Genomic DNA, 108,065 nt, shown 5'->3' with positions numbered 1-108,065 from the left:
GGCCGTGCCGTCCACCACGCAGACGCAGGACCGGGCCACAGGCGGCCGGCGCGCCGGTGGTCGGAGAGGCGCTCGGGCTGCGGGGTCCACCGAGCGGACTCTCCTCGCTCCGCCCCGGACGCGATGCCCCCACGGCGAGGTGCGGTCGGTCCGGGGGCGCCCGGACCGACGTCCTTCACCACCTGACCGGTCCGCGATCCCGAGACGCGGTGGCCGCCCTTCCGTCCCCCAGGGCCGGGCCGGGGACGCGCTCGCCCAGGACGGTAGTGGCCGCTCAGTGCGGTTGAGTACGCGTACTCATCCCCTCGGCCCGCGCGCGGGGCATCCTGGCGGCATGACGACACCCCCCGTGAACACCAAGGTCACCCCCGCCTTCTACCTCCAGTCCGTCATCGCCTTCGGCGTCTCCAGCCTCGGCATGTGCGCCGGTGTGGCCCTGCTGCCCGTCGACGTGTGGATGCGCGCGTTCCTGGGCATGGCGCTGCTCTTCGTGATCACCTCGACGTTCACCCTCGCCAAGGTCATCCGCGACCGGCAGGAGGAGACCGCCATCGCGGCCTGGACCGAGCAGGTCCAGGCCTACTCCTCCGGCAACCAGCACGCCTACACCAAGAACTGACTGCCCGGCCGGAGGGCCGCCCGGCCGTCCTCACCGGCTCCTTCGGAGATCGGGGCGCGGTCGGTCGGCGGGCTCGCCGAACCAGCGGGCCAGGTGGCCCTCCAGGTCCCCCTGGTCGCCGCCGACCCACGCCACGTGCCCGTCGGGGCGCAGCAGGACGCCCGGCGCATCCAGCGCCTCCACGAGGGCGACGGCGGGGTCCACGACGTGGTCGACCCGGTCCGCCCAGCCGTCGGCGGCCAGGCGCCCGGTGCGGTCGAGCAGCAGGCCGCGCCCGCCGCGCATCAGGTCGTACAGGCTGCCGTGCTCCAGGTCGACATCGGGCATGCGGCGGCCGACCGGGTCGGGGCCCACACCGAAGTCGTAGCGCACGCCGGTCGCGGTGATCTTCTCCAACAGGTGGCGGTTCACCGCATCGAAGCCCATGAGCTCGGTGACCAGCCTGCGCACGGCCCGCGGACCCGGATCGGTCGACATCAGCACCCCCTGTGCACGCGTGTTGTCCAGGACGTCCGCGGCGACCGGTCGGCGTTCGGCCCCGTAGGTGTCCAGCAGGTCTCCCGGCGCCCGGCCGCGGACCTGCGCGGCCAGCTTCCACCCCAGGTTGAAGGCGTCCTGGACGCCCAGGTTGAGCCCCTGCCCGCCGGTGGGCGGGTGGATGTGCGCCGCGTCCCCGGCCAGCAGCACCCGCCCGGCCCGGTAGCGGTCGGCCAGCCGGGTGGCATCCCCGAAGCGGGACGACCAGCGCACCGAATGCACGCCGAAGTCGGTTCCGGCCACGGCGCGAAGCCGCCGCGCGAACTCGTCGGCGCCGGGCGGTTCCGCCCGGCCGCCGCCGACCTCCGCGGCGGAGACGACGACCCGGTAGACTCCCTCGCCGATGGGCCTGAAGCTGAAGGCCCTGTCGGTCTCGTTGACCTCGGCCGCCTTGGCGGCGATCTCCTCCTGCGGCGCGTCCGCCGCCATCTCGCCCATCAGCGTCTCGGTCCGCGAGGGCTCGCCGGGGAAGCCGACGCCGAGCAGCTTGCGCACCGTGCTGCGCGCGCCGTCGCATCCGACGAGGTAGCGGCAGCGCAGCCGTTCGCCGTCGGCCGTCTCGACGGTCACGCCCTCCGCATCCTGCTCCAGACCTGCGACCGCGCGGCCGCGCTGCACCCGCGCGCCCAACCCGGCCGCATGCTCTTCGAGCAGGCCGACGACGACCGGCTGCGGGATGCCGAGCTGATAGGCGTATGCGGAGCCCAGGTCCTCGGGTGCGGGCTCGGCGATCGCGGCGAAGGAGCCGCCGACCGGGCGCCGCCTTCCGTGTTCGATGAGGCGGTCCAGCAGCCCGCGCATCGCCATCAGTTCCAGGGTGCGGATGTGCAGGGAGACGATGCGGGCCGCCGAGACCGGCTCGGTCTCCTTCTCCAACACGAGGACCCGCACGCCGTGCAGTCGCAGTTCGGCGGCCAGCACCGCGCCGGTGGGGCCGCACCCGGCGATGATCACGTCGTGGGCGGGGCGGTGGTGTTCCATGGGTGTCGCCTTTCGGGAGCGCCCTTTCGTCAAGGCGCTCCCGGCGACCTACCTCAACCGCCCGGCCGCGACCGGAAGGGGAGCACCCGTGCTGCGTTCATGGGTCTCACCTCCCGGGGTGGAGTCGCGGCCGTCCCCGGCAAGCTACCGGCCCGGCCGTGTCCGGCTCCACCGCTTTTCCGTCCGGCCCTTCCGGCTGGTCAGACGTCCCGGTAGCGCTTGGACCGGGCCAGGCCCTCGCGCACCTTGTCCGCCGACGCCACGGCGCCCGGGCCCGCGTCGAACTCCTTGTTCGGGCCCGGGGTGTCGTAGCCCTCCCCGATGTACAGGGTCACGTAGGCGGCCGTGTCCCGCTGGAAGCGCCACCCCTCCGACAGCGGCCCCGCGTCCACGGCGTCGTAGCCCAGCGCGTCCATCAGCCGGGTCACCTCCTCCTTCGCCCCGGCATCGTCCCCGGCGATTGGCAGCGCCGACCGCTCCGCGTGCCCGGCCGCCAGGTCCGGCCGGGCCAGGTTGCGCAGGTGCACGAAGTAGATGTTGTTGAAGCCCTTCACCACCTTCGACTCCGGCAGGTGGGCCTGCAGCAGCTCGCTGGTGGTCGTGGCCTCGCTGTCCAGCTCCGGGATCCGCCCGTCGCGCTCGGGGTAGTAGTTGTTCGTGTCGATGACGGTCTTGCCGCGCAGCTCGGCCACGGGCACCGAGGTGTAGGCCTCCAGCGGGATGGTGACGACCACGATGTCCCCGGCGGCGGCCGCCTCGGCCGGTGTCGCAGCGGTGGCCGACGGCCCGAGGTCCGCCACCAGGTCCTTGAGGGTGTCGGGGCCGCGCCGGTTGCTCAGCACGACCTTGTACCCGGCGTCGACCGCCAGGCGGGCGACGGTGCCCCCGATGTTGCCGCTTCCGATCAGTCCGATGGTGCTCACAGTGCACCCCTCCTTCGACGTGGGTGTTCGGCGCCGACCCGTCCGTCCCGGGCGCGCCGTCGGCCTCGCATCCACACTCGCGCCCCGGCGGGCGTTGCGGGCGGCGTAGACCTGCCCGCCCGAACCTGGGTCCGACTGGGCCACCCTGGCGGGGCCGCCCGATAGCGCGCGCGGTGATACTGGGCTCCATGGACGGCAACAGCGAACTCGGCGGATTCCTGCGCTCGCGCCGCGCGCGCCTGAGCCCCCAGGAGGCGGGCGCGCTCCCCAGCGGCGGGGTGCGCCGGGTCCCCGGCCTGCGGCGCGAAGAGGTCGCCCACCTGGCCGGGGTGAGCGCGGACTACTACACCCGGCTCGAACAGGGGCGGCACCCGCACGTGTCGGAGTCGGTGCTGTCGGCCGTCGCCCGCGCGCTGTGCCTGGACGGCGTCGAGCGCGACTACCTCTTCGAGCTGGCGCGCCCCCGCACGGACGGGCCCGGCTCCGGCGTCCGGAGCGTGAGCGAACGGCGGGTGCGGCCCGAGGTCCACCAGATGCTGGAGGTCCTCGACCGCGTCACCCCCGCCCTCGTGGTCGACCACCGCAAGGACGTGCTGGCGGCCAACCGCCTGGCGCGTGCGCTGATCACCGACTTCGAGGCGCTGCCCGTCCGGGAGCGGAACCTGGCCCGGCACGTCCTGCTCGACGCCGACGCCCGGGAGCTGTACGAGGACTGGGAGGAGGTCGCCCAGGAGGTGGTGGCCAACCTGCGCCTGTCCAGCGGACGCCACCCGGACGACCGGCTGCTCAACGAGCTGCTGGGCGAGTTCATGGCCAAGGTGCCCGAGTTCGGCGGGTGGTGGGACCGGCACCGGGTGGGCCAGTGCTCCTACGGCCCCCAGCGGTTCCGGCACCCGGTCGTGGGGCCGCTGACCCTGCAGCACGAGACGCTGGCGCTCCCGGCCGACGAGGGGCAGACCGTGTGCGTGTACACCGCCGAGCCGGGGTCGGAGTCCGAGCGGACCCTCGGCCTGCTGGCGAGCTGGAGCATGGAGAACGGCGCGGCGGATACGGCCCGGGACCGGTGAGGGGCCCGTCCCCATGGGGGCGGCGGGGTGAAGGGCGGGCCCGGTAGCGTGGCTCCGCATGACCCGCTTCCCGATCGAGATCACCACGGACCTGGTCCGCGACCTGCTGGAGGAACAGCATCCGGACCTCGCGGGGCTGGCCCTGCGCGAAGTGGAGGGCGGCTGGGGCAACCGGATGTGGCGCCTCGGGGACGGCCTGGCCGTGCGCATGCCCCGGACCGAGGGCGCCCCGGACCTCCTGCGCAAGGAGCGCCGGTGGCTGCCCGTCCTGGCGCCGCGCCTGCCGCTCGCGGTTCCCGAGCCCGTGAGGACCGGTGAACCGTCCGCCCTCTTCCCGATGACCTGGACCGTCATGACGTGGGTCCCCGGCGAACCGCTGGACCGCACCGCCATCGGCCGCGGCGACCACGCGGCCGGGGCCCTGGCGGGATTCCTCCGGGCTCTGCACGTGGAGGCGCCCGGAGACGCGCCGGCCGGCACGGACCGCGGCGGCCACCCCGGGGTGTACACGGACGGGTTCGACGACTTCTTCCGCGCCGTCGTCCCCGACGACCTCGCCGACGGCGTCCGAGCCGTCTGGGACGACGCCGTCGCGGCGCCCGAGTGGCGGGGACCGCCCGTCTGGGTGCACGGCGACCTCCATCCCGCGAACGTCGTCGTCTCGGAGGGGACGCTCTCGGGTGTGATCGACTTCGGTGACATGTTCGCCGGTGATCCGGCGTGGGACCTCGCGGCCGCCTGGGTGGTGCTGCCCTCCGGCGCGGCCTCCCCGTTCTTCGGCGCCTACGCCCGGGCGGACGAGGCGACGATCCGGCGCGCCCGCGGGCTGGCCGCTCTGAAGGGCCTGTTCCTCCTGCTCATGGGGCGCAATGGCGACCAGGGCCTTCCCGGGGGGCAAGCCCGGGTGGGGGCCGGCGGGGCGGGCGGCGCTCGAACGTGTTCTGAAGGACGGCCCGGTGTAGGCGCCGTGCGGCCGGGCTCCGGCCGCACGGCGGGACGCCCGCGCCGGCGCCGCGTGGGCCGGCCCGCCGAGGGGCGGAGCGGTCAGTCGGCCTGCGTCCACACGGCCAGCACGTTCCCGGAGGGGTCGGCGAAGTGGAACCGGCGGCCCCCAGGGAAGTCGAACGGCTCGGTGGTGACGGTGCCCCCGGCGGCCTCGACGGCCGCGCGCGAGGCGTCCAGGTCGTCGCTGTAGACGATCACGAGCGGCCCGCCGGGTTCGACCTTGTCGACGCGGGCGAGGCCGCCGGCCTCGGGGCCGCCGCCGGCTCCGGCGATCCCGGCGTAGGAGTCGCCGTAGTCGGTGAACTCCCAGCCGAACGCGGCCTCGTAGAAGCGCTTGGCGGCGGGCAGGTCGGTCACGCCGAACTCGATGTAGTCGATGCGGTGGTGTCGGTTCATGCGGCGATGCTAGCCCCGGGCGGCGACAGGCGCCGGGGGTGTGGGCCGGGCGGCGGGGCGGGCGCGCCCGGCGCGCGTATGGATCCACCTGGGGCGTCGGAGGAATCGCGCGCTGATACGTGACACGACACTAGATATGGACTAGTATCAGGTGTCATGAAGGATCGAGTTCCACAGGAGTTCGTCGACGCCGCCATCGCCGCCGCCCGGGAGCGCGGCACCGACGTCGCGTCGGTGCCGGTGAACGCCATCGCCTCCGCCGCCGGGGTCTCCCGCAGCACGCTGCTGCGGCGCCTGGGCGGCACCCGGGCCGCGCTCGACGAGGCCGTGCGCGCGGCGGGCGTCGACCCGGGCGCCCGCACCCCCGTGCGCGAACGGGCGATCACCGCCGCCGCGCGGATCATCGACGAGCACGGGCTGGGCTCGCTGACCATGGACGCCGTCGCCGACGCGGCCGAGTGCTCGCTGCCCGGCCTGCACGCCGTCGTCGACGGCCGCGACGGCCTCCTGGCGGCGGTCTTCGACCGCTACGGGCCGGTGCGCGAGCTGGAGCGGCTGGCCGCCGACCCGCCCGAGGACCTGGAGGGCACCGTGCGGGCGCTGCACGCCGCGCTGGCCGAGGCGTTCCAGCGGCGCCCCCGGGTGATGCCCGCGCTGCTCGCCGACACCGCCGCCCGCCCCGACGGGCCGGGCAGCGCGATGTTCAAGGCCGGCTTCCCGCGCCTGTTCGCCGCCCTGGGCGGCCTGCTCCTCCCCCACGTCCGCGCCGGACGCGTGGTGCCGATGCCCCTGCCGCTGCTGATCCAGCAGATCCTCGGCCCGGTGGCGGTGCACCTGATGCTGCGCCCGGCCCTGGAGACCCGGGAGGAGGCCGCCCTGCCGCCGCTGGAGGAGGCGTGCGAAGTGCTCGCCGACGCGTGCCTGCGCGCGATCACGGCGCCCGCGGCCGGCGGTGACGACGGCACGGACAGCGCGGGCTGAGGAGCAGGGCGGCGGGCACGGCAGGACGACGAACGAGACGAGCGGTACGGACACGAAGGACACGACAGAACGGAGAAGGTGCCATGCGTTCCATCAAGGCGGCTGCCGTGGGCAGCACACTGTTCTTCATCGCCGCCCCGGGCACGGTGGCCGGCGTCATCCCCTGGCTGATCACCCGCTGGCGGCTGCCCGAGGCGTCGGCGGCGTGGCTCCCGGCCCAGGCAGTGGGCGTACTTCTGATCTGCGCGGGCCTGGCCGTCCTGGTCCACGCCTTCGTCGAGTTCACCCGGGCCCGGGGCGCGCCCATCCCCGCGATGCCCACCCAGCACCTGGTGGTCGACGGCTTCAACCGGTTCGTGCGCAACCCGATGTACGTGGCGATCGTCGGGGCCCTCATCGGCCAGGCGCTGCTGTTCGCCTCCGCGGGGGTGCTGGTGTACACGGCGGTGGCGTGGGCGATCGCCGCGTCGTTCGTCCGCTTCTACGAGGAGCCGACGCTGGTCCGGCTCTTCGGTGAGGAGTACACCGACTACCGCAGGAACGTGCGGGCGTGGCTGCCCCGCTTCACCCCCTGGTCCCCGGCCTCCTGAAGGCCGGGTGAAGGGCAGGGACCGGCCACGCCCGTCGGCCGGGATCCGGCCTCGGAGGGCCCACCCCCGCACGGGGTGGGCCCTCCGTCATGCCCGGCGGGGCCGGGCTGCCGACCCCTCAGCCGATGACGAAGGGCAGCCGCGCGGCCAGGGGGCCCAGGGCCGAGCGCTCCTCCCCGGTCGGTGCGCGGCGGCCGGTGCCCACCCGGAGGGCGTCGGTGTCGGAGAAGGAGGCGGGGAACGCCTCCCCCGCGATCTTCTCCAGCAGCGCACGGGACCGCGCGAGGCCCTCCTCCGGCGGCCCGGCCTTCTCCGGAAGCTCGGCGACCAGGTCGAGGTGGTGCAGAGTCCACTCCATCACGTAGGCGGACAGGTAGTCGCCGACGGTGATGACCTGGTCCTGGGTGGTCACGGGCTGCTCCGGGTCGGCCAGGCGCGCGGCGCGCCCGGCGGCGGAGCCGACGTCGTCGAGGTGGAACTTCAGCAGCGCGGGGTCCCCATAGGCGGAGGCGAGCCGGACGGTCAGCGCGTCGAGCGGGTCGTCGCCGGCGGGCGGTTCGGAGGAGACGGCCCAGTAGGTCGCCTCGTCGTGCGTGGGCTCGGCGTCGACCGGGGTCGCCAGGGTGATCAGGACGTCCTGGGCGTCGATGACCAGGTGGCACACCAGGTCCCGCACGAGCCACCCGGCGCAGCCGGACGGGCGGGCGAAGTCCTCGTCGGACAGGTCGGCGACGGTGGCGAGCAGCGCGGCCCACGAGTGAGAGAAGAGATCCACGCCGGCACGCTAGTGGGGCCGTGCGCGGGCGGACAACCGAATTGCGCCGGACCATCGCTGCAAGGACGCGTACGCCCCGGGAACGAGTGTCCGTGGGGCCGCCTACTCTCTGGACCGAACGGTGATGAAGTGCGGCCGGCACTTCCGACTGAAGGGGCGCCCTCAGCGTGACCACCATCTTCACTGTGTCCGTCGACTCGGTCGAAGGCTCGACCCTCCGGGGGAGGGTGCACGTCGTCAACCCCGACGTCCCCTATGTGCCGCGAGAGCCCGCCTTCGCCCTGTCGCTCCTGGTCGACGCCTGGTGGAGGCTGGACAACGGGTATTGGCACGACGAGGAGCATGAGGGCGGAGAGCGCTGCCCCTTCAGCGAGGAGGAGGGCAAGGAGATGACCACGGGAATGCGGTTGAGAGATGAGTTCCCGAATCTCTTCGAACTCATCCTCGGTAAGGAGATCAGGGTCACCGAAGACGGCTACCTGCTCGCGGGAGACGGCGAGACCGTCCTGGAACCCAGGCGCAAAGCGGAGGACGTGTACGAGCTGAGCGGAGGCGGCCGCCCCGGCTATTCCGTATTCACCCACGGTGACGCCGAGGACTTCTCGCAACGCGCCGCCGCCATCGTGACCGCCTACGAAATCAGCCCCTACCGGAACGCCCCGCACCTGGCCGAGGCCGCGGTGCCGGAAGATCCGGAGGAGCTGGACGTATGGGAAGGGCTGGAGCCGGAGGAGGACCACTCCTTCGCCGAGATCCCCTACGTGGAGATCACGGTGACCGTCAGCGACCCGGGCTACCTGGAACACATGGCCGCCGGCATGCGCTGGGACACGACCATGACAGGGGAAGTGTGCTGATTCCGCCGCCGAGGATTCCACCGGCGCCGCTCCGCGCCGTGCTGGTACGACGGGGAGGGCGGTCCAGCGGGCGTTCACTGACGGGCACGTTCTCCGGCATCGCCACGGTCACCGGACCGGTCGGCTCACGGCCTTCTTGACCAGGTCCCGGATGGCCGCCTCGCCCTCTTCGCCGAGCTCATCGGTCAGGGCGTAGGCGGTCGGCCACATGCCGCCCGCCTCGTCCAGGCCGGCCTCGGGGGTGAAACCGAAGGCCGAGTACCGCTCCTTGTCCGCCTGCCCGCTGCGGAAGAAGCACACCACCTTGCCGTCCCTGGCGTAGGCGGGCTGGCCGTACCACAGCTTCGGCGCCAGGTCGGGGGCCGCGGTGGTGACGGCCTCGTGCACGCGCGCGGCCAGTGCGCCGTCGGGGGCGGGCATGTCGGCGATCTTCTTCAGGACCGCGGCCGCGTCGGCGGCGGCCTTCTTCGCGCCCCGGCCGCCGCGCGCCTCCGCCTTCAGCTCCTCGGCGCGCGCCTTCAGCGAGGCGCGCTCCTGCTCGGAGAAGCCGGGGGCGCCCTTCGGGTCGTCACTCATGGTGCGTCACTCCTGGTCAGTCGCGTGGACAAGGTGTTCCCACGCTAGCCGCGGGCACACGGCGGGCACTTCTCGATTCCTGACCGCCTCCGGCTCCGCCGACACCGACGGCGCCGGAGGGCTCCCGGCGGTCCGGGGCGCCTTCACGCGCCGTCGGCGCTCCCCCTCCCGGGGTCCGGCTCCTCGCCGTCCGGCCTGTCGTGGCGGGTATAGATCGCCGACATCGTCCCCGCCGGGTCGAGCCTGGCCAGCAGGGCATCGCCGATGTCGGCGAGCTGGTCGACCTGTTCGTCGGTGAGCGTGTCGATCACGTTGTGCCGGACGGTGGCCACGTGCCCGGGCGCGGCCCGGCGCAGGGTGTCCCATCCGGTACGGGCCAGCCGGGCGTTCGTGGCCCGCCGGTCCTCCGGGCAGGGGAAGCGCTCCACCAGCTCCCGGCGCTCCATGCGGGTCACCACGTGCGACAGCCGGGGCAGGGTGGCGTTGGTGCGCGCCGCCAGCTCGGTCATGCGCAGGGTCCGCTCAGGGGCTTCGGAGAGCACCGCGAGCACGAAGTACTCGAACTCGGTGATGTCGGAGTCGCGGCGGAGCTGTGCGTCCAGTGCGCCGGGGAGCAGTTCCAGCACCGCCCGCAGCCGGATCCATGCGCGCAGCTGGCGCCGGTCGAGCCAGGGAGTGTCCACGGTCACATCCTCACGAGGAATGGTTGTAGCGACAAGTTCGCTGGGCATTATGATGGTTGTCGCGACAACCGATTCTGTCAGACGAGCACCCCCGCCCCGGCGGCCCCGCGCATCCCGGGCGCGTCGGCGGCGGGAACGCCGCACACCGCCCAGCCGCGAGCGGCCGCACCTTCGAGGAGTCCCCATGACCGCGTCCCGCACCACCTCGACCGCCGCCGCCGACGCCCGCATCCCGGCCGCGCACCCGTTCGCCGCCCACCTGCGCCGGGCGGCCGAACTCCAGGACGCCGAACCGCACCGGCCCTGGACCCCCGAGGACGGGCCCCTGCCCAGCCTCTACCTGTCCCACGGCGGAGGGCCGCTGCCCTTCCAGAGCCCCGAATGGCTCGCTCCCCTGCACGAATGGGCCCGCGCGCTGCCCCGGCCCAAGGCGATCCTGGTCGTCTCCGCGCACTGGGAGTCCGCGCCGCTGTCGCTCAGCGCCGACCGGCCCGACGAGCTGGTCTACGACTTCTCCGGGTTCGACCCGCTCTACCACGGCTTCCGCTACGACACCCCCGACGCCGGAGCCCTCGCCCGACAGGTCGCCGGGCTCATGCCCGACACCGAGCAGGTGCACCGGCACGCCCGGCGCGGCCTGGACCACGGGGCGTGGGTGCCGCTGAAGATCATGTACCCGGAGGCCGACGTCCCGGTCCTGCAGCTCAGCCTGCCCACCGAGGACCCGGACCGGCTGCTGGACATCGGCGGGCGGCTGCGCCCGCTGCGCGAGCAGGGCGTGCTGGTGGTCGGCTCGGGCCACATGACCCACGGCCTGCCCTACCTGACCCGGGAGATGTTCCAGGAGAACCTGGTGCCCGGCTGGTCGTCCGACTTCGACGCCTGGGCCGCCGACGCCCTGGCCCGGGGCGACGTCGCCGAGCTCGCCCGCTTCCGCACCACCGCCCCGGGCATGCCCTACGCCCACCCGACGGTGGAGCACTTCACCCCGCTGTTCGTGACCCTCGGCGCGGCCACCGACCCCGCCGCGCCGGTGACCACGACGCTCGACGGGTACGGGGTGGGCCTGTCCCGGCGCTCGTTCCAGGCCGCCTGAGCCCGGCGGGCGGCCTACTCGGACGCCGCGGCCCCCGGGTCGGGGGCCACCCGGTCGGGCCGGAACGCCGAGATGTCGGCCTCCGGCTCCTCTCCGACCGCCAGGGTCGCGGCCACCGCCCCCTGGTAGGGGCCGAACGTCAGGCCGTTGGCGCCCAGGCCCGTGGCCACCACCGCGCCCGGCAGCGCCCCGACCGGCCCGAGCAGCTGCAGGTCGTCCCGGCTGCCCGGCCGGAAGCCCACCCGTGTCTCCACCACCGTGGCCCCGCCCAGCGCCGGGACCGCGGACACCGCGTCGGACAGCCCCTGCAGGACGCCGTCGACGGTGGCGCGGTGGTCGAAGCCCGCCCACGGCTCGCGGGTGCCCGACAGGATCACCCGGTCGGGCGGCATGCCGAGCATGTACTGATCGGTGCCGGGGAAGCGCAGTACCGGCCAGTCGCGGGTGTGCGCGCCCGGAAGGGCGGTGTGCACGATCTGCCCGCGCACGGGGTACACGGGGACGTCCACGGCGAAGGGGCGCAACAGCTCGGCGGTCCAGGCCCCGGCAGCGATGACCACCGCGTCGGCCGCCAGCTCCTCCCCCGCCGCGCGCACCCCGCTCACCCTGCCGCCTGCGGCCACGAGTTCGGCCGCGCCCTTGAGGTAGCGCAGGCCGCGCTCCTCGGCGGCGGTGAACAGGGCGTCACGCACCATGGCCCCGTTGACGCGCGCCATGCCCTCGACGTGCACGCCCTCGAAGTCTTCGGGAAGAGGGGGGAACAGCTCCCGGGGTTCGCCGCGCTCCAGGCGGCGCACCCGCCCCACCCCCTCGTAGCCGGGCAGGTCGGCCAGGTCGGCGAGGACCTGGGCGTCGCGGTCGAGGACGAGGGGGTCGGTGCCCACCGACATCCCGCCCACCCTCCGGTAACCGGTGGCGCGCCCCCCGGCTTCGAGCGCGCGCATGAGGGCCGGGTAGTGGGCGGCGGCCCGCAGCGCGAACGCCTGATGCTGCGGGGCCTCCCACGGGAACGGCCAGGGGAAGACGACCCCGGCTCCGGCCGCGGTGGCCTGGCCCGGTCGGGCCGCGTCGACCAGGGTGGTGGACACGCCGCGCCGCACCAGGTGGTAGGCGGCGCTCGCTCCGACGATGCCCCCGCCGATCACGATGACGCTCATGGGCCAAGCCTGCCAAGCGCGCGCCCCCGGCACCAGGCAGCCCGCCGGTGGGGCCCAAGGCCCCACCGGCCGACGCGTTCTCAGCGGCCCTCCACCCCCGGGGGCCTCTCCCCCATGAGGGACAGCGGGTCGGCGAACCCGTAGCGCGCCGCCCCGCCCTTGTACGGGATCCACGCCTCGCCGTCGCCCCGCTCGGCGACGATCCGCTCGACCAGGTCGGCCACCGCCTCCGGCGGGATGACCGTGTCGGCCTTGCCGATCCGCTCGATGAAGTCCTGGATGCCGGCGGTCATCGGCGTATCCACGAATCCGGGGCAGACCGCGTTGAAGGTGACCGGGTCGTCCGGGAAGGTCCCCGCCAGCGAGCGCACGAGGCCGACGACGGCGTGCTTGGTGGCGGCGTAGACCTCCCCGTACGGCGTGCCGGTCAGCCCGGCGAGGCTGGAGGTGACGACCACCGACGCGCCTTCGCGGCGGCGCATGTGCGGCAGTGCGGCGTGCACGCCGTGGACCACACCGTCCAGGTTGACCGCGACGGCGGTGCGATAGGCCTCCAGGGAGAAGGGGACGCCCTGGTCCGCCAGCCCTTCGCTGGGGCCTGTCACCCCTGCGTTGAGGTGGAGCACGTCCAGGCCGCCGGTCTCCACGGCCGCGGCCACCGCCGCCTCCATGTCGGCGAACCGCGTGACGTCGGTGCGCACGAACCGCGCCCCGGTCTCGGCGGCCAGCGCGGAGCCCGCCTCTTCGGCGACGTCGGCGATCAGCACCCGGCCGCCGTCGGCCGCCGCGCGCCGGACCGTGGCGGCGCCGATGCCGCTCGCGCCGCCGGTGACCAGCACGGTCTTTCCGTTGAAGGCGCCCATGCCTTCCTCTCTTCGGTGTCGGTCGCTCGCAGGGGTCAGAAGACGCGCTTGGCGTACGGGAGGGAGCGCAGCGCCTGGGCCGCCGCCCAGCACACCGGGAGCGAGAGCGCGCCCAGGGCCGCGAACTTGGCCAGGGCCGGGGCCTGCCACCCGGACAGGAGCACCGCGATGCCGACGAGGACCGGGGCGTGCAGGAAGTAGACGGCGTAGGCGTTGGCGGACAGGAAGCGGGCGAAGGGGCCCTGGCGGTTGAAGAGGCGCTGGAACAGCCAGAGCAGGGACAGGATGATGCCCACCGCGAAGAGGCCCTCGTACACCGGGTCGACGAGCGCCTGCAGGCTCAGCGGGTCGACCTGCATGGGCGCGTCGATGCTCAGCGGGAGCAGTGCGCACCCGGCGGCGGCCATGGCCAGGCCGCTCCAGCCCGCGGCGTTGGGGATGCGGGCGAACCACCCGCGGCGGTAGGCGAGCACTCCGACGGCGAACATGAGCACGTACTGCGGCAGGAAGTAGGGGGTCGGCAGGCCGATCACCGGCCAGAAGCTCCCCACGGGCACGATGATGCGCCAGGCCCAGGTGGCGGCGATGAGCACGGCGGTGAACCCGGCGACGGCGGCGGGCCCGGGGAAGGCGCCGCTCGGGCGCGCTCCCGTGGCGCCGGAGCGGTCGGTGCCGGCCGCTTCGGGCGCCCGGCGTCCCCGCAGGCGCCGGATCAGCACGTAGGCCAGGCAGAACACGAGCAGCGTCTCGACGAACCACAGCGGGCCGGGGTCCCAGGAGAAGATGTAGAAGAGCCAGTAGGGCGCGTCGGCGGCGTACTCCTGGTAGATCTCCACCGTGGTGAGGGGCCGCAGGAACAGCGCGAAGAGCAGCAGCGGCACGCCCAGGCGCACGAGGCGCTCGCGCATGAAGCGCCTGCCGCCCTTGCGGTCGGCCGAGCCGGGGACGAACAGGCCCGAGATGAGGAAGAACATCCCCATGAAGAAGGCCTGGTTCAGGATGACGAGCAGGTCGAGGGCGCGGCCGGTGGGGTCTTGGGCGGGCTCGGTGTGGTACCAGGCGGGGATGTTGCCGTAGGTGACCGCGCAGTGGTGCAGGACCACGAGCACGGTGAGCAGGATCCGCAGGTTGTCGATGTAGGCCAGGCGCCGCCCGTCCCCGGCGGTCGACACCGGCCGCGGGGCGGGGGCGGGACGGGTGGTCATATGGGGGGCTCCTCCCACCGGATGGACGACAAGCCAATTTTTTGGCCGCCTGGCCAGATTCTCGCACGATCGGACAGGATGCAATCCGGTATCGCCCTGAGACCACACCTCAGGGGACTCGGGGTGTGCGGCCGCGGGACACTCCGGGCGTCCGCTCCGCGAGGCGCAGACCAGCAACGACGGTCACAGCGGCGAGGGTGGGAGCCCTGACGCCGGCGCCGCCGGCCGCGCAGTGTGCGAGTGGTCACCCTGGCCGGATGCGGCGGGGGAACGGGGGCGTCCACTTCTCGAAGGTGAAACGGGGCGGCCGCCCGTTCGGGTCTGGAAAATGGGAATGCCCTCGCTGCGGAGGAGTCCCTAGGATCGGCGGCGGCCCGGGCTCCGGCCCGGTGCCACAACAGCGGAAACGGGCCTGTTTCCTCGGCGGAAGGGAGCGGAATGCGGGGAGGGGCGGGATGGCCGCGTCAAGGGCGCATCTGACCCGGGACGACCTCCGCGTGAAGATCGCGGTTCAGAAGGTGCGCCTGGCGGGTCGGGAATACCGGGTGATCCGCCCGGCCGGGCCGTTGCGGAACGGGGCCCTCTACACGACCCATCGCCATTACGAGATGTACGTGGACCGGGCGGACGGCAGGCGTATCGCGACCCTGTGGCTGCTCGCGGCCCGGTCGCCGCGATCGTTGGTCTACCTGCCGATGCGCACGTCCCCGCCCGTGTCCAGCGTCTACCAGGAGGACGAGGAGCAGCTCGACCTCGTGCTGGCGCCCCGAACGGTGCAGCTGCGCCCTTCCCGCTGGAAGCGGATCCGGGAGCGCCTCAATGCCGGGAACGCGCCGCGTGAACTGCGCACCGCGAGTGTGCCGGAGCGGGACGTCCCCGCCCCCGGGGCCGACCGCGTCATTCCGGACGATCCCAAGGAAGCGGGCAGGTTCCTCCTCCGCAGGGAGGTCCTGGCCGGGACGCTGCTGTTGACCGGCGGCAGCGAAGCCTTCCGGGAGGGCGCGAAAGAGATCCTCGCCGTCGCGAAGGACGGGCCGCCCCATGCCGCGACCAGGCATTACATTCCAGGCGCCTGCAATTACCACGTGTGCCGCCCCATCTACGACTGGGACGCGGACGACAGGTGGAGGCACTGGGAAGTGCTGCACGTGGAGTACTGCCCGCAGTGGGCGCGGTGACGGCGGCGGGGCGGCCCGCCCGCCGCCCCGCCGCCGTCCTCAGGCCCGCGTCGCCCTGTCGAACAGGTCGGCCAGCTCGCGGGCGTGCTCCTCCAGGTCGTGGTCGGGGTGGGCCGCCCAGTAGCCGAACATCGCGTCGATGGCCCCCTGCATCGTCACCGCCATCACCCTGCGGTCGAACACCCGGAAGTCCCCGCTGTCGTGGCCTTCCCGGAGCAGCCCCTCCAGGGCCGTATAGATGGGCTCGTTGCTCGCGAACCCGTACTCCGGCTCGCCCTCCGGGCTGCGCGCGCCCGTGAAGATGCCGCCGAGGGCCATGAGCTGCTCCCGGTTCGCGCGCATGTACTCGGCCACGGCGAGCACGTAGGTGCGCACCTTGGACGACGGGTCGGGCGCGGCGTCCAGCCGCGGCACCATGTGGTCGGCGATCCGGGTGTAGACGTGCACCACCACCTGGTGCATCAGCTCGTCCTTGCCCGCGAAGTGGTAGGAGATCACGCCCTTGCTGATGCCGGCGTGCCGGGCGATGCGGGCGAGCGACGCCGCGTCGTACCCGTGCTCGGCGATCACCGCGATCGCCGCCTGCACGATCTGCGCGCGCCGCGCCTCCTCGATGAAGGTGCGCTTCCTGTCCTGCTCGCCCGCGGCCTCCTGGCCGCCCGGCTCGGTTTCCGACCGCATGGCCGAGAATCTAGCAAGACGGGGTCCGGGCCGCTCACCCGGCTGTTCCCACTCGACTTCGGAAGTTTCTGAAAGGCGACTACCATGGTGGGTGTCGCCCATCGGACCGGAGGTCGCCTTGTCCGCCCAGAACGACCAGCGCCGTCAGGCCGAAGAGCTCGCCCTGATGCTCTCGGACTTCGGCATGCAGCGCATGTCGGCGCGGGTGATGGCGGCGTTCCTGTTCACCGAGAAGCCCTCGCTCACCCTGGGCGAGCTGGCCGAGGAGCTGGACGTCAGCCAGGGATCGGTCTCGGGGGCCCTGAAGATGCTGCACCACGTCGGCATGCTGGAGCGCGTGCCCGTGCCGGGCAGCCGCCGCGACCACCACCGGCTGCGCCGCGACGCCTGGGAACGGCTGTACAGCAGGCAGAACGAGGTCGTGCGCAAGATGATGGCCGCGGCCGAGGAGGGGATCGCCGCCACCGGCGAGGGCAGCCTGGCGCGCGAGCGGCTGCAGGAGATGTACGACTTCTACAACTTCATGTTCGACGAGCTGCCGCTGCTCTTCGACCGCTGGCGGGAGAAGCGCGACTCCCAGGGCTGACGCCCGCGCACCCGCCCCGGCGCCCGCCGGTGTCAGGGCGCGGTGAGCACCCAGGGGCCGTCGGCCGTCACCGCCACGGTGTTCTCGTGGTGCGCCGCGCGCGAGCCGTCGGCCGTGGCGATGGACCACCCGTCGGCCAGCAGGCGGCTCCCGTCCGAGCCGCCCTCGGTCAGCAGCGGCTCGATCGCCAGCACCAGGCCCTCGCGCAGTCGCGGCCCGCGCCCGGGGCGCCCGGTGTTGGCGAGGTGGGGGTCCTCGTGCATCTCGGTGCCGATGCCGTGCCCGCCCTGGTCCTCCAGGACGCCGAACCCCTCGGCCCGCGCCGTGCTCTCGATGGCGTGCGAGAGGTCGCTCAGGCGTGCGCCGGGCACCATGTGCTCCAGCGCGGCCTCGTAGGCCCGCTCCGTGGCCGCGATGAGGCGCCGCGCCCCGGGATCCCCGGGGCCGACGGTGAAGGTGCGGGCGGCGTCGCCGTGGTAGCCGTCGACGATCGCCCCGCAGTCGACGGACACGACGTCGCCCTCCTCGAGGGGGGTCGTCCCGGGGATGCCGTGGACCACGGTGTCGTTGACCGACACGCACAGGACCGCGGGGTAGGGCGCGTAGGCGGGCGAGGGCCGGTACCCGGTGAAGGAGGGGCGCGCGCCCGCGGCCGCGATGACGCCGGCGGCGGCCTCGTCCAGCTCCTTGGGTGTGGTGCCCGGGCGGGCGGCCTCCTGGGCGGCGGCGAGCGCGCGGGCGACCACGCGCCCGGCCTCGCGCATGCGCCGCAGTTCCTCGGGGCCCTTGATGGTGACCATTGCGGTGTCTCCGTCCAACACGTCGTATAGATCGACTGGTATTTTTATACCAGTCGATCTATACGCGCAATGGGTTATCGTTCGGGCATGGTCCGTACACCCCTGACCGAAGGCCAGCGCGACCGGGGCCGCGCGCTCGGCCAGATCCTTCGCGCGGCCCGGGCGCCCCGCACGGCGGCCGAGGTCGCGCACGACGCCGGGATCTCCATCGACACCCTGCGCAAGATCGAGCGCGGGGCCATCCCCAACCCGGCGTTCTTCACCATCGCCGCGCTGGCCAAGGCGCTGGGGATGGACATGAACGACCTCGCCGCCACCCTGGCCGCGGCCGAGGAGGCGCCCCCGGAGGAGGGGCGGGGGCTACAGGCCTCCTGACCCGGGCGCCCCGCACCCCGGGGTGCGCGCGGGCGGTTCAGTACAGCTTCTTGGCGTACTCCTCGCCGTAGTAGCGCTCCAGCTCCTCCAGGGGCGCGTCGGGGCGGTCGACCATCTTGGCGATGCGCGGGCGCGAGGGCACCTTGCCGCCCGCCTCCTCCCACGCCTCCGGCGACCACAGGTGCGACCGCAGGAACGCCTTGGCGCAGTGGTGGAAGACCGTGTCGATGTCCACCACCAGCGCCAGCAGCGGCCGGTGCCCCTTGACGACCATCTCGTCGAAGAACGGGGCGTCCCGCACCAGGCGTGCCCTGCCGTTGATGCGCAGCGTGTCCCCGCGCCCCGGAATGATCGACAGCAGCCCCACGTGGGGGTTGGACAGGACGTTGCGGTACCCGTCGACCCGCCGGTTGCCCGGGCGCTCGGGGATCGCGACGGTGCGGTCGTCCAGCACCTTGACGAAGCCGGGTGGGTCCCCCTTGGGGGAGACGTCGCAGTTGCCCTCCGCGTCGCTGGTGGCGACCAGGCAGAAGGGCGAGGCGGCCAGCCAGTCCCGGTCGACGTCCAGCAGGGCGGGACGCTCCTTGTCGCGCACGTGCGGCAGGGGCTCGGGAACGAGGTCTCGAAGCTCTTCCAGGGATGTGATCTCGGTGAACCGCTGCGTCGGTGTGGTCATCACGGCCTTCCCGGGTCGACGATCCGCGGGCGGGCGTCCGCCCGACTCCACGCCGATCCTAGGACCGTGCCCCTGAGCCGCCGCGGCCCGGCCCGCCCGCCCCTGCTGTCCGATTCCCGCCAGTCCCCCAAGGCCCCAGACGGCAGAATCGACACCATGAGCACGACCCGAACCGACACCGGCACTGCGCGCGCGGCGCGGGTGCACGCCCTCATCGACAGCCCGGTGGGGCCGCTGACCCTCGTCGCCCAGGACGGCGCGCTGGTCACCCTCTACATGAGCGACGAGACCCACCGGTCGGACCTGGGCGAGGAGGACCCCGGCGCCTTCGCCGACGCCGAGCGGCAGCTCCGCGAGTACTTCGCGGGTGAACGCACCGCCTTCGACCTTCCGCTGAGCCCGCACGGCACCGAGTTCCAGAAGAGCGTGTGGAGGGAGCTGGCGGCCATCCCCTACGGCGTCACCGCCACCTACGCCGAAGTCGCCGAACGCACCGGCCGCGCACCGTCGTCGGCCCGCGCGGTGGGCTCGGCGAACGGCGCCAACCCGATCGCCATCGTGGTGCCCTGCCACCGCGTGGTGGGCGCCAACGGCAGCCTGACGGGCTACGCGTGGGGGACCGACCGCAAGCGCTTCCTGCTCGACCTGGAACAAGGCACGCAGTGACCCCACACCGGGCCGGGCACGACGCCCCGGCCGACTGGCGCGACGACCGCGTAGGGGCCGCCCGGCGGGGACTCAACCCCACCGTCCTGCTGCGCATGCGCACCGGGTGGGCGGCGATCGGCGACACCCAGCACCTGCCGGGGTACTGCGTCCTCCTCCACGACGGCGCCGCCGACCACCTCACCGACCTGCCGCGCGCCGAGCGCGCGGAGTTCATGTTCGACTTGGCGCTGCTGGGGGAGGCGGTCGAACAGGTCTGCGGGGAGCGCGACCCCGCCTTCTCCCGGGCCAACTACGAGGTGCTCGGCAACTCCCTGCACCACCTGCACGGACACGTGCACGCCCGCTACTTCTGGGAGCCGGACCACCGCAGGAAGGGCCCCGTGTGGCTCTACGGCGCCGAGCGCCTCTCCACCGAGCACGCCCTCGGGCCGCAGCACGATGGGCTGCGTAGCGCGCTGACCACCGCCCTGACGGTGATCACGCAGGAGGCGTACGCCCCCGGTACTCCGGGGTCCGCATCACCCGGAGCACCGCCTCCTTGAGGGACTCCACGTTGTGGCGCTCCTCCAGCGCCTGGGTCGGGACCGCGTACCCGTCGTCGAGGATGGCGAGGAACAGGTGCTCGGTCCCGACCACCGGCCGCCCTGCATCGTCGGTGACACCGTGCTCCGCGGCGATCCGGCGCGCCCGTGCGACGGCCTGCTGGAGCCTCGGTGTGAATGCGGTGTCGCTCATGGGGCCACGCTAGGCACCGCGCGCCCCGCCTACGGTCGCCTCGGTGCCCTCTTGGTGCCCTCGCGCTTCACTCCGCCCTCGTGCCGCCCCGGAAAAACCACGTGCACTGCCGCCCGCCGGGCCGCTATGGTCGGGCCATGCACTTGCAGATCTACGGCTGATCGCGAAGCCGCCTGACGCGGGGCGCCCCACGCCGCCCCTTCCGGGCCTCTTCCGGAGCCATTCCCATCCCGTATGTCCGGCCTCCCGGCCGTGCCCTCGGCATGCCCGCAGACCGCCGGGACCCCGGACGCGACCGATCAGTCGTAGACCTGCATTGGAGTACCCGTGCACCGCAAGCGCCTTCACATCGCCATGGTCGGCATCCCGGCCATCAGCCACGTCATCCCGAGCCTGGAGGTCGTCCGCGAGCTCGCCCGGCGCGGCCACCGCGTCACCTACGCCAACGACCCGCGCATGGAGGAGCTGGTCACCGGGGCGGGCGCCGAGCTGGTCCCCTACACCAGCACCCTCCCGGTCGACGACCACTCCTGGCCCGAGGACCCCATCGCCGCCTCGGAGCTCTTCCTCGACGACGCCAAGGCGAACATGGCGGCCATCCGCGCCGCCTACGAGGACGACCGCCCCGACGTGTTCCTCTACGACATCGCGGGCTACCCGGCCCGCGTGCTCGCCGAGAACTGGGGCGTGCCCATCGTCCAGCTCTCCCCCACCTATGTGGCCTGGAAGGGCTACGAGGAGACGGTCGGGGAGCAGGTCAAGGCCCTGCCCGGGGCCGAGGAGTACCTGGAGCGCTTCGACGCCTGGCTCGCCGAGCAGGGGGTCGAGACGGACAGCGGCGACTTCGCCGGGAAACCGCGCCGCGCGCTGGCCCTCATCCCCCGCGCCATGCAGCCCTTCGCCGACACGGTCGACCCCGGCGTCGTCTCCTTCGTCGGCCCCTGCGTGGGCGAGCGGGCCGAGCAGGGCGAGTGGAGCCCGCCGCCCGGCGCGGAGGGCAAGCGCATCCTGCTGGTGTCCATGGGCAGCGCCTTCACCGAGCTGCCGGGCTTCTACCGGAAGTGCGTCGCCGCCTTCGGCGGTCTGCCCGACTGGCACGTCGTCCTGCAGATCGGCCAGAAGGTGCGTCCCGAGGAGCTGGGCGAGGTCCCGGACAACATCGAGGTGCGCTCGTGGGTGCCGCAGCTGGCCATCCTGCGGCAGGCCTCGGCGTTCGTCACGCACGCGGGGATGGGCGGCTCCAGCGAGGGGCTGGTCTGCGGTGTGCCGATGATCGCGGTGCCGCAGTTCGCCGACCAGTTCGGCAACGCCGACACCCTGCAGGCCCAGGGCGTGGCGCGGCGCATCGACACCGAGGACGCCACCGCCGACGCGCTGCGGTCGGCCCTGGAGGAGCTGACCTCCTCCGAGGAGGTGGCCGCCCGGCTGCGCGGGATCCGCGCCGAGCTGGAGACGCAGGGCGGCACCCGCGTCGCCGCCGACCTCATCGAGGCCGAGGCGGAGGCCGACCAGTACGGCCGGCGCGGCTGACCGCGCGCGTCCGACCGCACGGGGCGGCGCCGGGGTCCGTCCCCCGGTGCCGCCCCGCCCCCTTTCGCTCCGCGACGCGCCCGGCGGCTCCGGCTGCCGGGCGCCGTCGGCGCTCCCGGTTACGGTGGCCCCGGGCGGGACCGCGGTCAGGGGCGGTCCGTGGGCAACGGAGGCGCCGATGATCACCACGATCGACCTCGCCGTGCTGTACGTGCGCGACCAGGCCGCCACGGTCGACTTCTACACCCGCGTCCTGGGGTTTCACACCGTCAAGGACGCGGAGATGTGGCCGGGCGCCCGCTGGATCGAGATCGCCCCGCCCGGCGGGGGGCACGCGCATCACCGTGCACACCGCCTCGGAGTTCAACCGCTCCCCCGGTCAAGGCGCCTACCTCACCCTGGCCTGCGACGACGCCGCGGCCACCGCCCGCGAGCTGCGCGAGCGCGGGGCGACCGTCACCGAACCGGTGACCGAGCCCTGGGGCACCTACCTATGTGTCGCGAGAGTGCTACCGGCTTCAGCCGGTAGGTGAATCGCCCCACCACCCTCCCGTAACCGGCCCGGGGCGCTGCTGCTGCTGGATGTAGCGCTTGACCACGGCCAGCGGAGCACCACCGCACGATCCCGCGAAGTACGACCCCGACCAGAACCTCCCGTGCATGATGTTGCGGTTCACCTGGCAGGTGAACTCCCGCCGAAGATAACGAGAGCTAACACCCTTCAAGCTGTTCACCAGCTTCGAAAGGGCAATCTTCGGCGGGTAGTGCACCAGGAGGTGGACGTGGTCGCGCTCGCCGTTGAACCGCTTCAGCTCTGCACCGAAGTCGGTGCACACGTCGCGCATGATCTCCTCGCAGCGCGTCAGCATCTCGGGCGTGAACACCTCCCGCCGGTACTTCGTGACGAAAACCAAGTGAGCGTGAAGGTTGTAGGCAACGTGCGCACCCCGGCGTACGTCGGGGCTCTGTTCCCATCGCGGTGACATGAACCAATGCTACGATGCGCCTTGGACATGGGGAGGTGGCACGTGAAGCGCGAACGCGGCCACAAGGCGCGTCTGTACCCCGGCCCCGACCAGCTATCGGCGCTGGAAGGCCAGGGGCATGCGTCGCGTGCCATGTGGAACCTCCTCCACGACTGGTGGACCATGGCCAACGAGAACCGGCGGGTATCGCTGAAGGACGCCGACACGGCCATCCGCCAGGCCCGCAAGGACATCGGCTGGTTGTCCGACCTTCCAGCCCAAGCTGCCCAAGCGGTGCTGAAGACGTACTTCCGGGCATGGGTGAACTGCTGGGAAGGACGCGCCGAGGAACCGACGTTCAAGGCGCGGTCCCGCTCCCGGATGGCCATCGACGTCCCCCAGGGGCGCGACCTCGGCATCAGGAGGATCAGCCGCCGATGGGGCGTGGTGAAGGTTCCCAAGGCCGGTGTGATCCGGTTCCGGTGGACCAAAGACCTCCCGGTCGGCAAGCACGCCGACGTGGAGAACAGGGTGACCGGTGCCCGACTGGTGAAAGAGGCCGGCGGGTGGCATGTGGTGTTCCGCGTGCGCACCGAGGTGAAGGAACCGGCCCCGCATGTCGGCCCAGGGGTCGGTATCGACCGGGGAATCGCCGAACCGCTGGCGCTCTCAGACGGCAGCTTCCGCGAACACGTTCCCTGGCTGAGCCGGGGTGAGACGGAGCGCCTGCGCCGGTTGGAGAAGAAGAAGGAACGCCAGCGGCGTTCCCGCGAGCCGGGAGAGACGACCTCAAACCGGCTCAAGCGGACCTATGGCCAGATCGCAGGTGTGCGCGCGAGAGCCAAGCGACGCGCCCTGGATTGGCAGCACAAGACCACCACCGCACTCGCCGAGACCTTCGGCGTGATCGGGGTGGAACGCCTGAACATCACCAACATGACCAGGTCGGCCAAAGGGACCTTGGACAGCCCGGGTACCAGCGTCCGTCAGAAGGCCGGATTGAACCGGTCGATCAGCAAAGAGGCGTGGGGGCGAACGGTCACCCTGCTGGAGTACAAGCTGTCCGACCGGGGCGGCCACCTGGTCAAGGTGCCCGCCCCCGATACCTCGCGCCGTTGCTCGGTATGCGGGTTCATCACCCCGGGCAGCCGGGAGTCACAAGACCGGTTCGTGTGCAAGGCTCCCGGATGCGGGCACGCCGAGAACGCAGACACCAATGCCGCGCGCAACATCGGACACGCGGCAAAGCGGGAAGCGCCCCAGGATATTGCGGGTGCCAGGACGTGGAGCCTTCGGGGGGACCCGGGCGACGAAGCGTCAACCACCAGCGGCGGGCATGGCCCGTTGGCTGGATTCTCCCGCCTTTAGGCGGGAGAGGATGTCAACTGGACACGGCCATGCCCCTGGGGGTGATGGTGATCCTCGCCGCCTACACCCTGCGCGGGGCGGACTGGGGCGCGGCCTCCTCGCTCGTGCCCACCGTGCTGGCCCTGGCCGTGACCGTCGGGCTGCACCTGTGGCTGCGCAACGCCGTGACCAGCACTTTCGCGGGGACGGCGGTGTACGTCGCCCTGCTGGCGCTGGTGTTCTGAGGCGCCGTCCACCCGCGCAGGCGGCGTCCGCGCGCCGCCACAGCGCGCCTCCTCGGCGGCCGGGGGCGACGGAGAATACCGTCGGATGCGGGCGTGGCCCGGTGAAGGGCCGGCCCGCAGTGCAGCAGGCCGAGGAGGGGCACGTGGGTACCGTGGACGAGATCTCCTGCAGCGTGACCGTCGATGCGCCGCCCAAGAGCGTGTGGCGCCTGGTGACCTCCGCCGACGGGCTGCGCCGCTGGTTCGCCTTCGACGGCGCCGAGCTCGACCCGGTGCCGGGCGGCCCCACCGCCTTCACCTGGAAGGAGCACGGCACCTACCGGGGCGTGGTGGAGCGCGCCGACCCCGGCGAGGTCTTCGCCTTCCGGTGGTCCCTGGAGCCGGATGTGCCGCCCGAGCCGGGCCGCAGCACCCGCGTGGAGCTGAGGCTGCGCCCGGAGGAGGGCGGCGGGACGCGCGTGGAGCTGCGCGAGGGCGGCTTCGGCGCGTTGCAGGGGCCTGACGGGGTCCGGCACGACCACGCCGAGGAGAACGCGCGCGCGTGGAGGGTCGGCCTGGCCCTGCTGAAGGAGGCGGCGGAGGCCGACCGGCACACCTGAGGTGCGCGCCGCCCCCACGGCTTGACGTGCACGCCGACGGACCGGGTCCGGGGCAGGTAACCGAAGTCCAGCGCGCGGGTGGGCATGGTGACCACGCAGCCGTCGGCGTACCCGGCCGTGTCGGTGTCGGTGTCGGTTCCGGCGCGGATGCGGAACGGCGCCCCGAGGTTGACGGTGAGCAGCGCGGACGGCACCGGCGGCAGCGTCAGCCGGGCGTACGGGGGCTCCCCCTCCAGCTAGTAGAGGTCGTCGATCAGCCCGTCCAGCGGCGGTCGCGGCACTCTGGACACGTACGCCATTCCCACAGCATCGCCGACACGCCGCCGGTGGCGCGCGCCGGGACGGTCCGGCGGCTAGGCCCGGCGCTTGGGGACCTTGATCCGGTCCAGGTCCTGGGCCAGGACGATGGTGCCGTCGAAATGGGCGGCCGCCTCTTCGACGAACCTGGGCTCGTCGTCGACCTCGTAGCGCTCGGAGATGTGCGTGAGCACCAGCAGGCGCGCACAAGCCTCGGCGGCGATACGGCCCGCCTGCCCGGCGGTCAGGTGCCGGTAGTCCGAGGCGAGCTTCGCCTCGGAGTCCAGGTAGGTGGACTCGATGACGAGCATGTCGGCGTCCTCGGCCAGCCGGACGGCGTTGTCGCACACGCCGGTGTCCATCACGAACGCCATGGACTGGCCGGGGCGGGGGACCGAGCACTCCTCCAGCGTCACCCGGCGGCCGTCGGCGCCGGCCACCTGCCCCTCGCGCTGCAGGCGGCCGACGTCGGGGCCGGAGATGCCCAGGGCCGCCAGCCGTTCGGGCAGCATCCGCAGGCCGTCGGGCTCCTGGATGCGGTAGCCGAAGGCGGGCATGCGGTGGTCCAGAGGGAGCGCGGTGATCCTCAGGCCGTCGCCGTCGAGGGGGCAGGCACCGAGCCCGTCCACGGGCTGGGGGGTGATGACGTCGGTGTCGCCGAAGGCGGTGGCGTGGCGCAGCCGCTCCCAGTAGGTCTGGCCCGCGGCGGGGTAGGCGGCCCGCACGGTGTGCTCGACGCGGTCGCGGGCGATGCGCTGCACCACTCCGGGGACACCGAGGGAGTGGTCACCGTGGAAGTGGGTGATGCACAGGCGGGTGAGGTCGCTGGCGGCCAGCCCGGCGTAGCGCATCTGCCGCTGGGTGCCCTCTCCGGGGTCGAAGAGGATGCCGTGGTCGTCCCAGCGCAGGAAGTAGCCGTTGTGGTTGCGGCGCTTGGTGGGAACGGCGCTGGAGCTGCCGAGGACGACCAGTTCACGTACGGACATGGGGATGATCATTCCAGCACGGCCCGGGGCGGGCCACCGGGTTTCCGGCGGCCCGCCCCGGGCGCCGTGCGGGTCAGCAGCAGGAGCAGCCGTCCCCGCAGCCGCAGCCGTCGGCGCCGGTTCCGGGGGCGGCTTCGCCGGGGGCGACGGCGAGCGCCATGCCCCCGGCGGCGCAGCAGGCGTCGCCGCGCCAGGCCTCGACGCCTTCGCGCACGGCCACCGCGGCGATGACCAGCGCGACGACCGGGTCGGCCCAGGTCCAGCCGAGCACGGCGTTGGCCAGCAGGCCCACCAGCAGCGCGGCCGACAGGTAGGCGCAGAGCATGGTCTGCTTGGAGTCGGCCACCGCCGACGCCGAGCCCAGCTCGCGGCCGGTGCGGCGCTCGGCCAGCGACAGCAGGGGCATGACGGCCACGGACAGCGCGGCCAGGACGATGCCGACGGTGGAGGGCTCGGCCTCGGCGCCGGTGAAGGAGCGGAACGCCTCGAAGGTGACGTAGGCGGCCAGGGCGAAGAAGGAGACGGCGATCACGCGCAGGGCGCGGCGCTCGCGCGACTGGCGTACCGCGGGGTCGCCGGCGGAGAACTGCCAGGCCACGGCGAGCGCGGAGGAGACCTCCACGAGCGAGTCCAGGCCGAACCCGATGAGCGCCGCGGAGGAGGCGAGGGAGCCGGCGGTGATGGCGACGGCGGCCTCGACCAGGTTGTAGGCGATGGTCCCGGCCACGATCAGGCGGATGCGCCGGGTCAGCGTCTCGCGCCTGCGGTCGGGGGCGACGGTGCGGGCGGGCATCAGCAGCAGTCCTCCCCCTGTTCCGCGTCGAGGCAGCTCTTGTCGTTCTCCACGGCGATGACGGCCGAGCGCAGGTCGTCCAGGGCGTGGGCGAGCCGGGGGTCGGCGAGTTCGTAGCGCACCCGCCGCCCGGCGGGCACGGCGACGACAAGGCCGCAGTCGCGCAGGCAGGCGAGGTGGTTGGACAGGCGGGTACGGCTGACGCCGAGCACCTCGGCCAGGTCGGCCGGATGAGCGGGCGCGTCCCGCAGGGCGAGGAGGATGCGACAGCGGATCGGATCCGCCAACGCCCGCCCGAAACGGGCGAGGGCGTCGATGTCGGTGGCGATGCTCAGCATGCAGCCAACGATACAGGGATTCCTGGATTCACGAAACCATGGATTCATGCACTCATGGACGCTAGCTACCCCGAAGCCGCAGGAAGAAGAGGCCCACCGACGACGGAGCAGGCGCCTGCGGCGGCCGTCAGGTTCGGTAGGCGCCCCGCTCACGCGCCTCGGCCGTCCGGCGTGCGCATGGCCACCGTGATGAGCAGCGACGGCGGAAGTCGGGCGGTTCCCGGCGCTGCGTGCCGTCCGTCCGGCCGCTCGCGGTCCTGGCGGCAGACCTGGCCCCCGCTCAGGGGCCCCAGCCGGGTGGCGGGTCGGCGGAGTGTGAGCGGAATGGCGGCGACGAAGAGAGGTCGGCGGCCCTTACGGCGGCGCTGTCGGCCGTCCGGCGCGTGGGTGGTCGCCGCGGAGGGCGGCGACGGCGACAGCGGGGTGGTTCCCAGGCGCGGTCTGCCGGGCGGCGGACCCCTCGCGGTGCGGGTAGGCGGCGCGACGAGGAGGGCGGGCGCTCGCCCGCGTTCGTGGCGGCCGCCGGGTCGGCGCCCAGGCGGCACGTACCGGGCATATCGGACACCAGGAGAGGGGGTCGGGCATCCAGCGTCGTGGAATCGACGCTTTTCGGCAGATCAGGTGTCGGTTTCACCACTCAAGATGCCGCCGCTCCCCTCGGCGATGATCTCGACGAAGGTGCTGTCAAAACCGCCGGAATGACAGCACCTTCGTCGAGATCATCGCCAGGAAGGGCGCACCGGGCCGGCGGCCGCCACGAGCGCGGGTGACCACCCGCCCACCCGCTCGCCGCCGCCCGGACCGCGAGGAACCAGCCGGACGGCAAGCAGCGCCCGGGAAGCGCCCCGCTCACTCCGTCGCTGCCCTTCACGGTGACCGCCCGCACGCCCGGCGCCCGACAACGCTGCGGGAAGGGCCGCCTGCCTCCGTCGTCGCCGCCCTTCCCCCGGCACTCCGACGGCCCGCCGCCCGGCCAGGGGGCGTGAGCGGGGTACCCGCTGTCCCGCCTCCCCGCACCGTGAGGGACTTGCCGCCTGGCAAGCAGGGCCGGGGAAGCGCCCCGCTGTCGCCGTCGCCGCCATCAACGCCGACCGTGCACACGCGCCGCGCCCGACAACGGTGCTGGAAGGGCCGCCCGCCTCCGGCGTCGCCGCTCTCCACCCGCACCCGCCGGCCCGCCGCCCGGACGGGGCCCGCAACCGGGATACCTGCTCAGCCGGACCGCAAGCGGACTGCCGCCCAGCAGACAGGCCCGGGAAACCACCCCGCTCCCCCATCGCCGCTGATCGCCCTGTCCATGCCCACGCCGGACGGAGCGCGCGCTCGGGCTCATGCTCCTTCGTGCCCGGGTGGAGCCCCTTTCACGGGCGGTAGGACAGGTCCGCAGGGAGGGGGCGGCGGTTGGCGGCGTCGTCGGCCAGGCGGCGCAGGGCCGCGTACGCCGCGCCCATCGGGCCCGGGCCCATGCTGATCCTCGCCACCCCGGCCTCCGCGAGCTCGTCCAAGGACGGGCCGTCCGCCCCGGCCAGGACGCTGACCGGGCCCAGCTCGGCCACCAGGCGCTCCACCACGGGGACCGAGGCCGCCCCGAGCACGAAGACGCAGTCGGCGCCCGCGTCCAGGTAGGCGCGGCCCCGCCGGACCGCCTCCTCCACCGGCAGGCCGTGGGCGAGGGCGTCGGTGCGGGCGTTGACCACGACCGGCACTCCCGCCGCCTCGGCGGCCGCGCGCGCCGCGCGCAGGCGCTCGGCCTGCTCGTCCACCGGTCGCAGCGCCTCCGCGCCGCCGTCGTCCCCCAGGCCGTCCTCGATGTTGCACCCGACCGCACCGGCGGCGACCAGCCGCCCCAGGCTCTCGGCCACCCCGTCCGCGTCGGCGCCGTACCCGCGCTCCATGTCGACGGTGACCGGCAAGGACACCGCCCCGCAGACGCGCCGCACCACACCTTCCAGCTCCGCGAAGGGCAGGTTCTCGCCGTCGCGCACGCCGTAGGCCGCCGCGACCGAGTGGCTGGCCGTGGCCACCGCCTTGGCGCCCGGGGTCGCGGCGACCACGCGCGCGCTGGCCGCGTCCCAGGCGTTCACCAGCACCAGCGGGTCGCCGGGCCGGTGCAGCTCCCTCAAGCGCTCGGCCTTCTCGGATCGCGTCGGGTCATCGGGTGTCACATCGTTCAGCACGGGCCGACCCTATTACGTGTCCGCCGGGTCGCCGCGGTGCAGGAGGCAGAACTCGTTGCCCTCCGGGTCGGCCAGCACCGTCCAGGGCGCGTCGTCGGGCTGCCCCACCTGCACCAGGGTCGCCCCCAGGCCCACCAGCCGCTGCAGCTCCTCCTCCGCCGTACTGCCCGCCGAAGGGCGCAGGTCCAGATGGAGCCGGTTCTTGACCTGCTTGCGCTCCCCCGGCGGCACGGGCAGCACGACGATGCCGAAGTCGCTGAGGGGTGCGCCCTCCTCCGGGACGAGCCCGATGCCCTCCTCGGTGTCCACGGCCACCGGCCAGCCGAGCGCGCTGCTCCAGAATCCGGCCACGGCACGGGGGTCGACGGCGTCGATGGACAGGGCGCTGAATCGGATTCCCATGAGGCGAGCCTAGGACGCACTGGAGACGGTGGGCCGTCCCGTCCGCCTCTGGTGCGGTGGCATAGCCTCACGGCCATGGAACGTATGCGGCTGCTCGGCGCACTCGGCGCCGAATGCGGGCGGCTGGGCGAGGTCCTGGCCGCGCTGACCGAGCGCGAGGCGGCGGCTCCGACCCGGTGCGCCCCCTGGGACGTGGCCGCCCTGGCCGCGCACACCGTCGGCGCCCTGAGCCGGGTGCAGACCGCCTTGGGCGAGGAGCAGCCACCGCGCGCCGAGGTGTCCGCCGCGGGCTACTACGCGCCCGACGCGCGCTTCTCCCCCGAGGTGGACGCCGACCGGATCGACAGCGCCGTGCGTGCCGCCGCCCGCCACGGCGACGCCGCCGAGCCCGGCCGACGGCTGCGGGAGCTGTGGGCCGACCTGGAGCCCCGACTCAGGGCCGAACCGCAGGGGCGGGTCGTGCGCACCCGCCACGGCGACGCCATGGCCCTGGAGGACTTCCTCCTCACCCGCGTCCTCGAACTCGTCGTGCACGGAATCGACCTCGCCGACGCCCTCGGGCGCGAGCCCTGGACCTCGGCCGAAGGCGCCGGTGCGGTCGAACTCCTGCTGTTCGGCGAGGCCGGGCGGCCCGAGGGCATGGACGCCCTGTCGGCGGTGCGCGCCGCCACCGGGCGCAACCTGGAGGGCGGGCCGACGGCCGAGGATCTGAAGGACTCCGGCGTCCGCTTCCTCGCCCTGGGGTGATCCGGGGGCGGCTCCGAAGGGGGAGGGAGCCACGGCCCCCGCGCCTCGCTCACCGCCCTTCGGCCAGGAAGTCCGCCAGCACCGCGGTGAGCCGGGCCGGCGCGTCCTCCTGCACCAGGTGGCCGCTCTCCTCCAGGACGTGGAGCCGGCCCCGGGGCAGGCGTCCCGCCAGCTCCCGCCCGCGGTCGAGGGGGAGCCACCGGTCGCGGGCGCCCCACACCACGGCGGCCGGGATGTCGAGCTCCCCGAGCCGGTCCTCGTACTCGGCGGTGTGGCGCGGATCGGCCTGTGCCATCTGGCGGTAGAAGGCCGGTAGCCCCTGCTCCCCCAGCCAGGGGCGGGCGAGCACCTCCAGGGTGTCGCCCCGAAGCTCCTGGTCGGCCGCGTCGGCGATGTAGGCGCGCACCAGGGCCTCGTGCAGGTGTTCGGGCAGCTGCCGGAAGGTGTCGGTCTCCCGGTTGACCAGCCGGAAGAACGGGCTTCCCCACGGCCCGGCCGCCACCGCGTCGACCAGGGCGAGCCTTCCGAACACCTTGCCCGAGAGCAGCGCCGTGCGCAGGGCCACCGCGCCGCCGATGTCGTGGGCGACCACGGCCGGGCGGTCCAGGCCCCAGTGGTCCAGCAGCGAGGCGAACACCTCCTGGTGCCCGGCCAGCGACACGTCCTGGCCCTCGTAGCGGTCCGAGGCCCCGTAGCCCGGCAGGTCCCACACGTAGACGGTGTGCCGGGCGCTCAGTGCGTGTGCGACGTCCCGCCAGATGTAGGAGGAGAACGGCCAGCCGTGCACGAGGACCACCGGGGTCCCCTCGCCCATGCGGGCCCAGCGCACCTGCCCATTGGCCGAGTCGAAGGTCCGATCCAGCTTCCAGTCGATTCCCATGGCTCCTCCGTTACTGTCTTTGCGGGATTGACGGTAACACTAGCCGTTACCGCTACTCCCGTAAAGGGGGTAACCTCTTCGCCATGGCCTACAACCGCCCGCCCGCCCCGGACGACCTGCTGGTCATCGAGGAGTTCTGCAACTCGGCGCGCTTCCTCTACGGAGAGGACTCCCTGGCCTCCCTGGAGACCGCCCGCGCCTGGCTGCACGACCACGGGCACGTCCAGGCCGGGTGCGCCCTCGACAGCGACGCACTGGCCTTCCTCGTCCGGGTCAGGGAGACCGTGCGCGGGCACCTGGAAGGCGGCGCGGACGCCCACGCCCGGCTCAGCGAGCTGTCGGGCCTGCTGCTGACGCCCCCGCAGTGGGACGAGCAGGGGCGCGCGCACCTCCCCGCGTCCGCGGGCGGCCCCGTGCGCGCCGTGGCCGCCGAGGTCGTGTCCGCCCTGGCGCTGGGCGACTTCGCCGGGCGCAGCGCGCGCATGAAGGTGTGCCGGTCGCCGGAGTGCCGATGGGTCTACTACGACCGCTCGCCGGCCAACAACAGCAGCTGGTGCAGCATGGACATCTGCGGGGCGCGCCACAAGATGCGCTCCTACCGCGACCGCCGCACATCCCAGGGCTGAGCCCGCACCGCGACCCTGAGCTCCGGGCGCTGACCCCCCGGCTCTGAACCCGCAGGGCCCGGGACCGCACGTGATGCGCAGGGCGAGCGCGCAGGGCCGGTGCTACCGGTCCCCGCGTCGCTCCATCCGGGCGGCGAGGCCGTCAAGGACGCACTCCACCCCGAACTCCAGTGCCATATTCCGTCCGGGCGCCTGCGTGTCGGCCATGGCGGACCTGGCCTCGGGGAACCTGTCGCCGTGCTCTTCCAGGACCGGCCCCATCGCCCGGGCGATGGCCCCCTCGGGATCCTCACCGCCCGCGGCGCTCTGCAGGGCCTCCGTGCGCACGTGCCCTGCCAGCAGCACCACCGCATCGAGCCGCTCGGGCCCGCTCAGCCCCGTGTGCGCCAGGGCCGACAGCGCGGCCTCCAGCCACCCCAGCTCATTGGGGCCCATCACCCTGGCCCCCACGGCCGCCTGGGCCAGCCACGGGTGCGCCGTGAAGAGCGGCGCGACGGCCAGGGCCCACGCGCGCAGCCGGTCCCGCCACCCCTCGCCCTCCAAGGAGGCGGGGGGCGGGCCGAACGCCGCGTCGACCATCAGCGCGGTCAGGTCCTCCCGGCCGGACACGTAGCGGTACAGCGACATCTTCGTGTACCCGAGGTCGGCCGCCACACGCTGCATCGACAGCCCTTCCAGGCCCTCGGCGTCGGCCAGGGCGACCGCCGCCCGGGCGATGCGCTCCAAGGTCAGCCCGGGGCGCGGCCCCCGCGCGGGCGCGCGCCTGGCGCCCCACAGCAGCTCCGCCGCCCGCACCGGCCCCGGCCCGGGCGCGCCCGTCCCGGATGCGCCGCCCGCACCGTCCGCCATCGGCCCCTCCTCCGCGCTTGCCGAAACCGTGTCTACCAGATACTAATTGTGTCCATCAGAAACCGTATCCAACGGACACGATTAGCGTGCAAGAGAGGCCACCATGCGCATCCTCGTCCACGGCGCGGGCATCGCCGGTCCCGCCGCCGCCTTCTGGCTGACCCGCGCCGGCCACGAGGTCACCGTCGTCGAACGCGCCGCCGACCTGCGCACCGGCGGCCAGGCCGTCGACTTCAAAGGGTCGGTGCAGATCGACCTGCTCGCGCGCATGGGCCTGCTGGAGCGCCTGCGCGCCCTGCGCACCCCGCCCACCGACCTGGTGCTCGTCGACGCCTCCGGCGCCCACCGCGCCACCATCCCCCACTCCTTCATCGGCGGAGAGCTGGAGGTCCTCAGGGGCGACCTGAGCCGGGTCCTCTACGAGGCCACCCGCGACGCCTGCACCTACGTCTTCGGCGACACCCTCACCGCGCTCGACGACACCGGCGACGAGGTCGCCGCCACCTTCCAGCGCTCCCCCGCCCGCACCTTCGACCTGGCCATCGGCGCCGACGGCATCGGCTCGACCGTCCGCCGCCTGGCCTTCGGCCCCCGCGAACACCACGTGCGCCACCTGGGCTACCACTACGCCCTGGTCGACCTGCCCGCCGGACAGGTCCCCGAGACCCTGCACGAGGGCCGCCCCGTGGCGCTGATGTACAACGAGCCGGGCCGGATGGCCTCCATCGGCGGCCCGAAGGCGCCCCTGTTCCTCGTCTTCGCCTCCGAGCCCCTGCCCGAGCGCAGGGACCGGCACCACGACGCCAAGGTGATCGCCCGCGCCTACAGCGGAGCCGGGTGGCGCCTGCCCGAACTCCTGAAAGGCCTGCCCCAGGCCTCCTCCATCCACTTGGACGCCATCGCCCGCGTGGACATGAAGGGCTTCACCCGCGGCCGCGTCGCGCTGCTGGGGGACGCGGCCCAGGGCAACACCTTGGGCGGCTTCGGGTCGGGCCTGGCCCTGGTCGGGGCCTACGTCCTGGCCGGGGAGCTGGCCGCCGCCGGGGGCGACCACCGGACGGCGTTCGCGCGCTACGACCGGATCATGGACCGCTACAGCAAGGTGGCCCGCAAGGGCAACGCCGGACGCTTCCTCGCCCCCAGGAGCTCGGCCGGGATCCGGCTGCGCGCCGCGCTGTTCTCCTCCGAGGCCGCCAAGCGCGCGATGCTGCGCTTCATCGACGACGCCGCCTCCGACATCGCCCTGCCCGGCTACCCGGCCCTGACCTCACCCTGAACCGCGTCGCCGGGCTCAAGCGCCTGCATCGCCGCCCCGGCCAGGTGAGGGAGCGGGCGGTCGGTCGCCAGAGCGAGGAAGGCGTCGAGGGCGGCGCGGAGCGGCGGCCCGTCGCTCGCCGAGCGCAGGACCGCGGTGACGGTGCGGACCGGGGCGGGGCGCACGACCGGGATCGCCGTCAGGCCCGCGGGCATCAGCACCGAGCACAGCCCCGGGATCACCGTGACCCCCATGCCGGCCGAGACGAAGGCCATCGCCGTCGAGGGGTCGTGGGCCTGCAGGCGGAACGGCGGGCTGAACCCCGCCGCGTGGCACGCCTCGACGAGCCGGGCGCGGCACGGCCCGTCGGGAACGTCGCTGTCGATCCACGGCTCGGCGGCGAGGTCCGGCAGGTCGATGGAGGCGTCGCCCGCGCGCGGGTGGTCGCGCGGCAGGACCGCCAGATAGGGGTCCTCGCACAGGCGGTGGGCGCTGAACCCCGGACCCGGGTCGAACCGGTCGGTCTCCACGGCGATCTGCAGGTCGGCGCGGTCCTCCGCGGCCGGGGGCAGCGTCTCGCTGAGCCGCAGGTCCAGGCGCACGCCCGGGAAGGCCTCGGAGATGCCGCGCACCGCCGACGGCAGCCAGGCGGCGCCGGCGGAGGCGAAGTAGGCGATGGAGAGCCTTCCGGTGCGGCCCGCGCGCAGGTCCGCGACGCGGGACTCCGCCTCCCCGAGCCGGGCGAGGAGTGCGTCGGCCTCGGCGGCCAGCGCGACCCCGGCCGGAGTGGGGCGCAGGCCGCGGCCGGCCCGCTCGAACAGCGCCAGCCCGGTTTCGCGCTGGAGCGCGGTGATCTGCTGGCTGACCGCGGACGGCGTGTAGGCGAGGTTGGCGGCGGCGCCCTGGACCGACCCGCTCGCCACGACGGAGCGGAAGACCCGCAGGCGGTGGATGTCGAGCATGCCCCGACCATACAGCGGAACTGAATGGTCCGTAAGGATTATTCGCTGGTGCTTCACCGATGACCGGCGCCACGATGGCACCATGTCCGAATCACGCCAGACCGGTGGGGCCGAGCCCGCCACACCGCCCCCCATGGCCCCGTCATCCGCGGAACTCCGCCCCGCGCCCCGCCACGCAGCACTGCCCGTCCTCGCCGCGGGGGTCACCGTCACGCTGTGGGCGTCGGCGTTCGTCGGCATCCGCGCCGCCGGGCACGACTTCTCCCCGGGCGCGCTGGCACTGGGCCGGCTGCTGGCGGGCGCCGCCGCCCTCACCGCGATCGTCGGCGCCCACGCCGCGTGGACCCGCCGCCCGCCCCGGCTGCCGCGGGGCCGCGTGCTGGCCGGGGCGATCGCGTGGGGCGCGGCGTGGTTCGGCGCCTACAACCTGGTGCTCAACCAGGCGGAGCAGCACCTCGACGCCGGGACGACGGCCCTGCTGGTCAACACCGCCCCCGCCCTGGTCGCGCTCTTCGCCGGGCTGCTGCTCGGCGAAGGGTTCCCCAGGCGCCTGCTGATCGGGGTCGCGCTCGCCTTCGGCGGTGTCGCGCTCATCGCCTCGGGCACCTCCTCGGGGATGGGCGACGGGGCGGGCGTGGCGCTGGGCCTGATCGCCGCGCTGCTCTACGCGGCGAGCGCGACCGGCCAGAAGCGGCTGCTCGACCACGTGGACGCGCTGACGCTGACGTGGATCGGCTGCCTCGCGGGCGTGGTGGCTGCGCTGCCGTTCGCCCCGGAGCTGTTCCGACAGGCGGCCGCCGCACCGCCCTCCGCGACCCTCACGATGGTCTACCTGGGCGTGTTCCCCACCGCCGTCGCGTTCCTCACCTGGGGGTACGCCCTGACATACGTGACCGCGGGCCGCCTGGCGGCGTCCACCTACCTGTCGCCGCCGCTGGTGATCGCCATCTCCTGGCTGGCGCTCTCCGAGGCCCCGGTGCCGCTCGCCCTGGCAGGCGGCGTCGTCTGCCTGGTCGGAGTCGCGGTGGCGACGAGGCGCCGCCGAGCGCGCGCAGCCACCCCGGCGGCGGCCGCCGAGCGGACCGGCCACAGGGCCGCGGCGCCCCCAGAGCCCACGCCGGCGCGCGGCCACGAGTAGTACTTCGTCGAGTTCCTGATCTCCGGGCTCGCTTCCTCCGTCGTGGACAGGTGGACCTGGCCGCTGTGGAGGAACTTCGTGAGGACCTCGACGCGCTCGGCGCCGAGGTTTTCGCGTCCGTCCCCCGCAGGGACACCCGGGCCTGGGGCAACTGCCACCTGCGGCCAGGCCGCAGCGGCCGGATGCTCCAATCGGCCGATCGTTGCTCGCGACCACACTGGTCAATGACCTTCGCCGAGTTCCGCGTCGACGGCTTCGGATCCAGGCTGTGCGGTTCCGGCGCCACGGCGCGTGGTGACGGCGGCCGCGCAGCGCGCGATCGCGCCTGCGGCGACGAACGCGGTCGTGTAGCCCGATTCCGCGGGCGGCCGGGCGTGGTCGCTGATGATGCCACGATCACGGCGGCGAGCACGGAGCCGAGAGCGCCGCCGACGGTGCGCAGGATGGTGTTGATGCCGATGGCCGCTCCGGTCTGCTCCTGGCCCACGGCACCGACGACCAGACCGCCGAGCGAGGCGAAGGCGAGGCCGGTGACGATGACACGGCGGTGACCGAACTGGTCACCGAGCCGCCCCGCCGCCGTCGGACCGCCTCGCGCGGGCCCGCCGGAGCCTGCGTCCGACGAACACCACAGCGGCCGTCAATCCGGCCAGAACCCACATCAGCGCCCCTCCTCGGTGCCCGTCGTCGCCGCGGCCAGCTGCTGACGGGCCCACGCGAGGGCGGCGGCTTGGTCGTCCGTGGCCGTGGTCGGGCAGCCCCACAGCTTCGCGCCGGCCCCGATCGCCTTGGCGTTGGCCTGCTGCGTTTCGGCCGAGACGACGAATGCGAGCCCGGCGCACTGCGCTCGCAGTCCCGGGCGCAGGGTCTTGAGCAGCCGCACCCGCTCGCCGACTCCGGCCAACCTGCGCGGCCTGCCCTCCGGCATCCGGACCACGGCGGCGAAGGGCTCGCGGCGCTCCAGCGCGGCCGTGAGCACGTCACCGAGACGGTGGGCCCCGGCCGCGGGATCGAGTTCCGACACGTCAAGGACGACCAGCGGCCACTGCCTGAGCGCCGTGTCGGTGATTCGGCTCATCCTCACTCCTCCTCGATGGCAAGCAAGGCGAGCCTAACTTATTCAAGACCAGTGGTCACTAAATGGTCCGGCCGGCTTCGTAGACTGGCGTCCGTGAAGGCGAGAACCCCCAAGCCCGGCCGCCCCGCGCGGCTGAGCCGTGAGCGGATCGTCGAGACCGCGCTCAACTGCGACCTACGGACCGTGACCATGCGCGACATCGCGGAGCGGCTCGGCGTCTCCCACTCGGCGCTCTACCGCTGGGTCGGCAACCGCGACGAACTCCTCGACCTGGTCGGCGAGGTCGTCGTCGAGCGCATCCTCCCGACGGCCGAGCCGACGGCCGACACCTGGCGGCCGTGGCTGACGGACCTCGCCTGGCGGATGCACGACCAGTTCCTCGCCGTGCCCGGGTACGCGGCGCACGTGGCGCTGCCGCACCGGCACAACGCACAGGCGTTCGGACGGCTACGCAACCGCGTCGTCTCGGCGTTCAAGCTCGCCGGCGCCTCCGACGACCTCGCCGAGCAGAGTTGGTACATCTTCGGCCAAGGCGTCGTGCAGTGGCTGGGCGCCCGGCAGATGGGCCACGACCTCGGCCCGGACGCGCCCCGCTTCGACCTCTTCCTCGGCGTCCTCCTGCGCGGGCTGCCGGCGCGGGAGCCCGGTTCGTAGTTCTCCGACCAGGGCCACCTGGGAACCCTGCCCCAGAGCCCACGCCGACGCGCGACCACTGGACGGGTGACTCCGAACGTCCGCACCGGCCGCGGGCGTTCGGTCTCACTCGTCCAGCGCGCGCTCGCGGCGGCCGTCGCGCCGCCGCCGGAACTCCCCCGGCGTCAGCCCGAAGCGCTTGCGGAACGCCAGGTGGAACCCGACCGTCGACCCGTAGCCCACGCGCTCGGGCACCTTGCTCAAGGGGATGTCGCTCTCCCCCAACAGTCGCGCCGCCTCCTGCATGCGCCGCCCGAGCAGGTGCGCCCCCGGGGTCTCGCCCACCAGCCCTCTGAAGGCCGAGGCGAACGCCGACCGCGACATGCCCGCCTCGGCGGCCAGTGTCTCCAGGTTCCACGGCTCGGCGAAGCGCGTGTGCACCGCCAGCAGCGCGCGGGCGATCCCCGGGTGGCGCAGGGCCCGCAGCAGGGGCGAGGACACCCCCGCCTTCAATGCGGCCACCCGCAGCGCCAGCACGAACACGGTCTCGAAGGCGCGCAGCTCCACGAGCTCGGCCCCCGGAGCGCCTCTATCGGTGCCCGACGCCAGCCATTCCAGGGTCGCCTCCAGCAGGGGCTCGCCCGCCACCGCCACCGCGTCCAGCACCACCACGTCGGGAAGGGCCTGGTACAGCGGGGGCGCCGCCGCCTCGTCGTAGTGCAGCCCCCCGCACAGCAGACGCGCCGCCTCCCCGGGGCCGTCGATGCTGACCCGCCCGACCGTCCCGGGCCTCCGCCCGGGGAGCAGCGCGTCCAGCGGCACCGCGGCGCTCTGCGGCCGGTCGGCCACGACGTGCTCGCTTCCGTGCGGGAACACCGCCAGATCGCCCGGCCCGAGCGACAGCGGCGGGGCGCCGCCGGGCATGCTCACCACGCACGACCCCTCGCACATGTAGTGCACCACCGCGCACGGCTCGCGCCGCCCCTGCACGCTCCACGGCGCGCGCACCGACCAGTGGCTGGAGTAGACCCCGCGCAGGCGGACGGGCGCCAGCACGGCGCTGAGCAGGTCCTCCGAAGCGGGCGAATGGTCGGTCCCGACGGTGGCGTCTTTGGCTCTCATGGACGATCCTTCAACGGGATCGGACTCTCGTTCATCGACGGTACAGGGCGGCCCGGGCAGGCTGGAAGTCCCACGCGCGCCCCGGCCGCCGCCGGGACGCCCTTTCCGCGAGGACGAGGAGTCCGCCATGCACGCCGCCGTCGAGGAGATCACCGAGCTCCACCGCCACATCGAGGCCTGGCTCCGTGGGGAGGCCGATCCCGGGACGCTCGCGGACTTCCTCGGCATGCTCACTCCCGGGTTCCGGCTCCACGCGCCCGGCGGGGACGTCGTGGACGCCTCCGACCTGGAGAAGGGCTTCCCCTCGGCACACGGGAGCGCGCCGGGGCTGGTCCTGACCATCCGCGAGCCGTTCGTGGTGGCCGAGGGAGGCGGAGGGGACGGCGGTGTCGTCGTGGCCGCCTACGAGGAGCACCAGGAGTCCCCCAAGGAGCGCTCCGTGCGCCGCTGCACGGTGGTCTTCGTTCGCGATGCGTCGGCCCGCCACGGGCTGCGCTGGCACCACCTGCACGAGACCTGGATCGTCGCCCCCGAAGACGGGGACGCCCCGCCCCCAGGGGCAGGAGGCCTGAGAACCCGGGCGGCGGGTGGCTGCGGAGCCGAACGCGCGATGGTGTCCCGCTGAGGCCGCAATCGGCGAATCCGAGCGGATCCGGGCGGGTCCGGGGTTGCCTTGGAGTGTACTCCAGGGGCCAGCCTTCGGCCATGCGCTACACCACCATCGGAAGCGGGCAGGCCGCCCGCCGCGTGAGCTCCCTGTGCTTGGGCGCCCTGCCCTTCGGCACCACCGTCGACGAGGCGACGTCGTTCCGGCTGCTGGACCGCTTCGTCGAAGCCGGGGGCACCTTCGTGGACACATCCAACAACTACGCGTTCTGGGCGCCCGGCGGCCGGGGAGGCGAGAGCGAGTCCCTCCTCGGACGCTGGCGCGCCGCGCGCGGGATCGGCGACGAGGTCGTCGTGTGCACCAAGTCCGGCGCCCTGCCCAGCACGCCGGGCACCAGCTATGAGGACGGCTCGGACGGGCTGTCCCCCGCCGCCCTGGACACCGCCGCCGAGGCCAGCGCCCGCCGCCTGGGGACCGAGCGCCTGGACGTGCTCCTCGGGCACATCGAGGACCACCACACCCCCATCGAGAAGACCGCCGAGGCCTACGCCTCCCTGGCCGACCAGGACCGCATCGGCATCTGGGGACTGAGCAACCACACGCTGCCGCAGCTGGAGCGCGCGCGGGCCGCCGACACGGCCGCCGGCCGCCTGGGGGCGCAGGTGCTGCAGTACCGCTACAGCTATACGCGCCCGCGCCACTGGGACCCCATGGCCAACGGGCGGCAGGTGGCGGCCGATGACGGCATCCTGGAGTTCGTCCGGCGCGGCTCCCCGGTGTCCGGGCAGCCGGTGCTGATGGCCTACTCCCCGCTGCTCAACGGCTCCTACACCCGTCAGGACCGGCCCCTGCCCGAGGTCTACGACCACGCGGGGACGCACCGGCGCCTGGCGGCCCTGGACGAGGTGACAGCGCGCACCGGTGCCACCCGCAACCAGGTGGTGCTGGCCTGGCTGATGGCGCACGACGTTCCGGTCGTGCCGGTGTTCGGCGCCAGTACGACCGGCCAGCTGGAGGAGGCGCTGGAGTCGGCCGACCTGGAGCTGGCGCCGCAGGACCGCGAGGTCCTCGACGCGGCCGACCCTTCCCCGGACGTCTGAGGGCAGGGGCCGCCGGCTCCCTGGCCGTGCCCGGTGTGCCGCGACGCGGTGCACCGGGCTGCGGCCGCTTCACCGGACGGGCCGACCGAGCCGAGCCCCGAGGGCCTCGGCGACCGGGCGGCCGCCGGATCCGGCCGTCCCTTTTGTCGGGGAAGTGCGCTCCGTGTTCACGATCGTGCTGCTCAGTGACGGGGTTGTGATGTGTACGCGGCCGCAGAACCGGTATAAACCCCCCATTCCGTGCCCCCGACTCGTGGAAGGACACCGATGTCCCCACAGAGCGAGCGCCGCTCCCTCTGGCGCAGCTACCTGGAGTTTCCCCTGATCTGGAAACTCGCCATCGCCCTGGTCGCCGGCCTGGCCGCCGGACTGGCCCTCAACGCGCTCGGCGGCGCCGCGTGGGCCGGCCCCGTCCGCCAGGTCCTGGAGGTCCTGGGGCAGATCTTCCTGCGGCTGCTGCAGATGCTGGTGTTCCCGCTGATCATCAGCACCCTCATCGCCGGCGTCTCCTCGGTCACCCCCCAGCGCCTGGGGCGCATCGGCTTCAAGGTGTTCCTGTTCTACCTGGTCACCTCGGCGTTCGCGATCACCGTCGGCCTGCTCCTGGCGCTGGCGGTGTCCCCGGGCGCGGGGCTGAGCATGCCCGGCGACGGGGAGGAGGCCGCCGAGCGGCCCCCGCTGTCGGAGACGCTGCTCAACATCGTCCCCGAGAACCCCTTCCAGGCGCTGGTCGACGGCAACGTCCTGGCCATCATGCTGGTGGCCATCGTCTTCGGGCTCGCGCTGACCTTCATGACCGGCAGCGACGACGAGCGCGTGCGCGGCCTGGGGCTGTTCCTGCGGCGCGGCGTGGACGGCGCGGTCGAGCTGGTCTTCCTGGTCATCCGCGGCGTCCTGCAGTACGCCCCGGTCGGCGTCTTCGCGCTCATCGCGGGCGTCATGGCCGACACCGGTGTGGCGGCGATCCTGCCGCTGGCCAAGCTCACCGGCGTCGTCTACCTCGCCATCGCCCTGCAGATCGGCATCTACGTCCTGCTGCTGCTGGCCTTCCGCGCCAACGTGGGCCGGTTCTTCGCCGCCGCCAAGGACCCCATGGTCACCGCGTTCGTCACCCGCTCCTCCAGCGGCACCCTCCCGGTCTCCAGCCGGGCCGCCGAGAGGATGGGCGTGCACGAGGGCGTCTACGGCTTCAGCCTGCCCCTGGGCGCGACCATCAACATGGACGGCACCGCCATCTACGTGGGCGCGGCGACCGTGTTCGTCGCCAACATCGCCGGGGTCGACCTGACCATCGGCCAGATCCTGACCGTGGTGGCGGTGGGCGTGCTCGCCTCGGTGGGCACCGCCGGGGTGCCCGGTGCCGGTCTGATCATGCTGTCCATGACGGTGACCTCCACCGGGCTGCCCATGGCGCCCGTGGCCCTGGTCGCCGGGATCGACGCGATCCTCGACATGGCCCGCACCATGTGCAACGTCACCGGCGACCTGACCGGTACCCGCATCATCGCCGGCACCGAGAAGGGCATGCTCAAGGACCCCGACGCACCGCCGGAGCCGCAGGACGCGGCCGAGGAGGGCGAGGCCGGCGCCCGGCCCGGCGACGGGCAGGGCGGGACGCCCGAGCCGAAAGGGGCGTCCGCCTCCGAGGCGGGCGGATCGGCCGAAGGCGCCGACAAGGGCGGGACCGCCTGACCCCCGCCGTGTGACACGACCGCGGCCCCGGCATCGCGCCGGGGCCGCGGTCGTGGGTGGAGCCCACCGGCGGCGTCGCGCGCCTCTTGCGCGGCCCAAGGGCGCTCGGCGACCACACCTTCGGCGCGGACAGGGTTCCGGCGCCGGGGCCGGGCCGGGCTCCCCGTCACTGAGCCGCCGTCAGCCCCGATCAGTCCGTGTCAGTCCGCGCCGGTCCGCGCCGGTCCGCGCCGGTCGGCGGCGACGAGGGACGAGGCCGGTGGGCGCGGACGTCCACAGGGCGCCCGTCGGGGTCGCGGACCGTCATCGTCCACTGCGTGGGAAGGGTCTCGATCCGCCCGACCGGCCATCCGGCCTCCGAGAGCCGATCGCGGAGTTCGCGCAGCCGCGCATGCGTCCCCACGCGCAGCCCCCAGCCCGCCCTGCCCAGGGGATCGAGCGCGGTGGCGGGTGCGGCGGCCTCGACGATCATCAGGTGGTCGTCCCCGCCGACATCGAGGACCGCGACGCGGGGGTCGGACGGGGTCGCAGCGCGTTCGAATGCCCGCCCCGCTCCGAGGAGATCCGTGTAGAAGGCCACGAGACGGTCGACGTCGGTCGTGGACAGGGTCAGATGGTTGATTCCGAAGAGGTCGGCCATGGTGGCCCGACCCTATGGGGCCCCGGGCCGCGGGGCCAGGGGCGAGGGGGTCACAGCTCCTTGGCGAGCTCGACGAACTCCAGGTCGTCGCGGAGCGGGATGCCGAAGCGCTCGTCACCGTAGGGGAAGGGGGCGCTCTTGCCGGTCAGGGCGTAGCCGCAGCGCTCGTACCAGGCGATGAGCGCCTCGCGCTGGCGGATCACCAGCATGGTCATCCGCCGGGCACTCCACTCCCGGACGGCCTGGCGCTCGGCCTCGGTGAGGACCGCGCGGCCGAGCCCGCGCCCCTGGGCGAGGGGACTGACCGAGAACATGCCGAAGTAGGCGTCGCCCCCGTGGTCGCCGCGCAGCTCGCAGCAGGCCAGGAGGTCATCGGAGGCGGCGTCCTCGGCCAGGATCACGAGCGTGTCGGGGGAGGCGATCAGCTCGCCCACGTTCTCGGCGTCCACCCGCTGGCCGTCGAGGAGGTCGGCCTCGGTGGTCCAGCCCTTCTTGGCCTCTTCGCCCCGGTAGGCGGAGTTGACCAGGTCCACCACGGCCTTGACATCATCGTCGGCGGCCTGGCGGAGTCGCGCCCCGGCGACGGGCTCACTGAATCGGATGCCTTCGCGCATGTTCCCCCCAGACGTCCTCGGCGGCGGCCCCGCCGCAAATCGGGAGCGACCGGGGCGACCTGACAGGCCACAATGCTATGCCCGCCCGGGAGACGGCCGTGACGGCGGTGGGCGCCGCACCGGAACCGCGGTGGCGGGCGGCCGGGTGGCCGTCAGTCCCTCATGGAGCGGCCTGTGCGCATCGACCGCCTCGGCCAGCGAGGGCCCTGTGATGTAGGCGGTGGCCATCCACGGCCGGTGCGCATCGGCGTCGGCGTCGACCACCTCGGCGGTGAAGAAGCCCGTCACCTTGCGGGCCGCCCCGACCTCGCGTGCGAAACGGCGCCGGAACCCGGCGTCCTGGGGCAGTTCCGGCCGGATCATCTTGACCGCGACGGGGTGGCCGCCCGGGGAGCGCGCCAGGAACACCCGCCCCATGCCGCCGGCCCCGAGGTGGGCCTCCAACCGTTACCTGCTCGCGCTGCGCGGGTCGTCGCCCGCTGGCTCCTCCACCCGGCCTCCCGCCGTTCACGCGCCGTTCCCGTCCGGTCCACGGGCGCCGGGGCCCAGGTCTGCCACCTTCGAACCGGCCGGGTGCGGGGGCGTCCCGCCTCCGTGCAAGGGAGTTGAACGATAGCCCGAAGGGGCGTTCGGCGATAGCGCGCCCCCCGATGCGGTGGGGGCGGGACGAAAGCGCCACCGGCGAACGCTCGGTGCAGGCGGAGGCCTGTGCCCGCCGCGTCGGGGGCGCCCCGCACGGCCGTGCGGTAGAGTCGCTCCATATCGGGACCCGATATCGGAGTCCGATATCCCGCCCCTCGCCTCGCGGAGGAGGACCATGACCACGCCGCCGCCCCCTCCGGAGCCCCGTGAGACAGGACCTGTGAGCACCCGCGGCACCGTCCGGGAGGTCTTCGGGGCCTTCCTCGGGCTGGGACTGACCTCTTTCGGCGGGCCGGTGGCGCACCTGGGCTACTTCCACGACGCCTTCGTGGTGCGGCGCCGCTGGCTGGGCGAGCGCGAGTACACCGACCTGGTGGCCCTGTGCCAGTTCCTCCCCGGCCCCGCCTCCAGCCAGGTCGGCATGGCCCTGGGGCTGCGCCGCGCCGGGTACGCCGGGATGGCCGCCGCCTGGGTCGCCTTCACCCTGCCCTCGGCGGCGCTCATGGCCGCCTTCGCCCTGGGCGCCCAGGCGCTCGCGCCCGACCCGGGGGCGGGGTGGCTCCTCGGCCTCAAGGCGGCCGCCGTCGCGGTCGTCGCCCACGCGCTGTCGGGCATGGCCGCCAAACTCGCCACCGGGGTGCGCCGCGCCTCGGTCGCCCTGGGCGCCATGCTCCTCGTCCTGCTGCTGCCCTCGTCCCTGAGCCAGGTGGCGGCCATCGCCGCCGGGGCCGCCGCCGGGCTGCTCCTGCTGCGCGAGCCCTCCGGCTTGGACGGGACGGGCCGAGCAGACCCGGAGGAAGAGGAGGCCGGGACGGACGCCGGGAGCGGTGGGCCCGCGCCGGGCGCTACCCCGGTGCGGCGCCGCACCGCCGTAGGGTTCCTGGCCGCCTTCGCCGTCCTCCTGGCCGCGCTGCCCGCCCTGGCGGCGCTGTTCCCCTCCACCGCGCTCATGCTCGCCGACGGCTTCTACCGCGCCGGGGCCCTGGTGTTCGGCGGCGGGCACGTGGTCCTGCCGTTGCTGGAGTCCGAGGTCGTCGGCTCCGGCGCGGTCGACCGGGAGTCCTTCCTTGCGGGCTACGGCGCCGCGCAGGCCGTCCCCGGGCCGCTGTTCACATTCGCCGCCTACCTGGGCGCGCTGATCCCCGTCGCCGGGAGCCCCCTGCTGGGTGCGGCGGTGGCGCTGTTCGCGGTGTTCGCCCCCTCGACGCTGCTGGTGGCCGGGGCGCTGCCGTTCTGGGACCGGCTGCGCGCCGACCCCCGCGCCCGCGCCGCCGTGGCCGGGGCGGGCGCCGCGGTGGTGGGCATCCTCGCCGCGGCGCTGTACGACCCGGTGTTCACCGAAGGGGTGACCTCCGCGGCGACGATGGCGGTCGCGGCGGCGGCGTTCGTCGCCCTCGCGGTGTGGCGCGCCCCTGCCTGGGCTGTGGTGGTGGCGGCCGGGGCGGCGGGCCTCCTCCTGCTCTAGGGCGTGCTTCTCCGAGGCCTTTTTCTTGGAGGACTTTCGATCGGCGAGCGGCTGTCGCCCCCACTGCGCGGGCCTCGCCAGGTCGGCGCGGCGGGGGCCCGGGCTCCGTTCGCAGGACGGGGCGCGACGTTCATCCTGGTCGGCTGCTCGAGCGTTCCCGCGCAGCGAGCGCCGTTCGGCCCCCGCCGCGCGATGATCGCGAAGCGGCGCAGTAGGGGCGTGGCCGCGAGCCGAGAACGATCCGAGAGGCACGCCCTGGGGCGCCGGTCCGCCTACCCGGGGCCGGCGCACAGCTGGGAGGTCAAGGTGGCCAGGGCCCACTCCTCCCACCGCTCCGGCGACCAGCCGCGGTCGCGCACCAGCACCAGGTAGAGCTCGGGGCTGAGCAGGCCGTACATCACGTCCGCCGCCGTTTCGGCGTCGAGGCCGGGGCGGACGTCCGGCTTGCCGACCAGGGCTTCGGCGGCCGCGAACAGCACGGTGTAGCGCGGGTCGCGGTCGCGCGGCCACTGCGCGGCGATCTCGGGGTCGGTGGCCGCCGCGGTCGCGATCAGCGGCACGATCGGGGCGACCCGGCCCATGATCTCGCGGGTGCCGCGCAGGTGCGCGCGCAGCTGCCCGGCCGCGGTGGGCTCGGCGCACATCGAGCGGAACCACTCGCGGTCCATCGTGGCCACGGGCTCGGTGTCCCCGGCGATGGACGTGTCGACGACGTCCTTGAACAGCGTGCGCTTGTTCCGGAAGACGAAGTAGACGGTCTGGACGGCCACGCCCGCCCGGTCCGCGACCTCCTGCAGGCTCGTCGCCCCGTACCCCTGCGCGATGAAGAGCTCGCGCGCCGCCGCGATGACCTTCTCGCGGGTGCGGCGCGACCGCTCGGCGCGCTTGTCCGGCCCCTTGACTCCATCCATGATCTGAGTCTAACTCTAGAGTGCAACTCTAATAAGGAGGAGCCATGACCCGGAACACCCCTCACCGGCCCGACCAGGAAGAGGCGGCCGTCCGCCGCGCGCTGCAGGACTTCTACGACGCGGGCAGGCCGCCGTGGGACACCGGAGTGACACCGCCCGAGCTGGTCGCCCTGGTCGAGGGGGACGGCGCGCCGCCGCCCGGCCGCGCCCTCGAACTCGGCTGCGGCACCGGGACCAACGCCGTCTACCTCGCCCGCCACGGCTGGGAGGTGACCGCCTTGGACCTGGTCTCCGACGCCGTCGATGCGGCCAGGGAGAAGGCCGAGGCCGCCGGGACGCCGATCCGGCTTCTGTACGGCGACGCGACCCGCCTCGACGAGCTGGACGCGCCCGGCCCCTTCGACCTGTTCTTCGACCTGAGCTGCTACTGCGGGATCCCGCTGCACCGCCGCGACGCCTACGCCGACGGGCTCACCCGCCGCGCCGCCCCCGGGGCGCTGCTGCTGATGTTCGGGTTCGGCCCCGGAGGGCTGGACGGGCCCTACGCGGGCTTCGCCCCCGCGTCGTGGGCGGAGGGCATCACGGCCGACGAGCTGCGCGCACGGTTCGCCGGGTGGGAGATGGTCGACGTCACGCCGGGCACCAACGAGGTGCCCACCTTCTGGTTCACGCTGCGCCGCGACGCCTAGAGGACCGGCCCGACGCCTTCGCCGGGCCCCACGGCGGCCGCGCCCCGGCTCATTCCGGGACCTCGGCCCCCAGCACCTCGCGTGCCAGCTCGCGCAGGGCGGCGCGGTCCTCGGCCAGGACCCGCCGCCCCTGCTCGGTCGCGGCGTACACGCGCCGGGTGCGCCCCTCCACCACGCGCTGCTCGGACACCAGCAGCCCGTCGGCCTCGAGGCGGTGCAGCGTCGGGTACAGGGTCCCCGGGCTGATGTCGTAGCCGTGCGCGGCCAGCTCCCGCGTCATCCAGGCGCCGTGGATCTCCCCCTCGGCGGCGTGGTGCAGGATGTGCAGCCGCACCGCCCCCCGGATGAAGTCGCGCATCCCTCGCCTCCTCGCCCACGGGTCTGCCCGCACCCTATGTCACGGAGCCGATATCGGGCGCCGATACCCGCCCGCACGCTACCGCTCTTCCGGAGCGCCCCCTCCGCCTCCCTGGGGGCCGTACAGGGCGGCCAGCTCCGCGGCCCCCTCGGCGATCACCTCGCGCGCGCTGTGCGGCGCCGACACCCGCACATCGGCGCCGAACTGCAACAGCTGGCGGGCGGCCCGCGCCTCCGGGTAGGCCAGCACCGCCCCGCACCACTCGGCGCCCGCTTCCGGCTCGGGCGGCTCCTCCAGGAAAGGGCCGACGATGCGGGTGAACAGCGCCGCCTTGGACGCGCGCACGCGGACGTGCACCCTCACCCCCTCGGGGCGGCGCTCCACCTGCCCGCGCAGCTCCTCCCACACCGCCACCGGATCCTGCCCCGGGCGCCTGCGCACCGGCTCGTCGAGCTCCTGGGCCCACAGCACGCGGTCGGCACGGAACAGGCGCGGCTCCCCCGCCACGTCGGCCACCAGGTACCAGACCCCGGCCTTGGCCACCAGCGCGTAGGGGTCGGCGGTGTACTCGGCCTCGCGCCCGCCGCCGTGCCGGTAGCCCAGGAGCAGCCGCCGGTCGCCGAAGAGCGCCCCCTTCAGCACGCCCAGGTCGGCGTCGGCCCGCGGGCCGCTGCGCCAGCGCTCGGCCTCGACGATGATGCGCCTGCTCATCTGCTCGGCGGCGGGCCGGTGCGGCGCCGGGAGGGCCGCCATGACCTTGCGCAGCGCCGACCCCAGCGCCCCGTCCAGCCCCAGGGCGCCGTGCGCGCCGCCGGAGGCCAGCACGAACAGGGCCTGGGCCTCGGGGGCGGTCAGCCCGCTCACGTCGGTGCGGAACCCCGGCAGCAGCGCGATGCCGCCGCGCCGCCCGCGCTCGGCATAGACCGGCACCCCGGCGGCCGAGAGCGCCTCGACGTCGCGGTGGACCGTGCGCACCGACACCTCCAGGCGCTCGGCCAGCTCGCCGGCGGTCACACGGGAGCGGGTCTGCAACAGCAGCAGGATCGAAAGCAGCCGGTCGGACTTCATTCCTCCATGGTGGCCGAAAAACATGACGGCAAGTGTCAAGTTTTGCCGGGATGCTCCCCATGGCAGCCGGCCCCGCAGGCGGGGACCGGACAGGATCCACGAAGGGACGGGGAAATGAGCGGGACGACCACCATCACCGGCGCGCCGGCCGGGGACGTGCGGGCGCTGGCCGCCGCGGTGCGCGGACCGGTACTACTGGCCGGGGACGAGGGCTTCGACACCGAGTGCGCCAACTTCCAGACCTCGGTGCCGCACCGGCCCCGCGTGGCCGTAGGGGCGGCGCACGAAGAGGACGTGCGCCTGGCCGTGGCCTTCGCCGCCGAGCACGGGATGAAGGCGGCCGTGCAGGGCACCGGCCACGGCCCGGGCGTCCCCGCCGGCGGCGGCCTGCTCGTCACCACGCGCCGCATGGACCAGGTGAGCATCGACCCGCACCGGCGCACCGCCCGCATCCAGGCGGGCGCGCGCTGGGGCGCGGTGGCCAGGGCGGCGGGCGAGCACGGCCTGGCCGCGCTCAGCGGGTCGGCCCCGCACGTGGGCGCGGTGGGCTACCTGCTGGGCGGAGGGCTGCCGCTGCTGGGGCGCACCTTCGGGTGGGCGGCCGACCGGGTGCGGTCGGTGCGGGCCGTCACCGCCGACGGGCGCCTGCGCACACTCACCCCTGAGGACGACCCGGACCTGCTGCGAGGGCTGCTGGGCGGGCGCGGCGGCCTGGCGGCCGTGACCGAGGTGGAGACCGGGCTGGTGGAGCTGGAGCGCATCTTCGGCGGCGGGTTCTACGTCGACGCCGCCGACCCGGCCGCGGCCTACGGCGCCTACACCGACTGGACGCACGGCCTGCCGCCCGAGATGAACTCCTCGGCCGCCGTGATCCCCGTCCCGGACACGCCCGGGGTGCCCGAGGCGATCGCCGGGCGCACCATCATGCACGTGCGCATCGCCTACACCGGGCGGGCCGAGCGGGGGCGGGAGCTGGTGGACCGCCTCGACGCCGGGCCGGTGCTGATGGGCGGGCTGCGGGAGATGCCCGCGAGCGAGTCCGGCAGCGTGCACGCCGAGCCGGACGCGCCGGTGGCCTGGTTCGGGGACACGCGTGTGGTGCGGAACCTGCCGGGAGAGGCACTGGGCGTCCTGGGCCGCGCCGTCGAGCCGGGGCCGGGCGGGCCGGTGATCACCGAGGTGCGGCACATGGGAGGTGCGCTGGAGGGGCCGGGGCAGGCGATGGTGGGCCACCGGCAGGCGGCCTACTTCGCCAATGTGCTGACCATGCCGGGCGAGAGGGTCGACCCGCGGGCGGCGCGCCGCGCGCGGGAGGCCGCCGACGCGCTGGGCCCCTGGTCGCTGGGGCGCCTGCCCACCTTCCTGCCGAGCGGAGAGCTGAGCACACCGGAGGTCGTGCGCAGCGCCTACACGGATGAGGATGTGGCCCTGCTCCGGCGCCTGAAGGCCGAACACGACCCGGCCGACGTCTTCGCCTTCGGCCACCGCGTGGACTGAGGGGCAAGCCGGCTTGTGGCGCGGGGGCGCATCGTCGCCCCTGCGCGGTCACGCCTTCCCGGGTGATTCTCCTTCTGCGCCCGGCTCGGCGACATAGGTGCCGCGCTGGGGTACGACGAACAGCACACCCTCATCGACCAGCAGTTTGATCGTCCGCCGCACCGTGGTGCGCGCCAGACCGTACTCCTGGACCAGCCGGGCCTCAGAAGGGATCGGCCGGTTCGGAGACCAGTCCCCGCGCTCGATCCTGGCCCGCAGGATGTCACCGAGCTGGCGGTAGGGCGTGACCGGGTGCTCGTAGTCGATCTGGTCATCGGGACCGAATTCCATAACCACGAGGTTAGAAGTCTGTCGACCAACGGCTTCAAAGAGATACGTCTGAGGACGTACAGATACCAGTTCGGCTATGATCGCGAGCCATAAGACGACCCCGGCGACGGCGGCAACCGTCCCGGGGCATGGCCACCAGCTGCAATGGAGCTGATGACAAGTGAAGACTAGCGATCGCCCTCGGCGCACCGCGACCCGTGTGCGCCCCTATGTCCGTGCTCTGGAGCGCCGTCGCGCGGCCGACGAGCGCCGTTTCCGCCTCTTCGCCGACCGGGCGGTGTCCCGGTGAGCACCCGGCGCGACCCGGTGCTCGCGCTCCTGCGCCGCTACTACGGTGACCGGTGGTCGATCCGGCGGGCAGGCAGCCTGTGGGTGGCCGTCGCCAACGATCCCGAGGCCGACCACGCCCCCACCGTCGTCCAGCCGGACATCGACGCCTTCCTCGCCGACCTAGAGGATCCGCCGCGTCGTGCAGGCTCGGCACGCTCCCTGCTGTCGGCCGAATACTTCTCCCAGCGCTGCACGGAGGTCGAAGACGGCGTCTGGTACCTCAAGGGCCGCCCCGAGGACTGATGTGTGGGGCGGCTCCTCCGGGCTCTGGCGATCCCGGCGCGTTCATCGAGGTCGCCGCCCAGGCCGGCCGGGCGCTTACCTCGCACGTAATCGACACCCCTACCGGCGCTCGCGATGCTCGAGGGGCGACATCGGAAACGCCCCGAAAGGAGGCCGACATGGCCTCGAACACCGCCCGCTCCCCCATCGCCTCCGGCGCCTCCGGCCATGCCGGGACGCCCGCCGTCCGGCTGGCCCTGCGCGTGGACGCCCTGGCATGCGCCGCCACCGGCGCGCTCCTCGCCGCCGCATCCCCCTGGCTCACCGGCCTGCTCGGCTACCCGGTGCCCTTCCTCGCCGGGGTCGGCCTCTTCCTGGTGGCCTTCGCCGGGTTCCTGGCCCGGCTCGCCGCCCGCGACCGGGTCGCCCCGTCGGCCGTGCGGTTCGTCGTCGCCTTCAACGCCGCCTGGATCATCGCCAGCGCGCTCCTGGCGCTCAGCGGCGCCATGGGCCCCACCCTCCTGGGGGCGGCCGCCGTCGCCCTCCAAGCCGCGGCCCTGGCCCCCATCACCGTCGCCGAGGCCCTCACCCTGCGCCGCGCCCGGTGACCCCGCCCTCCGTGCATACTGCGACCGGCGGCGCGCACACGGCGCGCCGCCCGGGAGGGGGAACGGTGGACGGGGTCCGAGCGCGCGCCACGCAGCCCGTGGGAGACATCCTCAAGCAGTGGCGCACCCGCAGGCGCGTCAGCCAGCTGGAGCTGTCGATCAAGGCCGAGGTGTCGGCCCGCCACCTGAGCTTCCTGGAGACCGGGCGCTCCCACCCAAGCCGGGCGATGCTCCTGCGCCTGGGCGAGCACCTGGAGGTCCCCCTGCGCGAGCGCAACCGGCTGCTGCTGGCCGGAGGGTACGCCCCCGAGTTCGGCGAGACCCCCTTGGAGGGGGCCGGCATGGCGCCCGTGCGCGAGGCGGTGCGCCAGGTGCTCGCCGGGCACGAGCCCTACCCGGCCGTGGTGGTGGACCGCTCCTGGGACATGGTGGAGGCCAACGCCGCCGTCGCGGCCATGCTCGACGGCGTCGCCGAGCACCTGCTGGAGCCCCCGGTCAACGTCCTGCGGCTGAGCCTGCACCCCGAGGGCATGGCGCCGCGCATCGCCAACCTGGAGCAGTGGCGCGCCCACCTGCTCCACCGGTTGCACGGGCAGGTGGAGTGGAGCGGCGACGCGGCGCTGGGCGAGCTGTACCGGGAGCTGGAGGCCTACCCGCGCACCGGCACCGGCGGGCAGGGGGCGGACGCGCCCCCGGGCCCCACTCCCATCGCGATCCCGCTGCGCCTGCGCACCCAGGGCGGCGGCGAGCTGTCGTTCATCAGCACCGTCGCCACCTTCGGGACACCCCTGGACGTGACCGTCGCCGAACTGGTCATCGAGTCGTTCTACCCGGCCGACCGCGCCACCGCCCAGGCATTGGGGGCCCGCGCCCAGGCCCGTTCCGCGTGAGCGGGCCTCAGGTCACGCAGAACTCGTTGCCCTCCGGGTCCTGCATCACCACCGCGTAGTAGGCCGCGTCGGGGAGGTCCATCACCCGCAGCGTGCGGGCCCCGAGCCCGGTGAGGCGCTCGGCCTCGGCCCCGACCCGGCCGCGCCGGCCGGCATAGGGCGCCGACCGCCCGCCGCCGACGCGCAGGTCCAGGTGCAGCCGGTTCTTGACCGCCTTGGCCTCAGGCACGACCTGGAACCACACCCGCGGCCCCACCCCGTCGGGGTCGACGATGGACTCGGGCTCCTCCCCCGCGCCCGGCGGGAGCTCCTCCTCGGGCACGCCCGAGGAGAGCCAGTACTCGCGCCAGGTGGCGTGGCCGTCCGGGGCGGGCTCGGGCACGTACCCCAGGGCCGCGCACCAGAACTCCACGAGGAGCCGCGGGTCCGCGCAGTCGATCGTCAGTTGCAGCGTCGTCCTCATGGCCGCACCCTCCCACCGGCCGCCGACACGTCTCGGCCGAAGACCTCTCACTTCCCCGGGTAGACGCGCAGGCGTCCTTCGCGGTCCCATTCCCGTGTGCGGAGGGAGGGCCGATGGCCGAGGGAACCGTCCGGTGGTTCGACGACGTACAGGGCTACGGGTTCATCACCCCTGACGGAGGCAGTCGCGACCTGCGCGTCGACGCCTCCGAGGTCCAGACGAACGGGTACAAGACCCTGGAGGTCGGCTGGCGTGTGTCGTTCGACGTCACCTACGGCGGCCAGGGCCCGCAGGCGACCTTCGTCACCCCGCTGGGCGAATACGCATCGGATGTGACTCCTGCGGCCCAGGCGTCCCCCGAATCCCCACCGGGCACGTGGGCGGGCTACCTCGTCGGCCTGCTCGCACTGGCCGCCCTGGTGGCCCTCATCGCCTTCGTCGCCGTGGAGGTCCTGGGCGGGTAGGGCCGTCAGCGAGGGGTCCGGCGCCGGCGGTCCACGGCCCACAGCACCACCACGCCCAGGGCCGCCGTCGCCCCCAGCGCCACGACGCCGTTCCAGCCCCACGCGCCCCACAGGCTCCCGGCCACGCCCGCCCCGAGGGCCCCGCCGCCGAAGAACACCGTCATGAAGATCGAATTGACCCGGTTGCGCACGTCGGGCCGCAGCGCGAACAGCACGTTCTGGGAGCTGTTGAGCACGAGCGCCTGCCCCACGTCGGCCAGCAGCAGCCCGGCCACCAACAACGGCAGCGCCTCAGCGGCGCCGGACAGCACCGCCCAGGCGGCGGCAATGGCCGCCGCCCCGGCCGCGGTCACCGCTCGCACATGCCCGCCGTCGGCCAGGCGACCCGCGACCTGCGTGGCCACCGGCCCGGCCGCCGCCAGCAGACCGAACAGGCCGATGGCGCTGGTCGACCACCCGTAGGCCGGGCCGCCCAGCAGCAGCGCCAACCCGGTCCACATCCCCATGTACCCGGCCGAGGACAGCGCCGCCATGGACGCGCGCACCCCCAGCACCGGCTCACGCGCCAGCAGCCCCACGGTGGAGGCAAGAAGCGCCGGGTAGCCGGGGCGCCCGTGGTCGGGTTCGGCGGGAACCGAACGCGGCATCGCCAGGCGCAGGGCGGCCGCGACCGCCGCCAGCAGCACGGCGGCCGTCCAGTAAGGCGCCGTCCAGCCGCCGACCTCGGCCAGCGCGCCGGAGACCACGCGGGCCAGCAGCACGCCGGTCAGCAGGCCCGACATCATCGCCCCCACAACGCGCCCCCGGTCGACCGGCGCGGCCATCCCGGCGCCGGTTCCCACCAGCACCTGCGCGGCGGCCGAGGCGAAGGCGGTGGCCACGGTGGTGGCCAGCAGGACCGGGAGCGAAGGCGCGGCCGCCGAGGCGGCCAGGCCCACGGCGGCGGCCGCCAACAGGCCTACGGCCAGGCGGCGCCGCTCGACGATGTCGGCCAGCGGCACCACCAGCAGCAGTCCGGCGCCGTACCCGGCCTGGGCGGCGGTGACGATCAGCGCCGCCGCCGCGGGGGTGGTGCCCAGCGCCCCGGAGACGCGCTCCAGAAGCGGGTGGGCCAGGTAGTTCCCGGCCACGGCCAGGCCGGTGGCCACCGACATCAGGAACAGCAGCCCGCGGCCGACGCCGGGGGTGCCCGGGCCGGACGCGGCGGGACCGGTGGCCCCGCCGGGGGCCGCGGAAGGGGTATCACGCGATGTCGTCATGGATTCAGCGTCGTGGCGCCCCGACCGATCTGTCCAACACATTGTTCTCATCGGATCGATGAACGACTACGATCGATCAGGTGGAGCTGCAACAGATGCGCTATGTCGTCGCGGTCGCCGAGGAGCACAACTTCACCCGCGCCGCCGAGCGGTGCCGTGTCGTCCAGTCCGCGCTGAGCCACCAGGTCGCCCGCCTGGAGCGGGAGCTGGGGACGCGCCTGTTCGAGCGCACCAGCAGGCGCGTGCGCCTGACACCGGCCGGAGAGGCGTTCCTGCCCGGGGCACGGCAGGCGCTGGAGGCCGCCGACCGCGCACGGGCCGAGGCCGGGGCCGCCGCCGGCGAGTGCCGCGGCAGGCTGCACCTGGGCGCCATCCCCACCGTCACCGCGGTGGACCTGCCCGCGCTGCTGGGGCGCTTCCGCGAGCGCTACCCCAAGGTGTGGGTGGCGCTGCGCACCATCGGCAGCGAGGTGATGATCGACCAGGTGCGCAGGGGCGACCTCGACGCCGCCCTGCTGGGGGTGCCCATCGACATGCAGGTCCCGGGGCTGCGCGTGCGCGAGCTGGCCACCAACCGTCTCGTGGCCATCGTCGCCCCCGGCCACCCGCTGGCCGGGCGGGGGCGCGCGGAGCTGCGGGAGGTGGCCGCCGAGCTGTTCATCGACTTCCCCGCGGGATCGGCCGGGCGCGCCCAGTCCGACCAGGCCTTCGCCGCCGCCGGGCTGCACCGCGAGGTCGCCTTCGAGGTGTCGGGCGCCGACACGATGGTGCGCCTGGTCCGCGAGGGCGTGGGGGTGGGGATGCTGCCCGAGCCCTACGTCCCCGGGCTGGAAGGGGTGGTGGCGGTCGCGGTGTCCGACGCGCCGGTGCGGGCCGAGCGCCTGGTGTGGGGGCCGATGCCGCCGTCCCCGGCCGCGGCGGCGTTCCTGGCGATGCTGGAGGAGGCCCTCGACGGCGGATGACGTCCGCCGCCGGAGGGCGCTCCCAGGGCGGCGACCTCCTGCTGCGGTCGGCTCCCCCGGGGATCATCCGTCCGCCGCTGAAGTCGTCGGTGCCGGCGACCCTGCGGGCGGTGGCCGGCGGGTGCCGGTAGGGCGGCACCGCCACGGTCGTGCGCCGACCCCACCCACGAGGTCCGCCCGGTCGGCCCGCCGTTGAATCCACGACCGGCGACTTGCCCTTCGGGGGGATGGCATTCGGGCGCCCGCCAAGGGCGGTCGCGGCGGACGAGAGTCCCACCGCTCCAGCGGACACCTTTCCCGACGGCGGGCCCCAGGGGGCCAGCAGGTCGGACACGGTCCGCGCCGACGGCTCACCGCCTCAGTGCGCCATCCGGCGGCGGTGGTCCTCCATCATGGTGTCGAGGCGTTCGCGCAGAAGTGGGCGGCCGAGGTCGTCGTAGGCGCGCGCCCACATGGGGTACAGGTCCGGCAGGCGCGACACGTCCTCGTGGTAGGCGGCGGTGAGCCCCAGAAGGGCGCTGGCCGGGCGGCCCCTGTCGAGCATCCGGGAGGCGTCGGCCGCGACGGCGTCCGTGTCCCCAATGAAGGCCGGGTACTCGTCGGCGAAGGCGTCCTCGGGCGCCAGGACGCCGATCCCGATGCCGGACGGGTCGGGTTCGTGGCGCCACCCGCTCGGCGGCGCGAGGTCCAGGGGGACGGCCGGGTCCGTACCGTACTGGGCCGTGGGCACGATCCCGAGCTCGGCCGCCAGGCGCTCCAGCCGGGCCCGGTGGCGGCCCCCTTCGCCGCCCAGGGCGGGAGCGAGCAGGAAGGCCAGGCCCTCCAGGGTGTTCCGGCCGACGATGCCCGGTTCCTTGTGCCCGAAGGAGGCGACGGGGTGGTCGGTGCGTCCGAGCTCCGGCGCGGCCACCACCCACCCGACGCAGGTGCCGTTGCCGAGGTCGGCGAAGGGCAGCAGCTCCGGCACGGACATGAAGGGGACATGGTGCCTGCGGAACGCCTCCCCCGCGTAGCAGTACTCCCACCCCTCCGGCGCGAGGGGCGCCTCGCACAGGTCGAAGGGCAGGGCGGAGCAGGTCTGCACGCGCGGAGCGTCGTACAGGCCCTCTTCGAACAGGTCCGTGGCGAGGAACCCCTCCTCCCAGGCGAGGTCGACCACTATGGCGAGCGCGGGCGGCGTGGGGAAGGGGAACAGGTCGTCGGCCCAGCGGGGGCGTGGCGTCATGGGGAAAGAGTGTGGCAGCCGCGAACGACAGGCGCCCCCGCGCGCGGCCCACGGGGCGGCGCCGCGGCCTTCAGGAGCGGCCGTCCGTGCGCACCACCCGGTCGGCGGCGGGGTCGAAGCGCAGCACCGGGGCCGCCCCGCCGCCCTCGGGCGCCATCAGGACGGGCCGTCGCAGGCGGCGGCCGATGGCGCCAAGGAACCCGCACAGGGCGTCCAGCGACTCCTGGCCGCGGATCTCGCGCACGTCGATGTCGAAGTCGACGTCCTCTTCGGACTCGAAGCGGAAGACGGCGAGCAGCCCCTCGGCGGGCCACACGCGAAGCTCCGGCCAGCGCGCGGCGGTCCTGCGTGCCAGCGCCGTGCGCGCCGAAGGCAGGGGCGCCGCGGAGCCGTCCTCGGCGTAGCGGTGCCGCCACCCGCGCTCGACGACCAGTTCCAGCAGTGCCTGCCAGCCGTCGGCCGTGGCACCGGGCACCCTCAGGTCGGGGAGCGGCCCGGCCGTCTCGCCGTCGAACAGGTCCTCGACGCCTTCCCAGAGCAGGTCGGCCATGCGGCCATGGTCCCATCCGCCGCCCGGACGGGGCCGGTCGGGCGGCCGGGGCTAGGGTCGCAGGCGTTCCGCCCCCTCCCGACTCTCTGGAGGCCGACGTGAAGTTCGGTGTCAACATCCTCAACTTCGGCCGCTACGCCACACCCGAGCACCTGGCGGGCTGGGCCGCCTTCGCCGAGGAGCGCGGGTTCCACTCGGCGATGATCTCCGACCACATCGCCGTCACCCCGGACGTGGCCGCGCAGTACCCGGCGCCCTTCTACGACCCCTTCGCCACGCTGGCCTGGCTGGCCGGGAAGACCTCGCGCGTGGAGCTGGGCACCACCGTGGCGGTGCTGCCCTACCGGCACCCGCTGGCCACCGCCCGCACGGTCGCCAACATCGACAACTTCAGCGGCGGACGGATGGTCCTGGGGGTGGGCGTGAGCTGGCCCGAGCAGGAGTTCGCGGCCCTCGGCGTGCCCTTCGGCAAGCGCGGGGCGATCGCCGACGAGTACCTGGAGGCGATCATCGGCGCCTGGACCCACGACACGGCCTCCTTCGAGGGGCGGTTCGCCTCCTACACCGACGTGGCCACCGAGCCGCGGCCGGTGCGCCGACCGCACCCGCCGGTATGGGGCGGCGGGGCCAGCAGGGCGGCGATGCGGCGCGCGGTGCGGTTCGGGCAGGCCTGGCACCCGGTGTACCCGCCGCTGGGGTGGCTGCGCGAGGAGGGCCTGCCGGCGCTGCGCGCGCTGGCCGAGCAGGAGGGGCGGCAGGTCCCGGCGTTCGCCCCGCGCATCCGCCTCGAAGTGGCGGGCCTGCCCCTGCCCGACGACGAGCGCCGCGCCGGGGAGGGCAGCCTCGAGCAGATCCACTCGGACCTGGAGGAGCTGGCCGCCATGGGCGCCGAGCACGTCCTGTTCGACACCTACCGCGGAACCCCCGACCTGCTGCGCCCGCCCGAGGAGGAGCAGCGCATGCTCGCCGAGGTGGCCGAGAAGGTCGTGAACCTCGAGGCGGGCACCCTGCGCTGAGAGCCGGCCTGCCCGGGGGATGGGGCTGGCCGTGGAGGGCTCCGCCCCGGTCAGGACACGGCGCAGTCCCCGGCGTGCGGGGGCCGGCCCCCGCACGCCGGGCCTTCCCGAACCCTGGCTCCGCGCCCCCGCCCCCTCGGGGGCGGGGCCTCCTCACCGGCGGGCCGCCTCCTCCTCGCCCGCCAGGGCCACCAGCGCGCGCTCGGGCGCGGCCCACTCGTCCACCTCGACCTCGTCGCCCACGGCGACGGGGCCGGGATCCAGGACCGCGAACTTGGCGCCGAACACCACGCCGCCCTCGGCCCAGCGGCGGTAGGAGGCCAGGGTCCGCAGCGGCTCGGGCCCCGCCTTCTCCCCGGTCTCCTGGTCCACCGTGGTCACCGCGCAGCGCTTGCACGGCTTGGAGAAGCCCAGCCCGGTGCCGCCGATGCGCATGGTGAGCACGCCGTCCTCGGTGTGCGGCTCGGGCCAGCCCGACACGACGATGTTGGGGCGGAAGCGGTCCATGGGCAGCGCCGGGGCCCCGGTCTCGGCCAGCCGCGCGTTGAGCAGGTCCAGGGAGGACAGCGAGAGGACCAGGGCCGAGCTGCTGTCGGCGAAGGCGCTGGTGCCGGTGAAGTGCCCGTCGACCACGCGGTCGTGCCCGGGGGCCACGCGGACCAGGCGGCTGGGTTCGCCGAGGACCGCGGTGAGCCAGCGCGCGGCCTCCTCGCCCTGGTCGACGGCGCCGAAGGGGCGCCCGTGCATGGTGACGCCGGTCCGCGGCCCATCGGCCCGGACCGGGATCCGGGCGGGTGCGGTGCCCGGGGCCTCCAGGAGCAGGTGCGCGCCGCCGTCCTCCACGGTCGGGCGGATGAGCGCCAGACGCGGGCTGCCCCGCTGGCTGCGGAAGACCCCTTCGGCGTCGACCACCATGAACGCCCGGTCGTGCGGCAGCCCGGCCGGTGTGGACACGGCCCGGCTCACAGGCGACCCTGCGCAGCCTTTGACCGGGTAACTGATCAGTGCGGAGACTCGCGGCATGGCGACGACGCTACCGGGTCCCCGCGCGCGAACCGAGTGGAGCCCGCCGCCCGTGACGGTGGCCCGCGCTCACTCTGAGCGATCGCCAGCGCCGGCGCAAGGGCCGCCGACCGTTGCCGTCGCCCTTCGCGCTTCGATCCGGCGGCCCGGGGAGGCCGTGCGGATAGGCGGGCGGACCGCAGGGGTCCGGCCCCGCCGACTCCGCCGCCGAGCGCCGCCCCTGCGTCGTTGACCTCGGGAAATGGTCCCCTAAAAGCGGTCCGGCAGCATCGTTTCCCCCGAGGTCAACGCCGGGCGCACCCGCCTGTCCACGCGCCCTATTCGCCCGCCCCCCCGCCGCTGTCCGATCCCGCCCGCTATTGCTCCGCGAGGGCGCGGGACATGATCGCGGCGACGACCTCGGACTTGGCGTCGGCGTAGTGCTGTACGTGCCGCCATGTGCGCTCGGCCAGGCGGCGCTTGGTCTCGGCATAGGTCCGGCGGTCCTTTTCGTCGGCCCTCAGGTGGTCGCGGAAGGCCAGCATCCGCCCCGGCTCGTCGCTCTCCCGCCCGAACACGTGCAGGTTGACGTCGGTGTCGGGGCCGTTTAACAGGCGGTGCTCGTGCCAGTCGGGCTCGCGGACGCGCAGTACGTACCCCTGGGCCCGCAGGTCGGGCGCGTAGGCGTCCTCGTCGGCGGAGTCGGCCACCACCAGCAGCACGTCGATGACGGGCTTGGCGCACAGCCCCGGCACCGACGTCGAGCCCACGTGCTCCAGCGCCAGGGCCCGCTCCCCCAGCGCCGCGCGCACCCGCCGTGCCTCCCGCTCGAACAGCTCCGGCCAGCGCGGGTCGTACTCGACCAGGTCGATGGGCGCCTCATGCGGGCGCACACCGCCCTGGGTCACCGCGGCCAGCTCCTCGTCGCTCCTGGGGGCGGACCCCGGATGCCCGCCCGCTCCGTCCGCTGGAGCCATCGGCCCCTCCTCTCCCTTCGACCGCCCGCCGCCCCGGGCGGGGCGGGGCCCTCCCCATGGTGCCGCCCCCTTCCCAACGGCGGGGCGGGTGTGCCATCCTGGATTTGGGCAGTCGCCCAAGGCGAACGCCCAGAACGATCGACCAAGAAGGAGCACGCCCGTGGCCACCAGCGCCGAACGCGGACGCCAGGTCCGCAGCCGACTCCTGCAGGCCGCCGCCGAACTGGTCGCCGAACAGGGCTGGAACGCGGTGAGCACCCGCATGGTCGCCGAACGCGCGGGCGTGGCGCCCGGCCTGGTGCACTACCACTTCGCCTCGCTGCCCGCCCTGCTGACCGAGGCCTCCGTGCAGGTCATGGAGGCCGTCGTCGAAGGGGCGGAGCAGGGCCTGTCCCAGGCCCGTACTGCCGCCCGGGCCCTGGAGCTGATGCTCGCCGACCTGGACCGCTACCCCGGCGACGACCCCGCCTCCCGCCTGGTCAGCGAGGCCATGCTGGCCGCCGGACGGGACGAGGGCCTGCGCACCGCCATGGCCGGACTGCTCGCGCGGTTCCGCGCGCGGCTGGGCGACCGCCTGGCCGCCCAGGGGGTGCCCGACCCCCACCGCACCGCCGCGGTGCTGGCCGCCGCCCTGGACGGGATGATGCTCCACCGCACCCTGGACCCCGAACTCACCTCGACCGCCGTCGCCCCGGTCCTGGGCCGCCTGCTGCAGGACGGCACCCCGGGCACGGCACAGGAAGGACACCCATGAAGGCCGTCGTCTGCGGCGCCGGAATCGCCGGACTCGCCGCCGCCCACCGCCTGGCCCACCACGGCCACGACGTCACCGTCCTGGAGAAGGCCCACGCGCCGCGCCCCCAGGGGTTCATGATCGACTTCTTCGGGCCCGGCCACGACGCCGCCCGCGCCATGGGCCTGCTGCCCGCCCTCGACCGGGCCGGGTACCGCTTCCGCGACGCCGCCTTCGTCGACGAGGCCGGGCGCGTACGCGCCACCGCGCCCTTCTCCGCCTTCGCCCAGGCCATGGACGGGCTGATCTCCATCCTGCGCCCCGACCTGGAGCACGTGCTGCGCACCGCCCTGCCCGACGGCGTGGAACTGCGCTACGGCGCCCGCGCGACCGGCGCCGAGAGCGGGTCCGACGGCGCCGCAGCGATCCTCGAGGACGGCGAGCGCGTGGAGGGCGACCTGCTCGTGGGCGCCGACGGCATCCACTCGCCCGTGCGCCGCGCCCTGCTCGGCGGCGACGAGGGCCGACTGCGCCACCTGGGATTCCACGCGGCCGCCTACACCTTCGAGGACCCGGAGGTGCACGCCCGGGTCAAGGACCGCTTCTTCTTGACCGACACCACCGGCGCCCAGATGGGCCTGTACGGCCTGCGCGACGGACGGGTCGCCACCTTCATCGTGTTCCGCAGCGACGACCGCACCCTGCCCGAGGACCCGCGTGCGGCCGTGCGCCGCGCCTGCTCCGGGCTGGGGTGGCTCGTCCCGCGCGCGCTGGAGGCCTGCCCCGAGCCCGACGAGGTCTTCTACGACCTCGTCGCCCAGAGCGAGGTGCCCTCCTGGTCCAGCGGGCGGGCCGTGCTCGTGGGCGACTCGGCCTACGCGGTGTCCCTGCTCGCCGGGCAGGGGGCGTCCCTGGCCGTCGGCGGCGCCTACCGCCTGGGCGAGGAGCTGGCCCGCGCCCGCAGCGTCGAGGAGGGGCTGCGCGCCTACGAGCGGGGATGGCGCCCGGTGGCCGAAGAGCGGCGGAGGGCGGCGCTGCGCACCGCCAAGTGGTTCCTGCCCCGCTCCCGGGCCCGGCTGCGGGCCCGCCGCGTGATGCTGGGCCTGCTGGGGCTCCCGGGCACGAGCACGTTCCTGGCCCGGATGCTGACCGGCAAGCCCGCGGCGGCGGCCCCCAAGGGCGGCGGCCGGACCGGCGTGCCCGCCTCCGCCCCGTCCTCGGGCGACGGCCGCTGAGCGCCGGACCCGCGGCGCCGCGGTTTCCACCGGGCGGCCCCGGCGGGCACAATCGGCCCGTGGACGGCATCGAGATCAGCACCGACCCGGCGCGCATCGACCGCGAGTGGCTGTGGGAGGCCCTGAGCACCAGCCCGGACGTGTACTGGGCCAAGTTCCGCACACGCGAGATGTTCGAGACCCAACTGCGCGCCGCCTGGCGCCTGGTGGGCGCCTATGAGGCCGGCACCGGGCGCATGGTGGGCTTCGCCCGCGCCGCGAGCGACGGCGCGGCCCTGGCCTACCTGGCCGACGTCTACGTCGCCCCGAGCGCGCGCGGCCGCGGCCTGGGGCGGGCGATCCTGACCGCGATGATCGACGACGGGCCCGGCCGCGACTTCCGGTGGATGCTGCACACCGACGACGCGCACGGCCTCTACGCCGAGTTCGGGTTCGCCGAGCCCGACACCACCTACATGGAGCGCCGCCCGCGCATGCCGCACGTGCGGCCGTGAGCCGTGCGGCCGAGCGGGTCCGGGGCGAATGCGGACGGGGCCGGGGAGGATGCCCCACGCCGCGACCGCTCAACGGGGACGGACGGGGTTCGGCAGGAACCGGCGATAGCGGCCACGGACCGCACCGGATCGCGCCGAGTTCCCTGGCGTTGTTCCTGGCCGCCGGCTCGATGACAGGGAGTCCGGCGGCCCCATGGACGGCGTCTTCGATCGGTCCATCGTCGTGCAGCTCAACGTGGAGGACATCCGGGACGAGGAGTCCGTGTTCGCCCCGTGGAGTTCGTTCGACCTCGCCGCCTCCTCTGGTGAGGAGCTCGGGGCGGCGCCGATGACCACGGGTGTCATGCGCGTGGCCGGTCTCGACGACGGGGGCTCCATCGGCGCGGGCGACACGCGCTCGTGCATGCTCGTGTACGACGTCTCCGACGATGTCGAGCCCAAGGGGCTGATGCTACCGTCCAGCGGCTTCGCCTGCGATACCGAGTGCACGATGATCTTCGAGCAGGCGCCCCGAACGCGTGGCGGGCTCTGCCGGATCCCCGACGAAGCGTCATCGAAGATGAGATCCAGGAAGGCCTGGTATGAGGAGTCCGACCACCGACCCCCAGCACATCGCCGAGGGCTGGCGGTTGCGCGCTCACCCCCGATCGGCGCACCGGGTCATGCCCGGCGGAGCCGACCCGGTCGTCGGCTCCGGCAGCACGTGGATCAGGTTGCGCCTGTTCGCCGAGGAACACACCACGTTCGCGCTACAGCGCAGGCCGTACTTCCCGTTCGCGGGGACACCGGTCGTCCTGATCGACGGTATTCCCGCTCTTCAGGGGTTCGGTGAGGCCGCCGTGGAGGTCTCCCGGAAGCGCCACCTGGTCGAGGTGCAGGGCGGTGGCAGCCGCGGATGGTGGATGGTCGACGGGGCGGCCGCGCCTTTCGACGGCCCGGCGGCCGAGCTCGACTTCTACAACGACGTCTGCAATCCGCGCCATCGATGGTTCGAGAGGGACGTCCTGGGGGCGGCCTGGTTCTTCGGTCCACCCGGCAGTCGCGCGATTCCCAAGCACAACTACGACAGCACCAAGGGGAACGCCCCGAACGGGGTGGGGATCTTCATTGCGTGGGTGGCGTTGACGGCGCTCGGCGCCGTCGTGTTCAGGCCGGACGGGGGCGCGGTCGCGGCGTTGATCGCCGCCGTCGCCCTCCTGCCCGCGGTCCTGCTCGCGATCGGCGCCGAGCGGGTGCTCGACTGGAGCGAGCGGCGCCCGGTGGACCGCCACGAGCGGCTCCAGCGGTCCGTCCCACTCGAATCGGGCGACACGCCGGTCACGCTGCTGGGCAGGCAGGCGGCGCCGGTGCCCCGGAGCGGGCCCGGGGCGGCCGGGCTCGTCGTCGACCTGCGCTTTGAGCAGGTCTGGCAGCGCGTCAGGGTGACCGGGTCGAAGCCGGTCTCGCGCATCGAGAAGCGGACGTACATGTTCCCCGGCCTGGAGTACCTCGAACCGGGCGTCGACGACGCGGCATGGCACAACCTCATCAGGTACGGCGAGCCGCTCGGCGCGGTGGAGCGCCCGTGGATGGAGGCGCCGGCCGTGTACGTCGACGGCCGCCGTGTGGAGGCCCGCTGGGCCAGGATCCATCTGCGTCTCGAGCCCGGTGGGCACCGGCTGCGGGTCGAGGTTCCGCGTTTCTCACGCGGTCCCCGACGCCCCGACGGCGCCGGCGGCACGGTGGTCGCCGAGTCCGATCTCACGATGGTGGCCGGGGAGACCGCGCTGGCCGACGTGCTGGCCGAGACGGTCCTCGACGGCGACGGGGCGTCCTTCGAGTACGAGGTGGTCGAGCTGAGTTCGACCGTGCGCAATCGCGTCGCCCGGCTCGAGACCTATCGGCGGCCGCGCCCGCCGCTGCGCCACGAGGGATCGGACTTCCAGAGCCCGGCCTTCAGCTTCAGCCTGGAGGTCACCGGCTAGGGCGACTCCGTTGAGCTCGGCGTTCAGAGCGGGTGTCGTGGTTCCCCGTCACGGATCAGGATCCCGTCGGCCCGCAGCCCTCTGCGGTATCGGGCATGCGCACTCCTCGAATCCCCAGCCCTATGCCCAGCCCCGGCACCGGGCGCCCCGGCTCCCGCCCGGTCGGCAGTACCGCGGCCGACGCAGTGCCCTCCAGCCGGTCGGGGACCGGCCGCTGGTCGTGCGGAGGCGGAGGACAGGGCGCACTCGTGGGCCCTCGGGCGGGCGGTCCCGACCGCGATGATCGACGACATGCCGCGGCCGCTCAGGTCCCCCGGGTCAGCGGGCCCGCCGCCCGAGCCCGGCGAGGAGCGGTGCGTAGTGGCCGCCGTCCCCCTCGGCGAAGGCGGCGAGCATGGCGGCGGCGTTGTCGCGGTCGGTCCGGTCCGGTTCGTCCGCGGCCGACTCGTTCTCCAGCACCCACGTCTCGAGCATGACGGAGTAGCCCACGAGCACGTCTGGGCCGCCGGCCGCCTCCAGCGCCGATTCGGCGATGCGGGCGACCGCGCCCCGCCGCGGGGCGCGGTCGCCGCGGCCGTCATGGCGGTCGGCGCTGTCGGAGCCGTCGGGGCCGAAGGCCGTCTTGACGGTCTCGTTGAGGTCGACCGCGGTGGGCGCGACGACGGCGAACTCCAGGTCGAGCAGGGCGACGACCCGTCCGTCGCGCCACAGCGTGTTCGGCGTGCACAGGTCGCCGTGGTTCAGGGCCGGGGCGGCGCTGGGCAGGGCGGCCCAGAAGCGGTCGAGTACCCGGCCGAGCCCCTCGGCCTGGGGCGCGGTGAGCTCGCCCGCCGCGACGAGCCGTTCGAGGCGGGCCCAGGCCTCGCCCGGGCTCCGGGGGAAGAACGGCGACCGGGGGCGGGCGTGCGGTGCGGCGGCGGCCGCGTCGACGCGGTGGATGTGGCGGGCCCGCTCCCACATCTGCTCAACGGCGCGCGACCGGGCCGCAGGATCCAGCGACGGCCAGACCTCCTCCAGGTTCTGCCCGGCCACCCGCCGGGTCAGCACCCACTCATGGCCGTCCCGGACGCCCGAGCCGACGATGGGCGGGTAGCCGACCTCCTCGGGCAGGAGCCCGACGAGCCGCACCTCGCGGAGCAGGTCGGTGGTTCCGGGCCGGGTGGCGACGCGCACCACCAGCTCGTCCGCCAGCCATGTGGCGTTGGTCCAGCCCCGGCCCCGCTCGGCGCCGAGCAGGTCCTCCCCGTGCTCGCGCAGGATGGCCCCGGCCACGCGTTCAGAGGTTCCGGGAGCAGGTGTCGGTGCCGGTGTGCCGCCGTGTGTCACAGCGGCACGCTAACAGGCCCCCGGACCGGCGCACGAGCGGTTATCCGAGCCCTCCCGGCGGCGGCCCGCCCGGCCCTTCCCGGGGCGGGTCAGGCCGCCCGGGTCCGGTCGGCCCACTCGCGCAGCAGCGCGAAGTCCTCCGCGGCCAGCCCGCGGGAGGCGTCGATGCGCAGCAGCAGGCAGTGCGCCGGGTGGTGCAGGTCCAGCCACTCGCGGTCGCGCTCGCCCGGCTCGTCGTCGATCCAGGCGAAGGGGCGCTCACCGGCCCAGGCCGACAGCTCGCGCGTCTTCCAGTGCAGCCCTGCGGGGTCGGGGGTGCGCGGCGCCGACCACCGCACCACCGGCAGCTCGGGCAGCCCCAGGTGCGGGCCGATCCAGGTGTTGGCGTCGTCCTGCCAGGTGGTGGCCCAGACCGGCTCCATGGGCAGCTCCAGCAGCAGCGGGCCGTGGGCGGGGTCGAGCCGCACCGTCAGCGGCGGCACGCGCGCGTGCGGCATGCCGGGGAACTCCTCGACCCAGGTGTCGGGCTTCATCTGGTGGGAGGTGTAGCCCTTGGGGCCGGGGAAGGCCCGCTCAAAGGGGTTCAGCGGGCCGTCGACGTCGATGAACAGCAGGGGGAGGCTGCTCGCGGGGATCAGAAGGGCCTCCTTGAAGGCTGGTGCGGGGGCCGGGGCGCGGTCGGCGCCCCGTCTTCCATTTAGGACGCCCGCTGGCCCCGATCCGTTCCCGCCCCGTCCCCCTGTTCCCTCCTCGGACACGCCCCGCCCCTTGGGGCCGGACGGCCGTCCGGCCCCAAGGGGCCCCTTCCTCGTTCTGGCCGGGCCGCCTCAGGGGCTCTCCGCCGCCTGTCCGGCGCCCGGCTCGGTCCCCGGGTAGGTGCCGAAGGTGAAGGTGTTGCCCTCCGGGTCGGCCACGGTCACGTTGCGCGATCCGTAGTCGGTGTCGCGGGGCTCCCCCAGGACCTCGGCGCCGTGCTCGACAGCGCGCGCGTGCACCCGGTCGGGGTCGGCGGTGACCACGTAGACCGTCCCGGGGCTGGGCTGCTCATCGGAGCCGAACATCAGCCCGCCGCCCTCGGGCCAGCGGACCTCGCAGTGCTCGATGCCCCCGGAGCCGCGTACGGTCAGCGCCTCGGTGAAGCCCAGCACCCCGGTCAGGAACTTCAGGCCGGCCTCGGCGTCGCGGTAGCCCAGCGCCGGCCACACGCCGGGCCCCGGCACGGGCGTGGTGGATGCGTTCTCACTCATGCCCTCAGGATGGCCCGGCGGGCACCGGGAGGTCTTGAAGGAATGGGAGCTCGTCGCGGATCCACTGGGTCGGGGTGCACCCGGCCAGCTCGCGCCACTCGTTGGTCATGTGGGCCTGGTCGGCGAACCCGCACGCGGCGGCCACCGACGCCAGCCCGGGCGGGCGCGCGCGCAGCGCGCGGGTGCTGCGCTCGAACCGGGCCAGGCGGGCGGCCTGCTTGGGCGTGACGCCCACCTCGGCGCCCATGCGCTGGGCCAGGTGGCGCCTGCTCCACCCCACGCTGTCGGCCACCTTCTGCACCCGCACGGGCCCCTCGGCGCGCAGCAGCCTCCAGGCGAAGGCCAGCTCGGCGGGGGCGGAGCCGCGCGCGCCGGAGCGCTCCAGCCCCCACAGCAGCGCGCGGTCCACCTCGGCGAAGACCTCCGCCCACCCGCGGGCCCGGGCCAGCCGCTCGGGCAGCAGGCGCGCCCAGGGCACGGGCAGGTCCGCGGCGTCCACCGCGGTACCGGTCAGCTCGGCGGCACCGACCCCCAGCAGCGCGCGCACCGCCAGCGGATGCACGGCGAGCTGGACGCCGCGCTCGGGCCCGCACCGCCCCAGCAGGACGGGGCGCATGTGCAGGCCCCCGACGACGGCCTGCAGACGCACCGGCCCCTGCTCGGCGCCGGGTCCGCCCAGCAGGTCCATGGGCTCGCGCAGGGACACCGCGACGGTGACGGCCCCCGAGGGCAGGCCCAGGTGGACCGGCGGCCCGCCGCCCCGGTGCTCCTGGGCGTAGCCGATGTAGGGCGCCACCATCCCGGCCAGCGCCGGGTGGGGACGGGCGGTGCGGAACTCCTCCACCCTGCCCACGGTAGCCGCCCGCACCGGGGCGCGCCCGCCGCGCCGCGGCTCACGGAAGCCCGCCGGCCAGCAGCAGGATCGCGACCGTGTGCGCCACGGCGGCCGGCGCGACGCCCCAGCGCATGCGCAGCAGGGCGCAGATCAGCCCCTCGTAGAAGGTGAAGGCCAGCAGGGGCCACCCCGCGCCGGTCACCACCGAGGCGAGGAAGGAGTGGCAGGCCGCGAACAGCAGCGCCGAGGCCAGGGCCGCGCGCAGCGGGGAGGTCTCCTGCTCCAGCCGCCCCTGGAGGAACCCGCGGAAGAGGACCTCCTCGGCGAGGTTGCCGCCCGCGCACACCAGCAGCAGGGCGGGCAGGAGCGCGGCGGCGACCTCGCCGCCCCTGGCCTCCGGCGGGGTTCCGGCGGCCGCCAACAGCAGGGGGGCGGCGGCCAGCACGCCGCCCGCCGCCCCGGCCGCGAGCGGGCCGGGGCGGGCGCACCAGCGCACCAGGCGCCGCAGGTCCGGCAGGAGGGCGAGCATCGCCGCGGTCGCGGCCAGTGCCCCCGCGCCCAGCGCCGCCAGCGACCAGGGGTCCTCGGCGAAGCGGATCCACAGCACGCCCTGCCCGGTGCCCAGCCGCCACAGCCCTGCCGGGGTCATGGCGTCGCGCACCAGGATGAAGGCCAGGACCAGGACGAGGACGGGCCACAGCGGCTCGCGCACACGGCGCCCGGCGGCCAGGCAGGCCACCAGCAGCACCAGGCCGGGAGCGGCGATCGGCAGGTAGGCGGACAGTGCGGCGGGCACGGCGGCACCTTTCGAACGGCGGCAGGAGGACAGGGGGCGGCGCGCCCGGTCCGGGCGACGGGTATGTCCGGAGCGCTCCCCTGCACCACCATGATGTGAGCAATGCTCAGATTCCGGTACTCGCGTTGGAGGGCCCATGGAGCACGGGCGCCGAAGCCCCCGCCAGCAGCGCTCACGCCAGACGGTGGCCTGGATCCTGGAGGCCGCGGCTCAGCTTTTCCGCGAGCACGGGTACCTGGCGACCACCACCAACAAGGTCGCCGAGCGCGCCGGGGTGTCCATCGGGTCGCTGTACCAGTACTTCTCCGACAAGGACGACCTGCTGGCGGCCTTGGCCGAGGAGCACATGGAGCGCACCGCGCGCGAGGTCGAGGACGCCCTGGCCGCGTGCGCGCGCGAGGAGGCGCCGCTGCCGCGCCTGGTGGGCGCGCTGGCCGACGCCGCGGCGCGCGCGCACATGCACGACCCCGGCATCCACCCCCTTCTGATCGACCAGGCGCTGCACCGTCCCGACCTCGTCGCCCGGCTCCGGGCGGTGGAGGGGCGCATCGCCGCGGCCCTGGCCGCCGAGCTGCGCCGGGCGGGGTGCGGCGGCCCGGACCCGGAGACGGCGGCGCTCCTGGCCGTGCAGGGCATCAACGCCCAGGTCCACGGCGCGCTGCTGTGGCCGCCGCCCGGGCGCACGCGCGAGGACGTGCTCAAGGCACTGGTGCGGACGTGGACGGCGGCCCTCGGGCCGGACGGGGTCGCCTGAGGCCGCTTCCAGGGGTGCCCCCGGAAGCGGCCCAGCCCTTTTCGCCGGTCGGCGGGTCAGACGAGTCCGCCGTCGGCGCGCACGGTCTGGCCGGTCAGCCACCCGGCCTCAGGGGCGGTGAGCACCACCACCGCGTCGGCCACGTCGCCGGCGCCGCCCAGGCGCCCCAGGGGCGTCATCGCGGCGACCGCGCTCCTGCCCTCCTCAGGGACGGCGCCCCGCAGCAGGTCGGTGTCGGTGGGGCCCGGCGCCACGCTGTTGACCGTGATGCCGCGCGGCCCCAGCTCCCGGGAGGCGACGCGCGCCAGCAGCTCGCAGGCGGCCTTGCCGGCCGCGTACGCCCCCTCCCCGGGGCCGGGCCAGAAGGTCGTGGCCGAGGTGACCACCACCACCCGCCCGCCCTCCCCCATGCGCCGCGCCGCCTGGCGCAGGGTGAGGAAGGTTCCCTTGGCGTTGGCCGCCATGACGCGGTCGAACTCCTCCTCGGCCGTCTCGGCCAGGGGCGCCGAGGCGGTGATCCCGGCGTTGGCCACGACCACCTCCGGGCGCCCGGGGGCGCCGTGGTCGTCGAAGAAGGCCCCGGCCTCGGTGAACAGGCGCTCGACGTCCTGGGCCCGGTCCACGTCGGCCTTCACCGCCCGGGCGCGCCCGCCCCTGTCGGCGACGGCCCGCTCCACGTCGCGTGCGGCGCCCTCGTCGCGCGCGTAGCAGAAGGCGACCAGGTGCCCCCGGTCCGCCAGCCGTTCGACGACGGCGCGCCCGATACCGCGCGAGCCGCCGGTGACCACGGCGGTGGAAGGGGCAGGGGAGGCCGTGTCAGTGTTCGTCGTGTCCATGCGGGCACGCTAGGAACCAATGCGGACCATTCCGGTCCTCAATCGACCCGTTCACCCGCCTGCCGATGGCGGCCCGGCAGTGGTGCGGCGTTCGCCGTTCGTGCGCGGCGCCCCTCGGCGGGCCAACCCGGGCGGACGGAGAACCACACCCCCAAGGGGACACCGCCAGCCGACTCCAGCCGGTCCATACCGCCCCCGGAACGCGCCGGGCACCGGTCGGGACGGCCCGCCGCAGGCCCCCTGAGGCGCATCACCCGCCGCGCCGCTCCTCCCATTCGGGGGCCAGGACCGACCAGACCTCGATGTCCTGGCGGTGCCCGCGCAGCAGATGGCTCTGCCGGAGCACACCGTCGCGGGTCATGCCCAGCCGCTCGGCCACGGCGATGCTCGCCCGGTTCCCCGAGGCGCACCTCCACTCCACCCGGTGGAAACCGCGCTCGCGGAAGACCCAGTCGATGATCACCCGCACCGCGCGCGTCACCAGCCCCCTGCCGGTCGCCGCGGGCTCCAGCCAGCAGCCCGCCTCCGCCACACCCTGGCCCGCGTCCATGGTGCGGAACAGCACCCCGCCCACCAGCGTGCCCCCGTCCCGGATGCCGTAGATGCGCCCGGTGTCGGCGGCCGCCTTGCCCGCGTAGTCCTCCAGCACCCGCCGGGCCGAGTCAACGTCCGTGACGGCGTCGGGGAAACCGATGTAGCCCCCGATGAACTCCCGCCCCCGGTCCATGTGCGCCAGGAACTCCTCGGCCTGCCACGGCTCCAGCGCGCCCAGGACCGCCCCGCCCCCGTCGAGAGGCACCGCCAGCATCTCCGCCCTCCGTTCGCCACCGCCCGGATGCGCCCGACGCGCACCGGCGGACGATCCTTTCACGCCCGCCCCGTCCTGCCCCGGCCCGGCCCCGCCGCCCGCGCAGGGGCCGTGCACGCCGGGTGCACGGCCGGACGGCGTCGGTCAAGACGCCCACCGCATCCGTGCGAGCATGTGCCCCATGACCCTCCACCGCGTCTGCGTCCTCGCCGGGTCCGACCCGGGCACCGACCCCTCCTACACCCGCGCCGCCGAGGAACTGGGCGCCCTGCTCGCCGAACGCGGGATCGGCCTCGTCTACGGCGGCGCCGCCGGAGGCCTGGCCGGGCGCGTGGCCGACGCCGCGCTGGCCGCCGGAGGGCGCGCCACCGCCGTGGTGCCCCAGTCGATGCGCACCCGGGAGACCCTCCACCCGGGCCTGCGCGACCTGCGCACGGTGGCCACCCACCACGAGCGCAAGTCCGCCCTGGCCGAACTGGCCGACGCCTTCATCGCCCTGCCCGGCGGCCTGGACACCCTGGACCACATCGCCGAGGCGGCCTCCTGGACCCAGGCCGGGCTGCACGCCAAGCCCGTCGGGCTGCTGGACGTGGGCGGCTACTGGAGCGACCTGGCGCGCCTGCTCGACCACTTCACCCGCCAGGGGCTGATCCGGCGCCGCCACCGCGCCATCGTCGTCTCGGCCGGGCGGCCGGACGCGCTGCTGGACCGCCTCAGCGCCTGGGACCCCGACCGCGCGGCCCCGCAGGTGCCGCCGCGCGGGCCGCTGCTGGGCGCCAGCACCGTGGTGGTGCGCGAGGGGCGGGTACTGCTGGGGCGGCGCAGAGGCGCCCACGGGTCGGGCACCTGGTCCTTCCCCGGGGGCAAGGTGGACGCGGCCGAGGCCCCCGAGGCGGCCGCGGCGCGCGAACTGCGGGAGGAGACGGGGCTGAGGGCGGTGCGCATCTCCCCCATCTGCTGGACCAACGACCTGTTCGGGCCCGAGGGGCTGCACTACGTCACCCTGCACCACCGGGTGGAGGCCCAGGGCGAGCCGGAGGTCGTCGAGCCCGACAAGACCGAGGGCTGGTCCTGGCACGACTGGGACAAGCTGCCCGAGCCGCTGTTCGCACCCGTGGCCTCGCTCGCGGCCACCGGGTGGCGGCCCGACACGCACGGGCCCGCATAGCCGCCGGAGAGGAAGGGGCCGGGCCGTGGCCTCGCCTCCGGGCCCCTGGCCCGCCGCAGACGAGTGGGCCATCCGGGGCGGGGTCGCGTGGTGAGCTCACGCCGTGCAGAGGTCCGAGCAGCGGCATCCGCAGAGCGGAGGCGGCGCCGACCGCAGCCTCCGCGGGTGCTCCACCAGGCACGGCAGGCATGGCCGTCACGGGGCTGGGCCGCTACGGCCTCGGAGCCCTGACCGGCACCCCGCTCCTCCGGCGGGCGGGATGGTGTCCCGCCAAGGGGCGGAACTCTCGTCCACCGCGGCCGCCCCCGGCGGGCGGCCGGAGGCCGCCACGCCGAAGGGCAGGTCGCCGGTCACGTCCCCGAAGACGGGCCGGTCCCGTTCCAGGGCCGCCACCGGCGGGCCGACCTGGTCGAACGCGCGTCGCACCACCCCAACGGAGACGACCGCGGGCGGCCGAGGCGGCCCGCCGTGATCATGTGCGCCTTGACCCCCTATGTATACGCACGGGGAGGCGGTTCCATGAGGGCCATGATGAGTTCCAGGCCATCCGCTGTGGCCGTCGTCGCGGCCGTCGTGTTCGCCGCCACCGCCGCGTGCTCCCCTGACCAGCCGGCCGGGTCCTCCGCCGAGGAGCCGACCGACGGGTCCCAGGCTTCGGCGTCCTCACCCGAGGACGCCGCCGCCCCGTCCCCCTCCCCCACCGGCCCGTGCGCTGAAGGCACCTGCGAGATCGAGGTCTCCGAAGGGGACACGGTGGCCGTGCCCCAGGAGTTCGGCCTCGGACCGATCGAGGTGACGGCCGTCGCCGACGACGCGGTCGAGATGGCCGCGCCGCTGACGGGGTCGGGCTACAGCATCTCGGGGTGCTCCGGTGGCGGCGGGGTGACGTCGCAGGGCGGAGGCGGTGTGAGCCTGAGCTGCGAGCCGGGCACCGTCGCGACCGTCAACGACGCCATGACCCTCGAAGTCGTCGAGGTCGGCGACGGCACCGCCGTCCTGCGCATCGAACCCGCCGAGTGAGGGGCGCCTCGAGGCGCCCACCGCCCTACCGGGCCCCGCCCGGCCGCGCCTCGGGCGGGGCCTCATCGAGAAGTCCGGCCAGGGCCGCGACCGAGTCGGGGTCGGAATCGGGCAGCCACTCCGGCACGTGCTCCAGGGCCAGGCGCGCCAGGCGGACCGTGCGCTCCGGGCCGGTGCCGGATGCGGCTTCCGCCCCCTCCTCCAGCCACCGCCGCAACCGTCCGACCCACTCCTCTTCATCCTCCCGCCACACCCAGGGATCGCCGCGGGATGCGTAGGCGGTGGCGATCACGCGCTCGGCGAGGTGCTCGGGGCCGTGGGCGTCGAGCACCGCCCGCCACAGCCGGGCCGCAGGCCCGCCCCCGTCGAAGGGTGCGGCGCACGCCAGCAGCCGGAGCACCCTCCGGCGGCGTCGCGCATCCGGTTCGGCATCCAGGAGGGCGAACCACACCTGCGGGCGGGTCGTGCACAGGGCCCGCCCGCAGGCGGTCAGCCAGGCGGAGGGCCACACACCGAAACAGGCCTCGACCGGCCCCTCGTCGACGGCGTCCACGAGGCGCATCAGCAGGTCCATGACGCCCTCGCGGGAGGGGGTCCGCGGGTCCTGGGCGAGCTTGGCCAGGAAGGGGGCGGCGGCGGGCGTCGCATCGCGCAGGCACACCGCGGGGCAGATCAGGTGGTCGGGGACCAGCCGCTCGAACAGTTCCGCGAGCGCGCCGGCGCCGTCGGCGCCGTCCCACACCCGGCCGAGCAGAGCGGGGACACGGTCGACCCCGCCCAGGCAGTCGTGGCGCCGGGTCCAGTCGATCGCGTCCACGCCCGCCAGCGCAGAGGGAGCACGCGCCCAGTCCGCCGCACCGTCCTCGGCCCGCCACTCGCGGTCTGCGGCGGTGCGGGCGGGCTTCGGCTGGGACACATCCACGGCCGAAGCCTGGCGACCGACCGCCCCAGGTGTCAATCGCGCAGGGGGCCGAGGCATGCCGTCCCCTCCGGCCCGGCCGCCTCGCCGAAGGACAGCGCGCCGGTCCTGACCGAAACGCCGAGAGCGCCGGTTATCCCAGTTCAGTGGCGAGGCCGCTTCAAACCGTCATGCGCTGGGTGGGGCCACGCGAGGCCGTCACCGGCGGGCCGACCGGGCGAATGGACATCACGCCGCTGCAAGGGACACGCCCCCGTCACGACGCCGCGCTCCGACGCAGGAAGCCCTGCATGCGCCCCGCCCCCTCAGAACTCGAACGTGCGCGTGCGGCCGTCCAGCAGCGCCCGGGACGTGTGCGCCCCCCATAGCGCGCTCAGGCACTCCTCCAACTCACCCGCCAGTTCCCCCACATCACCGGCCGCCCCCTCGTGCAGGCCCTCGGCCACGATCAGCACCTCATCCGTGCCCGGCCCCACACCCGAGGCTGCACTCTGGCGCCCCGCCCAGCGCCGCGAGTGCGCCACCCGCTCCCCCTGGGCGTAGACCACCTCCCCCGGCTCGACCCGCTCCACCCGCCCCGACAGGTCGGTGAACTCCTCCCCGCCCCGGGCGTGGCGCACCAGCAGGTCCCCGCCCACCCCGGCGACGTCGATCACCGCCACCGGAACCGCGTAGGCCAGCGAGGCCGCGTTGCACAGGTCCACCAGCGGGTGCACCCGTGGCAGCGCCCCCTCCTTGCGCCAGCGCCGCAGCAGCGACTCGGCCGCGCACCGGTGCTTGGTCGGCTTGAACCCCATGGCCGCGAAAGCGCGCCTCCACGCACGGATCGACTCCAGCTCCCCCTCGGCCTCCACCCGCGCCCACGCGCGCTTCTCGAACGCCGACACCGCCTCGGACACCGGCGCCGGACCGCCCACGCCCCGCGCCCGCACCACGCCGGCCGCCAGGGAGGGGAACTTCTCCCAGACCCGATCGGAGTGCTCGAACCGCATACCTCGTCCCCTTTCCGTCTCCTCCGCCCGCCCGGTGCCGGGCGGGCCTCACACGCCGCCCACCGCCAGGCGCACCGCCAGCACGGCGAACGCCCCGGCGAAGGCGCGCCGCACCCAGGCCCCCGCGGCCCCGCCCTGCCCGATCCGGCCGCGCACCAGCGCGGCCAGGCCCCCGTACACCGCGAAGACCGCGAAGGTGACCGCCATGAACACCGCGCTGAGCACTACCATCACCGCCGCCCCGCCGGCCCCCGCCCCGCCCGGCGCGAACTGCGGCAGGAACGCCAGGAAGAACACGGTCAGCTTCGGGTTGAGCAGGTTGACCGCCACCCCCGAGGCCAGCACCCGCAGCACCGTGGGCGCCCCGGCCTCCTGGGCCGGGGCCGCCAGCGGGCCGCGCTCGCGCAGCAGCCTCCAGGCCAGGAACAGCAGGTAGGCCACGCCCGCCCAGCGCACCGCGGTGAACACCGCCGACCCGGCCTGCATCAGCGCCGCCAGCCCGCCCACCGCCACGGCGGCGTGCGGGACCGTGCCCAGCGTGCACGCCAGCGCCGCCACCACCCCGGCCCGCGCGCCGCGCCCCGCGGCGGCCGCCATGGTGAACACCGCCCCGGTGCCCGGCAGCGCGGCCACCACCAGGCACGTGAGCAGATACTCCGCCGACACCGCACCGTCCATGGGCCCCACCCTTCCGCCACAATGGACCGGTGGACAGAGCCAAAGACACCACACCCGACTGGTCCGAACGGGCGGGCGCCGACTTCCTCCAGCTCGACCCCGCCCACGCACCGCCCGGCGGGCTGTCCCACTGGATCGCCGAGAGCGTGCGCACCGCCATCGGCGACGGCCGCCTGCCCCTGGGCTCGCGCCTGCCCCCGGGCCGCCGCCTGGCCGCCGAGCTCGGGGTGGCCCGCGGCACCGTCACCGAGGCCTACCGCCGCCTGGCCGAGGACGGGCACGTGGCCGGCCGCGGCCGCGCCGGCACCGTGGTCGTCGCCGCCCCGGCCGCCGCCCCCGCGCCCCCGGCCGCAGGCACCGCCCGCGCACCCGCCGACCCCTTCACAGGCGCCCCCGGCCCAGAGGTCTTCGACGCCCTGCGCGCCGCACAGGCCCCCATCGACCTGACCCCGGGCGTGCCCGACCTGGCCGCCTTCCCCCGCGCCGCCTGGCTGCGGGCCGAACGCGCGGTCCTGGCCCAGGCCTCCCCCGGCCTGCTCGGCTACGGCGACCCGCGCGGCGCGGCCCCGCTGCGCACGGCGGCCGCCGCCTGGCTGGCCCGCAACCGCGGCATCCGCGCCGACCCCGGGCGGCTGGTCGTGGTCGCCGGGACCGCCCAGGCGCTGGGCCTGGTGGCGCGCATCCTGGCCGCCGAGCGGGTGGGGGCCGTCGCGGTGGAGGACCCCGGCTCGCTGGGGGTGCGCCAGCACCTGGCGCACTGGGGCATGGACACCCCTCCCGTTCCCGTCGACCCCGACGGGGTGCGGGTGAGCGACCTGCACGACAGCGGCGCCGGGGCGGCCCTGCTCACCCCCGCACACCAGTACCCCACCGGCGCGGTGCTGGCCCCCCACCGGCGCCGCGCCCTCATCGAATGGGCCCGCGGCACCGGCGGCCTGGTCATCGAGGACGACTACGACGCTGAGCACCGCTACGACCGCCCGCCGGTGCCCGCCCTGCGCGCGATGCTGCCCGACCACGTCTTCTACACCGGAAGCGTGTCCAAGCTGCTGGCCCCGGCGCTGCGGCTGGGCTGGGCCCTGGCCCCCGAGCGCCACCACGGCGCCCTGGTGGAGGCCAAGCGCTTCGCCGACCTGGGCAGCGCCGTGCTGCCGCAGCTGGTGCTGGCGCGCCTGATGGAGTCGGGCGAGCTGGAGCGCCACCTGCGCCTGCTGCGCAGGCGCCACCGTCGGCGGCGCGACGCCCTCATCGCCGCGCTGGCCCAGCACCTGCCCCGCGCCCGCGTGCACGGGGCGGCCGCGGGCCTGCACCTGACGGTCACCTTCCCCGGCGACTCCGGCGCCCTGGACGACACGGCCCTGGCGCGCGCGGCGCTGCGCGAGGGGGCCAAGGCGCACCCGCTGTCCTGGCACCGGGTGCGTCCCGGGGAGCCGGGGCTGGTGCTGGGCTATGCCGCGACCCCAGCCGGGCGCATGGACGAGGCGGCCGACATGCTCGCCCGCGCGCTGGCGCGAGCGGGGTGATGGGCACTCCGGGCGGAGCCGCCTCCGCCGCTCAGCCGGGCCACACCCGCGCTTACCCGCACCGCCCGCATGCGCTCAAGTCCCGCCGGTGCCGCCGGGATGGTGTGATGTCCGTTCGGCGCAGATGCGGTTGGGCGCACTCGGTCCACTGGTCGTCCGGGTGGATGGACACGCCCGTCCGAGCGCGCTCCCACCGCGGCCGTTGTCGCTCTTGGACGGGGCACCCCTCGGGGCTCCCCGACCCGGCGGCCCTCCCTTCGGCAGACGCCCGTCCTGGGCGCTCCCACCCGCCACCCCGCGCACCGCCCGCGGTCAGAACACTCGGCATCCCATCTACCGTTGCGCGCATGGAGACACTGCCCCCTGCGCCGTACTGGAACACCAACGTCGCCCGCCACCGCGGCATCCTGCGCGCCGTGCCCTCCGCGTGCGCCCGCGCGCTGGACGTGGGGTGCGGGGACGGGCTCCTGGTCCGGCGGCTCGCTGCGGTGTGTCCCGAGGTCACGGGGATCGACTCCTCGCCCGAGATGATCGCCCAGGCACGCGACCGGTATGCCGGCGTGCCCGGGCTGGAACTGGTCTCCGGCGACTTTTTGACCGCCGACCTGCCCGAGGGCGGCTTCGACTTCGTGTGCTCGGTCTCGACCGTGCACCACATGGACTTCACGGCGGCGCTGGAGCGCATGCGGGCGCTGCTGCGCCCCGGCGGGGTGCTGGCGGTGGTCGGGCTGGCCCGGGAGGAGGGGCCAGCGGACCTCGCGATCTGGGCCGCCTGCGCCCCCGTGGTGCGGGCGGTCAAGGTCGCGCGGAGGGCGCGGGGGCCGCAGGGCATGCCCGAGGCCGACCCGCAGATGAGCTACACCCAGGTGCGCCGCTCGGCCCGCCGCCTGCTGCCGGGGGTGCGCTACCGCCGCCACGTCCTGCGGCGCTACTCGCTGACCTGGCGCAAACCCCGCTCCTCGTAGGTGTGTCGTTCCGGCACGTCGGCAACGCCCGACCCGCCCTGACAAGGCCTTGAACGAGGAGAGGGCCTTCTCGGGTCCGGTGTGGACCGCGAGATCCGCACCGAAGCTCCAGGAGGCCCTCGCGCCCCACCGCAGGCGCTCCCCCTGTCCCCGACCGGGCGACTGCGGCCCGCCCGGCGCATCGTCTTGGACGGATGGGCCTGCCGCCACCGCGGAGGAGGGGGGCGGCATCGACCACCGCACTGCCCACCTGGAGGTCACAGCACCCGAGCGGACTCGTCGGATGCTCACCGAGGTGTACGGCGACCCCGGCACCGCCCCCAGCACCGTGGCGGCCCGTTCGTGAGGGGGACCGGGGCGGGGCCGACCTGACTTCGGGCCTTGGCCGACGGCCCGCCGTGGGCAGGCGCGACCGGCGGAAGTTCCACTGCTCGGCGGGACACCGTCCACGACCGGGTGCGCGTTTCGGGCGCATCCCGGCCGCCTACGGCGGAGTGTCCGCGGCCGGGGCGGCCGCGCCGAAGGGCGGGGGTCGGCTCAGGACGGGCCGGTCCCGTCCCAGGGCCGTCACCGGCGGGCCGGCCCGGGTGGGTGGAGATTTCACCCCTGTAAGGGACACGCCCCTCCGATGCGCCCGGGGGCCGGGCCCGCCCCGGCGGCCCGGCCCCCGGGCGCGGCGCCTCAGCCGCCCAGGATCTTCTCGGGGCTCTCCCGAAGGGTGCGCACCAGGTGCTCGGGGGCCGTGGCGGGCGACCCGGCCGAGTACGGCGGCTGCGGGTCGTACTCGATGCCCAGCTGAAGGGCCTGGGCGAACTCGTCGCCCTCGATCCGCCCGCACAGCTCCAGCGCCATGTCGATGCCCGCCGACACCCCCGCCGCCGTCACGTACTTGCCGTCGCGCACCACCCTCTCGGGGGTAGGCACGGCGCCGTACGCCGACAGTGCCTCCATCGCCGCCCAGTGGGTGGTGGCGGGCCTGCCCTTGAGCAGGCCGGCCGCCGCCAGCAGCAGCGACCCGGTGCACACCGTGGCCATCCACGTCGCCGTCGCGTCCACGGCGCGCAGCCACCCCAGCAGCGGCTCGTGCTCCATCAGCAGGCCCTGGCCCGGGCCGCCGGGCACCAGCACGATGTCGGGCGCGCGGACCTCCTCCAGGGACGCGTCGGCGGTGACCCCCAGCACACCGGTGTCGCTGCGCACCGGCCCCCGCTCCTCGGCGCACACCACCGTTTCGGCCCCGGGCAGGCGGGAGAGCAGCTCGTAGGGCCCCACCGCGTCCAGGGCGGTGAACCGGTCGTAAAGGACGATGGCGATCTGCATTCGATTCCTCACTTTCCGTAGTTGTCAACGGGTGCGGCGGATAGGCGGACCGCGCCGCCCCTGTGGGCGCGGCCCCTTCACCCCACCGTCAGGACACGGACCTCACGCGGCCGTGCGGAACCGCATCCGGTAGCGGCCGGGCGAGCACCCCAGCCTGCGGGCGAACGCCCGCCGCATCACCTCGGCCGACCCGAACCCGCACGCCCGCGCCACCGCGTCCACCCCTTCGTCGGTCTCCTCCAGGCGGCGCCGCGCCGCGTCCAGGCGCACCGACTCCACGTACCGGCCCGGCGTCATGCCCACCTCGCGGGAGAAGACCCGGGCGAAGTGGCGCGGGGAGAACCCGGACCGGGCCGCCAGCGCCTCCACCGACAGGTCCCCGTCCGGGTGGCCCTCGATCCAGTGCTGCAGCTCGCGCAGCGAGGGACGGTCGGCGCCGCGGGAGGCCAGGTGGGTGCTGAACTGGGCCTGCCCGCCGGGCCTGCGCAGGTAGACGACCAGCACCCGGGCCACCCACAGGGCCGCGTCCTGGCCCAGGTCCTCCTCCACCAGTGCCAGCGCCAGGTCGATCCCGGCGGTCACCCCGGCCGAGGTGGACACCTGCCCGTCGCGCACGAAGATGGGGTCGGGCTCCACCCGCACCCGGGGGAAGCCGCGCGCCAGGCTCTCGCACAGGTTCCAGTGGGTGGTGGCGCGCCGCCCGTCCAGCAGGCCCGCCTGCGCCAGCAGGAACGCCCCCGAGCACACCGAGACCACCCGGCGGGCCGAGGAGGCGTTGGCGGCCAGCCACTCCACCAGGCGCCCGTCGGGCTCCAGGGTGCCCAGACCGCCGGGCACCACCAGGGTGTCGATCGGCCCGACCCCGTCCAGGGACGCCTGCGGGGCCATGCCCAGTCCGCTGGAACAGCGCACCGCCGCCCCGTCCGCGCTGGCCTGGACGACGCGGTAGGCGGGCCCGCCTGCTTCGGCGCGGCTGTAGGCGTCGGCGACGGCGAAGACCTCCATGGGCCCGGCCACGTCCAGGCTCAGCACGCCCTCGAAGAGGGCGACGACGACGGTGCGCTCGCTCATGGCCCCAGCCTGTCCGCTGCCGGGCGTGTCGGCAATGACGGGGTCACCAACATTCCTGCCATCGCCCGCCCGCGCCCGGCCGCCCGCTATACCCACCGGCTGTTCCGGCTGCTGCCCACGCCCTTGGTCACGACGATGGCCCACCGCCCGCACAGGCGAGTCCTCTTGCCGGAACGGACCCGGATGCGGCCACCGAGCCCGCCGTCCTGCACGACCAGGCCCAGAGCGCCCTCGCAGACCACGATGTCGCCCGCCTTCGGCCGGGGCCCCATGCCCGTGTGGTCGCCCACACGGGCATGGGACTCGGCGAGGACGCCGACCGGATCACCCGGGACGACGACCGTGACCCGGCCTCTGGTGCCAACACCGTCGACGACGCCCTCCCTGCCGTCCCACACCACACGGCCCTCGCCGTCGAGGCGGTGGAGAACGAGGACCGGGTCGTTCACGTGGGCCTTGGGGCGCTGGACGGGCAGCTCGCCGGGGCTCGCCCAGGTGTGGACGGTCTGGCGGGTCACTCCGGCCGCCTCGGCGATCACCTCGACCGGTTCCCCTTGCAGATGGGCCGCGATCGCGGCCAGCCGAAGCCTTTTCGCGGCGATGGCGTACTCGGAGGAGGCGATGCGAACCGACCTCAGTCGGGGGGTCTCCGGGAATGAGCTCATGTCAGGCGATTAGACACAGGAACCGCACCTCCGGTCGACCGTGGGCGGCCGGACCGCGCCCACCGGCCCTGCGGGTTCGGGGCCGCGGCACCGGAGGGGCACAATGCGCCCATGGAGCTGCCCGACCGCGTCCCCGGACTCACCGCACGCGCAGGCATCACCCTTCGGCCCTGGCGCCTGTCGGAGGAGGACCTCGACCTGGTCCGCCAGGCCTCCCGGGACGACTACATCCCAGCGATCACCACGGTTCCGCGCCCCTACACCGACGCCGAAGGGGCGGCGTTCGTGCGGCGCCAGTGGCACAGGACCGAGACGGGCCGCGGCTACCCGTTCGTCATCGTCGCGCCCGGCGGCCGGCCCGTAGGGAGTGTGGGCCTGTGGCTCAAGGACCTCGACCGGGGGCGCGCGTCCCTGGGGTACTGGATGGCCGGATCCGGCCGGGGGCGGGGAGCGGCCTCGGCGGCGCTTGAGGCGGTCGCCGGCTGGGCTCTGCACGGACTGGCGGTCCCGCGCCTGGAACTGTACGTGGAGCCGTGGAACACGGCCTCCCGGCGCACCGCCGAACGCGCGGGCTTCCGCCGCGAGGGGGTGCTGCGCGAACGGATGCAGATCGCGGGCGAGCTCCGGGACATGGACCTGTACTCACTCCTCAGGGGCGCCCCGCCAGAGGAGGACCGGGCGGCCGAGGCGAGCGCGCTCGGCCGCTTCGGCGGCACCACCGGCTCCCATTGACGGTTCCGGGTGAAGTCCCGGAGCCGTACCGGCCCATGGGCACTGCCGGGCCGCACCCTGTAGACCATGGGGCATGCCCACCGAAGACTGGCACCTCACCCACGACGTCGACGCCTTCCTCGCCCGGGCCGGGGGATTCCTGGGATCGCGCCCCGCCCTGCACAATACGGCGCTGACCGACATCGAGAGGCTGCGGACGAGCAGAGCCTCCGGGAACGGCGCAGGAGCGGGCGTCTTCGGCCTGCTGGAGTCGGCGGGCGGGGTCGGCGCGGTCTGCTACCTGACACCGGCCGGGCGGCTGGGGCTGACACCGCTGTCCGCCGCGCAGTCCGACAGCCTGGCCTCCCACCTGTCCGGCCTGGGCCACCGCCCCCTCCACGTCATCGCCGACCACGACACCGCCAGCGCCTTCGCCGAGGCGTGGCGGCGGCACGCGGACACGCGGACGGAGCCCTTCTGGCGCGCGCACCTGTACCGCCTGGAGGGGCTGGCCCCGCCGCGTCCCCCGGGCCGCGGCCGCACCGCGGGCGGGCGGGACCGCGAACAGGTCGTGCGCTGGTGCCGCGAGTTCTGCGTCGAGGTCGGCGAGAAGTCCTCCATCGACCTGATCGACGCCGGCGCCTGGGACGACTCGCGTTTCGGCGACAGGCGCTTCACGTTCTGGCAGGCCCCGGACGGTGCCCCCGTCTCGATGGCCGCGGCCACCGCGGTCGTGGGAGGCATGGTCCGGGTGGACCCGGTCTACACCCCGGCCCGCTTCCGCGGGCGGGGGTACGCGGGGGCGGTGACGGCCGAGGCGAGCAGGGCCGCACTCGCCGCGGGGGCCGGGGAGGTCGTCCTGTTCACCGACCCGGCGAACCCCACCAGCAACGCCCTGTACCGGCGCATCGGCTTCGCCCGCATCGCCGACTTCGCCGGTTACCGGTTCGGTGCCGGGTGACGATGGCGTCCCGCCGTGTGGTGTCGTTTCGGAGAGCGACACATTCCGTGGGGTGGTGCGGTGACGCCGGCGGCCGGGTGAACGCCGCGGCGCCCGACCGGCGCCTTCAGGAAACCAACGTTTGTTGGACACTGAAGGCCGGGTTGTCCGGGGTCGGACTGAACGTGTCGACCGGAAATCAGGACGGCCTGGTCACTGTGGTTCGGCCAGGCGGGTGACACGGCCGGTGTGGACGTCGAACCCCAGGACCGGATGACCGCAGTCGCCTTCGGGATCCATCAGGACGGGTCTGCCCAGGCATCGGCCGATCGCTGCGAGGAAGCCGCACAGGGTGTCCAGCCGTTCCTGCCCCTGGAGTTCGCGCAGGTCCACGTCGAAGTCGATCTCGTCCACAGCGTAGAAGCGGAAGATCGCGAGCACCCCGTCACTCGGCCACACCCGCAGCTCGGGGCACTCGGCGTCGGCGGCACGGGACAGCACGGTCTGTGCCCGGGGCAAGGGGACCACGGCGTCGCCTTCGGAGTGCCGGTGCTCCCACCCGCGCTCGACGATCAGGTCGAGGAGACTCTGCCAGTCGTTCACCGTGGTGTTGGGGACCCGCAGGTCCGGCAATGAGCCCATGGTGTGGGGGTCGAACAGGTCCTTCACGTCATCCCAGAGCAGACCGGCCATCTGACCATGCTGGCACCAAGCGCTGAGGTGTGGGGAAACGGATCGATTCTCCGACAGATTGGGGGTTGGCCAGGATCGACTGTAGGGTCCTGTTCGTGGCAGATCATCAGGACGAGACCAGGGCAGCCTACGACGGGGTCGTCGAGCTCTACGCGTCGCTGTTCGCCAACCGCCTGGAGACACAACCGTTCTCCCGGGCCATGGTCGCCACATTCGCCGAACTGGTGCGCTCGATGGGCAACTTACGGGCAGCGGACGTCGGATGCGGCCCCGGACATCTGACGGCCATGCTGAACGAACTGGGCCTGAACGCCGTCGGGCTCGACCTCTCCCCGGGCATGATCGACCACGCCAGCAGAGCTCATCCGAAGCTGCGCTTCCAGCAGGCGCGGATGGAGTCCCTGCCGATCGAGGACGGCGCGCTCGGCGGCGTGCTGGCCCACTACTCGATGATCCACACCCCTCCGGGGGACGTGCCGAAGCTGCTCGCCGAGCAAGTCCGCGTCCTGGCACCGGGCGGCCTGCTCCTCGTCTCCTGCTTCGGCACGGACGGGCCAGAGCCGGTCCGATTCGACCACAAAGTGGCGCCTGCCTACAGCTGGCCAGCGGAGTGCCTGGCCGAGCTACTGGCCGACGCCGGGCTCGTTCCCTTCGCGCGACTACTCCACGACCCGGCCTCCGAACGGGGCTTCCTCGACACCCATCTGCTGGCCCGCCGCCCGTAGGTCCGTCGACTCTGCGCACCGGACGGTCGGTGCCCTAGTGATGTGGTCGAACCCCAGTGGGGACAGGCGGGCGCACATCTCCTCAGTGGCGGGGAAGCCTTCGGCCCGGAGCCGGGTCACGGCGACGTCGATGTAGAGGCTGTTCCACCACACCACGGCGTTGAGCACCAGGCCCAAGGCGCCGAGCTGGTCGCCCTGGTGGCGTCGGCCCCGGCGGGCATCGACCTGGAACCCGAAGCGCGCCGCTTCGGCCCGCCGCTTCAACAAACGTTGGTTTTCTGAAGGCGCCGGTCGGGCGCCGCGGCGTTCACCCGGCCGCCGGCGTCACCGCACCACCCCACGGAATGTGTCGCTCTCCGTTTCCGCCCCATGGCCGGCCGCATCGACGCACCGCCCCGCACGGGCGGTGCGGCCCCGGCGCGCACGACGGTGGGGGGCGGCGCATGCGCCGCCCCCCACGTTCCCTGCTCAACCGCCCCGGCCGCTCGCCGGGGCCGCTGTCCGGCTCAGTCGCGGGGGCCGCGGCCCGCCGGGCGGCGCTTGGGGGCCTGGCGCGGCCCGCCGCCCTCGCGGGCGTCGCGCCGCACGACCGCCTTGCGGCCCTTGATCATCGCGCCCTGCAGGGCGTCGATCACCCGGTCGGCGTCCGAGGCGGGCACCTCCACCAGGGAGAACCGCTCGGCAATCTCGATGGCGCCGATGTCGCGGCCGCTCAGGCCCGCCTCGCCGGCGATCGCGCCCACCAGGTCCTGCGGGCGCACCCGGGCGCTGCGCCCGGCCCCCACGAACAGGCGCACCCGATCGCCCGAGGGGCCGCGCCCGGGGCGGCGGCCCGGGCCCTGGGAGCCCCGGTCCCGCTCGGGCCGCTCACCGCGGCGCCCGCGCCGGTCGGCCTCGGGGCGCACCGGGACCTGCGGGATCTCCTGCTCGCCCTCGGCGGCCGGGGCCAGCGCCCCGTGCGCCATGCGCAGCGCCTCCAGCGCGACCTGCTCGGCCCCGAACTCCTCGCGCAGCGACCCCAGGACCTCCTCCAGCTCCGAGGGGGCGGCCGTCGCGTCGCCGCGGGCGCCCCCGTCCTGCGACAGCGCCCGGTGCAGCGCCTGGCGGGTGCGCTCCAGGCGGCGGCGCCGCATCTGCTCGACGGTGGGCACCTGCTCGACCTCGATCGGGCTGGCCGTGGCGCGGCGCACCGCCTTCAGGCGCCGCTGGTCGCGCGGCTCGATCACGGTCAGCGCCACGCCCTCGCGCCCGGCGCGCCCGACCCGGCCCGTGCGGTGCACGTAGGACTCGGGGGCCGCGGGCAGCCCGAAGTTGACCACGTGCGTCAGGTGGTCCACGTCGATGCCGCGGGCGGCCACGTCGGTGGCCACCAGCAGGTCGGCCGCGCCCGAGCGCAGGCGCCCCATGACCCGGTCGCGGTGCTCCTGGCCCATGCCGCCGTGCAGGGCCTCGGCCCGGCGGCCGCGCGCGTTCATCGCCTCGGTGACCCGCTCGACCTCCTCGCGGGTGGCGCAGAACACGATGGCCGCGCCGGGGTCCTCGGCCTCCAGCAGCCGGGCCAGCGCCGCCTCCTTGTAGCCGCGCGGCACCAGGTAGGCGCACTGGCGCACGCGCGGGGCCTCGCCCTGGGCCTGCTTCTCGGGGGCGATGCGCACCCGCACCGGGTCGCTCAGGTGGCTCTGGGCCAGCGCCTCGATGCGCGAGGGCATGGTCGCCGAGAACAGCACCCGCTGGCAGTCGGCCGGGGTCTGCTCCAGGATCTGCTCGATGTCCTCGGCGAAGCCCATGTCGAGCATCTCGTCGGCCTCGTCCAGCACCGCCATGGACAGCCGGTCCAGCACCAGGCCGCCGCGGCCCATCAGGTCCAGGGCGCGGCCCGGGGTGGCCACCACCGCGTCCACGCCGCGCTCCAGGGCGCGCAGCTGGCGCCCGATGGGGGTGCCGCCGTAGACGGGCAGCACGCGGGCGCGGGCGGCGGCGCCCAGGGTCTCCACCGCCTCGCACACCTGCACCGCCAGCTCGCGGGTGGGCACCAGGATCAGGGCGGCCGGGGCGCCGGAGGTTCGCTCGGGCCGGTCGGCGAGCATCTGCAGGATGGGCAGGGCGAAGGCGGCGGTCTTGCCGGTGCCGGTGGCGGCCTGGCCGAGCAGGTCGCGCCCGGCGACCAGCGGCGGGATGGCCTCGCGCTGGATGGGCGTGGGGTCGGTGAACCCGGCCTGGGCCACCGAGGCCTGCACGCGCGGGCCCAGGGGCAGGGCGGCGAAGCCCTCGGGGGCCTCCTCCTGGGCGGCCGGGGCGTCTGCGCCCTCGGGGGCCTCGGCGCCCTCCTCGGGCAGGGCCTCGGGCGCCTCGAGCACGGGCTCGGGGTCGTTCTCGGTGGTGGTGCCGTGGTCGGCGATTGCGGATGCGGCGGATGCCATGGATCTCCAAAAGGACGCGGGCGTCGGTGTCCGTCGGGGCATCGCGCGGTGCGGGCGCTCGGAGGCGCCCGCAGGCTGCTGCGGGGTGGATGGGCGCGGACCTGTCCCTCGCGGCGCCGCGCGTCCGCAGTGCGCTCTCGCCGCATACCCGGTTCCGGCCCCCAACGCATGGGGCCGCGGGCGCTCAAGGGTCGCGGCCTCCCCGACGGTCACTGGCTCCGGCCGCGCCCCCAGCCTAGGCGATGAGGGGCGGTGCCCGGGCACCGGGGGCGGGCGGGGAGACCAGAAGCACACCGCGGGCGGGCCCGGGGGCGCGGCGCCGGCCCCTGCCCTCGGGCCCGGTTGCGCGGGCGGTCCCGGTGCCGCAGGCGGCGCCCGGAGGGGGCCCACGGCACCCCGGTCGGCGTCCTGACCTGCGAAGCTCCGCCCGGGCGCGGCGGGGCGCCCCACCGCCCCTTGACTACCCACGGGGGGTATGCCAGTGTTCCACACATACCCCGAGGGGGTATCCACGGGACGTTCTTCGGAAAAGGAGCTGATCGGCATGTGCGGCACCGGCACCGACCACCGCCCCCACGGCGCCACCGGCGGCCACGACCACCCCCACGCCCACGGGGCCGCCTTCGCCCAGGCCCTCGACCGGCGCCTGGCCCAGGCCCCCGCCCCCGCCGTCGAACCCGGCGCCGACTGGCACCTGCGCGGCGAGTGGTTCGACGTGTGCAGCTGCTCCCTGCCCTGCCCCTGCACCTTCGCCCAGGCACCCACCGGCGGCGCCTGCCTGTTCACCCTGGCCTGGCAGGTCCACGAGGGCCACTACGGCGGAACCGACCTGTCCGGCCTGGGCGTGGTCGCCCTGGGCCAGTTCCAGGGCAACATGTGGATCGACGACCCCGACGCCCTGATGACGCTCATGTTCTACATCGATGCCAAGGGCGGCCCCGCCCAGCGCCAGGCCCTCGAGCGCATCTTCACCGGAAAGGAGGGCGGCTGGCCCGGCACCTTCGGCTCCCTCATCGGCGAGCTGCGCGCCGTCGAGCACGCCCCCATCGACTTCCGCGCCGAGGCCGACCTGTCCTCCTGGCAGGTCGAGATCCCCGACCTGGTCCGCGCCCGGGCCACCGCCCTGACCGGCCCCACCGCCGACCCCTCCCGCCGCGTCCAGCTCCACAACGCCCCCGGCGCCGAGGTCGGCCCCGGCCAGGTCGCCACCTGGGGCGTGGTGCAGGAGGACCACGCCGTCGGCTTCACCTTCTCCCACCCCTACAAGGGCGGCTCCAGCAAACACTTCGCCTTCGACTGGCGCCCGTAGACGGTCGACGGCGGATGCGCGGTCGGTGGTCGCAGGCGGTCAGCGACCGCTCGCCCGGGCGCCACCCAGCCGGTCGTGCCAGGTCGCCGCGCCGAGCGCGAAGTCGCGCCGGAGGCAGGGGGCCACAGGCACTCGGCTCTCCACCGCCCCGAGGCGCCGGCGCAGCCGGCAGGGGGACGCCCCCGGAGGGCGGGCTCGCCGCCGCGCCGCGTCCTCGCCGGTCTCGGGGAACCCGTCCTCCCGAGACCGGCGCCGGGTTCGTGAGCCCCGTGTGTCCGCCCGCGCGGCCACTCCGGCCTGCGGGGCCGACGCCGAACGCCGACCAGGACCGGCAGGCCGCGGCCGTGACGCGAGGCGCCCGTCGGACCGCGCCCCGGGAACCTGCCCCTCCTCCAGCGGTCAGCGGGCCGCGGCCGCCACCCGCACGCCCGGCCCCACCAGCACCGTGCCCGAGACCGCCTCCATCCACCGCCGCACCGCAGAACGGGCGAAGGCCCGGCGCACCAGCCCCACCGCCCACGCCGCCGGCCCGTACCAGGCCAGGTCGACCAGGGTCCACAGCACGGCCGGCACCAGCAGGAACGGCAGCACCGGGGCGCCGGAGGGCACGAACTGCGGCAGGAAGGAGACCGCGAACACCGCCGCCTCGGGGTCGGCGGCGTTGGTGACCAGCCCCGGCCGCAACCCCGGCCACCACGAACGCGGCGGCACGGCCCCGCCTGCTCCGCCAGGGCTTCAGGGGGCCGTCCACCCGGGGTCGCGGCCGGTGATGGCCACCACCCGGTCCAGCAGCGGCGCCCCCGGCCCCACCGGCACCTCCGGCCCCCACAGCTCGGGCACGGGCGCCTTGGGGACGAAGTCGGCCACGTGCTCCAGGCACGCCCGCACGGCCGCCTCGGGCGGGTCGAAGCCGCGCCCGGTGGCCCGGGCCAGGTCCCAGCCGTGCACGACCACCTCGGTCAGGGCGATCCTGCCCCACACCTGGCGGGGCAGCCCGACCCCGGCGGCGTCGGCGCGGCCCTGCCAGGCCGCAGGGTCGTCCCAGGCCCGCCCCAGCTCGGCCAGGAGCCCGCCGAGCTCCGTGGGCCCCCGCCCGCCGCCGCCGGCGTCCTCGGAGCCCGGCCCCGGCCCGCCGCGCCCGAGCGCGGCGAACCCGCGGGCCACGACACCGAGGTGGTCCAGCAGGTCGGCGACGGTGTAGTCGGCGCAGGGCGTGGACAGGTCCGCCTCGCCGTCCCCGATCGCCCCGGCCAAGGCGGCCAGGTGCGAGCAGGCCGGCTTCAGATCGATCACAGGGTCCTCCTCGGGGGCGGGCGCTCGTGCCGCCCCATCTCCCCCTTGGACTCCCCCGCCGGCCCCGAATCATCGGCGCCCCCGGGCCCGCCTCACCGCTCCCCGGGCGCCACCAGCCCCGACTCATAGGCCACCACCACCAGCTGGGCCCGGTCGCGCACGCCCAGCTTGGCCATGGCCCGGTTGATGTGGGTCTTGGCGGTCAGCGGACTGATCACCATCCGCCCGGCCACCTGGTCGTTGGACAGCCCCCGCGCCACCAGCGCCACCGCCTCGCGCTCGCGCCCGGTCAGCCGCTCCAGCCCCGCACCCGAACCCGCCCCCGCAGGCGGCGGCCACGACACGAACCGCTCGATCAGCCTGCGGGTGATCTCCGGCGCCAGCAGCGCATCCCCCCTGGCGCCCACCCGCACCGCGTGCAGGAAGTCGTCGGGCATCACGTCCTTGACCAGGAACCCCGCCGCACCGGCCCGCAGCGCCTCCAGCACATACTCGTCGAAGCCGTAGTTGGTCAGGATCACCACGTGCACCCCGGCCAGGGCCGGGTCGGCGGCCATGCGGCGGGTCGCCTCGATCCCGTCCAGGCCCGGCATGCGGATGTCCACCAGGGCGACGTCGGGCAGGTGGCGCCGCGCCAGCTCCACGCCCCGCAGCCCGTCGTCGGCCTCGGCCACGACCTCGATGTCCCCCTCGGCCTCCAGCAGCGCGCCGAACCCGCTGCGCAACAGCGGCTGATCGTCCACCAGCAGGACCCGGATCACGGCCGCCCCTCCTCCAGCGGCTCCACCGGCAGCTCGGCCCGGACACCGAACCCGCCCCGGGGCCCCGGACCGGCGTCCAGGCGCCCGCCCAGCGCCTCCACCCGCTCGCGCATCCCCGCCAGCCCCACACCCGGGACGGCCCCGCCGCCCGGCACCGCCCTGCCGTCGTCCTCCACCCGCACCCGCACAGCCCGCTCGCCGCGCTCCACCGCCACCCGGACCCGCTGGGCCCCGGCGTGCCTGACGGTGTTGGTCAGCGCCTCCTGCACGATGCGGTAGACCGCCCCCTCCACCGCCGCGGGAAGACCCGCCCCCTCGGCCGGCGCCTCCACCTCCAGCTCGGCCTCCAGCCCTCCCGCGCGGGCCCCCCGCACCAGCTCGGGCAGGTCCGCCAGCCCCCGCGGGCGGGCGCCCGCGCCCCCGCGCAGCGCCTCCAGGGTCGCCCGCAGCTCCCGGTTGGCCTCCCGCCCCGCCTGGGCGATGGCCAGCACCGGCTCGGGCACCGGCTCCCCGCGCCTGCCCGCCAGGTGGAGGGCCACCTCGGCCTGCAGCTTGATCACCGAGATCTGGTGCGTCAACGAGTCGTGCAGCTCGCGGGCGATGTGCAGCCGCTCCTCGTCGGCGCGGCGCCGCGCGGCCTCCTCCCGGGTGCGCTCGGCCTGCTCGGCCCGCGCCTCGGCCTGCCGCAGCGCCTCCCCGGCCGCCGCGGCGGCCACCAGCCAGGCCACCTCCAAGGCGCCGCGCGCCTGGGCCAGCGCCTGGCCCGCGGCCGGCGCGCCCGCCGCCACCGCGGCCAGCGGCAGCGCGACCAGCAGGCCCAGCGCCCAGGCGGCCGCGGCGGCTCGGCGCCCGGCCCGCACGGCGGTGTACAGCGCCACCAGGAACGCCGCCGCGGGCAGGTCCAGCCCCGCGGCCTGGTAGCCCGCCGCCAGGGCGGCGGTGGCCGCCAGCACCGGGGCCGGGGCCCGCCTGCGCCCGGCCAGGACCAGGCCCGAGGCGGCCGCCAGCCCCACCGCCAACAGGCCGGCCCCTCCCTGCGGGCGCTGCTCGGCAAGGGCCGCGGCCACCAGGGCCGCCGCCATGCCCACGGCGATGGCCCCGTCCACAGCTGCCCGGGCGGCACCCGGTCGGCCTGCGCTCATGCCCCGACCCTAGACCGGTGCGCCCCGGCCGCGGCTCCTGCCCGGGGCCGATCCGCGGCTACCGCGGGCGCGGTAGGGCGGGCCCGGCTGCGGCCCCCGCGGCAGCGCACCTTGCCTGCGCCCGCACGACGACACGGCCCGTCCCCGCGGCGCATGCTCGGACCACACCGGACAGCGAACGAGGCGAGGAGGACGGCAGATGTCCCTATCAGTGGTGGCGGCCGAGGCGGCCGCGCTCCTACAGCCCTGGGCCGCCGACCCGGCGGCGGGCATGACCCCGGGGCGGCTGGGCTCGGTGGCCGGCGCGCTGGCGGGCCTGGCGGGCGCGGCGTGCGCCGTGCGGGCGGTGCTGCGCCCGGGCGGGCCCGGACGGTCCCTGGCGGTGGCGGCCCTGGTGCTCGGGCCGCTGGGCACCCTCACCGGGGCGGTGGTGGTGGCCTCCGCGGACGGCGGCCTGGGCACCGGGAGCGGCCTGGCCGGAGGGTGGGTGTCCATCGCGGTGGGGGCAGCGGCCACCGTGCTCGGCGCGGCGGCCTGGGCCCGGGCCCGCCGCGCGCCCCGCCCCGGCTGAGGCACGCCGCACCCGGGGCGGAGCCCCGCGGCGCCTTGCGGGGGAACCGCGCCCGAACGCGGCGCATCCCACCCGTGAGGCCCCGCGGCCCGAAGGCCGCCCGCCCTGCGCCGCGCCGCAACGAGGAGCCCGAATGGACGAGAGCGCGCTGTTCCTTGCGATAGGCCCGCTCGCAGTGCTCATGGGCGCCTGGTACCTCGCCCGGCCCCGGGCGTGGGCCAGGTACAGCGCCCGCTACTGGGTCAAGGACCCGGAGGGGGCGGAGCCCAGCGGCGGCGCCGTGGTCCTCGTGGTCGCCACCGGCTGCGTGTCCATCGGGCTCGGCGCCGCGCTCCTGTTCCTCGGCCTTGACGAGCGCAACGGCCATACCCCCGGCGGAGACGAGGCCCCGGCGCCGACCGGGCTCCCCGGCCTGGAGCCGCCGCAGGCCCCCTGACCGCCGCCGCCCGTCGGCCTCAGGCCCCTCCCGGGCCGCACGCGTCCCTGTCCGGGTCGGCCACCCGGCCCACGGCGCGCTTGAACTCCGGGCACTCCACCAGCGGGTCGTGGTCGCACCCCGCGGCGTGCGCCAGGCTGTCGCGCAGCCGCACCAGCCGCCCGATCGCCTCGTCCACCTCGCGCGCCTTGGCCGCCAGGCGGCCGCGCAGCTCAGCGTCGTCCGGCGTGCCCGACAGGAACGCGCGCACCTCCGCGATGGTGAAACCCGCGCTGCGCGCGCAGGTGAGCACCCCCAGCCGGTGCAGGACCCCGGGGTCGTAGGCCCGGCGCAGCCCGTTGCGCGCCGCCGGGGCGATCAGCCCCTCCTTCTCGTAGTAGCGCAGCGCCGAGGGCGCCAGCCCCGTCCGCCGCGCCACCTCGCCGATGTCCAACAGCCCCGCCTCCGGCGCCTGCGTCCCCATGCCCTCGGCCCCTCCCTCGCGCCCGGCCGCGCGGTTGACTTGAAGCGCGCTTCAAGTCGCAGTGTAGGCGCATGCGGATCCACCACATGAACACCGGCTCCATGGCCCTGCTCGAACCCGCCGACCCCGGCCTGCCCGCCGCCCGCGCCGTCTGCCACACCCTGCTGGTGGAAACGGCCGCGGACGGGCTCGTCCTGGTGGAGGCCGGCCTGGGCCTCGACGACGTCCGCCGCCCCGGGGCCAGCCTCGACCCCGGCTGGGTGCAGGCCGTCGGCCCCGTCCTCGACCCGGAGGAGACCGCCGTGCACCAGGTGCGCGCGCTCGGGCACGACCCGGCCGACGTGCGCCACATCGTGCTCACCCACCTGGACGTCGACCACGCCGGAGGGCTGCCCGACTTCCCCGGCGCCACCGTGCACGTGCTGGAGGAGGAGCTGCGCACCGCCCGCTCCGAGGCCGCCGGCCCCCGCTACCGCCCCGCCCACCGGGCGCACGGCCCGCGCTGGTCCGCCTACCCCTCCGACGGGGGCCAGGACTGGTTCGGCCTGCCCGGCGCGCGCGAGCTGCGCGGCGTGGAGGCCGACATCCTGCTGATCCCCTTGGGCGGGCACTCCCTGGGCCACGCCGGGGTCGCGGTGCGCGACGGGCGGGGGTGGCTGCTGCACGCGGGCGACGCGTTCTTCTACCACCGCGAGCTGGCGGAGGAGGACCCCCACGGCCACCCGGTGCTGGACATGGTGCAGGAGGGGGCGCAGGTCGACGAGAAGGTCCGGACGGCCACGCGGGAGGCGCTCCGGGGCCTGGTGCGCGACCACGGCGACCGGGTGGAGGTGGTGTGCGCCCACGACCCGTGGACGCTGCGGCGCTTCACCGCCGGATAGCCGTCCGCAGGCGGCGGGCGCCGGGGGCGCGGCCGACCGGGACACCGTCGCACGGGCATCGCCCCGGTGCGCCACGGGCGCCCGCCGGCCGGCGCCCTGCTCCCAGCGGAGAGGGCCGCGGCCCGCCACCGGCTGCCGCCGCCCCGGACACTGGGATCACGGCGGCGCGGTTCCTGCCGACGAGGCCACCGAAGGACTTCGGCCCCGACGCGGACATAGGCGCCGCGGCCTTCCCGCACCGGCGGCCTGCGCGGCGAATCGGGCACCGGCGAGCGGCACCTGCCGGCCGCGCTCAGCCCCGGGCCCGCCGCACGCCCGGCGCCGAAGCGGTCGAGGGCCGGAGCCGCGGATGAGAGGGCCCTGTGCGTTCGGCGGACACCGGCCGCTGCCCCGGCCCGACCGTCCCATGGGCCCGCCGGTCGGCGGCCGGTGTCCGCCTCCCGGTACGCCCGTACCACTGCGGCGGTGTACCGGGCCCCGGGTCAGGCGGTCAGCGCCGCGAGCTCGCCCTCGGCGCGCTCGGTGACACGGGCCAGGACGCGCCCGGCGGCGGCCAGGTCCTCGGCGGGTATCCCCTCCCAGACGCGGGTGGAGAGGGGGGCGACCTCCGCGCCGACGGCGGCGAGCAGCTCACGCCCCGCGTCCGTGGGGCGAAGGTGCGCGCCGTCCGCGACGAGCAGCCGCTTGGCCTGCAGCTCGTCGATGGTGGTGCGGACGTCGGACGGATCGGCCTTCAGGGAGCCCTGGATCCGGGCGACGAGGTCGCCCTGCGCCTGCGGGGTGTCGGCGGCGATGGCGCCCAGGGTCATCTGCTGCTGGTATGTGACGCCGTGCCGGTCCAGGACGTGGTCCAGGAGGCTGCGGGCGGCATGGTAGGCCAGGGCGAGGAGCCTGGCGTCGGCGACGGGTGCCGTGGTGCTCACGGTGTTCTCCCCTCAGTGCTGTCGTCGTTCGGTGCGAGCGGGGCGTCGAGCAGGGCCGTCAGCTCGTCGGTGAAGGCGCGCGTCCGCTGGGCGTCCAGGCCGCCCAGCGGCTCCAGCAGCTGCTGGAGCAGTTCCTGGACCACCGCGACCGCCTTGCGCGCGACGGACTGGCCCTGCCCGGTGAGGGCGAGCCGCACGGCGCGCGTGTCGCGGGAGTCGCGGGTGCGCTCGATCAGGCCGGCCGACTCCAGGGCGCGCGCCAGCTTCGACACGTACAGCGCCTCCATGCCGGTGTGGTCGGCGAGCCGGCGCTGGCTGGGCCTCTCGCCTGTGCGCTGCATGCCGTACAGCGACGCGAGGAGCGAGTACTGGGCGTGGGTCAGGCCCAGCGGAGCCAGCGCGCGGTCGACCGCGACGCGCCACTTGTTGGCGAGCCGCCACACCAGGAAGCCGGGGGTGGGGCCCGGGGAACCCTCGCTCATACAGATAGAGTACATGGCGACTATGTACATGGCTACTATTTTTCCGGGGCGGCACCCCCGCCCGGCGCCGGATGGTCCGCGAAGGCCTCCGGAACCCTGCTCAGAGCACATCTGCCAGGCCGCCGGCACACCGCGCCCCGCACGCCCGTGCGGGGAACCGGCCGCCCCGCCGGTGCCAGGGGGCCCAGCGGCCGACCACGGCCGGGGCGCGTCCCCGGGCGTCCGCGAGCCGCAGCCGCCGGACGGTCGGCGGCGGATCGTCGCAGGGGTGCGGCACAATCCCCGCGGACCGGCCGCAGGATGTGGAGGCACGCGTGAGAGACGCCTATTCCGTCGGGGAGTTCCTCGGACACGACGATCACTGCGCTCAGGCACCCGGAGGGCTCCTGGACCGGGAGTGGGACGAGGACGTGGACGTCGCGGCCCGCGCCCACCTGCTGGACCGGTGGCTCCGCGAGGACGCCCCCGGCGCCCCCGCCGTGGTCACCGAGCTGCGCACGGGAGGTCAGGGCGCCGAGCCGACGCCCGACGCGCTGGCGGGCAGCGGGCTGTTCCAGGGCACCGGCCCCCAGGGCCGCATGCGGCGCGAGCCGCGCGCGTGCCGCCCCGTCCCGGTGGCGGAGGCGGCCTCGGTCGTCGAACAGGCCCTGCTGGACCGTGGCGGCGCGCCGTCACGGCGGGCCGCGCTGCTCGCCGCCGACCTGCGCGAAACGATCACCCGGGGCGGGCGGCAGGCGGCACTGGTGACGGTGGCGGACCCGGCCACCGGCGCGGTCGTGGAGGACGAGACCCACGTGGTGCTGTCCTGGCAGCCGGGCTTTCTGGCCACCACGTTCATCCGCATCGGCGTCGTCCCCCGCCCGGAGGGTGGCGAGCCGTTCGATCCGGCCTGCACCTTCGCGGGGTGCTCGGACCCGGTCCGGCTCGCCCCCGGGGAGCACGGGCGCGCCGAGGACGGGCTGCGGGCCGTATGCGCGGGAACCGTCCTCGCGGCCCTGCTGGAGTGCGAGGGGCGCGCCGCGTTCTCGGTGGGGTGGCGGCCCCACGGCATCGGCCCGGGCCGCCACCGCGACCTGTCCGCCGTGCGCGCCTGGTGGGAGACCACCGCGTGGCACGGGCAGTACGAGGACGACTGCATCGACATCTACTACGACTACGGCGCCGGCGGCTGGGGAGGGCGCCACGCCCACCTGGCGCCCGATCCGCAGGATCTGGACGAGCACTTCGACGGCGACCGCCCGGGGGCGCGCTGCCTCGTCCTCGGCGACCCGGCCGACCCGGCGGCCGGGGACTGGGGGCTGGGCGATGAGATGCGGCCCTTGGACACCGCCGCCCTCCTGGCGGAGGTCGAGGAGCTCCGCCGTGTGTGCCGGGAGCAGAGCGGCGGAGGCGGGCTGGCCGGGATCCTGCTGGACGAGCTCCTCACCCGGCCGCTGGAGCGGATCGGGGGGCCGGAGCGCCGGATGGCCGTGTGGGCCGACGCCGATGGCGACGGGTCCTTCTGGCGGACCGCCGAAGGCGCGGTCGACCCCTACGACGACGACGCCCGCCGGCTCCTGGTGGTCGGGCCGAGCGAGGCGCTGTACATCGTCTTCAGGGGGGAGATGGGCGCCTGAACGCCCCGCGTGCGGCCGGGCCGGGGCGGGTCGCCCTGATCGTCGCCGGGTCGCGGCCGCGGGCACCTCCAGGGGGCCGAACGACGGCCGGAGCCGCGTCGGCGGGCCGGTCGCGGATGCGGATCAGACCGGTTCGAGCAGTGCGGTCACTCTGCCGATCCTGCCGCCCGGGTCGAATTCGAAGTGCAGGTGACGGCCGTTGGCCGGGTACCGGTCGAAGGCGGCCCCGGCGCGCTCCGGCGTGCCGAGGAGCGCGGCGACCCCGGAGCGGGTGGCGGTGGGCGAGAGCCCGTCGATCAGCGCCGCGGGCCGCGGGTACCGGCCATAGCCGGGGTCCTGGCCGTCGGGCCGTGTCCGCACCATGGCCGACACCAGGACACCGTCTTCGAAGAGCAGGTCCGTGCCGGACGGTCTGAAGACGAGGTAGGTGGACCTCACGCCGCCGAAGCCGAACTCCTCGACCTCCATCCCGGGGCCGACCAGGGCGATGGCCTCGAGGATGCGGCTGTCGCCCTGCCGGCGCCCCAGCGCGTCCAGCAGCAGGGCCGCTTCACCGGTGACGGTCGCCATATCCCCCTCCCTCCGCCTCGGCCGCCGTTCGCCGACCCGCTGCGGGCCTCGGGCGGCCGGACCCGGCCACGGAGATCCTGGCACAGCGCAGGGACCGCCGCGAACACACGAGCCCCGCCACCGCCCTCGGCGCACCGGCCCGGCCGCGCTCGCCGCCCCGGGGCCGCAAGCACCCCAAGTGCAGCTCGGGGGCGGGATCGCTCCAGAGGGCTGAGCAGGGCGGAGCCCCAAGGGCGGGGCCTGTCCCTCACCCCCTACATCGCCTTCACGGCGGGGAGGGGCCCATGCGCACGGGGCGGCCGGGCCTCACTCCGGCTGCGGGGCGAGGCGGGCCGCCACGGCGTCCAGGACCCACTCCAGGCCCTCCTCGAAGGACTCCTCGGCGCCGGTGTGCGCCCCCTCGTGCACGGCCCTGGCCAGGGCCGGGAACCGGCCCGTCTCCAGCATCCGCACCAGGTACGGGCCGTGTTCGCGCTGCCACCGGCCCTTGGACAGGCCCGTGGCGCGCTCGGCCCGCAGCTCGGCCACCTCGCGCCTGACCGCGCCGATGGTGTAGGCGTTGACGGTCTCCACCGCCCGCCAGGCGGTGTCGGTGTCGGCCAGGCCCTCCAGCGCGGCCAGCGGCGCCTCGCCCGCCGCCAGGGCGTTGGGCCCCGGCGCCGGGCGCCCGCCGAGCAGGTCGGCCAGCCACTCGTGGCGCAGGGCGGCGCGCCGGGTGCGGCGGGCCATGCCGCCCAGCGCCTCGCGCCAGTGGCCGGGCGGGGCGTCGGGCAGGACCTCGGCGTGGACCCGGTCCACCATCAGGTCGAACAGGTCCTCCTTGGCGGAGATGAACCCGTAGAGCCGCATCGGCCCCGCGCCCAGGCGGGCGGCGACCTTGCGCAGCGACACCGCCTCCAGCCCGCCCTCGTCGGCCAGGTCGACGGCGGCCCCGGCGATGCGCGCCCGGTCCAGCGGCGCGGGGCCCTTCGGCGGCTCGGGCCGGTCCCACACGGTCATGGCACCACCGTACAGTTGCGATACAGCGTATCGAGAAAATACAGTGTATCGCCATGAGCCTCCGTATCGCCGTGGTCGGCGCCGGGCCCGCGGGCCTGGCCCTGGCCCGCGTCCTGCACCGCCACGGCCGCACGGCCACCGTCCTGGAGCGCGACCCCCACCCCCGCGCCCGCCCGCCGGGCGGCACCCTGGACCTGCACCGGGGACTGGGCCTGCTCGCCCTGGAGAAGGCGGGCCTGACCGAGGGCTTCCGCGCGCTGGCCCGCCCCGAGGGCCAGGCCATGCGCATCCTGGACACCGACGGGCGCATCCTGCGCGACTGGCGGCCCGGCCCAGAAGAGGACGCCAACCCCGAGATCGACCGGGGCGACCTGCGCGACCTGCTGCTGGGCCCCCTGGAGGTGCGGTGGGGATGCGCGGTGAGCCGGGTCGTCCCCCGGCACCCGCACGGCGCCCGGGTCCACTTCGCCGACGGCCGCCGGGAGGAGTTCGACCTGGTGGCCGGGGCGGACGGCGCCTGGTCCCGCGTGCGCCCGGCGCTGTCACCGGCCCGGCCGCACTACACCGGCGTCACCCTGGTCGAGACCTGCCTGGAGGACGTCGACCGCCGCCACCCCGGCCCGGCCCGCCTCATCGGCCAGGGCGCCCTGGCCGTCTACGGCCCCGGCCGCTCCCTGGTCGCCCAGCGCAACAGCGGCGGCCGCGTCAAGGTCTACGCCCAGTTCCGCGCACCCGGGCCCGGGCACCCCGGCGCCCAGGGCACCGACCCGGCGGCCGAGCGCGAGCGCCTGCTGTCCCTGTTCGAGGGGTGGGCCGACCCCCTCCTGGAGCTGGTGCGCCGCGGCACATCCTTCGTCCGCCGCCCCCTGCACGCCCTGCCCGTCGCCCACACCTGGGCGCACGTGCCCGGGGTGACGCTGCTGGGCGACGCCGCCCACCTGATGCCCCCGCTGGGGGCGGGCGCGAACCTGGCCCTGCTGGAGGGCGCCGAACTCGCCGAAGCCATCGCCGCCGCCGCCGACGGGCCCGTCGGCCTGGACGCGGCGGTGCGCGGCTTCGAGGAGCGCATGTGGGAGCGCGCCGCCGGATGGGCCGGGTTCACCGCCGAGGGCCTGCGGCGCCTGGTCAGCCCGGACCCCTCCCAGGCCCTGGCCCTGTTCGACGGGGTCCACCCGCACTGATGCCCGCCGGCGTGCGCCCGCGCCCCTGGGGCCCGTCCGGCCTGCCCCGCCAGTACGCCGCCACGGCGGCGGCCAGCGCGAGCACGGCGCCCGAGCGCAGCAGGTGGCCCGCGTCGCCGAGCTCGGGCAGCAGGGCGCTGGAGGCGTTCCAGGCCGCGTGGACGAGCACGGCCGCCCACACTCCCCCCTCCAGGTGTTCGCAGACGAAGAGGATGATGTAGCTGAGCGGGAGGAAGGTGGCGAAGAACAGGGCGCCCTGCAGCGTCACCAGGCCGGTCCGGCTCTGCTCGGTGCCCTCCAGGAAGAACAGCGGCACGTGCCACACCGCCCACGCAGCGCCCAGCAGCGCGGCGGTGGCGGCCCTGCCCAGGGCCGTGCGCAGGCGCGGCTGGACATAGCCGCGCCAGCCGAACTCCTCGGCGAGCGGGCCCGCAAGGAGGGTGTAGGCCAGCACGCCGGCGGGGCCTCCGGCGCCCGCCGCCACCGCGGCCGCATGGCGCGGCAGCTCCTCCAGGCCGTCCCAGTTCAGCAGGGCCGACACGAGCAGCGCCGGTGCCGCGCCCAGAAGCAGTGACAGGAGCGGCCAGGCCAGGGACGGGCGCACGCGCCGGCGGGCCCGCTCCCTGCCGTGGCGCAGCCGCATCGCCAGGGCCGCCAGTGTGGGGCCGCAGGCGGCCAGCGTGAACACCGCAACGGCCGGGCCCCGGTCCACGTCGGCCCCGGCCGCGGCCAGCGCGGCCCAGGGCGGCCATGTGATGAGCACGCAGGCCAGGGCGAACTGCCCGAGCCTGCGGCGCAGGAGGGCGCGGTCGGGGGCGGTGCTCACAGAACCGGGGGCCATGCCTTCCTTCCCGCGCCGCCCGCAGGCGCCGCCTGCTGCGGCGCCTGCGGGCGGCGCAGGGGACAGCCTCGCGCAGGCGCAAGGGCCCGTCACGGGCGCCCGCACCCGTCCGGGGGTGGTGCGGGCGCCCGTGACGGGCCGCGCGGCCCCGGGAAGGGCGGACGCCTAGGGCTCCAGGGCCCGGGCAAGGACCGAGGCCAGTCGCTCGCGCGCCATGTGCACGGCTTCGCAGGGGGCGGGGCCCCAGTCGACCTTCACGGTCACCGCCCCCTCGGTGTTGGTGACCACGGCGCACCCGTCGCGGTGGAAGGCGGGGACCCTGTCGGTGATCCGGCGGCGCTGGCCGGGGTCGAGCACCGTGCAGGCGGCGGTGTCCAGGCGCAGGCTCGTGGTGAAGCCGCCCAGGGCGGGGTCGGCCCTGCCGGTGCCCGGGTCCGGGGGCAGCGTCCACTCGAGCTCGCCTTCGGGGATGGCGACCGTGGCGGTGACGGGCAGCGCGGCGTCCATCGCCCCAGTCTCACACGGCCCCGGGCCCCGGGGGTCGGGCCGCCGGCGGCCCGACCGTGCCGCCGGCCCTGTCCGGGCGCTGGGCCCAGGGCGCGTCGCCCGTTCCTGCCCGCCGCGCGGGGCCCTGGGACAGGGGCGGTGAGCGGATCGACCGGGTCGGCGGCTTGCGGCGCTGCCCCGTCCGGTCCGCCCTCCGGCTTGCGCCGGGGCGCCGCACGCGCGCCGGGAGGCGGGCACCCCCTCCCCTCCCCTGCGGGGCGGGGTTTCGTTTGGGCGGGCCGGGCGGCGCCGGTGACGGTTCGGGGCGCCCCGCAGGCTTGACCCCCGGTAACGCCCACTTATCGGGGGGCAGGATTCCCGGCCGCCCGGGCCTCCTTTTTGTTTGCGGATCATGTATTACGTAACTAGATAACGTAATGAACTAACGTTATTCGAGGGGTGGTCCGGCGGGGACGCCGAAGACCCCCTCGGGGCCCGCCGCCACTTGCTTGCGGAGCACCCGGGACCCGGCCCGGGCGCCAAGGTGACACCGGCAGCCCGCCCGGGGCCCCGCCCACCGACGAGCGGCCCCCGCGCGAACCGGTGCCGTGGCCGGCGCGCCAGGAGACCACCGCCACCACCGCCCGCGCCGGGGAGGCCCCTTCCCGGACCCCGCACGGCCGCATTCCCGTCCCCTCGGCCTCCACCGGGCCCGTGTCCGGGCGTTCAGCGCCACCCCGCCGCTCCCTCGGCCGACGGGACCCGCCGGGTGGCGCCATTTCCGCTGGCCGCGACCGGCCCCGGCGGGTGGCCGGACCGCCTCGTCGAAGGGCGGGGCTCAGGCCGGGCCGCGATGACGGTCCGGCCCGGACGGTCAGAGACGACACCGCCAGGACGGACACCATCCCCCCGGCCGTGCCCCCAGGGGCCTGCGGCCGGGGCGTCAACGGACGCGACGCCCACCGCGCCGCCCGCACACGCCCCCGCCACCGGTGAGGCCCCCCACACCCCCGCCCGCCGAGAGCCCCCGCGCCGCCCGCATACCCTGGGCGACCAGGGGCCCAGCCGCCGCACACCAGCCACGCTCAAGCATCGCTTTGGCCCATTCCTACAAACTCGGGCCCGCAATGTTGCGCCGAGTACGACATGGCACCGGCGCCCCGCACACGGAAAGGTGGAACACTGCCGGGGCACTGCGCCCCCCACGGCGCGGGCCCCCAGCCGCGGCGCACACGGTCACTGGTCACCACGAAGAAAGGGCTCGGTCGGCTTGTTCACGACAATCGCCATCGTCAACCGCGGCGAGGCCGCCATGCGCCTCATCCACGCCGCACGCGACCTGTCCGCCCGCACCGGCACACACGTCCAGACCGTCGCCCTGCACACCGACGTCGACCGCACCGCCGCCTTCGTCCGCGAAGCCGACGCCGCCTACGAGATCGGCCCCGCCGCCCAGCGCCCCTACCTCGACCTCAAGGCCCTCGAGCGCGCCCTGGTCGACACCGGCGCCGACGCCGCCTGGGTCGGGTGGGGCTTCGTCGCCGAGGACCCCGCCTTCGCCGAACTGTGCGACCAGCTCGGCATCACCTTCATCGGCCCCAGCGCCGCCGCCATGCGCCAACTCGGCGACAAGATCGGCGCCAAACTCCTGGCCGAGGAGGTCGGCGTTCCCGTCGCCCCCTGGAGCCGCGGCGCCGTGGCCACCCTCGACCAGGCCCTGGCCGCCGCCTCCGACATCGGCTACCCCCTCATGCTCAAGGCCGCCGCCGGCGGCGGCGGACGCGGCATCCGCGTCATCAACGGCCCCGACGAGCTCACCGAGGCCTTCGACCGCACCAGCGCCGAGGCCGCCCGCGCCTTCGGATCGGGCACCGTCTTCCTCGAACGCCTGGTCACCGGCGCCCGCCACGTCGAAGTGCAGGTCATCGCCGACGGCCAGGGCACCGCCTGGGCCCTGGGCGTGCGCGACTGCTCCATCCAGCGCCGCAACCAGAAGATCATCGAGGAATCGGCCTCCCCCCTGCTCGACGCCGAGCAGACCGCCCACCTCAAGGCCTCCGCCGAACGCCTGGCCCTGGCCGTGGACTACCGCGGCGCCGCCACCGTGGAGTTCCTCTACCACCCCGGCGAACGCCTCTTCGCCTTCCTCGAGGTCAACACCCGCCTCCAGGTCGAACACCCCATCACCGAGTCCACCACCGGCATCGACCTGGTCGCCGCCCAGCTGCAGGTCGCCGCCGGCCACCCCCTCACCGGCCAGGCCCCGCCCGAGCGCGGCCACGCCGTGGAGGCCCGCCTCAACGCCGAGGACCCCGACCGCGACTTCGCCCCCTGCCCGGGGCGCATCGCCCGCCTGGCCCTGCCCGCCGGCCCCGGCATCCGCGTGGACACCGGCGTCGCCGAAGGCGACACCATCCCCGCCGAGTTCGACTCCATGATCGCCAAGATCATCGCCCACGGCCGCGACCGCGACGAGGCCCTGGCCCGCCTGCGCCGCGCCCTGGGCGAGACCACCGTCGTCATCGACGGCGGCGCCACCAACAAGAGCTTCGTGCTCGACCTGCTCGACCAGGACGAGGTCACCGGCGCCACCGCCGACACCGGCTGGATCGACCGCGTCCGCGCCCAGGGCCGCCTGTCCGGCGCCCCCCACGCCGCGATCGCCCTGACCGCCGCCGCCATCGAGGCCTACGAGGAGGAGGAGGGCGCCGCCCGCGACCACCTGCTCGCCACCGCCTTCGGCGGCCGCCCCCAGGTGCGCCACGAGACCGGCCGCCCCCTGGCCCTCAAACTCCGCGGCGCCACCTACCAGGTCCTGCTCGCCCGCACCGGCGCCGACCGGTTCCGCGCCCGCCTCACCTCCGGCGACCACACCGCCACCGCCGACGTCCACCTGCACCGCCACGACGCCCACACCGGCCAGATCACCGTCAACGGCCACCGCCACCGCCTGCTCACCGCCACCCACGGCCCCGTCCACCTCGTCGAGGTCGACGGCACCGCCCACCGCGTCAGCCGCGACGAGGGCGGCGTCGTGCGCTCCCCCGCCCCCGCACTCGTGGTGGCCACCCCCCTGCAGGTCGGACAGACCGTCGAGGCCGGCGCCCCCGTCCTGGTGCTGGAGTCCATGAAGATGGAGACGGTCCTGACCGCCCCCTTCGACGCCCGCCTGGCCGAATCCCAGGTCCAGATCGGCACCCAGGTCGAGACCGGCGCCGCCCTGCTGCGCCTGGAACCCCTCACCGACACCGACCAGGCCCCCGCCCAGCAGGCCCCCCGCCTCGACCTGCCCGAGCCCGGCCCCGCCCCCCTGGCCCAGCGCCTGGCCCGCGGCCGGGCCGACCTGCGCGCCCGCATGCTCGGCTACGACCCCGACCCGGCCGACCCCGACGCCGCCCTGGCCCGCTACCTCGACGACCGCAAGGCCGCCGCCGCCGGCGGCGCCGCCCCCGTCGCCGACGAGCTCGGCATCATCGAAGCCTTCGCCGACCTGGCCGAACTCTCCCGCAACCGCCCCGCCGAAGGCGAGGCCACCGGGGAGGAGCGCGTCCACAGCACCCGCGAACACTTCCACACCTACCTGCAGAGCCTGGACCTGGACCGCGCCGGCCTACCCGAGGCCTTCCGCACCCGCCTGGCCCGCGCCCTGTCCCACTACGGCATCACCACCACCGACCGCACCCCCGCCCTGGAGGCCGCGGTCCTGCGCATCTTCCTGGCCCAGCAGCGCGCCGCCGCCGACGCCCGCACCGTCGCCGCCCTGCTGCGCGCCTGGCTCGAGGAGCCCGCCCCCGACCACACCCTGCGCGAAGGCGTGGGCCTGGCCCTGGAACGCCTCATCGCCGCCACCCAGGTCCGCTTCCCCCAACTCGCCGACCTGGCCCGCGGCGTCGTCTTCGCCTGGTTCGCCCAGCCCCTCCTGCGCCGCAACCGCGCCCGCGTCTACGCCGACGTCCGCCGCCACCTGCGCCACCTGGACGACCACCCCGACTCCCCCGACCGCGCCGACCGCATCGCCCACATGGTCCGCAGCACCGAACCCCTGGTGCGGCTGCTGGGCCAGCGCCTGGCCCGCGGCAAGACCGACAACTCGGCCATGCTCGAGGTCCTCACCCGCCGCTACTACGGCAACAAGGGCCTGACCGGCGTGCACACCACCCGCGCCGCCGGGTGCGACTTCACCCTCGCCCAGCGCGACGGCACCCGCCTGGCCTCAGCCGCCGTCCCCTTCGACCGCCTCCCCCAGGCCCTGGAGGGCCTGGCCGCCGCCGCCGAAGGCGCCCAGGCCCTGGCCGCCGACATCTACCTGGCCTGGGAGGACCAGCCCGCCGACACCTCGGCCACCGCCCAGGCCCTGGCCGGCGTCCTGGCCGGCGCCGACCTGCCCCCCGCCGTCGAGCGCATCACCACCACCGTGGCCGGAAGCGGCGGCGCCGTCATGCACCACCACTTCACCTTCCGCCCCGACCCCGCACGCGGCCACCGCATGGCCGAACAGCGCCTCATCCGCGGCCTGCACCCCCACATCGCCAGCCGCATGCAGATCGAACGCTTCGCCGACTTCGACCTGACCCGCCTGCCCTCCACCGACGAAGAGGTCTACCTCTTCCGCGCCCAGGCCACCACCGACGCCTCCGACGAGCGCCTGGTCGCCTTCGCCCAGGTCCGCGACCTGACCGAGCTGCGCGAACACGACGGCCGCCTGGTGGCCCTGCCCACCGCCGAGGACACCCTGGCCGCCTGCCTGGACTCCATCCGCCGCGCCCAGGCCCAGCGCCCGGCCCGCGGCCGCCTGGCCAACAACCGCATCGTCATCTACGTGTGGCCCCCCTCCACCCTCACCCGCGACGAGATGGAGATGATCGCCGACCGGCTGCGCCCCACCACCGCCGGCGCCGGCCTGGAGGAGATCTGCTTCATCGGCCGCCAGCGCGACCCCGACACCGGCGCCCTGACCAAGATGGCCGTGCGCATCGCCTTCGACGCCGCCGGCCGCGCCGAGCTCACCGTCGGCCCGCCCGACCAGGAGCCCGTCCGCCCCCAGGACGCCTACCGCCAGAAGGTGCTGCGCGCCGCCCGCCGCAACACCGTCTACCCCTACGAGCTCACCGGCATGCTCGGCGACTTCACCGAGCACGACCTGGACGGCTCCGGCCGCCTGGCCCCGGTGGACCGCCCCAGGGGCCGCAACACCGCCGCCATCGTCGCAGGAACCGTCACCACCCCCACCGCCAAGCACCCCGAGGGCATCACCCGCGTCGTCCTGCTGGGCGACCCCACCAAGTCCCTGGGCGCCCTGTCCGAACCCGAGTGCCGCCGCGTCATCGCCGCCCTGGACCTGGCCGAGGACATGGGCGTGCCCCTGGAGTGGTACGCCCTGTCGGCCGGCGCCCGCATCTCCATGGACTCCGGAACCGAGAACATGGACTGGGTCGCCGCCGCCCTGCGCCGCATCGTCACCTTCACCCAGGCCGGCGGCGAGATCAACGTCGTCGTGGCCGGGATCAACGTCGGCGCCCAGCCCTACTGGAACGCCGAGGCCACCATGCTCATGCACACCAAGGGCGTGCTTGTCATGACCCCCGACTCGGCCATGGTCCTCACCGGCAAGCAGTCCCTGGACTTCTCCGGCGGCGTCTCGGCCGAGGACAACTTCGGCATCGGCGGCCACGACCGCATCATGGGCCCCAACGGCCAGGCCCAGTACTGGGCCCCCGACCTGCCCGCCGCCCACGGCGTGCTGATGTCGCACTACGACCACACCTACATCGCCCCCGGCGAGACCGCGCCCCGCACCGGCGCCACCGCCGACCCCGCAGGCCGCGACATCCGCGACTACCCCCACACCGCCGAGGGCAGCGACTTCACCACCGTCGGCCAGATCTTCTCCGCCGAGCACAACCCCGACCGCAAGAAGCCCTTCGACATCCGCACCGTCATGCGCGCCCTGTCCGACCAGGACCACCCCGTCCTGGAGCGGTGGGCCGACATGGCCGACGCCCACAACGCCGTGGTGCAGGACGTCCACCTGGGCGGGGTGCCGGTGTGCCTGCTGGGCATCGAGTCCAAGTCCCTGACCCGCCACGGGTTCCCGCCCACCGACGGCCCCGACGCCTACACCGCCGGGACCCTGTTCCCCCAGGCCTCCAAGAAGGCCGCCCGCGCCATCAACGCCGCCAGCGGCAACCGGCCCCTGGTGGTGCTGGCCAACCTGTCGGGCTTCGACGGCTCCCCGGAGTCCATGCGCAAGCTCCAGCTGGAATACGGCGCCGAGATCGGCCGGGCCATCGTCAACTTCCAGGGCCCCATCGTCTTCTGCGTCATCTCCCGCTACCACGGCGGCGCGTTCGTGGTCTTCTCCAAGGCCCTCAACCCGAACATGACCGTGCTGGCGCTGGAGGGCTCGCACGCCTCGGTGCTGGGCGGCGCCCCGGCCGCCGCGGTCGTCTTCTCCGGCGAGGTCGACGCCCGCACCGCCGCCGACCACCGGGTCAAGGACCTGCAGGAGCGCCTGGCCGCCGCCGAGGGCACCGGGCGCGCCGCCCTGGCCGCCGAGCTGGAGGAGCTGCGGGCGACCGTGCGCGCCGAGAAGCTGGGCGAGGTCGCCGCCGAGTTCGACGCGGTGCACAGCATCCAGCGCGCCGTAGAGGTGGGCTCGGTCGACGAGGTGATCAGCGCCGACCGGATGCGCCCGCGCATCATCGCCGCCCTG

General features: G+C 75.0%; 117 protein-coding genes and 2 pseudogenes. 55 read left to right on the top strand and 64 right to left on the bottom strand.

Features of this window, described 5'->3' with window-relative positions; all coding sequences use genetic code 11:
* The first annotated feature begins 334 nt into the window (after window positions 1-334).
* Window positions 335-619, top strand: a complete 285-nt coding sequence (locus O4J56_RS04420) for a YiaA/YiaB family inner membrane protein (RefSeq protein WP_270683778.1) — start codon at window positions 335-337, stop codon at window positions 617-619.
* Between the two features lie 30 nt (window positions 620-649).
* On the opposite strand, the gene O4J56_RS04415 is transcribed toward O4J56_RS04420, so the two are convergent.
* Entirely contained in the window at window positions 650-2,137 is a 1,488-nt protein-coding gene (locus tag O4J56_RS04415) for an FAD-dependent monooxygenase (protein ID WP_270683777.1), read from the bottom strand.
* A 200-nt stretch (window positions 2,138-2,337) separates the two neighbouring features.
* Window positions 2,338-3,135 carry an NADPH-dependent F420 reductase gene (locus O4J56_RS04410; RefSeq protein WP_270683776.1) on the bottom strand — a complete coding sequence of 266 codons (798 nt, stop codon included), beginning with the start codon at window positions 3,133-3,135 and terminating at the stop codon, window positions 2,338-2,340.
* Between the two features lie 113 nt (window positions 3,136-3,248).
* On the opposite strand from O4J56_RS04410, the gene O4J56_RS04405 reads away from it, so the two are divergent.
* A complete protein-coding gene (locus tag O4J56_RS04405) occupies window positions 3,249-4,127 on the top strand; it encodes a helix-turn-helix transcriptional regulator (RefSeq protein WP_270683775.1) in 879 nt (292 codons plus the stop codon).
* A 58-nt stretch (window positions 4,128-4,185) separates the two neighbouring features.
* Window positions 4,186-4,896: pseudogene (locus tag O4J56_RS04400) on the top strand (aminoglycoside phosphotransferase family protein); the annotation flags it as partial.
* A gap of 275 nt (window positions 4,897-5,171) precedes the next feature.
* Here O4J56_RS04400 and O4J56_RS04395 read toward each other — a convergent pair.
* On the bottom strand, window positions 5,172-5,528 hold the full coding sequence (locus O4J56_RS04395; RefSeq protein WP_270683774.1) for a VOC family protein: 357 nt from the start codon (window positions 5,526-5,528) through the stop codon (window positions 5,172-5,174).
* A gap of 156 nt (window positions 5,529-5,684) precedes the next feature.
* On the opposite strand from O4J56_RS04395, the gene O4J56_RS04390 reads away from it, so the two are divergent.
* Entirely contained in the window at window positions 5,685-6,509 is an 825-nt protein-coding gene (locus O4J56_RS04390; protein WP_270683773.1) for a TetR/AcrR family transcriptional regulator, read from the top strand.
* 83 nt (window positions 6,510-6,592) lie between these two features.
* Entirely contained in the window at window positions 6,593-7,099 is a 507-nt protein-coding gene (locus O4J56_RS04385) for a methyltransferase family protein (RefSeq protein WP_270683772.1), read from the top strand.
* Between the two features lie 118 nt (window positions 7,100-7,217).
* Here O4J56_RS04385 and O4J56_RS04380 read toward each other — a convergent pair whose 3' ends face one another.
* Window positions 7,218-7,874: a maleylpyruvate isomerase N-terminal domain-containing protein gene (locus tag O4J56_RS04380; protein WP_270683771.1), complete on the bottom strand. Its 657-nt coding sequence runs from the start codon at window positions 7,872-7,874 to the stop codon at window positions 7,218-7,220.
* A 167-nt stretch (window positions 7,875-8,041) separates the two neighbouring features.
* Between O4J56_RS04380 and O4J56_RS04375 the strand changes: the two genes are divergently transcribed.
* A complete protein-coding gene (locus O4J56_RS04375; RefSeq protein ID WP_270683770.1) occupies window positions 8,042-8,731 on the top strand; it encodes a hypothetical protein in 690 nt (229 codons plus the stop codon).
* A 108-nt stretch (window positions 8,732-8,839) separates the two neighbouring features.
* Here the strand turns inward: O4J56_RS04375 and O4J56_RS04370 are convergent, their stop codons facing one another.
* On the bottom strand, window positions 8,840-9,307 hold the full coding sequence (locus O4J56_RS04370; protein ID WP_270683769.1) for a DUF1801 domain-containing protein: 468 nt from the start codon (window positions 9,305-9,307) through the stop codon (window positions 8,840-8,842).
* A gap of 143 nt (window positions 9,308-9,450) precedes the next feature.
* Window positions 9,451-9,990 (bottom strand): MarR family winged helix-turn-helix transcriptional regulator, encoded by a 540-nt coding sequence (locus O4J56_RS04365; RefSeq protein ID WP_270683768.1) that lies wholly within the window; start codon window positions 9,988-9,990, stop codon window positions 9,451-9,453.
* Between the two features lie 184 nt (window positions 9,991-10,174).
* Between O4J56_RS04365 and O4J56_RS04360 the strand changes: the two genes are divergently transcribed.
* On the top strand, window positions 10,175-11,086 hold the full coding sequence (locus O4J56_RS04360) for a dioxygenase family protein (RefSeq protein WP_270683767.1): 912 nt from the start codon (window positions 10,175-10,177) through the stop codon (window positions 11,084-11,086).
* Between the two features lie 14 nt (window positions 11,087-11,100).
* Here the strand turns inward: O4J56_RS04360 and O4J56_RS04355 are convergent, their stop codons facing one another.
* The 3 genes from O4J56_RS04355 to O4J56_RS04345 form a co-directional block, all read right to left on the bottom strand.
* Window positions 11,101-12,243 carry an NAD(P)/FAD-dependent oxidoreductase gene (locus tag O4J56_RS04355; RefSeq protein ID WP_270683766.1) on the bottom strand — a complete coding sequence of 381 codons (1,143 nt, stop codon included), beginning with the start codon at window positions 12,241-12,243 and terminating at the stop codon, window positions 11,101-11,103.
* Window positions 12,244-12,323: 80 nt separating this feature from the next.
* Window positions 12,324-13,106, bottom strand: a complete 783-nt coding sequence (locus tag O4J56_RS04350; RefSeq protein WP_270683765.1) for an SDR family NAD(P)-dependent oxidoreductase — start codon at window positions 13,104-13,106, stop codon at window positions 12,324-12,326.
* A 35-nt stretch (window positions 13,107-13,141) separates the two neighbouring features.
* Entirely contained in the window at window positions 13,142-14,311 is a 1,170-nt protein-coding gene (locus O4J56_RS04345; RefSeq protein WP_270683764.1) for an acyltransferase family protein, read from the bottom strand.
* 497 nt (window positions 14,312-14,808) lie between these two features.
* On the opposite strand from O4J56_RS04345, the gene O4J56_RS04340 reads away from it, so the two are divergent.
* Window positions 14,809-15,489, top strand: a complete 681-nt coding sequence (locus tag O4J56_RS04340; protein ID WP_270683763.1) for a hypothetical protein — start codon at window positions 14,809-14,811, stop codon at window positions 15,487-15,489.
* Between the two features lie 39 nt (window positions 15,490-15,528).
* Here O4J56_RS04340 and O4J56_RS04335 read toward each other — a convergent pair whose 3' ends face one another.
* Entirely contained in the window at window positions 15,529-16,170 is a 642-nt protein-coding gene (locus O4J56_RS04335; protein WP_270683762.1) for a TetR/AcrR family transcriptional regulator, read from the bottom strand.
* 118 nt (window positions 16,171-16,288) lie between these two features.
* On the opposite strand from O4J56_RS04335, the gene O4J56_RS04330 reads away from it, so the two are divergent.
* Window positions 16,289-16,756, top strand: coding sequence for a GbsR/MarR family transcriptional regulator (locus tag O4J56_RS04330; protein WP_270683761.1), 468 nt, complete (start codon window positions 16,289-16,291; stop codon window positions 16,754-16,756).
* Window positions 16,757-16,788: 32 nt separating this feature from the next.
* On the opposite strand, the gene map is transcribed toward O4J56_RS04330, so the two are convergent.
* Complete coding sequence (map, locus tag O4J56_RS04325; protein ID WP_270683760.1) at window positions 16,789-17,556, bottom strand: type I methionyl aminopeptidase; 768 nt, start codon at window positions 17,554-17,556, stop codon at window positions 16,789-16,791.
* A gap of 87 nt (window positions 17,557-17,643) precedes the next feature.
* On the opposite strand from map, the gene O4J56_RS04320 reads away from it, so the two are divergent.
* The gene (locus O4J56_RS04320) at window positions 17,644-17,931 is read left to right on the top strand and encodes a helix-turn-helix domain-containing protein (RefSeq protein WP_270683759.1); all 288 of its coding nucleotides are present in this window, start codon (window positions 17,644-17,646) and stop codon (window positions 17,929-17,931) included.
* 37 nt (window positions 17,932-17,968) lie between these two features.
* Here the strand turns inward: O4J56_RS04320 and O4J56_RS04315 are convergent, their stop codons facing one another.
* Complete coding sequence (locus tag O4J56_RS04315) at window positions 17,969-18,607, bottom strand: pyridoxamine 5'-phosphate oxidase family protein (protein WP_270683758.1); 639 nt, start codon at window positions 18,605-18,607, stop codon at window positions 17,969-17,971.
* A 156-nt stretch (window positions 18,608-18,763) separates the two neighbouring features.
* Between O4J56_RS04315 and O4J56_RS04310 the strand changes: the two genes are divergently transcribed.
* Both O4J56_RS04310 and O4J56_RS04305 read left to right on the top strand, forming a co-directional pair.
* Entirely contained in the window at window positions 18,764-19,273 is a 510-nt protein-coding gene (locus O4J56_RS04310) for a methylated-DNA--[protein]-cysteine S-methyltransferase (protein WP_270683757.1), read from the top strand.
* Complete coding sequence (locus tag O4J56_RS04305) at window positions 19,270-19,818, top strand: HIT family protein (protein WP_270683756.1); 549 nt, start codon at window positions 19,270-19,272, stop codon at window positions 19,816-19,818. The genes O4J56_RS04310 and O4J56_RS04305 overlap by 4 nt, the downstream gene beginning before the upstream one ends.
* Here the strand turns inward: O4J56_RS04305 and O4J56_RS04300 are convergent.
* The gene (locus tag O4J56_RS04300) at window positions 19,754-20,011 is read right to left on the bottom strand and encodes a Clp protease N-terminal domain-containing protein (RefSeq protein WP_270683755.1); all 258 of its coding nucleotides are present in this window, start codon (window positions 20,009-20,011) and stop codon (window positions 19,754-19,756) included. The two genes, O4J56_RS04305 and O4J56_RS04300, sit on opposite strands and share 65 nt — an antisense overlap.
* Window positions 20,012-20,338: 327 nt before the next feature.
* Here O4J56_RS04300 and O4J56_RS04295 point away from each other — a divergent pair, with 327 nt between their 5' ends.
* The 3 genes and pseudogenes from O4J56_RS04295 (at window position 20,339) to O4J56_RS04285 (ending at window position 22,074) form a co-directional block, all read left to right on the top strand.
* Window positions 20,339-21,541: a macrolide family glycosyltransferase gene (locus O4J56_RS04295; RefSeq protein ID WP_270683754.1), complete on the top strand. Its 1,203-nt coding sequence runs from the start codon at window positions 20,339-20,341 to the stop codon at window positions 21,539-21,541.
* A 178-nt stretch (window positions 21,542-21,719) separates the two neighbouring features.
* A pseudogene (locus O4J56_RS04290) lies at window positions 21,720-21,848 on the top strand (VOC family protein); the annotation flags it as partial.
* Between the two features lie 37 nt (window positions 21,849-21,885).
* Window positions 21,886-22,074, top strand: a complete 189-nt coding sequence (locus O4J56_RS04285) for a VOC family protein (RefSeq protein WP_270683783.1) — start codon at window positions 21,886-21,888, stop codon at window positions 22,072-22,074.
* Here the strand turns inward: O4J56_RS04285 and tnpA are convergent.
* On the bottom strand, window positions 22,060-22,527 hold the full coding sequence (tnpA, locus tag O4J56_RS04280) for an IS200/IS605 family transposase (protein ID WP_270683753.1): 468 nt from the start codon (window positions 22,525-22,527) through the stop codon (window positions 22,060-22,062). The genes O4J56_RS04285 and tnpA overlap by 15 nt on opposite strands.
* A 42-nt stretch (window positions 22,528-22,569) precedes the next feature.
* On the opposite strand from tnpA, the gene O4J56_RS04275 reads away from it, so the two are divergent.
* The 3 genes from O4J56_RS04275 (at window position 22,570) to O4J56_RS04265 (ending at window position 24,697) form a co-directional block, all read left to right on the top strand.
* Window positions 22,570-23,874 carry an RNA-guided endonuclease InsQ/TnpB family protein gene (locus tag O4J56_RS04275; RefSeq protein ID WP_270683752.1) on the top strand — a complete coding sequence of 435 codons (1,305 nt, stop codon included), beginning with the start codon at window positions 22,570-22,572 and terminating at the stop codon, window positions 23,872-23,874.
* Window positions 23,875-23,903: 29 nt separating this feature from the next.
* Window positions 23,904-24,098: an AzlD domain-containing protein gene (locus O4J56_RS04270; RefSeq protein ID WP_270683751.1), complete on the top strand. Its 195-nt coding sequence runs from the start codon at window positions 23,904-23,906 to the stop codon at window positions 24,096-24,098.
* A gap of 143 nt (window positions 24,099-24,241) precedes the next feature.
* On the top strand, window positions 24,242-24,697 hold the full coding sequence (locus O4J56_RS04265) for an SRPBCC domain-containing protein (protein ID WP_270683750.1): 456 nt from the start codon (window positions 24,242-24,244) through the stop codon (window positions 24,695-24,697).
* A 353-nt stretch (window positions 24,698-25,050) separates the two neighbouring features.
* Here the strand turns inward: O4J56_RS04265 and O4J56_RS04260 are convergent, their stop codons facing one another.
* The 5 genes from O4J56_RS04260 to O4J56_RS04240 form a co-directional block, all read right to left on the bottom strand.
* Window positions 25,051-25,980 carry a ribonuclease Z gene (locus tag O4J56_RS04260; protein ID WP_270683749.1) on the bottom strand — a complete coding sequence of 310 codons (930 nt, stop codon included), beginning with the start codon at window positions 25,978-25,980 and terminating at the stop codon, window positions 25,051-25,053.
* 73 nt (window positions 25,981-26,053) lie between these two features.
* Window positions 26,054-26,773 carry a cation transporter gene (locus O4J56_RS04255; protein ID WP_270683748.1) on the bottom strand — a complete coding sequence of 240 codons (720 nt, stop codon included), beginning with the start codon at window positions 26,771-26,773 and terminating at the stop codon, window positions 26,054-26,056.
* Complete coding sequence (locus O4J56_RS04250; protein ID WP_270683747.1) at window positions 26,773-27,111, bottom strand: ArsR/SmtB family transcription factor; 339 nt, start codon at window positions 27,109-27,111, stop codon at window positions 26,773-26,775. The genes O4J56_RS04255 and O4J56_RS04250 overlap by 1 nt, the downstream gene beginning before the upstream one ends.
* A 1,361-nt stretch (window positions 27,112-28,472) precedes the next feature.
* Window positions 28,473-29,288 (bottom strand): isocitrate lyase/PEP mutase family protein, encoded by an 816-nt coding sequence (locus O4J56_RS04245; protein WP_270683746.1) that lies wholly within the window; start codon window positions 29,286-29,288, stop codon window positions 28,473-28,475.
* A gap of 12 nt (window positions 29,289-29,300) precedes the next feature.
* Window positions 29,301-29,690 carry a VOC family protein gene (locus O4J56_RS04240; protein ID WP_270683745.1) on the bottom strand — a complete coding sequence of 130 codons (390 nt, stop codon included), beginning with the start codon at window positions 29,688-29,690 and terminating at the stop codon, window positions 29,301-29,303.
* Window positions 29,691-29,774: 84 nt separating this feature from the next.
* Between O4J56_RS04240 and O4J56_RS04235 the strand changes: the two genes are divergently transcribed.
* Window positions 29,775-30,437, top strand: coding sequence for a maleylpyruvate isomerase N-terminal domain-containing protein (locus O4J56_RS04235; protein ID WP_408639081.1), 663 nt, complete (start codon window positions 29,775-29,777; stop codon window positions 30,435-30,437).
* A 49-nt stretch (window positions 30,438-30,486) separates the two neighbouring features.
* On the opposite strand, the gene O4J56_RS04230 is transcribed toward O4J56_RS04235, so the two are convergent.
* Window positions 30,487-31,317 (bottom strand): alpha/beta fold hydrolase, encoded by an 831-nt coding sequence (locus O4J56_RS04230; RefSeq protein ID WP_270683743.1) that lies wholly within the window; start codon window positions 31,315-31,317, stop codon window positions 30,487-30,489.
* A gap of 83 nt (window positions 31,318-31,400) precedes the next feature.
* Here O4J56_RS04230 and O4J56_RS04225 point away from each other — a divergent pair, with 83 nt between their 5' ends.
* Window positions 31,401-31,943: a CGNR zinc finger domain-containing protein gene (locus O4J56_RS04225; RefSeq protein ID WP_270683742.1), complete on the top strand. Its 543-nt coding sequence runs from the start codon at window positions 31,401-31,403 to the stop codon at window positions 31,941-31,943.
* Window positions 31,944-32,045: 102 nt separating this feature from the next.
* Here O4J56_RS04225 and O4J56_RS04220 read toward each other — a convergent pair whose 3' ends face one another.
* A complete protein-coding gene (locus O4J56_RS04220; protein ID WP_270683741.1) occupies window positions 32,046-32,792 on the bottom strand; it encodes a TetR/AcrR family transcriptional regulator C-terminal domain-containing protein in 747 nt (248 codons plus the stop codon).
* A gap of 103 nt (window positions 32,793-32,895) precedes the next feature.
* Between O4J56_RS04220 and O4J56_RS04215 the strand changes: the two genes are divergently transcribed.
* The gene (locus O4J56_RS04215; RefSeq protein ID WP_270683740.1) at window positions 32,896-34,068 is read left to right on the top strand and encodes an FAD-dependent monooxygenase; all 1,173 of its coding nucleotides are present in this window, start codon (window positions 32,896-32,898) and stop codon (window positions 34,066-34,068) included.
* On the opposite strand, the gene O4J56_RS04210 is transcribed toward O4J56_RS04215, so the two are convergent.
* Complete coding sequence (locus O4J56_RS04210) at window positions 34,044-35,009, bottom strand: LysR family transcriptional regulator (protein ID WP_270683739.1); 966 nt, start codon at window positions 35,007-35,009, stop codon at window positions 34,044-34,046. The two genes, O4J56_RS04215 and O4J56_RS04210, sit on opposite strands and share 25 nt — an antisense overlap.
* Window positions 35,010-35,091: 82 nt before the next feature.
* Between O4J56_RS04210 and O4J56_RS04205 the strand changes: the two genes are divergently transcribed.
* Entirely contained in the window at window positions 35,092-36,147 is a 1,056-nt protein-coding gene (locus O4J56_RS04205; RefSeq protein ID WP_270683738.1) for a DMT family transporter, read from the top strand.
* Window positions 36,148-36,808: 661 nt separating this feature from the next.
* Here the strand turns inward: O4J56_RS04205 and O4J56_RS04200 are convergent.
* Entirely contained in the window at window positions 36,809-37,225 is a 417-nt protein-coding gene (locus tag O4J56_RS04200; RefSeq protein WP_270683737.1) for a hypothetical protein, read from the bottom strand.
* Window positions 37,226-37,318: 93 nt separating this feature from the next.
* Between O4J56_RS04200 and O4J56_RS04195 the strand changes: the two genes are divergently transcribed.
* Window positions 37,319-37,879 carry a TetR/AcrR family transcriptional regulator gene (locus O4J56_RS04195; RefSeq protein WP_270683736.1) on the top strand — a complete coding sequence of 187 codons (561 nt, stop codon included), beginning with the start codon at window positions 37,319-37,321 and terminating at the stop codon, window positions 37,877-37,879.
* 105 nt (window positions 37,880-37,984) lie between these two features.
* Here the strand turns inward: O4J56_RS04195 and O4J56_RS04190 are convergent, their stop codons facing one another.
* Entirely contained in the window at window positions 37,985-38,980 is a 996-nt protein-coding gene (locus O4J56_RS04190; protein ID WP_270683735.1) for an AraC family transcriptional regulator, read from the bottom strand.
* Between the two features lie 127 nt (window positions 38,981-39,107).
* Here O4J56_RS04190 and O4J56_RS04185 point away from each other — a divergent pair, with 127 nt between their 5' ends.
* The 3 genes from O4J56_RS04185 to O4J56_RS04175 all read left to right on the top strand — a co-directional run bounded on the left by O4J56_RS04185 (window position 39,108) and on the right by O4J56_RS04175 (window position 42,379).
* Complete coding sequence (locus tag O4J56_RS04185) at window positions 39,108-39,605, top strand: DUF4440 domain-containing protein (protein ID WP_270683734.1); 498 nt, start codon at window positions 39,108-39,110, stop codon at window positions 39,603-39,605.
* 80 nt (window positions 39,606-39,685) lie between these two features.
* A complete protein-coding gene (locus O4J56_RS04180) occupies window positions 39,686-40,687 on the top strand; it encodes an aldo/keto reductase (RefSeq protein ID WP_270683733.1) in 1,002 nt (333 codons plus the stop codon).
* 267 nt (window positions 40,688-40,954) lie between these two features.
* The gene (locus O4J56_RS04175) at window positions 40,955-42,379 is read left to right on the top strand and encodes a dicarboxylate/amino acid:cation symporter (RefSeq protein ID WP_270683732.1); all 1,425 of its coding nucleotides are present in this window, start codon (window positions 40,955-40,957) and stop codon (window positions 42,377-42,379) included.
* Between the two features lie 190 nt (window positions 42,380-42,569).
* Here the strand turns inward: O4J56_RS04175 and O4J56_RS04170 are convergent, their stop codons facing one another.
* The 3 genes from O4J56_RS04170 to O4J56_RS04160 all read right to left on the bottom strand — a co-directional run bounded on the left by O4J56_RS04170 (window position 42,570) and on the right by O4J56_RS04160 (window position 44,077).
* Window positions 42,570-43,019, bottom strand: coding sequence for a VOC family protein (locus O4J56_RS04170; RefSeq protein ID WP_270683731.1), 450 nt, complete (start codon window positions 43,017-43,019; stop codon window positions 42,570-42,572).
* Between the two features lie 50 nt (window positions 43,020-43,069).
* Window positions 43,070-43,633 carry a GNAT family N-acetyltransferase gene (locus O4J56_RS04165; protein ID WP_270683730.1) on the bottom strand — a complete coding sequence of 188 codons (564 nt, stop codon included), beginning with the start codon at window positions 43,631-43,633 and terminating at the stop codon, window positions 43,070-43,072.
* Window positions 43,634-43,708: 75 nt separating this feature from the next.
* Window positions 43,709-44,077 carry a protein kinase family protein gene (locus O4J56_RS04160; protein ID WP_270683729.1) on the bottom strand — a complete coding sequence of 123 codons (369 nt, stop codon included), beginning with the start codon at window positions 44,075-44,077 and terminating at the stop codon, window positions 43,709-43,711.
* Between the two features lie 373 nt (window positions 44,078-44,450).
* Between O4J56_RS04160 and chrA the strand changes: the two genes are divergently transcribed.
* Window positions 44,451-45,740: a chromate efflux transporter gene (gene chrA, locus O4J56_RS04155; protein ID WP_270683728.1), complete on the top strand. Its 1,290-nt coding sequence runs from the start codon at window positions 44,451-44,453 to the stop codon at window positions 45,738-45,740.
* A 272-nt stretch (window positions 45,741-46,012) separates the two neighbouring features.
* Here the strand turns inward: chrA and O4J56_RS04150 are convergent, their stop codons facing one another.
* Window positions 46,013-46,651 (bottom strand): TetR/AcrR family transcriptional regulator, encoded by a 639-nt coding sequence (locus tag O4J56_RS04150; protein ID WP_270683727.1) that lies wholly within the window; start codon window positions 46,649-46,651, stop codon window positions 46,013-46,015.
* A 44-nt stretch (window positions 46,652-46,695) separates the two neighbouring features.
* On the opposite strand from O4J56_RS04150, the gene O4J56_RS04145 reads away from it, so the two are divergent.
* Entirely contained in the window at window positions 46,696-47,340 is a 645-nt protein-coding gene (locus O4J56_RS04145; RefSeq protein WP_270683726.1) for a class I SAM-dependent methyltransferase, read from the top strand.
* Window positions 47,341-47,389: 49 nt separating this feature from the next.
* On the opposite strand, the gene O4J56_RS04140 is transcribed toward O4J56_RS04145, so the two are convergent.
* Window positions 47,390-47,698, bottom strand: a complete 309-nt coding sequence (locus tag O4J56_RS04140; protein ID WP_270683725.1) for a PadR family transcriptional regulator — start codon at window positions 47,696-47,698, stop codon at window positions 47,390-47,392.
* 78 nt (window positions 47,699-47,776) lie between these two features.
* Window positions 47,777-48,766, bottom strand: coding sequence for a helix-turn-helix transcriptional regulator (locus tag O4J56_RS04135; protein WP_270683724.1), 990 nt, complete (start codon window positions 48,764-48,766; stop codon window positions 47,777-47,779).
* A gap of 114 nt (window positions 48,767-48,880) precedes the next feature.
* Between O4J56_RS04135 and O4J56_RS04130 the strand changes: the two genes are divergently transcribed.
* Window positions 48,881-50,263: an FAD-binding oxidoreductase gene (locus O4J56_RS04130; protein WP_270683723.1), complete on the top strand. Its 1,383-nt coding sequence runs from the start codon at window positions 48,881-48,883 to the stop codon at window positions 50,261-50,263.
* Window positions 50,264-50,311: 48 nt separating this feature from the next.
* On the opposite strand, the gene O4J56_RS04125 is transcribed toward O4J56_RS04130, so the two are convergent.
* Window positions 50,312-50,593 (bottom strand): GntR family transcriptional regulator, encoded by a 282-nt coding sequence (locus O4J56_RS04125; RefSeq protein ID WP_270683722.1) that lies wholly within the window; start codon window positions 50,591-50,593, stop codon window positions 50,312-50,314.
* Between the two features lie 285 nt (window positions 50,594-50,878).
* Between O4J56_RS04125 and O4J56_RS04120 the strand changes: the two genes are divergently transcribed.
* The 3 genes from O4J56_RS04120 (at window position 50,879) to O4J56_RS04110 (ending at window position 52,643) form a co-directional block, all read left to right on the top strand.
* Window positions 50,879-51,166 carry a hypothetical protein gene (locus O4J56_RS04120; RefSeq protein WP_270683721.1) on the top strand — a complete coding sequence of 96 codons (288 nt, stop codon included), beginning with the start codon at window positions 50,879-50,881 and terminating at the stop codon, window positions 51,164-51,166.
* A 158-nt stretch (window positions 51,167-51,324) separates the two neighbouring features.
* A complete protein-coding gene (locus O4J56_RS04115; RefSeq protein ID WP_270683720.1) occupies window positions 51,325-51,753 on the top strand; it encodes a hypothetical protein in 429 nt (142 codons plus the stop codon).
* A 65-nt stretch (window positions 51,754-51,818) separates the two neighbouring features.
* The gene (locus tag O4J56_RS04110; RefSeq protein ID WP_270683719.1) at window positions 51,819-52,643 is read left to right on the top strand and encodes a helix-turn-helix domain-containing protein; all 825 of its coding nucleotides are present in this window, start codon (window positions 51,819-51,821) and stop codon (window positions 52,641-52,643) included.
* Window positions 52,644-52,650: 7 nt separating this feature from the next.
* Here O4J56_RS04110 and O4J56_RS04105 read toward each other — a convergent pair whose 3' ends face one another.
* On the bottom strand, window positions 52,651-53,106 hold the full coding sequence (locus O4J56_RS04105) for a VOC family protein (RefSeq protein ID WP_270683718.1): 456 nt from the start codon (window positions 53,104-53,106) through the stop codon (window positions 52,651-52,653).
* 113 nt (window positions 53,107-53,219) lie between these two features.
* Here O4J56_RS04105 and O4J56_RS32195 point away from each other — a divergent pair, with 113 nt between their 5' ends.
* Complete coding sequence (locus O4J56_RS32195; RefSeq protein WP_456299792.1) at window positions 53,220-53,570, top strand: cold shock domain-containing protein; 351 nt, start codon at window positions 53,220-53,222, stop codon at window positions 53,568-53,570.
* Between the two features lie 5 nt (window positions 53,571-53,575).
* On the opposite strand, the gene O4J56_RS04095 is transcribed toward O4J56_RS32195, so the two are convergent.
* On the bottom strand, window positions 53,576-54,829 hold the full coding sequence (locus tag O4J56_RS04095) for an MFS transporter (protein ID WP_270683717.1): 1,254 nt from the start codon (window positions 54,827-54,829) through the stop codon (window positions 53,576-53,578).
* Between the two features lie 80 nt (window positions 54,830-54,909).
* Between O4J56_RS04095 and O4J56_RS04090 the strand changes: the two genes are divergently transcribed.
* Together O4J56_RS04090 and O4J56_RS04085 are read left to right on the top strand one after the other, a co-directional pair.
* The gene (locus tag O4J56_RS04090) at window positions 54,910-55,791 is read left to right on the top strand and encodes a LysR family transcriptional regulator (RefSeq protein WP_270683716.1); all 882 of its coding nucleotides are present in this window, start codon (window positions 54,910-54,912) and stop codon (window positions 55,789-55,791) included.
* Window positions 55,788-55,922 (top strand): hypothetical protein, encoded by a 135-nt coding sequence (locus O4J56_RS04085; RefSeq protein WP_270683715.1) that lies wholly within the window; start codon window positions 55,788-55,790, stop codon window positions 55,920-55,922. Before O4J56_RS04090 ends, O4J56_RS04085 begins: the two co-directional genes overlap by 4 nt.
* Before the next feature lie 227 nt (window positions 55,923-56,149).
* Here the strand turns inward: O4J56_RS04085 and O4J56_RS04080 are convergent, their stop codons facing one another.
* Both O4J56_RS04080 and O4J56_RS04075 read right to left on the bottom strand, forming a co-directional pair.
* The gene (locus O4J56_RS04080) at window positions 56,150-57,016 is read right to left on the bottom strand and encodes a hypothetical protein (RefSeq protein ID WP_270683714.1); all 867 of its coding nucleotides are present in this window, start codon (window positions 57,014-57,016) and stop codon (window positions 56,150-56,152) included.
* 70 nt (window positions 57,017-57,086) lie between these two features.
* The gene (locus O4J56_RS04075) at window positions 57,087-57,566 is read right to left on the bottom strand and encodes a hypothetical protein (RefSeq protein WP_270683713.1); all 480 of its coding nucleotides are present in this window, start codon (window positions 57,564-57,566) and stop codon (window positions 57,087-57,089) included.
* A 98-nt stretch (window positions 57,567-57,664) separates the two neighbouring features.
* Between O4J56_RS04075 and O4J56_RS04070 the strand changes: the two genes are divergently transcribed.
* A complete protein-coding gene (locus tag O4J56_RS04070; RefSeq protein ID WP_270683712.1) occupies window positions 57,665-58,582 on the top strand; it encodes a TIGR03619 family F420-dependent LLM class oxidoreductase in 918 nt (305 codons plus the stop codon).
* Between the two features lie 153 nt (window positions 58,583-58,735).
* Here the strand turns inward: O4J56_RS04070 and O4J56_RS04065 are convergent, their stop codons facing one another.
* A complete protein-coding gene (locus O4J56_RS04065) occupies window positions 58,736-59,605 on the bottom strand; it encodes an MOSC domain-containing protein (protein WP_270683711.1) in 870 nt (289 codons plus the stop codon).
* Between the two features lie 356 nt (window positions 59,606-59,961).
* Window positions 59,962-60,561, bottom strand: a complete 600-nt coding sequence (locus tag O4J56_RS04060; RefSeq protein WP_270683710.1) for a GrpB family protein — start codon at window positions 60,559-60,561, stop codon at window positions 59,962-59,964.
* Window positions 60,562-60,721: 160 nt separating this feature from the next.
* Here O4J56_RS04060 and O4J56_RS04055 point away from each other — a divergent pair, with 160 nt between their 5' ends.
* From O4J56_RS04055 to O4J56_RS04040, 4 genes are all read left to right on the top strand, one after another.
* Window positions 60,722-61,315 carry a TetR/AcrR family transcriptional regulator gene (locus tag O4J56_RS04055; RefSeq protein WP_270683709.1) on the top strand — a complete coding sequence of 198 codons (594 nt, stop codon included), beginning with the start codon at window positions 60,722-60,724 and terminating at the stop codon, window positions 61,313-61,315.
* Window positions 61,312-62,529 (top strand): FAD-dependent oxidoreductase, encoded by a 1,218-nt coding sequence (locus O4J56_RS04050; RefSeq protein WP_270683708.1) that lies wholly within the window; start codon window positions 61,312-61,314, stop codon window positions 62,527-62,529. Before O4J56_RS04055 ends, O4J56_RS04050 begins: the two co-directional genes overlap by 4 nt.
* A gap of 59 nt (window positions 62,530-62,588) precedes the next feature.
* Window positions 62,589-63,023 carry a GNAT family N-acetyltransferase gene (locus O4J56_RS04045; RefSeq protein WP_270683707.1) on the top strand — a complete coding sequence of 145 codons (435 nt, stop codon included), beginning with the start codon at window positions 62,589-62,591 and terminating at the stop codon, window positions 63,021-63,023.
* Between the two features lie 581 nt (window positions 63,024-63,604).
* On the top strand, window positions 63,605-64,987 hold the full coding sequence (locus tag O4J56_RS04040; RefSeq protein WP_270683706.1) for a hypothetical protein: 1,383 nt from the start codon (window positions 63,605-63,607) through the stop codon (window positions 64,985-64,987).
* A 318-nt stretch (window positions 64,988-65,305) separates the two neighbouring features.
* Here O4J56_RS04040 and O4J56_RS04035 read toward each other — a convergent pair whose 3' ends face one another.
* From O4J56_RS04035 to O4J56_RS04015, 5 genes are all read right to left on the bottom strand, one after another.
* Window positions 65,306-66,259, bottom strand: a complete 954-nt coding sequence (locus tag O4J56_RS04035; RefSeq protein WP_270683705.1) for a phosphotransferase family protein — start codon at window positions 66,257-66,259, stop codon at window positions 65,306-65,308.
* Between the two features lie 143 nt (window positions 66,260-66,402).
* On the bottom strand, window positions 66,403-67,071 hold the full coding sequence (locus tag O4J56_RS04030; protein ID WP_270683704.1) for an HAD domain-containing protein: 669 nt from the start codon (window positions 67,069-67,071) through the stop codon (window positions 66,403-66,405).
* A gap of 69 nt (window positions 67,072-67,140) precedes the next feature.
* Window positions 67,141-67,560, bottom strand: coding sequence for a VOC family protein (locus O4J56_RS04025; protein ID WP_270683703.1), 420 nt, complete (start codon window positions 67,558-67,560; stop codon window positions 67,141-67,143).
* A 4-nt stretch (window positions 67,561-67,564) separates the two neighbouring features.
* Window positions 67,565-68,404: a helix-turn-helix domain-containing protein gene (locus O4J56_RS04020; RefSeq protein ID WP_270683702.1), complete on the bottom strand. Its 840-nt coding sequence runs from the start codon at window positions 68,402-68,404 to the stop codon at window positions 67,565-67,567.
* 49 nt (window positions 68,405-68,453) lie between these two features.
* Window positions 68,454-69,191, bottom strand: coding sequence for a CPBP family glutamic-type intramembrane protease (locus O4J56_RS04015; protein ID WP_270683701.1), 738 nt, complete (start codon window positions 69,189-69,191; stop codon window positions 68,454-68,456).
* A gap of 136 nt (window positions 69,192-69,327) precedes the next feature.
* Here O4J56_RS04015 and O4J56_RS04010 point away from each other — a divergent pair, with 136 nt between their 5' ends.
* Window positions 69,328-69,945: a TetR/AcrR family transcriptional regulator gene (locus O4J56_RS04010; RefSeq protein WP_270683700.1), complete on the top strand. Its 618-nt coding sequence runs from the start codon at window positions 69,328-69,330 to the stop codon at window positions 69,943-69,945.
* 56 nt (window positions 69,946-70,001) lie between these two features.
* Here the strand turns inward: O4J56_RS04010 and O4J56_RS04005 are convergent, their stop codons facing one another.
* A complete protein-coding gene (locus O4J56_RS04005; protein ID WP_270683699.1) occupies window positions 70,002-70,781 on the bottom strand; it encodes an SDR family oxidoreductase in 780 nt (259 codons plus the stop codon).
* 250 nt (window positions 70,782-71,031) lie between these two features.
* A complete protein-coding gene (locus O4J56_RS04000) occupies window positions 71,032-71,589 on the bottom strand; it encodes a GNAT family N-acetyltransferase (protein WP_270683698.1) in 558 nt (185 codons plus the stop codon).
* A gap of 181 nt (window positions 71,590-71,770) precedes the next feature.
* On the opposite strand from O4J56_RS04000, the gene O4J56_RS03995 reads away from it, so the two are divergent.
* Together O4J56_RS03995 and O4J56_RS03990 are read left to right on the top strand one after the other, a co-directional pair.
* Window positions 71,771-72,757: a TIGR00730 family Rossman fold protein gene (locus tag O4J56_RS03995; RefSeq protein ID WP_270683697.1), complete on the top strand. Its 987-nt coding sequence runs from the start codon at window positions 71,771-71,773 to the stop codon at window positions 72,755-72,757.
* Between the two features lie 531 nt (window positions 72,758-73,288).
* A complete protein-coding gene (locus O4J56_RS03990) occupies window positions 73,289-73,777 on the top strand; it encodes a hypothetical protein (protein ID WP_270683696.1) in 489 nt (162 codons plus the stop codon).
* A gap of 25 nt (window positions 73,778-73,802) precedes the next feature.
* Here the strand turns inward: O4J56_RS03990 and O4J56_RS03985 are convergent, their stop codons facing one another.
* The 3 genes from O4J56_RS03985 to O4J56_RS03975 form a co-directional block, all read right to left on the bottom strand.
* Entirely contained in the window at window positions 73,803-74,699 is an 897-nt protein-coding gene (locus O4J56_RS03985) for a hypothetical protein (protein ID WP_270683695.1), read from the bottom strand.
* 302 nt (window positions 74,700-75,001) lie between these two features.
* Window positions 75,002-75,688, bottom strand: a complete 687-nt coding sequence (locus tag O4J56_RS03980; RefSeq protein ID WP_270683694.1) for a B3/B4 domain-containing protein — start codon at window positions 75,686-75,688, stop codon at window positions 75,002-75,004.
* A gap of 48 nt (window positions 75,689-75,736) precedes the next feature.
* Window positions 75,737-76,366 carry a LysE family translocator gene (locus tag O4J56_RS03975; protein ID WP_270683693.1) on the bottom strand — a complete coding sequence of 210 codons (630 nt, stop codon included), beginning with the start codon at window positions 76,364-76,366 and terminating at the stop codon, window positions 75,737-75,739.
* Window positions 76,367-76,395: 29 nt separating this feature from the next.
* Here O4J56_RS03975 and pdxR point away from each other — a divergent pair, with 29 nt between their 5' ends.
* Together pdxR and O4J56_RS03965 are read left to right on the top strand one after the other, a co-directional pair.
* Window positions 76,396-77,889 (top strand): MocR-like pyridoxine biosynthesis transcription factor PdxR, encoded by a 1,494-nt coding sequence (gene pdxR, locus O4J56_RS03970; protein WP_270683692.1) that lies wholly within the window; start codon window positions 76,396-76,398, stop codon window positions 77,887-77,889.
* Window positions 77,890-78,236: 347 nt separating this feature from the next.
* Window positions 78,237-78,854 (top strand): class I SAM-dependent methyltransferase, encoded by a 618-nt coding sequence (locus O4J56_RS03965; RefSeq protein ID WP_270683691.1) that lies wholly within the window; start codon window positions 78,237-78,239, stop codon window positions 78,852-78,854.
* A gap of 681 nt (window positions 78,855-79,535) precedes the next feature.
* Here the strand turns inward: O4J56_RS03965 and O4J56_RS03960 are convergent.
* The 3 genes from O4J56_RS03960 to O4J56_RS03950 form a co-directional block, all read right to left on the bottom strand.
* Window positions 79,536-80,174: a DJ-1/PfpI family protein gene (locus O4J56_RS03960; RefSeq protein WP_270683690.1), complete on the bottom strand. Its 639-nt coding sequence runs from the start codon at window positions 80,172-80,174 to the stop codon at window positions 79,536-79,538.
* 102 nt (window positions 80,175-80,276) lie between these two features.
* Window positions 80,277-81,245, bottom strand: a complete 969-nt coding sequence (locus O4J56_RS03955; RefSeq protein WP_270683689.1) for a GlxA family transcriptional regulator — start codon at window positions 81,243-81,245, stop codon at window positions 80,277-80,279.
* A gap of 86 nt (window positions 81,246-81,331) precedes the next feature.
* Window positions 81,332-81,910 carry a helix-turn-helix domain-containing protein gene (locus O4J56_RS03950; protein WP_270683688.1) on the bottom strand — a complete coding sequence of 193 codons (579 nt, stop codon included), beginning with the start codon at window positions 81,908-81,910 and terminating at the stop codon, window positions 81,332-81,334.
* Between the two features lie 111 nt (window positions 81,911-82,021).
* On the opposite strand from O4J56_RS03950, the gene O4J56_RS03945 reads away from it, so the two are divergent.
* Both O4J56_RS03945 and O4J56_RS03940 read left to right on the top strand, forming a co-directional pair.
* Entirely contained in the window at window positions 82,022-82,642 is a 621-nt protein-coding gene (locus O4J56_RS03945) for a GNAT family N-acetyltransferase (RefSeq protein WP_270683687.1), read from the top strand.
* Window positions 82,643-82,715: 73 nt separating this feature from the next.
* Window positions 82,716-83,582, top strand: a complete 867-nt coding sequence (locus tag O4J56_RS03940) for a GNAT family N-acetyltransferase (protein WP_270683686.1) — start codon at window positions 82,716-82,718, stop codon at window positions 83,580-83,582.
* A gap of 192 nt (window positions 83,583-83,774) precedes the next feature.
* On the opposite strand, the gene O4J56_RS03935 is transcribed toward O4J56_RS03940, so the two are convergent.
* Window positions 83,775-84,254 (bottom strand): hypothetical protein, encoded by a 480-nt coding sequence (locus tag O4J56_RS03935; RefSeq protein ID WP_270683685.1) that lies wholly within the window; start codon window positions 84,252-84,254, stop codon window positions 83,775-83,777.
* A 95-nt stretch (window positions 84,255-84,349) separates the two neighbouring features.
* On the opposite strand from O4J56_RS03935, the gene O4J56_RS03930 reads away from it, so the two are divergent.
* Window positions 84,350-84,979: a class I SAM-dependent methyltransferase gene (locus O4J56_RS03930; RefSeq protein WP_270683684.1), complete on the top strand. Its 630-nt coding sequence runs from the start codon at window positions 84,350-84,352 to the stop codon at window positions 84,977-84,979.
* Here the strand turns inward: O4J56_RS03930 and O4J56_RS03925 are convergent.
* On the bottom strand, window positions 84,914-85,243 hold the full coding sequence (locus O4J56_RS03925; protein ID WP_408639080.1) for a Tn3 family transposase: 330 nt from the start codon (window positions 85,241-85,243) through the stop codon (window positions 84,914-84,916). The genes O4J56_RS03930 and O4J56_RS03925 overlap by 66 nt on opposite strands.
* 242 nt (window positions 85,244-85,485) lie before the next feature.
* A complete protein-coding gene (locus O4J56_RS03920; protein WP_270683683.1) occupies window positions 85,486-87,399 on the bottom strand; it encodes a DEAD/DEAH box helicase in 1,914 nt (637 codons plus the stop codon).
* 544 nt (window positions 87,400-87,943) lie between these two features.
* On the opposite strand from O4J56_RS03920, the gene O4J56_RS03915 reads away from it, so the two are divergent.
* Window positions 87,944-88,708: a DUF1326 domain-containing protein gene (locus O4J56_RS03915; RefSeq protein ID WP_270683682.1), complete on the top strand. Its 765-nt coding sequence runs from the start codon at window positions 87,944-87,946 to the stop codon at window positions 88,706-88,708.
* 399 nt (window positions 88,709-89,107) lie between these two features.
* On the opposite strand, the gene O4J56_RS03910 is transcribed toward O4J56_RS03915, so the two are convergent.
* The 4 genes from O4J56_RS03910 to O4J56_RS03895 all read right to left on the bottom strand — a co-directional run bounded on the left by O4J56_RS03910 (window position 89,108) and on the right by O4J56_RS03895 (window position 91,904).
* A complete protein-coding gene (locus tag O4J56_RS03910) occupies window positions 89,108-89,419 on the bottom strand; it encodes a LysE family translocator (protein ID WP_270683681.1) in 312 nt (103 codons plus the stop codon).
* A 24-nt stretch (window positions 89,420-89,443) separates the two neighbouring features.
* Window positions 89,444-90,001 (bottom strand): TIGR03086 family metal-binding protein, encoded by a 558-nt coding sequence (locus O4J56_RS03905; protein ID WP_270683680.1) that lies wholly within the window; start codon window positions 89,999-90,001, stop codon window positions 89,444-89,446.
* 92 nt (window positions 90,002-90,093) lie between these two features.
* On the bottom strand, window positions 90,094-90,762 hold the full coding sequence (locus O4J56_RS03900; protein WP_270683679.1) for a response regulator: 669 nt from the start codon (window positions 90,760-90,762) through the stop codon (window positions 90,094-90,096).
* A complete protein-coding gene (locus O4J56_RS03895) occupies window positions 90,759-91,904 on the bottom strand; it encodes a sensor histidine kinase (RefSeq protein ID WP_270683678.1) in 1,146 nt (381 codons plus the stop codon). The genes O4J56_RS03900 and O4J56_RS03895 overlap by 4 nt, the downstream gene beginning before the upstream one ends.
* A gap of 199 nt (window positions 91,905-92,103) precedes the next feature.
* On the opposite strand from O4J56_RS03895, the gene O4J56_RS03890 reads away from it, so the two are divergent.
* Both O4J56_RS03890 and O4J56_RS03885 read left to right on the top strand, forming a co-directional pair.
* A complete protein-coding gene (locus O4J56_RS03890; RefSeq protein WP_270683677.1) occupies window positions 92,104-92,475 on the top strand; it encodes a DUF6223 family protein in 372 nt (123 codons plus the stop codon).
* A 133-nt stretch (window positions 92,476-92,608) separates the two neighbouring features.
* Window positions 92,609-92,911, top strand: a complete 303-nt coding sequence (locus O4J56_RS03885) for a hypothetical protein (protein WP_270683676.1) — start codon at window positions 92,609-92,611, stop codon at window positions 92,909-92,911.
* A 19-nt stretch (window positions 92,912-92,930) separates the two neighbouring features.
* Here the strand turns inward: O4J56_RS03885 and O4J56_RS03880 are convergent, their stop codons facing one another.
* Window positions 92,931-93,374: a MerR family transcriptional regulator gene (locus tag O4J56_RS03880; RefSeq protein WP_270683675.1), complete on the bottom strand. Its 444-nt coding sequence runs from the start codon at window positions 93,372-93,374 to the stop codon at window positions 92,931-92,933.
* A gap of 71 nt (window positions 93,375-93,445) precedes the next feature.
* On the opposite strand from O4J56_RS03880, the gene O4J56_RS03875 reads away from it, so the two are divergent.
* The gene (locus O4J56_RS03875) at window positions 93,446-94,255 is read left to right on the top strand and encodes an MBL fold metallo-hydrolase (RefSeq protein WP_270683674.1); all 810 of its coding nucleotides are present in this window, start codon (window positions 93,446-93,448) and stop codon (window positions 94,253-94,255) included.
* Window positions 94,256-94,737: 482 nt separating this feature from the next.
* On the opposite strand, the gene O4J56_RS03870 is transcribed toward O4J56_RS03875, so the two are convergent.
* Complete coding sequence (locus O4J56_RS03870; protein ID WP_270683673.1) at window positions 94,738-95,178, bottom strand: MarR family winged helix-turn-helix transcriptional regulator; 441 nt, start codon at window positions 95,176-95,178, stop codon at window positions 94,738-94,740.
* A complete protein-coding gene (locus tag O4J56_RS03865) occupies window positions 95,175-95,660 on the bottom strand; it encodes a MarR family winged helix-turn-helix transcriptional regulator (protein WP_270683672.1) in 486 nt (161 codons plus the stop codon). Before O4J56_RS03865 ends, O4J56_RS03870 begins: the two co-directional genes overlap by 4 nt.
* 314 nt (window positions 95,661-95,974) lie before the next feature.
* On the opposite strand from O4J56_RS03865, the gene O4J56_RS03860 reads away from it, so the two are divergent.
* A complete protein-coding gene (locus O4J56_RS03860; RefSeq protein ID WP_270683671.1) occupies window positions 95,975-97,276 on the top strand; it encodes a hypothetical protein in 1,302 nt (433 codons plus the stop codon).
* A 123-nt stretch (window positions 97,277-97,399) separates the two neighbouring features.
* Here O4J56_RS03860 and O4J56_RS03855 read toward each other — a convergent pair whose 3' ends face one another.
* Window positions 97,400-97,846 carry a hypothetical protein gene (locus O4J56_RS03855; protein ID WP_270683670.1) on the bottom strand — a complete coding sequence of 149 codons (447 nt, stop codon included), beginning with the start codon at window positions 97,844-97,846 and terminating at the stop codon, window positions 97,400-97,402.
* Window positions 97,847-98,152: 306 nt separating this feature from the next.
* A complete protein-coding gene (locus O4J56_RS03850; protein ID WP_270683669.1) occupies window positions 98,153-98,845 on the bottom strand; it encodes a TetR/AcrR family transcriptional regulator in 693 nt (230 codons plus the stop codon).
* A 53-nt stretch (window positions 98,846-98,898) separates the two neighbouring features.
* On the opposite strand from O4J56_RS03850, the gene O4J56_RS03845 reads away from it, so the two are divergent.
* Window positions 98,899-100,026, top strand: a complete 1,128-nt coding sequence (locus O4J56_RS03845) for an FAD-dependent oxidoreductase (RefSeq protein ID WP_270683668.1) — start codon at window positions 98,899-98,901, stop codon at window positions 100,024-100,026.
* On the opposite strand, the gene O4J56_RS03840 is transcribed toward O4J56_RS03845, so the two are convergent.
* Together O4J56_RS03840 and O4J56_RS03835 are read right to left on the bottom strand one after the other, a co-directional pair.
* Window positions 99,971-100,867 (bottom strand): CPBP family intramembrane glutamic endopeptidase, encoded by an 897-nt coding sequence (locus O4J56_RS03840; protein ID WP_270683667.1) that lies wholly within the window; start codon window positions 100,865-100,867, stop codon window positions 99,971-99,973. The two genes, O4J56_RS03845 and O4J56_RS03840, sit on opposite strands and share 56 nt — an antisense overlap.
* 165 nt (window positions 100,868-101,032) lie before the next feature.
* Window positions 101,033-101,374, bottom strand: coding sequence for a hypothetical protein (locus tag O4J56_RS03835; protein WP_270683666.1), 342 nt, complete (start codon window positions 101,372-101,374; stop codon window positions 101,033-101,035).
* A 1,249-nt stretch (window positions 101,375-102,623) separates the two neighbouring features.
* Between O4J56_RS03835 and O4J56_RS03830 the strand changes: the two genes are divergently transcribed.
* On the top strand, window positions 102,624-108,065 hold a 5,442-nt coding region (locus O4J56_RS03830; RefSeq protein WP_270683665.1), incomplete at its 3' end, for an ATP-binding protein.

This window comes from Nocardiopsis endophytica (assembly GCF_027706725.1).
Classification (GTDB): Bacteria; Actinomycetota; Actinomycetes; order Streptosporangiales; family Streptosporangiaceae; genus Nocardiopsis_A; species Nocardiopsis_A endophytica.
The sequence above is the reverse complement of the archived record's forward strand: the minus strand, read 5'-3'. Positions and strand labels throughout refer to the sequence as shown.

Bases quoted from the DNA above. Each gene is read 5' to 3' on its own strand.
- tnpA (WP_270683753.1), bottom strand. From the start codon at position 22,527: ATGTCACCGCGATGGGAACAGAGCCCCGACGTACGCCGGGGTGCGCAC.
- O4J56_RS04075 (WP_270683713.1), bottom strand. From the start codon at position 57,566: ATGGCCGACCTGCTCTGGGAAGGCGTCGAGGACCTGTTCGACGGCGAG.
- O4J56_RS03875 (WP_270683674.1), top strand. From the start codon at position 93,446: ATGCGGATCCACCACATGAACACCGGCTCCATGGCCCTGCTCGAACCC.
- O4J56_RS04320 (WP_270683759.1), top strand. From the start codon at position 17,644: ATGGTCCGTACACCCCTGACCGAAGGCCAGCGCGACCGGGGCCGCGCG.
- O4J56_RS03880 (WP_270683675.1), bottom strand. From the start codon at position 93,374: ATGGGGACGCAGGCGCCGGAGGCGGGGCTGTTGGACATCGGCGAGGTG.
- O4J56_RS32195 (WP_456299792.1), top strand. From the start codon at position 53,220: ATGGCCGAGGGAACCGTCCGGTGGTTCGACGACGTACAGGGCTACGGG.
- O4J56_RS03835 (WP_270683666.1), bottom strand. From the start codon at position 101,374: ATGGACGCCGCGCTGCCCGTCACCGCCACGGTCGCCATCCCCGAAGGC.
- O4J56_RS03955 (WP_270683689.1), bottom strand. From the start codon at position 81,245: ATGAGCGAGCGCACCGTCGTCGTCGCCCTCTTCGAGGGCGTGCTGAGC.
- O4J56_RS03935 (WP_270683685.1), bottom strand. From the start codon at position 84,254: ATGGCCGGTCTGCTCTGGGATGACGTGAAGGACCTGTTCGACCCCCAC.
- O4J56_RS03915 (WP_270683682.1), top strand. From the start codon at position 87,944: ATGTGCGGCACCGGCACCGACCACCGCCCCCACGGCGCCACCGGCGGC.
- O4J56_RS03920 (WP_270683683.1), bottom strand. From the start codon at position 87,399: ATGGCATCCGCCGCATCCGCAATCGCCGACCACGGCACCACCACCGAG.
- O4J56_RS04165 (WP_270683730.1), bottom strand. From the start codon at position 43,633: ATGCGCGAAGGCATCCGATTCAGTGAGCCCGTCGCCGGGGCGCGACTC.
- O4J56_RS04250 (WP_270683747.1), bottom strand. From the start codon at position 27,111: ATGCTGAGCATCGCCACCGACATCGACGCCCTCGCCCGTTTCGGGCGG.
- O4J56_RS04040 (WP_270683706.1), top strand. From the start codon at position 63,605: ATGAGGAGTCCGACCACCGACCCCCAGCACATCGCCGAGGGCTGGCGG.
- O4J56_RS04315 (WP_270683758.1), bottom strand. From the start codon at position 18,607: ATGACCACACCGACGCAGCGGTTCACCGAGATCACATCCCTGGAAGAG.
- O4J56_RS03975 (WP_270683693.1), bottom strand. From the start codon at position 76,366: ATGGACGGTGCGGTGTCGGCGGAGTATCTGCTCACGTGCCTGGTGGTG.
- O4J56_RS04200 (WP_270683737.1), bottom strand. From the start codon at position 37,225: ATGAGCCGAATCACCGACACGGCGCTCAGGCAGTGGCCGCTGGTCGTC.
- O4J56_RS03840 (WP_270683667.1), bottom strand. From the start codon at position 100,867: ATGGCCCCCGGTTCTGTGAGCACCGCCCCCGACCGCGCCCTCCTGCGC.
- O4J56_RS04335 (WP_270683762.1), bottom strand. From the start codon at position 16,170: ATGCGGTCGGAAACCGAGCCGGGCGGCCAGGAGGCCGCGGGCGAGCAG.
- O4J56_RS04140 (WP_270683725.1), bottom strand. From the start codon at position 47,698: ATGCGCGACTTCATCCGGGGGGCGGTGCGGCTGCACATCCTGCACCAC.
- O4J56_RS04395 (WP_270683774.1), bottom strand. From the start codon at position 5,528: ATGAACCGACACCACCGCATCGACTACATCGAGTTCGGCGTGACCGAC.
- O4J56_RS04240 (WP_270683745.1), bottom strand. From the start codon at position 29,690: ATGGGAATCCGATTCAGCGCCCTGTCCATCGACGCCGTCGACCCCCGT.
- O4J56_RS04135 (WP_270683724.1), bottom strand. From the start codon at position 48,766: ATGAAGTCCGACCGGCTGCTTTCGATCCTGCTGCTGTTGCAGACCCGC.
- O4J56_RS04350 (WP_270683765.1), bottom strand. From the start codon at position 13,106: ATGGGCGCCTTCAACGGAAAGACCGTGCTGGTCACCGGCGGCGCGAGC.
- O4J56_RS04190 (WP_270683735.1), bottom strand. From the start codon at position 38,980: ATGAGAGCCAAAGACGCCACCGTCGGGACCGACCATTCGCCCGCTTCG.
- O4J56_RS04115 (WP_270683720.1), top strand. From the start codon at position 51,325: ATGGCCTCGAACACCGCCCGCTCCCCCATCGCCTCCGGCGCCTCCGGC.
- O4J56_RS04215 (WP_270683740.1), top strand. From the start codon at position 32,896: ATGCGCATCCTCGTCCACGGCGCGGGCATCGCCGGTCCCGCCGCCGCC.
- O4J56_RS03895 (WP_270683678.1), bottom strand. From the start codon at position 91,904: ATGAGCGCAGGCCGACCGGGTGCCGCCCGGGCAGCTGTGGACGGGGCC.
- O4J56_RS04420 (WP_270683778.1), top strand. From the start codon at position 335: ATGACGACACCCCCCGTGAACACCAAGGTCACCCCCGCCTTCTACCTC.
- O4J56_RS03855 (WP_270683670.1), bottom strand. From the start codon at position 97,846: ATGGCGACCGTCACCGGTGAAGCGGCCCTGCTGCTGGACGCGCTGGGG.
- O4J56_RS04255 (WP_270683748.1), bottom strand. From the start codon at position 26,773: ATGCCCGCCCGCACCGTCGCCCCCGACCGCAGGCGCGAGACGCTGACC.
- O4J56_RS04025 (WP_270683703.1), bottom strand. From the start codon at position 67,560: ATGAGTGAGAACGCATCCACCACGCCCGTGCCGGGGCCCGGCGTGTGG.
- O4J56_RS04345 (WP_270683764.1), bottom strand. From the start codon at position 14,311: ATGACCACCCGTCCCGCCCCCGCCCCGCGGCCGGTGTCGACCGCCGGG.
- O4J56_RS04010 (WP_270683700.1), top strand. From the start codon at position 69,328: ATGGAGCACGGGCGCCGAAGCCCCCGCCAGCAGCGCTCACGCCAGACG.
- O4J56_RS04095 (WP_270683717.1), bottom strand. From the start codon at position 54,829: ATGACGACATCGCGTGATACCCCTTCCGCGGCCCCCGGCGGGGCCACC.
- O4J56_RS04150 (WP_270683727.1), bottom strand. From the start codon at position 46,651: ATGGATGGAGTCAAGGGGCCGGACAAGCGCGCCGAGCGGTCGCGCCGC.
- chrA (WP_270683728.1), top strand. From the start codon at position 44,451: ATGACCACGCCGCCGCCCCCTCCGGAGCCCCGTGAGACAGGACCTGTG.
- O4J56_RS04220 (WP_270683741.1), bottom strand. From the start codon at position 32,792: ATGGCGGACGGTGCGGGCGGCGCATCCGGGACGGGCGCGCCCGGGCCG.
- O4J56_RS04180 (WP_270683733.1), top strand. From the start codon at position 39,686: ATGCGCTACACCACCATCGGAAGCGGGCAGGCCGCCCGCCGCGTGAGC.
- O4J56_RS04175 (WP_270683732.1), top strand. From the start codon at position 40,955: ATGTCCCCACAGAGCGAGCGCCGCTCCCTCTGGCGCAGCTACCTGGAG.
- O4J56_RS04300 (WP_270683755.1), bottom strand. From the start codon at position 20,011: ATGAGCGACACCGCATTCACACCGAGGCTCCAGCAGGCCGTCGCACGG.
- O4J56_RS04205 (WP_270683738.1), top strand. From the start codon at position 35,092: ATGTCCGAATCACGCCAGACCGGTGGGGCCGAGCCCGCCACACCGCCC.
- O4J56_RS03845 (WP_270683668.1), top strand. From the start codon at position 98,899: ATGAGCCTCCGTATCGCCGTGGTCGGCGCCGGGCCCGCGGGCCTGGCC.
- O4J56_RS04370 (WP_270683769.1), bottom strand. From the start codon at position 9,307: ATGAGTGACGACCCGAAGGGCGCCCCCGGCTTCTCCGAGCAGGAGCGC.
- O4J56_RS04405 (WP_270683775.1), top strand. From the start codon at position 3,249: ATGGACGGCAACAGCGAACTCGGCGGATTCCTGCGCTCGCGCCGCGCG.
- O4J56_RS04360 (WP_270683767.1), top strand. From the start codon at position 10,175: ATGACCGCGTCCCGCACCACCTCGACCGCCGCCGCCGACGCCCGCATC.
- O4J56_RS04085 (WP_270683715.1), top strand. From the start codon at position 55,788: ATGACGTCCGCCGCCGGAGGGCGCTCCCAGGGCGGCGACCTCCTGCTG.
- O4J56_RS03850 (WP_270683669.1), bottom strand. From the start codon at position 98,845: ATGACCGTGTGGGACCGGCCCGAGCCGCCGAAGGGCCCCGCGCCGCTG.
- O4J56_RS04385 (WP_270683772.1), top strand. From the start codon at position 6,593: ATGCGTTCCATCAAGGCGGCTGCCGTGGGCAGCACACTGTTCTTCATC.
- O4J56_RS04230 (WP_270683743.1), bottom strand. From the start codon at position 31,317: ATGGGAATCGACTGGAAGCTGGATCGGACCTTCGACTCGGCCAATGGG.
- O4J56_RS04000 (WP_270683698.1), bottom strand. From the start codon at position 71,589: ATGCTGGCGGTGCCTCTCGACGGGGGCGGGGCGGTCCTGGGCGCGCTG.
- O4J56_RS03990 (WP_270683696.1), top strand. From the start codon at position 73,289: ATGAGTTCCAGGCCATCCGCTGTGGCCGTCGTCGCGGCCGTCGTGTTC.
- O4J56_RS03940 (WP_270683686.1), top strand. From the start codon at position 82,716: ATGCCCACCGAAGACTGGCACCTCACCCACGACGTCGACGCCTTCCTC.
- O4J56_RS04145 (WP_270683726.1), top strand. From the start codon at position 46,696: ATGACCCGGAACACCCCTCACCGGCCCGACCAGGAAGAGGCGGCCGTC.
- O4J56_RS04310 (WP_270683757.1), top strand. From the start codon at position 18,764: ATGAGCACGACCCGAACCGACACCGGCACTGCGCGCGCGGCGCGGGTG.
- O4J56_RS04210 (WP_270683739.1), bottom strand. From the start codon at position 35,009: ATGCTCGACATCCACCGCCTGCGGGTCTTCCGCTCCGTCGTGGCGAGC.
- O4J56_RS04005 (WP_270683699.1), bottom strand. From the start codon at position 70,781: ATGGACACGACGAACACTGACACGGCCTCCCCTGCCCCTTCCACCGCC.
- map (WP_270683760.1), bottom strand. From the start codon at position 17,556: ATGGTCACCATCAAGGGCCCCGAGGAACTGCGGCGCATGCGCGAGGCC.
- O4J56_RS04130 (WP_270683723.1), top strand. From the start codon at position 48,881: ATGAGCGGGACGACCACCATCACCGGCGCGCCGGCCGGGGACGTGCGG.
- O4J56_RS04235 (WP_408639081.1), top strand. From the start codon at position 29,775: ATGCGGCTGCTCGGCGCACTCGGCGCCGAATGCGGGCGGCTGGGCGAG.
- O4J56_RS04415 (WP_270683777.1), bottom strand. From the start codon at position 2,137: ATGGAACACCACCGCCCCGCCCACGACGTGATCATCGCCGGGTGCGGC.
- O4J56_RS04270 (WP_270683751.1), top strand. From the start codon at position 23,904: ATGCCCCTGGGGGTGATGGTGATCCTCGCCGCCTACACCCTGCGCGGG.
- O4J56_RS04080 (WP_270683714.1), bottom strand. From the start codon at position 57,016: ATGACGCCACGCCCCCGCTGGGCCGACGACCTGTTCCCCTTCCCCACG.
- O4J56_RS03980 (WP_270683694.1), bottom strand. From the start codon at position 75,688: ATGCGGTTCGAGCACTCCGATCGGGTCTGGGAGAAGTTCCCCTCCCTG.
- O4J56_RS03865 (WP_270683672.1), bottom strand. From the start codon at position 95,660: ATGAGCGAGGGTTCCCCGGGCCCCACCCCCGGCTTCCTGGTGTGGCGG.
- O4J56_RS04390 (WP_270683773.1), top strand. From the start codon at position 5,685: ATGAAGGATCGAGTTCCACAGGAGTTCGTCGACGCCGCCATCGCCGCC.
- O4J56_RS04170 (WP_270683731.1), bottom strand. From the start codon at position 43,019: ATGGCCGACCTCTTCGGAATCAACCATCTGACCCTGTCCACGACCGAC.
- O4J56_RS03890 (WP_270683677.1), top strand. From the start codon at position 92,104: ATGTCCCTATCAGTGGTGGCGGCCGAGGCGGCCGCGCTCCTACAGCCC.
- O4J56_RS03950 (WP_270683688.1), bottom strand. From the start codon at position 81,910: ATGAGCTCATTCCCGGAGACCCCCCGACTGAGGTCGGTTCGCATCGCC.
- O4J56_RS04060 (WP_270683710.1), bottom strand. From the start codon at position 60,561: ATGGCTCCAGCGGACGGAGCGGGCGGGCATCCGGGGTCCGCCCCCAGG.
- O4J56_RS04260 (WP_270683749.1), bottom strand. From the start codon at position 25,980: ATGTCCGTACGTGAACTGGTCGTCCTCGGCAGCTCCAGCGCCGTTCCC.
- O4J56_RS03885 (WP_270683676.1), top strand. From the start codon at position 92,609: ATGGACGAGAGCGCGCTGTTCCTTGCGATAGGCCCGCTCGCAGTGCTC.
- O4J56_RS03965 (WP_270683691.1), top strand. From the start codon at position 78,237: ATGGAGACACTGCCCCCTGCGCCGTACTGGAACACCAACGTCGCCCGC.
- O4J56_RS04105 (WP_270683718.1), bottom strand. From the start codon at position 53,106: ATGAGGACGACGCTGCAACTGACGATCGACTGCGCGGACCCGCGGCTC.
- O4J56_RS03945 (WP_270683687.1), top strand. From the start codon at position 82,022: ATGGAGCTGCCCGACCGCGTCCCCGGACTCACCGCACGCGCAGGCATC.
- O4J56_RS04225 (WP_270683742.1), top strand. From the start codon at position 31,401: ATGGCCTACAACCGCCCGCCCGCCCCGGACGACCTGCTGGTCATCGAG.
- O4J56_RS04065 (WP_270683711.1), bottom strand. From the start codon at position 59,605: ATGCCGCGAGTCTCCGCACTGATCAGTTACCCGGTCAAAGGCTGCGCA.
- O4J56_RS03995 (WP_270683697.1), top strand. From the start codon at position 71,771: ATGACCCTCCACCGCGTCTGCGTCCTCGCCGGGTCCGACCCGGGCACC.
- O4J56_RS04355 (WP_270683766.1), bottom strand. From the start codon at position 12,243: ATGAGCGTCATCGTGATCGGCGGGGGCATCGTCGGAGCGAGCGCCGCC.
- O4J56_RS04125 (WP_270683722.1), bottom strand. From the start codon at position 50,593: ATGGAATTCGGTCCCGATGACCAGATCGACTACGAGCACCCGGTCACG.
- O4J56_RS03960 (WP_270683690.1), bottom strand. From the start codon at position 80,174: ATGCAGATCGCCATCGTCCTTTACGACCGGTTCACCGCCCTGGACGCG.
- O4J56_RS04050 (WP_270683708.1), top strand. From the start codon at position 61,312: ATGAAGGCCGTCGTCTGCGGCGCCGGAATCGCCGGACTCGCCGCCGCC.
- O4J56_RS04185 (WP_270683734.1), top strand. From the start codon at position 39,108: ATGCACGCCGCCGTCGAGGAGATCACCGAGCTCCACCGCCACATCGAG.